98 protein-coding genes, 2 tRNA genes and 4 pseudogenes (1 of these 104 running past the window's edge) are annotated in these 114,899 nt (G+C 62.6%); 54 read left to right on the top strand and 50 right to left on the bottom strand.

Translation table 11 applies throughout. The features are described from left to right. Together QRN25_RS08935 and QRN25_RS08930 are read left to right on the top strand one after the other, a co-directional pair. Positions 1 to 612, top strand: partial view of an enoyl-CoA hydratase gene (locus tag QRN25_RS08935; protein ID WP_285018861.1) — the 3' portion only. Its footprint begins 150 nt before the window's first position; 612 of the gene's 762 nt are visible here — the last part of the coding sequence; its start codon lies off the left edge, out of view; the stop codon is at positions 610 to 612. Between the two features lie 342 nt (positions 613 to 954). Next, positions 955 to 1,599 (top strand): alpha/beta hydrolase, encoded by a 645-nt coding sequence (locus QRN25_RS08930; RefSeq protein WP_285018859.1) that lies wholly within the window; start codon positions 955 to 957, stop codon positions 1,597 to 1,599. A 52-nt stretch (positions 1,600 to 1,651) separates the two neighbouring features. Here the strand turns inward: QRN25_RS08930 and QRN25_RS08925 are convergent, their stop codons facing one another. Further along, positions 1,652 to 2,521: an aldo/keto reductase family oxidoreductase gene (locus tag QRN25_RS08925; protein WP_285018856.1), complete on the bottom strand. Its 870-nt coding sequence runs from the start codon at positions 2,519 to 2,521 to the stop codon at positions 1,652 to 1,654. A gap of 98 nt (positions 2,522 to 2,619) precedes the next feature. Between QRN25_RS08925 and QRN25_RS08920 the strand changes: the two genes are divergently transcribed. Further along, entirely contained in the window at positions 2,620 to 3,540 is a 921-nt protein-coding gene (locus QRN25_RS08920) for a LysR substrate-binding domain-containing protein (RefSeq protein ID WP_285018854.1), read from the top strand. Positions 3,541 to 3,572: 32 nt separating this feature from the next. On the opposite strand, the gene QRN25_RS08915 is transcribed toward QRN25_RS08920, so the two are convergent. The 4 genes from QRN25_RS08915 to QRN25_RS08900 form a co-directional block, all read right to left on the bottom strand. Further along, positions 3,573 to 4,235: a DsbA family oxidoreductase gene (locus QRN25_RS08915; RefSeq protein WP_285018852.1), complete on the bottom strand. Its 663-nt coding sequence runs from the start codon at positions 4,233 to 4,235 to the stop codon at positions 3,573 to 3,575. Positions 4,236 to 4,529: 294 nt separating this feature from the next. Continuing rightward, on the bottom strand, positions 4,530 to 5,675 hold the full coding sequence (locus QRN25_RS08910) for a MucR family transcriptional regulator (protein WP_285018851.1): 1,146 nt from the start codon (positions 5,673 to 5,675) through the stop codon (positions 4,530 to 4,532). Positions 5,676 to 5,987: 312 nt separating this feature from the next. After that, positions 5,988 to 6,458: an aminoglycoside 6'-N-acetyltransferase gene (gene aac(6'), locus QRN25_RS08905; protein WP_502910444.1), complete on the bottom strand. Its 471-nt coding sequence runs from the start codon at positions 6,456 to 6,458 to the stop codon at positions 5,988 to 5,990. A gap of 83 nt (positions 6,459 to 6,541) precedes the next feature. Continuing rightward, positions 6,542 to 6,817, bottom strand: coding sequence for an HU family DNA-binding protein (locus tag QRN25_RS08900; RefSeq protein ID WP_285018848.1), 276 nt, complete (start codon positions 6,815 to 6,817; stop codon positions 6,542 to 6,544). 898 nt (positions 6,818 to 7,715) lie between these two features. Between QRN25_RS08900 and QRN25_RS08895 the strand changes: the two genes are divergently transcribed. The 5 genes from QRN25_RS08895 to QRN25_RS08875 all read left to right on the top strand — a co-directional run bounded on the left by QRN25_RS08895 (position 7,716) and on the right by QRN25_RS08875 (position 15,335). Next, the gene (locus QRN25_RS08895; protein WP_285018847.1) at positions 7,716 to 8,492 is read left to right on the top strand and encodes an ImuA family protein; all 777 of its coding nucleotides are present in this window, start codon (positions 7,716 to 7,718) and stop codon (positions 8,490 to 8,492) included. After that, the gene (locus tag QRN25_RS08890; protein ID WP_350224244.1) at positions 8,410 to 10,227 is read left to right on the top strand and encodes a Y-family DNA polymerase; all 1,818 of its coding nucleotides are present in this window, start codon (positions 8,410 to 8,412) and stop codon (positions 10,225 to 10,227) included. The genes QRN25_RS08895 and QRN25_RS08890 overlap by 83 nt, the downstream gene beginning before the upstream one ends. Beyond that, positions 10,227 to 13,487 (top strand): error-prone DNA polymerase, encoded by a 3,261-nt coding sequence (locus tag QRN25_RS08885; protein ID WP_285018846.1) that lies wholly within the window; start codon positions 10,227 to 10,229, stop codon positions 13,485 to 13,487. The genes QRN25_RS08890 and QRN25_RS08885 overlap by 1 nt, the downstream gene beginning before the upstream one ends. Positions 13,488 to 13,589: 102 nt before the next feature. Next, positions 13,590 to 14,468, top strand: coding sequence for a 3'-5' exonuclease (locus tag QRN25_RS08880; protein WP_285018844.1), 879 nt, complete (start codon positions 13,590 to 13,592; stop codon positions 14,466 to 14,468). A 66-nt stretch (positions 14,469 to 14,534) separates the two neighbouring features. After that, positions 14,535 to 15,335 carry a S1/P1 nuclease gene (locus QRN25_RS08875; protein WP_285018843.1) on the top strand — a complete coding sequence of 267 codons (801 nt, stop codon included), beginning with the start codon at positions 14,535 to 14,537 and terminating at the stop codon, positions 15,333 to 15,335. Positions 15,336 to 15,356: 21 nt separating this feature from the next. Here QRN25_RS08875 and QRN25_RS08870 read toward each other — a convergent pair whose 3' ends face one another. Then, entirely contained in the window at positions 15,357 to 16,187 is an 831-nt protein-coding gene (locus QRN25_RS08870) for an aldo/keto reductase (RefSeq protein WP_285018841.1), read from the bottom strand. 148 nt (positions 16,188 to 16,335) lie between these two features. Here QRN25_RS08870 and QRN25_RS08865 point away from each other — a divergent pair, with 148 nt between their 5' ends. The 3 genes from QRN25_RS08865 (at position 16,336) to QRN25_RS08855 (ending at position 19,220) form a co-directional block, all read left to right on the top strand. After that, the gene (locus tag QRN25_RS08865) at positions 16,336 to 17,028 is read left to right on the top strand and encodes an SOS response-associated peptidase (protein ID WP_502910443.1); all 693 of its coding nucleotides are present in this window, start codon (positions 16,336 to 16,338) and stop codon (positions 17,026 to 17,028) included. A 688-nt stretch (positions 17,029 to 17,716) separates the two neighbouring features. Beyond that, a complete protein-coding gene (locus tag QRN25_RS08860; RefSeq protein WP_285018836.1) occupies positions 17,717 to 18,730 on the top strand; it encodes a serine hydrolase domain-containing protein in 1,014 nt (337 codons plus the stop codon). A 13-nt stretch (positions 18,731 to 18,743) separates the two neighbouring features. Then, complete coding sequence (locus tag QRN25_RS08855) at positions 18,744 to 19,220, top strand: nuclear transport factor 2 family protein (RefSeq protein ID WP_285018834.1); 477 nt, start codon at positions 18,744 to 18,746, stop codon at positions 19,218 to 19,220. Between the two features lie 79 nt (positions 19,221 to 19,299). Here QRN25_RS08855 and QRN25_RS08850 read toward each other — a convergent pair. The 4 genes and pseudogenes from QRN25_RS08850 to QRN25_RS08835 form a co-directional block, all read right to left on the bottom strand. Next, positions 19,300 to 19,677 (bottom strand): annotated as a pseudogene (locus QRN25_RS08850) (transposase); the annotation flags it as partial. 42 nt (positions 19,678 to 19,719) lie between these two features. After that, on the bottom strand, positions 19,720 to 20,973 hold the full coding sequence (locus QRN25_RS08845) for a GAF domain-containing sensor histidine kinase (RefSeq protein ID WP_285018832.1): 1,254 nt from the start codon (positions 20,971 to 20,973) through the stop codon (positions 19,720 to 19,722). Positions 20,974 to 20,983: 10 nt separating this feature from the next. Continuing rightward, the gene (locus QRN25_RS08840) at positions 20,984 to 24,193 is read right to left on the bottom strand and encodes a PAS domain S-box protein (RefSeq protein WP_285018829.1); all 3,210 of its coding nucleotides are present in this window, start codon (positions 24,191 to 24,193) and stop codon (positions 20,984 to 20,986) included. Positions 24,194 to 24,443: 250 nt separating this feature from the next. Next, the gene (locus tag QRN25_RS08835) at positions 24,444 to 26,243 is read right to left on the bottom strand and encodes an ATP-binding protein (RefSeq protein WP_285018826.1); all 1,800 of its coding nucleotides are present in this window, start codon (positions 26,241 to 26,243) and stop codon (positions 24,444 to 24,446) included. A 221-nt stretch (positions 26,244 to 26,464) separates the two neighbouring features. On the opposite strand from QRN25_RS08835, the gene QRN25_RS08830 reads away from it, so the two are divergent. Genes QRN25_RS08830 through QRN25_RS08820 form a run of 3 tightly spaced genes read left to right on the top strand, consistent with a single transcriptional unit; the run spans position 26,465 to position 30,303 of the window. Beyond that, a complete protein-coding gene (locus QRN25_RS08830; protein ID WP_285018823.1) occupies positions 26,465 to 27,580 on the top strand; it encodes a DUF1440 domain-containing protein in 1,116 nt (371 codons plus the stop codon). Then, a complete protein-coding gene (locus tag QRN25_RS08825) occupies positions 27,577 to 29,373 on the top strand; it encodes a glycoside hydrolase family 15 protein (RefSeq protein WP_285018821.1) in 1,797 nt (598 codons plus the stop codon). Before QRN25_RS08830 ends, QRN25_RS08825 begins: the two co-directional genes overlap by 4 nt. Positions 29,374 to 29,409: 36 nt before the next feature. Continuing rightward, complete coding sequence (locus QRN25_RS08820; protein WP_285018818.1) at positions 29,410 to 30,303, top strand: SDR family oxidoreductase; 894 nt, start codon at positions 29,410 to 29,412, stop codon at positions 30,301 to 30,303. Positions 30,304 to 30,378: 75 nt separating this feature from the next. Here QRN25_RS08820 and QRN25_RS08815 read toward each other — a convergent pair whose 3' ends face one another. Further along, positions 30,379 to 31,512, bottom strand: a complete 1,134-nt coding sequence (locus QRN25_RS08815; protein ID WP_285018815.1) for a Gfo/Idh/MocA family protein — start codon at positions 31,510 to 31,512, stop codon at positions 30,379 to 30,381. Between the two features lie 13 nt (positions 31,513 to 31,525). Next, positions 31,526 to 32,323, bottom strand: coding sequence for an SDR family NAD(P)-dependent oxidoreductase (locus QRN25_RS08810; protein ID WP_285018813.1), 798 nt, complete (start codon positions 32,321 to 32,323; stop codon positions 31,526 to 31,528). A 132-nt stretch (positions 32,324 to 32,455) separates the two neighbouring features. On the opposite strand from QRN25_RS08810, the gene QRN25_RS08805 reads away from it, so the two are divergent. After that, positions 32,456 to 33,409 carry an alpha/beta hydrolase gene (locus tag QRN25_RS08805; RefSeq protein ID WP_285018811.1) on the top strand — a complete coding sequence of 318 codons (954 nt, stop codon included), beginning with the start codon at positions 32,456 to 32,458 and terminating at the stop codon, positions 33,407 to 33,409. 4 nt (positions 33,410 to 33,413) lie between these two features. Here the strand turns inward: QRN25_RS08805 and QRN25_RS08800 are convergent, their stop codons facing one another. Both QRN25_RS08800 and QRN25_RS08795 read right to left on the bottom strand, forming a co-directional pair. After that, on the bottom strand, positions 33,414 to 34,946 hold the full coding sequence (locus QRN25_RS08800) for an FAD-dependent oxidoreductase (protein WP_285018808.1): 1,533 nt from the start codon (positions 34,944 to 34,946) through the stop codon (positions 33,414 to 33,416). Positions 34,947 to 34,951: 5 nt separating this feature from the next. Then, positions 34,952 to 35,524 carry a ferritin-like domain-containing protein gene (locus tag QRN25_RS08795; RefSeq protein WP_285018805.1) on the bottom strand — a complete coding sequence of 191 codons (573 nt, stop codon included), beginning with the start codon at positions 35,522 to 35,524 and terminating at the stop codon, positions 34,952 to 34,954. Positions 35,525 to 35,743: 219 nt separating this feature from the next. Here QRN25_RS08795 and QRN25_RS08790 point away from each other — a divergent pair, with 219 nt between their 5' ends. From QRN25_RS08790 to QRN25_RS08780, 3 genes are all read left to right on the top strand, one after another. Continuing rightward, entirely contained in the window at positions 35,744 to 36,727 is a 984-nt protein-coding gene (locus QRN25_RS08790; RefSeq protein WP_285018803.1) for a YihY/virulence factor BrkB family protein, read from the top strand. A 188-nt stretch (positions 36,728 to 36,915) separates the two neighbouring features. Then, a complete protein-coding gene (gene nhaA, locus QRN25_RS08785; RefSeq protein ID WP_285018801.1) occupies positions 36,916 to 38,307 on the top strand; it encodes a Na+/H+ antiporter NhaA in 1,392 nt (463 codons plus the stop codon). 257 nt (positions 38,308 to 38,564) lie between these two features. After that, on the top strand, positions 38,565 to 39,545 hold the full coding sequence (locus tag QRN25_RS08780) for a BON domain-containing protein (RefSeq protein WP_285018799.1): 981 nt from the start codon (positions 38,565 to 38,567) through the stop codon (positions 39,543 to 39,545). An 893-nt stretch (positions 39,546 to 40,438) separates the two neighbouring features. Here QRN25_RS08780 and QRN25_RS08775 read toward each other — a convergent pair. Together QRN25_RS08775 and gst are read right to left on the bottom strand one after the other, a co-directional pair. Next, the gene (locus QRN25_RS08775; protein ID WP_285018797.1) at positions 40,439 to 41,965 is read right to left on the bottom strand and encodes a catalase; all 1,527 of its coding nucleotides are present in this window, start codon (positions 41,963 to 41,965) and stop codon (positions 40,439 to 40,441) included. Between the two features lie 73 nt (positions 41,966 to 42,038). After that, the gene (gst, locus tag QRN25_RS08770; RefSeq protein WP_285018795.1) at positions 42,039 to 42,737 is read right to left on the bottom strand and encodes a glutathione transferase, Atu5508 family; all 699 of its coding nucleotides are present in this window, start codon (positions 42,735 to 42,737) and stop codon (positions 42,039 to 42,041) included. A gap of 154 nt (positions 42,738 to 42,891) precedes the next feature. On the opposite strand from gst, the gene QRN25_RS08765 reads away from it, so the two are divergent. Genes QRN25_RS08765 through gstA form a run of 3 tightly spaced genes read left to right on the top strand, consistent with a single transcriptional unit; the run spans position 42,892 to position 44,815 of the window. After that, the gene (locus tag QRN25_RS08765; RefSeq protein WP_285018793.1) at positions 42,892 to 43,314 is read left to right on the top strand and encodes an SRPBCC family protein; all 423 of its coding nucleotides are present in this window, start codon (positions 42,892 to 42,894) and stop codon (positions 43,312 to 43,314) included. After that, on the top strand, positions 43,311 to 44,228 hold the full coding sequence (locus QRN25_RS08760) for a formate/nitrite transporter family protein (protein ID WP_285018791.1): 918 nt from the start codon (positions 43,311 to 43,313) through the stop codon (positions 44,226 to 44,228). The genes QRN25_RS08765 and QRN25_RS08760 overlap by 4 nt, the downstream gene beginning before the upstream one ends. Then, positions 44,225 to 44,815, top strand: coding sequence for a glutathione transferase GstA (gene gstA / locus QRN25_RS08755; RefSeq protein ID WP_285018789.1), 591 nt, complete (start codon positions 44,225 to 44,227; stop codon positions 44,813 to 44,815). Before QRN25_RS08760 ends, gstA begins: the two co-directional genes overlap by 4 nt. On the opposite strand, the gene QRN25_RS08750 is transcribed toward gstA, so the two are convergent. Both QRN25_RS08750 and QRN25_RS08745 read right to left on the bottom strand, forming a co-directional pair. Then, entirely contained in the window at positions 44,742 to 45,437 is a 696-nt protein-coding gene (locus tag QRN25_RS08750) for an oxidoreductase dimerization domain-containing protein (RefSeq protein WP_285018788.1), read from the bottom strand. The two genes, gstA and QRN25_RS08750, sit on opposite strands and share 74 nt — an antisense overlap. A gap of 10 nt (positions 45,438 to 45,447) precedes the next feature. After that, complete coding sequence (locus QRN25_RS08745; RefSeq protein ID WP_285018786.1) at positions 45,448 to 45,903, bottom strand: DoxX family protein; 456 nt, start codon at positions 45,901 to 45,903, stop codon at positions 45,448 to 45,450. A 175-nt stretch (positions 45,904 to 46,078) separates the two neighbouring features. On the opposite strand from QRN25_RS08745, the gene QRN25_RS08740 reads away from it, so the two are divergent. The 7 genes from QRN25_RS08740 to QRN25_RS08710 all read left to right on the top strand — a co-directional run bounded on the left by QRN25_RS08740 (position 46,079) and on the right by QRN25_RS08710 (position 54,076). Next, on the top strand, positions 46,079 to 46,750 hold the full coding sequence (locus tag QRN25_RS08740) for a murein L,D-transpeptidase catalytic domain family protein (protein ID WP_285018881.1): 672 nt from the start codon (positions 46,079 to 46,081) through the stop codon (positions 46,748 to 46,750). 79 nt (positions 46,751 to 46,829) lie between these two features. Beyond that, the gene (locus QRN25_RS08735) at positions 46,830 to 48,275 is read left to right on the top strand and encodes a L,D-transpeptidase family protein (RefSeq protein ID WP_285018784.1); all 1,446 of its coding nucleotides are present in this window, start codon (positions 46,830 to 46,832) and stop codon (positions 48,273 to 48,275) included. 72 nt (positions 48,276 to 48,347) lie between these two features. Beyond that, entirely contained in the window at positions 48,348 to 48,782 is a 435-nt protein-coding gene (locus QRN25_RS08730) for a DUF2231 domain-containing protein (RefSeq protein WP_330704918.1), read from the top strand. Further along, on the top strand, positions 48,779 to 50,077 hold the full coding sequence (locus QRN25_RS08725; RefSeq protein ID WP_285018781.1) for a PQQ-dependent sugar dehydrogenase: 1,299 nt from the start codon (positions 48,779 to 48,781) through the stop codon (positions 50,075 to 50,077). The genes QRN25_RS08730 and QRN25_RS08725 overlap by 4 nt, the downstream gene beginning before the upstream one ends. A gap of 398 nt (positions 50,078 to 50,475) precedes the next feature. Beyond that, on the top strand, positions 50,476 to 53,145 hold the full coding sequence (locus QRN25_RS08720) for a hybrid sensor histidine kinase/response regulator (protein WP_285018779.1): 2,670 nt from the start codon (positions 50,476 to 50,478) through the stop codon (positions 53,143 to 53,145). A 24-nt stretch (positions 53,146 to 53,169) separates the two neighbouring features. Further along, positions 53,170 to 53,667 (top strand): response regulator, encoded by a 498-nt coding sequence (locus QRN25_RS08715; protein ID WP_350224243.1) that lies wholly within the window; start codon positions 53,170 to 53,172, stop codon positions 53,665 to 53,667. A 79-nt stretch (positions 53,668 to 53,746) separates the two neighbouring features. Further along, positions 53,747 to 54,076 carry a (2Fe-2S) ferredoxin domain-containing protein gene (locus QRN25_RS08710; protein ID WP_285018777.1) on the top strand — a complete coding sequence of 110 codons (330 nt, stop codon included), beginning with the start codon at positions 53,747 to 53,749 and terminating at the stop codon, positions 54,074 to 54,076. 434 nt (positions 54,077 to 54,510) lie between these two features. On the opposite strand, the gene QRN25_RS08705 is transcribed toward QRN25_RS08710, so the two are convergent. From QRN25_RS08705 to QRN25_RS08695, 3 genes are all read right to left on the bottom strand, one after another. Continuing rightward, positions 54,511 to 55,431 carry a cation efflux transmembrane domain-containing protein gene (locus QRN25_RS08705; RefSeq protein WP_285018775.1) on the bottom strand — a complete coding sequence of 307 codons (921 nt, stop codon included), beginning with the start codon at positions 55,429 to 55,431 and terminating at the stop codon, positions 54,511 to 54,513. After that, entirely contained in the window at positions 55,428 to 55,871 is a 444-nt protein-coding gene (locus tag QRN25_RS08700; protein ID WP_285018773.1) for a hypothetical protein, read from the bottom strand. Before QRN25_RS08700 ends, QRN25_RS08705 begins: the two co-directional genes overlap by 4 nt. Before the next feature lie 196 nt (positions 55,872 to 56,067). After that, positions 56,068 to 56,235: a DUF1328 family protein gene (locus QRN25_RS08695; RefSeq protein WP_008832344.1), complete on the bottom strand. Its 168-nt coding sequence runs from the start codon at positions 56,233 to 56,235 to the stop codon at positions 56,068 to 56,070. Between the two features lie 228 nt (positions 56,236 to 56,463). Here QRN25_RS08695 and QRN25_RS08690 point away from each other — a divergent pair, with 228 nt between their 5' ends. The 8 genes and pseudogenes from QRN25_RS08690 to QRN25_RS08655 all read left to right on the top strand — a co-directional run. Continuing rightward, on the top strand, positions 56,464 to 56,646 hold the full coding sequence (locus QRN25_RS08690) for a DUF3008 family protein (RefSeq protein WP_285018770.1): 183 nt from the start codon (positions 56,464 to 56,466) through the stop codon (positions 56,644 to 56,646). Between the two features lie 202 nt (positions 56,647 to 56,848). Then, the gene (gene budC / locus QRN25_RS08685) at positions 56,849 to 57,607 is read left to right on the top strand and encodes a meso-2,3-butanediol dehydrogenase (RefSeq protein ID WP_285018769.1); all 759 of its coding nucleotides are present in this window, start codon (positions 56,849 to 56,851) and stop codon (positions 57,605 to 57,607) included. 39 nt (positions 57,608 to 57,646) lie between these two features. Then, complete coding sequence (locus QRN25_RS08680; protein ID WP_285018767.1) at positions 57,647 to 59,344, top strand: thiamine pyrophosphate-dependent enzyme; 1,698 nt, start codon at positions 57,647 to 57,649, stop codon at positions 59,342 to 59,344. A 67-nt stretch (positions 59,345 to 59,411) separates the two neighbouring features. Continuing rightward, complete coding sequence (locus tag QRN25_RS08675) at positions 59,412 to 60,050, top strand: glutathione S-transferase family protein (RefSeq protein WP_285018765.1); 639 nt, start codon at positions 59,412 to 59,414, stop codon at positions 60,048 to 60,050. A gap of 103 nt (positions 60,051 to 60,153) precedes the next feature. Then, entirely contained in the window at positions 60,154 to 60,681 is a 528-nt protein-coding gene (locus tag QRN25_RS08670) for a 2Fe-2S iron-sulfur cluster-binding protein (protein ID WP_285018762.1), read from the top strand. Continuing rightward, the gene (locus tag QRN25_RS08665) at positions 60,678 to 61,655 is read left to right on the top strand and encodes an FAD binding domain-containing protein (protein ID WP_285018759.1); all 978 of its coding nucleotides are present in this window, start codon (positions 60,678 to 60,680) and stop codon (positions 61,653 to 61,655) included. The genes QRN25_RS08670 and QRN25_RS08665 overlap by 4 nt, the downstream gene beginning before the upstream one ends. Further along, positions 61,652 to 63,979, top strand: coding sequence for a xanthine dehydrogenase family protein molybdopterin-binding subunit (locus QRN25_RS08660; RefSeq protein ID WP_285018757.1), 2,328 nt, complete (start codon positions 61,652 to 61,654; stop codon positions 63,977 to 63,979). Before QRN25_RS08665 ends, QRN25_RS08660 begins: the two co-directional genes overlap by 4 nt. Positions 63,980 to 64,052: 73 nt before the next feature. Continuing rightward, a pseudogene (locus QRN25_RS08655) lies at positions 64,053 to 64,301 on the top strand (DUF3597 family protein); the annotation flags it as partial. A 408-nt stretch (positions 64,302 to 64,709) separates the two neighbouring features. Here the strand turns inward: QRN25_RS08655 and QRN25_RS08650 are convergent. The 18 genes and pseudogenes from QRN25_RS08650 to QRN25_RS08565 all read right to left on the bottom strand — a co-directional run. Then, entirely contained in the window at positions 64,710 to 65,894 is a 1,185-nt protein-coding gene (locus QRN25_RS08650) for an FAD-dependent monooxygenase (RefSeq protein WP_285018754.1), read from the bottom strand. Positions 65,895 to 66,286: 392 nt separating this feature from the next. Continuing rightward, complete coding sequence (locus QRN25_RS08645; protein WP_285018751.1) at positions 66,287 to 66,544, bottom strand: hypothetical protein; 258 nt, start codon at positions 66,542 to 66,544, stop codon at positions 66,287 to 66,289. Further along, entirely contained in the window at positions 66,541 to 66,855 is a 315-nt protein-coding gene (locus QRN25_RS08640; RefSeq protein ID WP_285018749.1) for a hypothetical protein, read from the bottom strand. Before QRN25_RS08640 ends, QRN25_RS08645 begins: the two co-directional genes overlap by 4 nt. Before the next feature lie 44 nt (positions 66,856 to 66,899). Further along, complete coding sequence (locus tag QRN25_RS08635) at positions 66,900 to 67,187, bottom strand: hypothetical protein (RefSeq protein WP_285018747.1); 288 nt, start codon at positions 67,185 to 67,187, stop codon at positions 66,900 to 66,902. A gap of 61 nt (positions 67,188 to 67,248) precedes the next feature. After that, positions 67,249 to 68,031 (bottom strand): SDR family NAD(P)-dependent oxidoreductase, encoded by a 783-nt coding sequence (locus QRN25_RS08630; RefSeq protein WP_285018744.1) that lies wholly within the window; start codon positions 68,029 to 68,031, stop codon positions 67,249 to 67,251. Between the two features lie 10 nt (positions 68,032 to 68,041). Continuing rightward, on the bottom strand, positions 68,042 to 69,241 hold the full coding sequence (locus tag QRN25_RS08625; RefSeq protein ID WP_285018743.1) for a zinc-dependent alcohol dehydrogenase: 1,200 nt from the start codon (positions 69,239 to 69,241) through the stop codon (positions 68,042 to 68,044). Beyond that, positions 69,241 to 69,816: an SRPBCC family protein gene (locus tag QRN25_RS08620; protein ID WP_285018741.1), complete on the bottom strand. Its 576-nt coding sequence runs from the start codon at positions 69,814 to 69,816 to the stop codon at positions 69,241 to 69,243. Before QRN25_RS08620 ends, QRN25_RS08625 begins: the two co-directional genes overlap by 1 nt. A 139-nt stretch (positions 69,817 to 69,955) precedes the next feature. After that, positions 69,956 to 73,072 carry a TRCF domain-containing protein gene (locus tag QRN25_RS08615; RefSeq protein ID WP_285018738.1) on the bottom strand — a complete coding sequence of 1,039 codons (3,117 nt, stop codon included), beginning with the start codon at positions 73,070 to 73,072 and terminating at the stop codon, positions 69,956 to 69,958. A gap of 266 nt (positions 73,073 to 73,338) precedes the next feature. Next, positions 73,339 to 73,518 (bottom strand): hypothetical protein, encoded by a 180-nt coding sequence (locus QRN25_RS08610; RefSeq protein ID WP_285018736.1) that lies wholly within the window; start codon positions 73,516 to 73,518, stop codon positions 73,339 to 73,341. A gap of 126 nt (positions 73,519 to 73,644) precedes the next feature. Continuing rightward, positions 73,645 to 73,941, bottom strand: a complete 297-nt coding sequence (locus QRN25_RS08605) for a UvrB/UvrC motif-containing protein (RefSeq protein WP_285018732.1) — start codon at positions 73,939 to 73,941, stop codon at positions 73,645 to 73,647. After that, positions 73,941 to 74,786 carry an oxygenase MpaB family protein gene (locus tag QRN25_RS08600; protein ID WP_285018730.1) on the bottom strand — a complete coding sequence of 282 codons (846 nt, stop codon included), beginning with the start codon at positions 74,784 to 74,786 and terminating at the stop codon, positions 73,941 to 73,943. Before QRN25_RS08600 ends, QRN25_RS08605 begins: the two co-directional genes overlap by 1 nt. A gap of 71 nt (positions 74,787 to 74,857) precedes the next feature. Then, positions 74,858 to 77,143, bottom strand: coding sequence for an FdhF/YdeP family oxidoreductase (locus QRN25_RS08595; protein ID WP_285018728.1), 2,286 nt, complete (start codon positions 77,141 to 77,143; stop codon positions 74,858 to 74,860). A 124-nt stretch (positions 77,144 to 77,267) separates the two neighbouring features. Continuing rightward, positions 77,268 to 78,362 (bottom strand): catalase family protein, encoded by a 1,095-nt coding sequence (locus QRN25_RS08590; protein ID WP_285018726.1) that lies wholly within the window; start codon positions 78,360 to 78,362, stop codon positions 77,268 to 77,270. Positions 78,363 to 78,437: 75 nt separating this feature from the next. Further along, positions 78,438 to 78,956 (bottom strand): PRC-barrel domain containing protein, encoded by a 519-nt coding sequence (locus QRN25_RS08585; protein ID WP_502910441.1) that lies wholly within the window; start codon positions 78,954 to 78,956, stop codon positions 78,438 to 78,440. Between the two features lie 186 nt (positions 78,957 to 79,142). Then, positions 79,143 to 79,484, bottom strand: a complete 342-nt coding sequence (locus tag QRN25_RS08580; protein ID WP_285018724.1) for a hypothetical protein — start codon at positions 79,482 to 79,484, stop codon at positions 79,143 to 79,145. Positions 79,485 to 79,544: 60 nt separating this feature from the next. Continuing rightward, complete coding sequence (locus QRN25_RS08575; protein ID WP_285018721.1) at positions 79,545 to 80,057, bottom strand: DUF1543 domain-containing protein; 513 nt, start codon at positions 80,055 to 80,057, stop codon at positions 79,545 to 79,547. Beyond that, positions 80,054 to 81,736 (bottom strand): FAD/NAD(P)-binding protein, encoded by a 1,683-nt coding sequence (locus QRN25_RS08570; RefSeq protein ID WP_285018719.1) that lies wholly within the window; start codon positions 81,734 to 81,736, stop codon positions 80,054 to 80,056. Before QRN25_RS08570 ends, QRN25_RS08575 begins: the two co-directional genes overlap by 4 nt. Before the next feature lie 294 nt (positions 81,737 to 82,030). Next, positions 82,031 to 82,570 (bottom strand): annotated as a pseudogene (locus QRN25_RS08565) (response regulator); the annotation flags it as partial. Between the two features lie 5 nt (positions 82,571 to 82,575). On the opposite strand from QRN25_RS08565, the gene QRN25_RS08560 reads away from it, so the two are divergent. Next, complete coding sequence (locus QRN25_RS08560; RefSeq protein ID WP_285018717.1) at positions 82,576 to 83,286, top strand: transglutaminase-like domain-containing protein; 711 nt, start codon at positions 82,576 to 82,578, stop codon at positions 83,284 to 83,286. Here the strand turns inward: QRN25_RS08560 and QRN25_RS08555 are convergent. Beyond that, the gene (locus QRN25_RS08555; RefSeq protein ID WP_285018714.1) at positions 83,269 to 83,463 is read right to left on the bottom strand and encodes a hypothetical protein; all 195 of its coding nucleotides are present in this window, start codon (positions 83,461 to 83,463) and stop codon (positions 83,269 to 83,271) included. The genes QRN25_RS08560 and QRN25_RS08555 overlap by 18 nt on opposite strands. Next, a complete protein-coding gene (locus QRN25_RS08550) occupies positions 83,460 to 84,209 on the bottom strand; it encodes a Crp/Fnr family transcriptional regulator (protein ID WP_285018872.1) in 750 nt (249 codons plus the stop codon). The genes QRN25_RS08555 and QRN25_RS08550 overlap by 4 nt, the downstream gene beginning before the upstream one ends. Before the next feature lie 188 nt (positions 84,210 to 84,397). Between QRN25_RS08550 and katE the strand changes: the two genes are divergently transcribed. From katE to QRN25_RS08510, 8 genes are read left to right on the top strand one after another with little or no spacing between them, the layout of a single operon-like run. Next, positions 84,398 to 86,620, top strand: a complete 2,223-nt coding sequence (gene katE / locus QRN25_RS08545; protein WP_285018711.1) for a catalase — start codon at positions 84,398 to 84,400, stop codon at positions 86,618 to 86,620. Between the two features lie 52 nt (positions 86,621 to 86,672). Continuing rightward, positions 86,673 to 87,803: a glycosyltransferase family 4 protein gene (locus tag QRN25_RS08540; RefSeq protein ID WP_285018708.1), complete on the top strand. Its 1,131-nt coding sequence runs from the start codon at positions 86,673 to 86,675 to the stop codon at positions 87,801 to 87,803. After that, complete coding sequence (locus QRN25_RS08535) at positions 87,796 to 88,752, top strand: glycosyltransferase family 2 protein (protein ID WP_285018707.1); 957 nt, start codon at positions 87,796 to 87,798, stop codon at positions 88,750 to 88,752. The genes QRN25_RS08540 and QRN25_RS08535 overlap by 8 nt, the downstream gene beginning before the upstream one ends. Continuing rightward, positions 88,749 to 89,792, top strand: a complete 1,044-nt coding sequence (locus QRN25_RS08530) for a glycosyltransferase (RefSeq protein WP_285018704.1) — start codon at positions 88,749 to 88,751, stop codon at positions 89,790 to 89,792. Before QRN25_RS08535 ends, QRN25_RS08530 begins: the two co-directional genes overlap by 4 nt. Further along, a complete protein-coding gene (locus QRN25_RS08525; protein ID WP_285018702.1) occupies positions 89,789 to 90,919 on the top strand; it encodes an acyl-CoA dehydrogenase family protein in 1,131 nt (376 codons plus the stop codon). The genes QRN25_RS08530 and QRN25_RS08525 overlap by 4 nt, the downstream gene beginning before the upstream one ends. After that, complete coding sequence (locus tag QRN25_RS08520) at positions 90,916 to 91,593, top strand: PIG-L deacetylase family protein (protein ID WP_285018700.1); 678 nt, start codon at positions 90,916 to 90,918, stop codon at positions 91,591 to 91,593. Before QRN25_RS08525 ends, QRN25_RS08520 begins: the two co-directional genes overlap by 4 nt. Continuing rightward, a complete protein-coding gene (locus QRN25_RS08515) occupies positions 91,590 to 92,177 on the top strand; it encodes a class I SAM-dependent DNA methyltransferase (RefSeq protein ID WP_285018697.1) in 588 nt (195 codons plus the stop codon). Before QRN25_RS08520 ends, QRN25_RS08515 begins: the two co-directional genes overlap by 4 nt. Continuing rightward, positions 92,159 to 93,010, top strand: a complete 852-nt coding sequence (locus tag QRN25_RS08510; protein ID WP_285018695.1) for a glycosyltransferase family 2 protein — start codon at positions 92,159 to 92,161, stop codon at positions 93,008 to 93,010. The genes QRN25_RS08515 and QRN25_RS08510 overlap by 19 nt, the downstream gene beginning before the upstream one ends. 54 nt (positions 93,011 to 93,064) lie before the next feature. On the opposite strand, the gene QRN25_RS08505 is transcribed toward QRN25_RS08510, so the two are convergent. Beyond that, positions 93,065 to 93,244 carry a hypothetical protein gene (locus QRN25_RS08505; protein WP_285018693.1) on the bottom strand — a complete coding sequence of 60 codons (180 nt, stop codon included), beginning with the start codon at positions 93,242 to 93,244 and terminating at the stop codon, positions 93,065 to 93,067. A 329-nt stretch (positions 93,245 to 93,573) separates the two neighbouring features. Between QRN25_RS08505 and QRN25_RS08500 the strand changes: the two genes are divergently transcribed. Beyond that, on the top strand, positions 93,574 to 93,939 hold the full coding sequence (locus QRN25_RS08500) for a hypothetical protein (protein WP_285018691.1): 366 nt from the start codon (positions 93,574 to 93,576) through the stop codon (positions 93,937 to 93,939). A gap of 524 nt (positions 93,940 to 94,463) precedes the next feature. On the opposite strand, the pseudogene QRN25_RS08495 reads toward QRN25_RS08500, so the two are convergent. After that, a pseudogene (locus tag QRN25_RS08495) lies at positions 94,464 to 95,355 on the bottom strand (IS630 family transposase). Between the two features lie 252 nt (positions 95,356 to 95,607). On the opposite strand from QRN25_RS08495, the gene QRN25_RS08490 reads away from it, so the two are divergent. Then, entirely contained in the window at positions 95,608 to 98,109 is a 2,502-nt protein-coding gene (locus QRN25_RS08490; RefSeq protein ID WP_285018688.1) for an ATP-binding protein, read from the top strand. 136 nt (positions 98,110 to 98,245) lie between these two features. Here the strand turns inward: QRN25_RS08490 and QRN25_RS08485 are convergent, their stop codons facing one another. Next, positions 98,246 to 100,816 carry an HWE histidine kinase domain-containing protein gene (locus tag QRN25_RS08485; RefSeq protein ID WP_285018685.1) on the bottom strand — a complete coding sequence of 857 codons (2,571 nt, stop codon included), beginning with the start codon at positions 100,814 to 100,816 and terminating at the stop codon, positions 98,246 to 98,248. Between the two features lie 190 nt (positions 100,817 to 101,006). Between QRN25_RS08485 and QRN25_RS08480 the strand changes: the two genes are divergently transcribed. Continuing rightward, positions 101,007 to 101,420, top strand: coding sequence for a response regulator (locus tag QRN25_RS08480; protein WP_285018682.1), 414 nt, complete (start codon positions 101,007 to 101,009; stop codon positions 101,418 to 101,420). Positions 101,421 to 101,732: 312 nt separating this feature from the next. Here the strand turns inward: QRN25_RS08480 and QRN25_RS08475 are convergent, their stop codons facing one another. Together QRN25_RS08475 and QRN25_RS08470 are read right to left on the bottom strand one after the other, a co-directional pair. Further along, complete coding sequence (locus QRN25_RS08475; protein ID WP_285018679.1) at positions 101,733 to 102,548, bottom strand: transglutaminase-like domain-containing protein; 816 nt, start codon at positions 102,546 to 102,548, stop codon at positions 101,733 to 101,735. Between the two features lie 5 nt (positions 102,549 to 102,553). Next, on the bottom strand, positions 102,554 to 103,492 hold the full coding sequence (locus QRN25_RS08470; protein ID WP_285018677.1) for a transglutaminase family protein: 939 nt from the start codon (positions 103,490 to 103,492) through the stop codon (positions 102,554 to 102,556). 14 nt (positions 103,493 to 103,506) lie between these two features. On the opposite strand from QRN25_RS08470, the gene QRN25_RS08465 reads away from it, so the two are divergent. From QRN25_RS08465 to QRN25_RS08455, 3 genes are all read left to right on the top strand, one after another. After that, positions 103,507 to 104,298, top strand: coding sequence for an N-formylglutamate amidohydrolase (locus tag QRN25_RS08465; RefSeq protein WP_285018674.1), 792 nt, complete (start codon positions 103,507 to 103,509; stop codon positions 104,296 to 104,298). 112 nt (positions 104,299 to 104,410) lie between these two features. Continuing rightward, the gene (locus QRN25_RS08460) at positions 104,411 to 106,549 is read left to right on the top strand and encodes a hybrid sensor histidine kinase/response regulator (RefSeq protein ID WP_285018672.1); all 2,139 of its coding nucleotides are present in this window, start codon (positions 104,411 to 104,413) and stop codon (positions 106,547 to 106,549) included. 95 nt (positions 106,550 to 106,644) lie between these two features. Next, positions 106,645 to 107,028, top strand: coding sequence for a molybdopterin-dependent oxidoreductase (locus QRN25_RS08455; protein ID WP_285018669.1), 384 nt, complete (start codon positions 106,645 to 106,647; stop codon positions 107,026 to 107,028). A 61-nt stretch (positions 107,029 to 107,089) separates the two neighbouring features. On the opposite strand, the gene QRN25_RS08450 is transcribed toward QRN25_RS08455, so the two are convergent. After that, complete coding sequence (locus tag QRN25_RS08450; RefSeq protein ID WP_285018666.1) at positions 107,090 to 108,283, bottom strand: tyrosine-type recombinase/integrase; 1,194 nt, start codon at positions 108,281 to 108,283, stop codon at positions 107,090 to 107,092. A 185-nt stretch (positions 108,284 to 108,468) separates the two neighbouring features. Next, positions 108,469 to 108,551, bottom strand: a tRNA-Met gene (locus QRN25_RS08445). A 71-nt stretch (positions 108,552 to 108,622) separates the two neighbouring features. Between QRN25_RS08445 and QRN25_RS08440 the strand changes: the two genes are divergently transcribed. The 3 genes from QRN25_RS08440 to QRN25_RS08435 all read left to right on the top strand — a co-directional run bounded on the left by QRN25_RS08440 (position 108,623) and on the right by QRN25_RS08435 (position 111,664). Next, positions 108,623 to 109,819, top strand: coding sequence for a tyrosine-type recombinase/integrase (locus QRN25_RS08440; protein ID WP_350224242.1), 1,197 nt, complete (start codon positions 108,623 to 108,625; stop codon positions 109,817 to 109,819). 350 nt (positions 109,820 to 110,169) lie between these two features. Beyond that, entirely contained in the window at positions 110,170 to 110,376 is a 207-nt protein-coding gene (locus QRN25_RS26350; RefSeq protein ID WP_350224241.1) for a helix-turn-helix domain-containing protein, read from the top strand. A gap of 136 nt (positions 110,377 to 110,512) precedes the next feature. Next, positions 110,513 to 111,664: a hypothetical protein gene (locus QRN25_RS08435; protein ID WP_285018662.1), complete on the top strand. Its 1,152-nt coding sequence runs from the start codon at positions 110,513 to 110,515 to the stop codon at positions 111,662 to 111,664. A 243-nt stretch (positions 111,665 to 111,907) separates the two neighbouring features. Here QRN25_RS08435 and QRN25_RS08430 read toward each other — a convergent pair whose 3' ends face one another. Continuing rightward, entirely contained in the window at positions 111,908 to 114,478 is a 2,571-nt protein-coding gene (locus tag QRN25_RS08430; protein ID WP_285018660.1) for a toll/interleukin-1 receptor domain-containing protein, read from the bottom strand. A 339-nt stretch (positions 114,479 to 114,817) separates the two neighbouring features. Then, positions 114,818 to 114,894 (bottom strand) — tRNA-Met (locus QRN25_RS08425). Between the last annotated feature and the right edge of the window lie 5 nt (positions 114,895 to 114,899).

Here is a 114,899-nt window from a genome sequence, read left to right as displayed (position 1 = left end):
GTGCTCATCCATGGTACGGGCGGCGCCTTCTGTGCCGGGAACGACCTGGCCGATTTCGTATCCGGCCCGGAAGGCGCCGCCGCCGCCTTCGATTTCATCCGGGCGATAGCCATGTTCCAGAAGCCGATCGTCGCTGCGGTCCAGGGCCTTGCCGTGGGCGTCGGAACGACCCTGCTGTTCCATTGCGATCTCGTTTACGCAGCCCCGGACGCCCGGTTCGTCATGCCGTTCGTCAACCTCGGGATCGTCCCGGAAGCGGGATCAAGCCTGCTGGCGCCCGCTACGCTTGGGTATGCCAAGGCGGCATCGATGCTGCTGCTGGGTGAGCCGATGGATGCGCAAGGCGCGGACATGGCGGGCTTGATCACCGGTATCGTTCCGGGCGATGAGCTTCTCGACCATGCGAGGAGCAAGGCTCGGCTTTTGACCACCAGGCCGCCGGAGGCCCTTCTTGCAACGCGGCGTCTTATGAAAGGCGATCAGGCCGCTGTAGCTGCACGCATCGAGGAGGAAGCAGGTCTTTTCCGCAGTGCGATGCAATCGCCCGAGGCCCAGGAAGCCTTCGCTGCGTTCTTCGAGAAGCGCCAACCTGTCTTCGTTTCGCGAGGCTGAAACTTGCCCCTTGCCCCTGGTACCCGCCGCCCTTCTCGCTTGCGACACTCCGCTCTATCAGCTTAGACATGAAGCCTTGGATATCAGCTGCTTCACGGAGGCATATCCGGGACGAGCGCACATACGGTCGGCTTGTGAGAAGGCTGGAGGACTGCCCCTGCCGTTCGCGCCGATGTGCCCCTGCTATCCCAGCTACAGGGCGCCTTCTGCCGCGTTCAAGGCATTCATCGATCTCGCACGCCTGTTTGCGGCCGCCAGAACGGGGACGCCACGCGCTGCATTGCAACCCAAGCCTGTGGGCGCACGACCACGCGCCCCACACAATCCAGAAGGAACGTCCTGATGCTCGACGCCCCCCGCCTCGCCCCGTTCTCCGGCACTGTCCCCGATGCTCTGGTAGTCCTCCTCCATGGCTATGGCTCCAACGGCGAGGACCTCATTTCGCTTGCGCGCATGATCCAGCCCGCCTTGCCGAATGCCGCCTTCGTGGCGCCGAATGCACCCTCGCAAATCCCCCACATGGCGGCCGCTTACCAGTGGTGGCCGATCGAGACCTTCTCGATGGCAGAACGTGCCGCCGGTGCGGCCGCTGCGGCGCCGATGCTCGATGCCTTCCTCACTGCGGAGCTGGAAGCTGCCGGGCTGCCCAGCAACCGCCTGCTGCTTGTCGGGTTCAGCCAGGGCACCATGATGGCGCTCCACGTGGGATTGCGCCGAACCGAAACTGTCGCCGGAATCGTCGGCATCTCGGGCATGCTGGTCGCGCCGGATCATCTGCAGGCAGATATCCGTAGCCGCCCGCCAGTCCTGCTGATCCACGGCACCGAAGACGAGGTGGTGCCGTTCCGTTCGATGGATCTTGCCAACGCTGCACTCACGGCAGCCGGCGTGGGTGTGGAGATGCACGTCTCGCCGGGGCTGGGCCACAGCGTCGGGCAGGATGGCCTCGAGGCAGCGGCGGCATTCGCCCGGACGGTCATCGGCTAGACCGCGCAATCCGACCTCACAGCGCCCCTCTGCCCTCGAACGGCGGCAGATTTCATGTGCCCGCTATGACATCCATCTCAGCGAGAACATCCTGCGACAGGCGCAGCCTTTCGGCCGCCAGGTTTTCCGTCAGATGCGCGACGCTCGAGGTGCCCGGGATCAGGAGCAGGTTGGGCGAACGTGCCAGCAACCACGCCAGCGCAACCTGCAACGGGCTGGCTTCAAGCCGCGCCGCGATCCGGGACAGCGCATCCGACTGGATCGGGCTGAACCCGCCCAGCGGGAAGAACGGGACGTAAGCGATCCCTTGGATGGCCAAGTCTTCCACCAGGGCGTCATCGGCACGGTGAACGAGATTGTAGTGGTTCTGGACGCAGACCACCGGCGCGATCGTCTGCGCCTCGGCTACTTGCGCAGGGGTGACGTTGCTGAGGCCAAGATGCCGGATCAGTCCCTGCTCGCGCAATTGCGCAAGCGTGGAGAACTGTGCTTCGAGCGATCCTTCGCTCGGCGCGTGGACATCGCCCATCAGCCTCAGGTTGACGACATCGAGCTGCTCCAACCCCAGATTGCGCAAGTTGTCATGCACCGCCTGCGTCAATTCGGCGGGGCTCTGCGCCGGGAGCCACGAGGCATCGTCGCCGCGAACCGCGCCCACCTTGGTCACGATAACCAGATCATCGGTATAGGGATGCAGAGCCTCGCGGATGATCTGGTTGGTGACATGCGGTCCGTAGAAGTCGCTCGTGTCAATATGGTTGACCCCGGCCTCGACTGCAGCGCGCAGGACCGCAATGGCGGCAGCGCGATCGCGCGGCGGGCCGAACACGCCGGGTCCTGCAAGCTGCATGGCGCCGTAGCCCATCCGGTTGACGGTACGATCGCCGAGTTGAAAGGTCTTCGCGGGTGCAAGATCGGTCATGCGCAAGTCTCCTGTGAAGGTGTGATCAGGCATATGGACTTGTTGCCATCGATCGATAAGCCGTGCAGTTCGGTACAGGCTGTACGAGAATATGCACAATGGCGACTGAACTCGACGATCTATCGGCTTTCGTAGCCGTCGCCCGCGCGGGTGGTTTTCGCGAAGCGGCGCGGGTATCGGGCGTTTCCGCGTCCGGTCTCAGCGAAGCGCTTCGGCGGCTGGAGGCGCGGTTGGGCGTCCGCCTGCTGCACCGCACGACGCGCAGCATCTCGGTCACCGAAGCGGGCACCCGGCTGTTCGAGCGCCTCTCGCCTGCCCTCACCGAGATCGATGCCGCACTCGACGCCGTCCATGCCGAGACCGACCAGCCGGCCGGCACCCTGCGGCTCAACGTCCCGGCGAACGTCGCCAGGACCGTCCTTCCCGGCATCCTGCCACCATTCCTGAAAGCGCATCCCCAGATCCGGGTGGAGGTGACCGTGGAAGACAGCTTCGTCGATATCCTCGCCTCCGGTGCCGACGCCGGCATCCGCTACGAGGAACGGCTGGAGCAGGACATGATCGCCGTACCGATCGGGCCACGGTCGCAGCGGATAATCACGGCGGCGGCTCCCGCCTATCTGGATGCCCATGGCCGCCCCGCCCATCCCCGTGAACTCCTCGACCACGCCTGCCTGCGCCTGCGCTTCTCCAGTGGCGCACGGGCCACCTGGGAGTTCGAGCGCGGCGACGAAGTGATCCGCCTCGACCCGCCTGGCCCTGTGCTGATCCAGCCCGGATCGGCCTGTGACCTGCTGGTCGAGACGGCGATCGCGGGCCTCGGAGTCGTACGGCTCTTCGAGGACTGGCTTGCTCCAGCCATGCAGTCAGGGGCCCTGGAAAGGATTCTCGACGAGTGGGATGAGCCGTTCTCGGGGCCGATGCTGTATTATTCCGGCCGCCGCCAGGTTCCCCCTCCTCTCAGGGCATTCATCGACTTCACCCGGACGGAGCCAGCCATGCCAAAGCTGCAGAGGTAACGACATCGGCCTACAGCAAGGTGCCGTCCGGGCTATTGAGCAACTGCTGCCCGTTCGGCGGCGATCTTTTTGAGCACATCCTCGAACACCTCGACAGGCTGGCCGCCCGACACAAGGTACTTCTCGTCGATGATGATGGCCGGGACGCTCGAAATCCCTCGCGAGCGCCAGAGTTCTTCGTCATCACGGACTGCCGCAGCGAACTCATCTCCGGCGAGGATTTCCGCCGCGCGTGAGGTATCGAGGCCTGCGCGCGCCACCACGTCCAGCAGCACTTCATGGCGCGAGACATTGGCTCCCTGAGTGAAGTACGCCTCGAACAGCGCGTGCTTGAGTTCGGATTGGCGGCCCTGTTCTCCCGCCCAATGCAGCAGCCTATGCGCGTCGAACGTATTGTAGATGCGGCTCTCGTCGTTCATCGCAATCGTGAAGCCGACACTTGCGGCGCGCTCCTGAAGCACCGTTCTGCTCGCGGCCGACTGCTCCGGCGTGGTGCCGTACTTCTGGGCAATGTGCTCGCGCAGGTCTTGCCCTTCACTCCCCATGTTCGGATTCAGTTCGAACGGCTGGAAATGGATCTGGGCAGTGACTTCTCCCTCGAGCCGCTCAAGGGCAGCTTCCAGGCCCTTCAGTCCGATGACGCACCAGGGACAGGCCACATCGGACACGAAATCGATCTTCAACTGCTGGGGCATTCTCGGGCGTTCCTTCGATCAGCTTCACATGCCCCAGACAGATAGGAACGTTCTCGGCACATGACGAGGTTACGGTGTTGTGTGGCGGACCATGGCCCTGCACGGCGCGCCGCTCCGTCAGATCTAACGAAGCACGTAGTGGCGAGAATGGATGACGGCTTCGGTTCGGCGTTATCGGTTGGCGACCAGGAAATACCATTGGATCGTCGGCAGTGTGAAGATGTCTGGTAGGCAACGCCAACCTGTCCATCCCACTCTGCCGCCTGACGCGGCAGAGTGGCGGGTCCGACAGCTTTACTTGGCCTTAGTGGCCTGACGCTTACGACGCGGTTTAGCCTCCGCGGCAGCGGGTACCGTCGTTTCAACCGCGGTGGTTGCCTCAGCGGCCTCATTTCCGAATAGGCCGAGCTTGCGCCGGCGCTTCGGCTTTTCGACCACTTCGGCAGTTTCTTCCACCACTGGAATTGAGGCAGCAGACTCTCTCTCCGGCTCAGGTGCCCGTGCCATACGCTTTACCGGCTGCTTCCTTCGCGTCCTGGGGCCGGTCGCGGCCGTTTCTGGCTTCCTCGTTTCGGCAGAGGCAACAGCAGCGGTTTCGACCTTTGGCGCGGCGGTCTCCGGCTCAGCAGCGTTCGAAGGTATCTCGACCGCTGGGACGGCTCCCGTTTCAGCCCCAGAAGACGGGGAATCCGCGAGCGCTTTGCCAGCCGTTTTTAGCTTACGCCGCTTTGGCATTACCGGAGCAGGCCCCGCCGCAGCCTTCGCTGCCTCCTTCACGGGCTTGGCAGAAGGGGCGGCGACCGAAGAAGCGGGTGCATGGTGCGTATCAGCTTTGCGCTGTTTTGGCTTCGGCGTTCCCGCAGACTTTGTCTTTGCAGCAGGCTTGGGCTTTACCGGTGCGGATGCGGGTTCACTTGATGGGCTCAGTTCTGAGCTTACGTCGGCGGAAGTTGGACTTGGCATAGCCGAACTGCCGACAGCCGCCTCGCGTTTCCCCAATCCGATTTTTTCGGCGATCTCGCGGCGCCGCGCCGCGAAAGACGGCGCGACCATCGGGTAGGTCGCAGACAGATTGTAGCGTTCGCGATATTGTTCCGGGGTGAGGCCGTTGCTCGCCAGGTGACGCTTGAGCGTCTTGTAAGGCTTGCCGTCGATGAGGCTGAGAATGTGATCTGCCGACGCCAGGCTCTTGCGCACTGAAACTGCGGGCGTGAAGGTCGGTGCTTCGGGCTCTGCTTGTGCTGGGGCGCTATCTTCGACGAGAGCGGCCCGTGTCGAGCGAATAAGGCCGGCAAGATCATCGGCACTGACCGTATTGTTGGCGAGATACGCGCTCAGAAGTTGAACGGTGAGTGCCGCAATATCGGAAGTCGGTTCGGTGTCAGGCATCGATTTGCCCCTCTCGGATTTATAACGACGACGTTGAGCTATTGCCTTCATGGCAATTTGTCATGGATCGACGTGATTGCTGGGCTTTTCAAGGATAAAAGGAGCGAACACCTCGATCTGGGGCATGCACGACTACAACAATGCGTCAACGGCACACGGTCCTATGAAGCGATTGGCCAGCAGATACTCCTCTCGTCGGATTGGCGGCGGCCGGCTCGCTTGCTTTCAAGTCTGCTCGGACGAGACGGCGGCCGATCAGCATCAATGCCCGGCATGCCCCATAGATGTTTGGCCTGTTGATAACACGGTGAACAAGCTGCGGAAAAGGTGTCAATCAACGTCCGAAGCGGCGCCTGGAGCAGTTCAGCTTAACAGCGGCATCGGCGTCAGGAGCTTGCGAAAATACACGACCCGCTCGGTTTCCTCGAATTTCAGCGCTGCGTGCATCGCATGCGACACGGTGTTGTCCAACATGGCATCCGAAGCGAGTTCAGCGCAGCCCATGCTGCGAGCCCATGCTTCCACGGCGTCCACCAAGCCGCGTCCAATGCCTTGTCGCCGGCATTCTTCCACGACGTATAGCCCTTCAAGGAAAGCGACCGGTGAAGTTTCGCAGCCGTTGACGTAATCGACGCGCAGCGCGGCTTCCGCAAATCCGACAAGCGCGCCGCGCTGATCGCGCGCCAGAAAGCCAATGAAAGGCTGTGGCTCCGCCATCAGTTGAACCACGTCTTCCTGGTGCTCCGCTTCCGAGCCATCTGGCCAGAGCGACGTGCGCAGAGCCGACCATTCAAGAAGATCAGCGTTGCTGCCCACTGTTATCCGTACGATCATGCCGCTCGGCCTCGGGAACTGGTCGGGGAAATTATGCATGGTGGCGGCGCCGGCAATAGGCGCGATGCCGCCACCGTATTGCATCAGCCGTTGAGCTTGTCCTTGACCGCCTTGGCGACCGTGAAGGTCAGCTTCTTCGAAGCCTTGATGGTCATTGCCTCACCGGTAGCGGGGTTGCGGCCTTCACGTTCGGGGCTGTGCTTCACCTTGAACTTGCCAAAGCCATTGAGCGAGACTTCCTCACCCTTGGCCGCCGCGCTGCCGATGGCCTCAAAGACGGCGTCGACAATCTTGCGGGCGTCGGTTTTGGTAATGCCGTGATCGTTGGCGATGGCGTCGGCGAGATCGCTGTTGTTCATGAGAAGTTCGTCCTGTCGATGTCTATGGTTCGCAAAGCTACGTTGCTTTCGAGCTTCGCGGCCTTCCACCATGGAACAGCCGAAACCGCGGTCAAAGTCGCATACTCACGCTGAACGCGCCTTGAGGCCGCTTTGTCCACAGCCTGTGGATATGTGAAACGCATCCGGTGCCCGAATTACCCGGATAACATCGCGCCCGGAACCATTCTCGGCCCGGTCCCTTGCATAACACACACAAGGAGAATTCCCCTGTTTGGCAAGGTCATCGGCGCAATCGCAGGAAACAGGGCCGCAAAGCACGTCCAGGGGGTGAGCGGCACTGGAGGAACTTTGCTCGGCTTTGCAGCGCCGATGGTGATACGCCGCCTCGGCCCCCTTGGCCTCATCACCGCAGTCGCAGGCGGGTACGCTTACAAGCGCTACACTGATCGGCGGACGGCAGAACAGCAGAAGGTCGCACGCCCCAGCGGATTTGCAGAGCCCACACGGACACAGGCCTGATCCTATCCTGCAGCCGCATCCGCCCGCTGCGAGCGTGTTACGGGCAGGCTAAGGCGCGGGACGTCAGGATCGACCGCGCTCTGGTCCACGTGGTTGTGGCTGAGCAGCTTGTGAGTGCCGGGCACGGGGCCCGGCGCTTAGCCAGTGAGCACGCTCTGCCGAACATCTCCGCGTCTCACGAACCAGTGGGAACCGCGAGCGAACGCGCCCGTAAACAGCCCCCGAGCGCCTTCCCTTTCTTGAGGGCACTAATGAGCACAACGGTCTTCCGGAAAATTCTTTATCTTTTTCAGTCCGTTGCTTAGCGATCAACTCGCCTTGTTCGGATAGGCCGGCACCTTGACGAAGCGGCAGTCAGAATAGAACATATAGCGAACACATGAGTCGCTGTTGACCAATGATCCTGCACACCGCCCTTCCCTCCCGGCTGCCTGCCGAGCACCTTGCCGCACTACGCGCCCAGATCGCGCAGGTGCAGGCAGCGCGCGGGCCGGTGCTGCCGTTCGGCCTGCTGCAAATCGACACGCGCCTCGCCAGCGGCGGCCTCGATGGCGCTGCGCTTCACGAGATCGCCGGCGCTAGCGCCAGCTGGAGCGACGATGCTGCCGCCACCCTGTTTGCCGCGGGGCTCGCCGCGCGCTTTGCTGCCGCCCAGGGCATGACCGTGCTGTGGGCGCTTAGCCGCTTCGACCTGTATGCTCCAGGCCTCGAACAGGTCGGGCTCGGCCCCGGCAAAGTGCTCTATGCCCAGGGCAGGAAGGACTCCGAAGTCCTTGCACTGGCCGAAGATGCTTTGCGCGACGGATCGCTGGCCTGCGTCATCGCCGAGGTCAAAGCCGCCGACCAGACCGCTACCCGGCGCCTGCAGCTGGCTGCGTCCGACGGGCAAACCCCGATGCTTCTCTACCGGCGGCATCGTTCGCGCGAGCGCAGCCCGCTGGCTCAGCCCTCCGCTGCAATGACGCGCTGGAGCATCGCAGCGGCGCCTTCCACCACGCTACCCCATGCCGGCATCGGCCGGGGGCAATGGACGATCGAACTTGTCCGCCAGCGCGGCGGCAATCCCTTTTCCCTTCTTGTCGAGGCCTGCGATGACCAGGGTTGCCTCGCTCTACCTGCCGCAGTTGCCGATCGAGCGACTGCGCCGGTTGGAGCGTCCATCCGCGCCGCTTGACGCGGCCGCGCTGGTCCCGCGCTTTTCGCAAGCCATTGACGACGACCCCGGTGCCTGCTCGGTGCCGCGGGGCGGCGGATGGCGACCCGGCGCGCGCTGGGCGCAAGGTGCGCTTGGCCCCGCCTCGGCGCAGGCCGATATCGACGCACTGCCGGCCCATCAGCGACCGACGATGCGCGAGATGGGGCGACGCAGCGAAACCGCCGATCATCCCTTCAGGGCCATGGCTTGTGACGACGGCGCAGCGGCCGGCAGGCCGTGGCCGGTGCACGCGGCGCATCGCCAGTCCCATCTCTGGGCCAGGCCCCTGGTCCTCATCGCGCGCAGTGGGCAACGCGACATCGTGACCGCCGCTTGCCCGGTCGCGCTCGACCTCGGCCTGCGTCCCGGCATGGCCGCCGCCCACGCACGCGCACTCGTAAGCGAGCTCGACGTGCGCGGCTCCGACCAAGCTGCAGACGCGGCCTGGCTCGACCGGCTGGCGCTTCATGCCGTCCGGCACTGGACACCGACCGCAAGTGCCTGCGATGCCGATGGCCTCTGGCTCAATCTCACCGGGACCACGCATCTGTTCGGCGGCGAGGATCGCTTCTGCCGCCGGGTTCTGCGTTTTTTGGATCGCCTGGGCTTTACCGCGCGCATCGCCATCGCCGCAACGCCGGGCGCCGCGCATGCGCTTGCCCGTTTCGGAGGCCACACCGTGATTATCCTGCCTCCACGCAGCGAGGCGCAGGCGATCGCCGACCTGCCGCTGGCCGCCCTGCGCCTGGCCGCCGACACTCTGGCAACGGCAGGCCGTTTCGGCCTGGAACGCATCGGCGACCTCTATGCGATGCCGCGTGGCCCCCTCGCCAAGAGGCTTGGGCTGAAGGCCGTCGAGCGGCTCGACCAGGCGCGAGGCCTTGTTGCCGAGCCGATCGTTCCGGTGGCTGCGTTCGAGGAGCCTCGCGCCGAGCGCCGGCTGCTCGAGCCAATCGTCACCGCCGAGGCCATCAACCATGTAATCGGCGATCTTCTCACCGACCTCGTGCACGAACTGCAAGGCCGCCGGCTGGGCTTGCGCACCGCAGTGCTGACTTGCCAACGGGTGGACGGGATCGACCAGCGCGTCGCCGTGGGTACCGCGCGCACCACCCGAGATGCCAAGCATCTCGCACGCATGTTCGCCATGCGCGTCGATCGGATCGACCCCGGGCTTGGCATCGAGGTGATGAAGCTTGCCGCGCCGCGCGTCGAGGACCTGCAGCCGGTCGCGCTCGGGAGTGGCCTCCTGGACACGCAGCACACGCCTGATGTCGCGCCGCTCGTCGACCAACTGGCGGGCCGGGCTGGCGAAGAGGCGCTGTTCCGGGTCAGCGCGATCGAGAGCGACGTGCCTGAGCGCGCGGTTCGCCGCACGCCGCCGCTTGCGACGACAGCCGGCTGGCCTGCCTGGCGCAGGCCGGTTCGCCTGCTGCATCGGCCTGAACTGCTCACCAACGTGGTCGCCCTGCTACCCGATCATCCTCCGCGTCGCTTCTCGTGGCGCGGCACGCCATACCGGGTGTCGGCTGGCGAAGGACCTGAGCGCATCCATGGCGAATGGTGGCGCTGCTCCCGCGAAATGTGGGCTGTGCGCGACTATTTCATGGTCGAGACTGGAGGCGCAGAGCGCTTCTGGCTGTTCCGGCGCGGAGACGGCGTCGATGCACCGACCGGCGATCTCACCTGGTATCTCCATGGTGTGTTCGGTTGATGGCGACCTATGTCGAACTGCAGGTCATCAGCCACTTCTCGTTCCTGCGCGGTGCTTCGGCGCCCGAGGAACTGTTCACAGCAGCCGCCACGCTTGGCCACACCGCGCTTGGCCTTGCCGATCATAACACGGTGGCCGGGATCGTACGCGGATGGGCCGGGCAGAAGGAGACGGGCGTACGCATGATCGCGGGCTCGCGCATCGATCTGGCCGATGGTCGCGCGATGCTGCTCTACCCCACCGATCGTCCCGCCTGGTCACGCCTTACGCGCCTGCTTTCGCTGGGCAAGGGCCGCGGCGGCAAGGGCAAGTGCATCCTTACATGGAATGACATAGCCGAGAGTTGCGAAGGGCTGGTCGCTATCCTGCTTCCGGACATGCCGGACGCACGGACCGCTGCCCACCTCCAGGACCTGCGCGGCGCCTTCGGCGATCGCGGGTACTGCGCACTATCGCTGCGCCGCCGGCCGGGCGACCAGGGCCGGCTTCACAGTCTCGATGCCCTCGCCCGCAAGGTCGGCATCCGCTGCGTCGCGACTGGCGACGTCCTTTACCATCAACCCGAACTGCGCCCGCTGCAGGACGTAATGACCGCCATCCGCGAGAAGACGACGATCGATGCCTTGGGCTTCAGGCGCGAGAGGTTCATGGACCGCAACCTCAAGTCGCCGCAGGAAATAGAGCGCCGCTTCGCCGCCTTCCCCGATGCCATCCAGGCCAGCGCCGACATCGCCGCGCAGTGCCGTTTCGACCTGAGCGAAATCCAGTACCAGTATCCCTACGAGGAGGTGATGGCCGGCCGCACCGCGCAGCAGGCACTTGCCGCCCTGACCGAGGAAGCGGCGGCGCGCATGTTTCCGCAAGGACTGGGCAAAGCCTACCGCAAGCAGATCGACCACGAACTGCAGCTGATCGAACGGCTCGGCTATGCGCCGTATTTTCTCACTGTTCACGCGATTGTCGCCGAAAGCCGGCGGCGCAGCATCCTGTGCCAGGGTCGCGGCTCGGCCGCCAACAGCTGCGTGTGCTTCGTGCTGGGCATCACCTCGATCGATCCGATCAAACACGAACTCCTGTTCGAGCGTTTCGTCTCGGGCGAGCGCAAGGAGCCGCCCGACATCGACGTCGATTTCGAGCACGAGCGGCGCGAGGAGATCATTCAGTGGATCTATGAAACCTACGGTCGCCATCGCTCGGCGCTGACCGCCGTCGTCACCCGCTACCGCACGCGAGGCGCGGTCGCCGAAGTGGGCAAGGCGCTGGGGCTACCGCGCGATCTCACCAAGATGCTCACGGGTCTTGTATGGGGCTGGTCGATAGACGGGATCAGCAACGAACAGATCGAAAGTCTCAATCTCAACGCCGACGACCATCGCCTGCGCCTGACCCTGGAATTGTCGCGCCAGCTGATCGGGACACCTCGGCATCTTTCGCAGCACCCCGGCGGCTTCGTGCTGACGCAGGAACGGCTCGACGACCTCGTTCCGATCGAGCCGGCGCGCATGGAGGATCGCCAGATCATCGAGTGGGACAAGGACGACATCGATGCGCTGAAATTCATGAAAGTCGATGTGCTGGGCCTCGGAATGCTCGGCTGCATGAACCGCGCCTTCCATTTGCTCGAGACCCACAAGGGCATCCGGGTAGGAATGGCAGACCTGCAGGATGACGACCCGGACGTCTACGCAATGATCCAGAAAGCCGACACGCTGGGCGTGTTCCAGATCGAGAGCCGCGCGCAGATGTCGATGTTGCCGCGCATCAAGCCCGACAAGTTCTACGACCTCGTCATCGAAGTCGCGATCGTGCGGCCCGGTCCGATCCAGGGCGACATGGTCCATCCCTACCTGCGTCGCCGGGAAGGCAAGGAGACCCCCGAGTATCCGAAGGCCGAACTGCGCGCGGTGCTGGAAAAGACACTCGGCGTGCCGCTGTTCCAGGAGCAGGCAATGAAGGTCGCGATCGTCGGCGCCGGCTTTACGCCGGTCGAAGCCGACCAGCTGCGCCGCGCGATGGCGACCTTCAAGCTGACCGGCGGGGTCAGCCACTTCTACGACAAGCTGGTGGGCGGCATGGTCGCGCGCGGCTACCCCAAGGACTTTGCCGAGCGTACCTTCAAGCAGATCGAGGGCTTCGGATCCTACGGTTTTCCAGAAAGCCATGCGGCCTCTTTCGCCAAGATCGCCTATGCCAGCTGCTGGATGAAGCATCATCATCCCGACGTGTTCTGTGCCGCCCTGCTCAACGCCCAGCCGATGGGCTTCTATGCGCCCGCGCAGATCGTGCGCGATGCGAGGGCGCACGGCGTCGAGGTACGCCCTGTTTCGATCAACCACAGTCACTGGGACTGTTCGCTCGAACCCGGCCGCGGCAAGTACCTCGCAGTCCGACTGGGTTTTCGCCAAGTGCGCGGCCTCGCCAACGTCCATGGCGCCGCGATCGTCGCCGCACGCGGCCCTGCCCCGTTCGGAACCATCGAGGAGGTATGGCGCCGCGCCGGGGTCCCGCGCGTGGCGATCGAGCGGCTTGCCGAGGCCGATGCCTTTTCCAGCATCGCGCAAGATCGCCGGCAGGGCCTTTGGAAGGTGAAAGGTCTAGTAGACGCGCCGCTCCCACTCTTTGCGGCGGCCGACGAGCGCGAAGCGCGTTTCAGGCCGGAGAGCGCGGAGCAGGACGTGACATTGCGGATGATGAGCGAGGGCCGCGAAGTAGTGGAGGATTATCGCTCGCTCCAGATGTCGCTTCGCGGCCACCCGCTCCAGTTCCTGCGCTCGCAGCTCGATGCCATGCGCATCGTGCGCTGCGCCGATCTCGGCGCGATCCGCGATGGTCGCAACGTCGAGGTTGCCGGGGTAATCCTCGTGCGCCAGCGGCCCGGATCGGCCAAGGGCGTGCTGTTCGTGACGATCGAGGACGAGACCGGCATCGCCAACGGCATCCTGTGGCCGAACAAGTTCGAGATCTACCGCCGGCAGATCATGTCCGCCTCGATGATCGCAATGCGCGGCCGCCTGCAAAAGGAGGGCGAGATCATCCACGTGATTTGCGACCGCATCATCAACCACGACGACATGCTCCGCTCGATTGCCCACAGCGACTTCTCCGTGACGCCAGGACGCGGTGACGGCGCCAGTAACGGCGGCGGTCCCGATCCACGCGATCCGTCCTGGCCTCGCGGCAGGACGCTGGGCTCGCCAGGCTACGGGCCGGGCAAGAATCCGGATGATCTCGTGCCGATCCGCAGTCACGATTTTCACTGATCGACCTTTCGCGTTTCGCCCGGGCAGATCCGGCGCGTCATTTTCTCGGCCCTGCCCTGCGCACGCTTTCCCCGGCAGCGCCCCGCGACTATCAGTCGGGCGATGACGTTTTTCGCTTCCAACGCCTTGTCCGAAGCTGCCCGCGCTCTCGAAGCCCATCCGGACTTTCGGGTGCTTCGGCGCCTGCTTCCAGTGAACCGGCTATATGCAGGACCGGCGCACGGGAAGACACGCATTGGTCTCGCCCTCGACGTCGAAACGACAGGTCTCGACCGGGAAACCGACACGATCATCGAACTTGCCGTCCAGCGCTTTCGCTTCGATGAGCTCGGCCGGATTGTGCAGGTCGGCACACCCCGGCTCTGGCGCGAGGATCCGCAGCAGCCACTTGACCCCAGGATCACCCGTCTCACCGGCCTGTCCGACGAGGCCCTCGCGGGTCAGGCGATCGACGAGGCGGAAGCTACCGACATTCTGGCATCTGCCGACCTCATCGTCGCACACAACGCCGCCTTCGACCGGCCTTTCGTCGATCGGCGGCTTCCGACAATCGCGGGGCGCCCCTGGGCCTGTTCGATGGCGGAGATCGACTGGCTGGAACTTGGCTTCGACGGGAAGGCCCTGGGATACCTGGTTTCGCAGTGCGGATGGTTCTTCGAGGGGCACCGCGCCGAGAACGACGTCCTCGCGCTGATCTACCTCCTTGGCCACACCGCGCCTGATGGTGAAACCATCATGGCCAAGCTTCTGGCCCAGTCGCAGCGGCCGAGCTTTCGCGTGAACGCAGTGGATGCTCCATTCGAGGGCAAGGACGCCCTCAAGGCACGCGGCTATCGCTGGGACCCGGCGATGCGCTTCTGGTGGAAGACCATTCCCGAGGAAGACATGGACGCCGAGCGATCGTGGCTACTGGCGGACATCTATACCGGTCACGGCGAGCCGGCATTCCATCCCCAATCTGCTTGCGAACGATATCGATAAGGGCAGCGTGACCGAACCATTGGCGAATGGGGTTTCATGACTCGCCTACTGCTCTATGAAACGCTCATGCGCAAACTGATCCTGCTCACCCTTTCGCTCGCCCTCGCCACGCCTGCCCATGCCTGGGGGCCGATCGGGCACCGCATCACAGGTGCCATCGCCGACGAGAACCTGAGCGGCCTCGCCCGCGCGAATGTCCGGCTGCTGCTCGGCACCGAAGACCTTGCCGAGGCAGCGACCTGGCCTGACGACATGAAATCCAATCCCGACACCTTCTGGCAGAAGCAGGCCAGCCCCTGGCACTACGTCACCGTGAAGGGTGACGAATACAGGGCATCCGATGCCCCGGCAGAAGGCGACGCGATGACGGCGCTTGCACGCTTCACCGCCACGCTGCGAGATCCGAGGGCACCGCTTGAAGACAAGCGCCTTGCGCTGCGCTTCATTGTCCACATCATCGGCGATCTGCACCAGCCGCTTCACGATGGAGCCGGCAATGATCGCGGCGGCAATGCGGTTTCGGTCACCTGGTTCGGCAAGCCGACCAACCTGCACTCGGTCTGGGATTCCGGATTGATCGAGCAGCGCTCGCTTTCCTACTCCGAATACACGGCCTGGCTGTCGCGCTCGATCAAGCCCGAGGACGTGATTGCCTGGAACGAGCGCGATCCCGCCGTATGGATCCGTGAGAGCATCGCCCTGCGCAAGACGATCTATCCGACCGACCCGGCATTGTCCTGGGACTATGCGTACCAGCACCAGGCTGAGGTCGATGAACGCCTCAAGCGCGGCGGCGTGCGTATAGCGGCTTACCTGAACTGGGTGTTCGAGGCGGCACAGCCTGCGACGAGTGCTGCCAAGCGTTGAGACTACTGGCTGCCCGGCCGATCAGATCATCTCGAGAGGCTGGCGCCTGATTGGCGCCGGGAAGTGGCGCTCGAGTACGGCAATCGCGTCTTCGGTGAGTTCTAGGTCCATGGCGGCGCGGTTGTCGCGCACATGCGCGAGCGACGCTGCCTTGGGTATCGCGAGGACTCCGGGACGGCGCAGCAACCATGCCAGCGCAACCTGTGCCGCGGAAACGCCGTGCTCCGACGCGATCCGCCCCAGCACCTTGTGTCCCAGCAGACGCCCCTGCTCGACCGGGCTGTAAGCCATGACCGGGATTGAACGCCGGCCAAGCCACGGGATCAAATCGAACTCCGGTCCACGCCGGGCAAGATTATAGAGAATCTGGTCGGTCATGCAGGCAGGGCCTCCGACCTGCTCCAGTTCGACCATGTCGTCGGTGTCGAGGTTGCTCACGCCCCAGCGCGCAATCAGTCCCGACGCGACAAGTGCTTCCATGGCCTCGACCGTCTCCGCCAACGGCACGCTCCCACGCCAATGAAGCAGGTAAAGGTCCAGATGGTCCGTACGCAACCGTTGGCAGCTCGCTTCACAGGCATGCCGCAGGCGTGCCCGCGATGCATTCTGCGGATAGGCCTTGCTCACCAGGAACACTTCGTCCCGGCGACCCGCGATGGCTTCGCCGACCAGACGTTCGGCTTCACCATCCGCATACATCTCGGCCGTGTCGATCAGCCTCAGGCCAAGATCGAGGCCCGCTTGCAAAGCAGCGATCTCCTGCTGCCGCTGACCTGCTTGTTCGCCCATCATCCACGTACCCTGGCCAAGGACAGGGACCCTTGTTCCGTCAGCAAGTGAAACTGTCTTCATGGCATTATGAATCCCCAAGGACGGCGCCGGTTCGCGAGCACGCCATGATGATTAACCCGCCTGCCGCAAGCTGGCCTGCAGTCCGAGTAAGGCCGGCTTGCGTAACGCCCTCGCGGGCTGGCATCTGCCCTTGCCACCTACCTGAAGGCTGGCAGTTGCAACGAGACGATCGACGGCTATTCTCCATTGTGAGAGGATTCATCCCATCTGCAACCTGTATCGCCTGACCACACCGACGAGTGCCATCGCCGGAATGTTCAGTGCGCAGGTCGGACCAGCCCCGAACCTCTCCGATGAGATTTACCCTGGCTACCCCGGCCTCGTCGTCGCGGCCGGACAGGTTCAGGCGATGGCCTGGGGTTTTCCTCTAGCCCAGAAAAGCGCGCGCACCGGTCTTCCGATTAAACCGCAAACCGTCAACAATGCCCGCGAGGACAACCTGGCCACGCCGTTCTGGCGCGACAGTTTCATACACCGGCGGTGCCTGATCCCGGTCAGCGCCTGGGCGGAGGCGCAAGGCGAAAAGGGCCGCATGACGCGAACCTGGTACGCGGTGCCCGGCGATGAACCCTTTGCGGTGGCTGGCATCTGGCGACCCACGAGCGAATGGGGCAACGCCTATTCGATGGTAATGGTCTACAGCTGCGAATTCATGGCCGAGGTCCACGACCGGATGCCGGCTATCCTTCGGCAGAAAGACTGGAACACTTGGCTGCTCGGCACGCCTGAAGATGCATTCTCACTGTGCCGGGCGTGGGACGGCGAATTGACGATGGACACTACGAAAGAACCGTGGGCGAAGCGCCGACAGCACGCCTCTGCCTCGCCTACTCTATTGTGAGCTACCCGCTGATCCTCATGGCACTTGCCACGACGCTTCCGACACGAGCCTGATCAGGGGATGTATCGGCACCAGTATCGCTTTCAGCACGCGGGGCGAGTGATGGAAACTTATTGGGCCCAGCAACACGGACGCTGCACAGGGCGGCCTTGATGCCCAGCCAAGTTGACGCAGATTCTGCCTAGCGAACATAATAGAGCCGCAGCGGCGCTCTGGACGGCGCGGTCCCGGCATTGAACATCGCGCCGGGCTGCAAATCCGCCCGTCTGCATAGCGCCCATCCAAGCCGTCCGACCGAGATTTTGCCGTGCTTGGAAGCGGTCATTCAAATTACTACCGGTTCTGGGACAAGCCCGCCATTCGCGAAGCATTCGACAAACGTTGGCCCCGGTCTGCAGCCGTCATTCCACGCGAACGCTGGCGTTGCGACCATGCATGCTGGACTGTTGACCTGGGCCACTCCCAAGCTGAAGATCATTGAAGGTGTTAGTGCGGTTGCGTCCCATAAACGACGGTAAGTAAAATGAGAATCTCGCTTCCGGTCCCGACGCACGTAGGACGATACCCCTGAGCAATCCGTGTTGCTGCCGCACATCCACTTCGCTAACTGTTGCGCATGAGTAACACAGTTGCTGTGCTAAAACGGATAGCTCCAAGCGTCATTATTGCGGTTCTGGCTTGTGCGTCGATGGCAGAAGCCAGAACCAATGCGTTGTTGCCGGATATGACCACAACCCTCCGCGAACAGCGCGTGGAGAGCGCGTCGGTCGCACTGATCCGCCACGGGCGAATCGTCTCGACGGACGCGTGGGGCATGGCTGGCCCAAGCCGAGCGGCGACCATCGCCACACCATACAACCTTGCATCGCTGACGAAGCCGCTGACGGCAGAAGTCATCTTGCGTTTGGCATCGGTCGGCAAGCTGTCGGTCGATGAGCCGATAGATCGCTACTGGAGCGACCCCGATCTGTCGTCCGATTCCCGGCGGACGAGGCTGACGGTCCGCATGGCGTTGAGCCATCGCACCGGGTTGCCGAACTGGCGCGATGCGAAGGGGCTGGCGTTCGATCATGATCCCGGCACAACCACGGGCTATTCGGGCGAAGGGTATCAGTATGCGGCGCGCTACGCAGAGCGTCGCACCGGGCAGTCGTTCGAGGCGCTTGCAGAGCGGTGGCTGTTCGCCCCGGCCCATATGCGCGCATCCGGCTATGTATCCGCTCAACGAGCGACCCAACCACTCGCAGTGCCCTATGACGAAACGGGCAAGCTGCTGCACGTCGAGCCGGTAACGCGCTTCAATGCTGCCGATCTGGCCCATGCAACGGCGCGCGATTATGCGCGCTTCCTAATCGAGGTCCGCAATGATCGGGGCATTACCGCTTCCATCGCGGCAGAGCGCAACCGATCGCAGGCCGACCTGACGCCCGACATATGCGCCGGAGCGAAGGCAACCACCTGTCCACCTTGGACCGGTTTCGGGCTGGGCTGGCAGCTTCTCGGCTTTCCTGGCGAGACGACCATGCTCCACACCGGCAAGGATGCCGGGGCTTTCACCTTCGCCGCGATCAATCGCGCGAGCGGTGACGGGATCGTCATCCTGACCAACAGTGACAACGGATGGCGGGTCATCCTGCCCATTCTCGAACGCACCGGCAGCGATCCGAGACTGATAGCCTTCCTCCGCGGCCAGATGAACTGACAGGAGCATGAGCATGATGACCGCCATCGCCGTTGCCACAGCGCTGCTCGCGGCGCCCGTGCCGCCTCCGGCCGATCAGTTAACGACGGAGATCGGCGCCCTCGATGCCAGGGTATTCGACGCCTACAACCGCTGCGACCTGCCGACCTTCTCCGGATACTTCGACCCCAAGGTCGCCTTCTATCACGACACCGGCGGTGCGACGTTCGAGCGTGACGCGATGGTAGATGGTGTGCGCAAATACATTTGCGGAAAGGTGAAGCGCGAGCTGATCCCAGCCACGTTTCGCGTCTACCCGATCAAGGATTATGGCGCGATTGAGGAAGGCGAACACCGCTTCTGTGAACTCGCTACAGGACGATGCGAGGGTATCGCCAAGTTCGTGATGGTCTGGGCGAAACAGGACGGCATCTGGCGGATCACCAGCGTCCTCCGCTACGGCCATCGCGCCGCGACGCCCGCCGAGCAGCAGGGCGCTGCTGAAAAATAGCTTACAGTCCACTTCCCCATTGGGAACATCCAATGGGACAGCTTGATCGCAGCACGCGCCATATTAGAGCGGTTTCCGTTCATTCCGGTTCGTATCCGCAAGAACTGAAGTAATTGGCGCACTCGGCCGGCTTGAAGATATCGACGAGCCTGCCGATGAGGTCCCACAGGCCAGAGACGGTCCGCTCGCCGGCTTTTCGCAGCATGGCTTTGAGGCGGGAGAACGCTTTCTCGATCGGATTGAAGTCTGGGCTGTAGGGCGGAAGGAAGCGCAGGGTCGCGCCAGCGGTCTCGATGAGCACCTGCACCGACGCGCGCTTGTGGCTCGACAGATTGTCCATGATGACGACGTCTCCGGGCCGCAGTTCCGGGACGAGGATCTGGGCTGCATAGGCTTCGAACCAGTCGCCGTTGATTGGTCCATCGAGCACCATGGGCGCGACCATGCCGGTCATTCGAGATCGAGTGGAACGAGGCTGGACCCAACGAGAGACGGTTCATCAGCACTGACAGGGCATGACCAGCGTGAACACCGTTTCGCTCTCGTCCGAAGTGACGTCGAGCCGGCCATCGTGCGCTTTGGCGATCTCGGCCGCGATGAACAGCCCCAGCCCAAGACCTTCCTTCGTTCCGGGGCCCGATGTCGCAACGAACGGGCGGAACAGGTCCGGCAACAGTTCCGGTGCGATCGCGGTGCCCTTGTTGGCGACGCGCAGCATGAACTGACCGTCATTGCTGTGAGCCGCTATTCTCACTGGTTCGTTTCGCGCGCCGTGCTTCAAGGCGTTGCCCGCGAGGTTGGAAAGCAGCTGCGTGATACGCTCCACGTCGCAGGTCACCGGCTCCTCCAGACGGATATCCAGCTCCACCGGATGTTCCGGATGGACGATCTGCAGCTCCGCGACCACCTGCCGCAGCGGCACGTCAAGCGCGGCACTTGGCTGCATATTCAGGGCCAGTCCGCTTCCCATACGGCCGCGGGCGAAGTCCAGCACGTCATCGACAAGGAGACGCGCGCGCCTCACACTCTGCATCATCTGCTCGATGATGAAGGGCCCCCGAGCGGGGAGCGCCATCTTCCCAAGCAGCTGGGTCCCGGCTTCAATCGCTGCGATGGGATTGCGCAGGTCGTGTCCAAGAATGGCAATGAACCGCTCGCGAATCTCCGCAGCGGAATCGGCATCGGCGAGCTGCGTCTCCTTCCTCCCAAGTTCCTGTTGCAGGTCGAGCTGGAGAGCGATGAGCTGCGCAAAGTTCTCGAAGGTCGCGACGATACCCGGCTCCGACAGCTTCGCCGGCAGCGGGTCGAGCGCGCACAGTGTCCCGAAGAATGTCCCGTCGCGCCTGACGATCGGGATCGAGATGTAGCTCTCGAAACCGTATTGGCGCGGGGTGTGGTGGTCCCGGAAAACGGCATCCTGAGAAACTTCGTCGATGATGACGCCCATGCGGCTTTCGCGGATCTCGTTACAGATGGTACTTTCAAGTTCGAGTGTCCCGCCGGGTAGAAGACCGAATGCTATCTCGTCACGAACAGCGCATGCGGTCCACGTCGTTTCCGTAACCCGGGCGACAGCTGCAAAACGCAGCCCCGTAATGCGGCAGGCTATTTCCAGTATTGAAGGAACAGCATCGATCCGGGCTACGGCATCGATATCCTGCGCAATCGACTCCATTTTTCCTCCTGACAGATTGCGAGCGGGGATCGTCGGCTCATGGGTGGCTCCTTCCATGCGGAACTGCAAGCGGGACATGTGCTGCGGCCTATCCGCGCTCGGGTTGGGATCGATCCTCGATCAGTGTCCGGATGCGGGTCGCCAATGCCTCCATCGCAAACGGCTTGGTCATGACATGCATTCCGGTATCCAGATCCTCTCCTCCCACCGCTGCGTTCTGGGCATAACCGGTAATGAACAACACCTTCAGGTCTGGCCGACCCACGCGGGCGGCATCCGCCATCTGACGGCCGTTCATGCCCCCTGGCAAACCCACATCGGACACCAGCAGGTCGATCCGCGCGTCCGACTGTAAGATCTGGAGGCCCGAGGCGCCATCAGCCGCCTCGATCGCTCTATAGCCCAATTCCTCAAGCACGTCGGTGACCAGCATCCGGATCGAAGGCTCGTCGTCGACGACAAGAACGGTCTCACCGATTTCGGCACGCGGGGCAGTGTTAAGTTGTGCCTCTTCGTTTTCAGCCTCCGCAGCGCCGCGATGGCGGGGGAGGAAGATACACACCCGTGTCCCTTCACGCTCCTTCGACTGAATGTGAACCGCACCTCCCGATTGCCGGGCGAACCCGTAGATCATGGATAGGCCAAGTCCGGTGCCTACACCCAGCGGTTTGGTGGTGAAGAAGGGATCGAACGCTTTCGAAACCACGTCCGCCGGCATTCCCGTGCCTGTGTCGGACACACATATTGAAAGATAGGAGCCAGCGTCCAATTCGTATCGCCGGGCCAGTCTTGCGTCCAGTGTCGCATTGCTGGCTTCGATGACGAGTGTGCCGCCTTCCGGCATGGCGTCACGCGCATTGATGCTGAGGTTGAGCAGGGCATTCTCAAGCTGGTTGGAATCGACGAGTGTCGTCCAAAGGTCAGCCTCGCTGACGAACCTGGTTTCAACCGCTGGTCCCGCCGTCCGGCGGATCAAATCCAACATGCCTTCGACAAGCGCCCTAGGTGACGTTGGCTTGGGATCGAGGGTCTGGCGGCGCGAAAACGCCAGAAGGCGATGGGTCAGCGCTGCCGCGCGTTTTGCTGCGCCCTGGGCTGCCGCACTGTACTTTTCAACGTCGCCCATGCGGCCCTGCTTGAGGCGCATCGCGATCATCTCGAGGCTTCCCGTGATGCCGGTGAGCAGGTTGTTGAAGTCGTGCGCCAGGCCGCCGGTAAGCTGCCCGACGGCCTCTATTTTCTGGCTTTGACGAAGCTGTTCTTCGGCTGCGGCCAAAGCCTCGGCCTTTTCTTTTTCCGATGTCGTATCGCGGCCGACAGCCACGATGAGGCCGTCGGCTGGGCCGGCAGTCCAGCTGATATGCCGATAGTCTCCGCTACTGGTGCGATATCGATTCTCGAAGCGGGTCAGGCTTCGTCCGGCACCAATGTCAGCCGCGCCTTCGATCGTATGGGTCAGGTCATCGGGATGGATAAGGTCGAACAGGCTCGTACCGATCAGGGCATCGTCGCTCCATCCCAGCACGCGCTCCCAGGCGGGATTCACAGCATTGATCGTGCCCTCAAGCGTTGCGATCAGCATGAGATCGGCTGACATCGCCCAGAGCCTGTTGCGGTCGGCCGTGCGCGCCTCGACCTCGGATTCCAGACGCGCGTTCAGTGCACGCAGCTCGATTTCCGCGCGGCGCCGCTCGCTGGCCTGGCGCAAGCGGTCGGCGGCTTCACGCACGAAAGCGACTTCGTCACCCCGCCATTCTCGCGGATCCCGGTCATTGACGTAGAGGATAGCGGCGATCTGCCCGTGTTCCATCACGGGATGGTTGACGAGCGAGCCGACCGAGACCGCGGCCAGCGGGTCTGGATTACCGGAAGTGCGGAGATCCTTGCGGATGTCATCAATGACCACGGTGGAGCCCGCCCGCAAGTCATCGGCATAAAGACCGTAATCGTCGATCGAGTACGTGCCTGCCAAAGTGGGGCATTCCGGAGCGGTCCAATCCCCCGGGACCGTGAAGGTTTCCCTATCTTCGGCGACGGCTCCGAAGCCGACCCGGTCGGCACCGAGCGCCTCGCCGATCCTCGCGCATACCGAAACCTGCATCGCGATCAGGTCGTCCACCTCGCGCAGGTGATCGCCGATATCGGCAAGCGCGTAGCGGAAGCGGTCGGCCCGCTGCCGCTCGCGCTGATCGCGCGCCACCGCGCCGTAGCTGGTGATCGCCCCGCTCGCGTCGCGCAGAGGGAAAATATTCGCGAATATGGGAATGGCTTCGCCGGTCTGGAAATGGCGAAAAGCGAGGTCTCCCTCCCAGCTGCCCGCACTCCGAATCGCGGGCACCGCGACGGACTCGAATGCCTTGCGTACTGCCGGCGTGAAGTACTCCGCAATCCTAGTTGCTTTGACCGCAGCCGGGTCGAATAGACCGACCATGGCCATTCCGGCGGGATTGATCTGTGAGACTGATCCGTCAAGAGCCGCCTCTCCGATGAAATCTGCCGACTGTTCGACAAGCGTGACAAGGCGCCTTGCCGCAGCATCGATCTGCTCGGTTTCGGTGACATCGCGCGAGACCGAGAGGATTCGTGCGGTCGTCCCGTCTTTCCCGAGAATTGGCGTGACCTGCACGTCCCACGACTTGGCCGTGCCTTTCATGGTCGCGGCCTCACCGCGAAAACGCGCCGGTTTTCCAGCGCGTGCGCTTTCAAGCGCTGCTACCGCATGGATGTTGCCTTCGCGCTCCCAGAACTGCGGCCAGGGACATCCTTTGATAGCATTGAAATCGCTAACCTCCATCACCTTCAGGCCGCCCTCGTTCATGAAGGCGAGGTTGCCGTCGAGGTCGAGAACCTTGATGCAGTCCGCCGAGGACGCCAGGACACTGCGCAGGAATTCCGCGTCAGCAAGGTGAGCTGCCGCTGCGTCTTGCTGCTCCGTGCGATCGCGCAGGATCTTTATGAAACCCAAGTGCGCGCCGTCATCGTCAGTCAATGGCATCATCTCGCCGCTGGCCCAGAAGCGGCTGCCGTCCTTGCGCATGTGCCAGCGTTCGTCAGCGGCCCGACCGTCAGCCAGCGCAAGCTTCATCTCGATCGCGGGGCGATCCGCTGCTCGATCCTCCGGTGTGAAAAACCGGTCCAGCGTCTGCCCGCAGATCTCGTGCGCCGACCACCCCAGCACTTTCTCGGCGCCCGTGTTCCAATCGGTGATCACGCCATCGGTGTCGGTCGCGATGATCGCGAAGTCGACGGCGCTTTCAATTATGTCACGGTAGCGTCGTTCGCGATTTCTGTCGGACACGGATTTTCCTCATGCCCGCCGAGACTTCGGGCCTGCATGCTGTCATCGATCGGCTAATACGCCAGACGCCTCAGTTCCCAGAACGCATCAAACCAACCTTGGTTCGTGAGAGCGAGCAAGGCACCGAGGATCGGTGATTTTTTATTCCACCGCTCAAAACGGTACCTTGATACGGGGTCGCGGGCGCGCAAAGACCTCGCATATTGCGCAGAGAGAGAGAGAGAGAGAGAGAGAGATCAGGGATTCTTCGTCATGCCATGCCGCCCTGCCGAGCATCGCGCAGGATGCGTGAGAGCTCGTCGACCGAATAGGGCTTGTGCAGCAGCGCGAAACCATGCCGGGTGTCGCCGGCCAGAACGTGGCTGTATCCGCTTGTCAGGACGACCTTCAGGCCGGGCCAGCGGGAGCGGATCTGCTTGCCGAGTTCGACCCCGTCCATTCCCGGCATGACAACGTCGGAAAAGACGATGTCGATTTCGCCATGGTCGCGCTCGAGTATCGCGATCGCGTCGCGGGCATTGGCAGCGCGGCGCGTGCTGAAGCCAAGATCGCTCAGGAGCTGGACCGCGAATTCTCCGACCTGGTCGTTATCCTCCACGACGAGGATACCGGCTTCGCTCGCCGCGACTTCGTCGGGGGCCGAAACGGCTATAGCCGCATTCGGCGCCGTGGCGCGCGGCAGGTAGAGGCTGAACGTCGTACCTTCACCGAGGCGACTGTCCACATCGATCTCGCCGCCGGACTGCTTGGTGAAACCATAGACCTGGCTGAGACCAAGCCCGGTGCCCTTGCCGACTTCCTTCGTTGTGAAGAACGGCTCGAAGATATGATCGAGTTGCTCTGGCGGCATACCGGTGCCGCTGTCCGCAACCGATACCTTCACGAAATCGCCCTTGGCAGCGGCATGCCCGCGCCGTGCGGGCACCGAACCCGCCGCCTCGATGGCTATGGTGATGCACCCTTCGCCGTTCATGGCATCGCGGGCATTCACCGCCATGTTGACGAGCGCGGTTTCGAACTGGCTGGCATCGACTTCCACGAAACAGGAACCGCAGATCGGATCGACGACGAGGTCCACCCGCGATCCCACCACGGTGCGCAGCATGTCCGCAACACTGCCCACTTTCGCGGCCGCGTTGAAGACTTCGGGCTTCAGCGCCTGCCGCCGGGCAAAGGCCAGAAGCTGGCTGGTGAGCTTCGCGGCGCGATCCGCCGTTTCCGCTATCGCGTCGATGTATTTCTTCTGCTTGTCGCGAGGCAGTTCGCGGCGGGCGAGAAGTTCCGCGGATGAACGGATGATGGTCAGCAGGTTGTTGAAATCGTGCGCCACACCGCCGGTCAGTTGTCCGATCGCCTCCATCTTCTGCAACTGTCGGACCTGATCCTCCGAGGCCATCAGTTCGCGGGACCGTTCCTCCACCCGCATTTCCAGGGTCTCGTTGAGATGGCGCAGCGCCTCCTCGGCGATTGTGCGCTCCAGAATGTCGGCCGCCTGACGGGCTACGATGTCGAGCATGCGCAGGTCGCGCTCCGAAGGCTCGTGCGGCTTGCTCCAGTGGGTGGAGATCATTCCCAGCAGCTTGCCGCTGCGCGACAGCAGAGGGGTGGTCTGCGCCGACCGGATGCCGGCATCGCGGAATGCCTGGAGATCGGGCGTCCCGCTGATGTCGTCCCACTCCTCGAAGTCGGGCACGATCGCGCGCTGGCCGAATTTCAGCGCCAGGGTGCAGCTGCTGTAGGCGGCGGGGTTCACCCACTGCCAGAAACCGACCGCCTCGGGCGGAAGGCCGCGCTGCGCCAGAAGCTGCAGTTCCCCGCCATGGCCCGAAGCGTCATCGCTCGGGCACAGCAATTGCATCGTTCCGAACTGCGACCCCGTGATGGTAACGGCGGCATCGACGATCTTGCCATAGAGCTCGAAGCGATCCTGCTCGTTGATGAGCGCGACGCTGATCTGGTGCAGCAGGTCTATGTCAGAGAGCCCATCAGGCGCGTCCTGAATGAACGGGCCGATCGGCGACACGAGCGGGCCGTGATGCGCGTTGCTCATTAGTCTGGTCCCCCGCGTGCGCGAAACCAATGGACGCATCGCAGCCGGGTAACTGCCGATCAGCGGAAACGTTCCGGCATGCCGGTGCACGGCAGGGCGATGCTGCGTGGATCGGAAGATCGGTGGAACATCGCCGCGACACGGCGCGTTGGAAAAGGCCGATCAGCTGAGCAGACAACTGCCGACGCAAGTTCCTCCCGAGCCCGGAGCACAAGCAAGACATGTCCATCCCTTCGGTTCCTGACCGCTCCGCGCATACCGTGAACACCATCGTCGATCTGGAGCAAGGCGCCGCCGCAGGCGCTGTCGCAGGCTTCGCGGCAGCAGCGGTTATGAACGGATTCCAGTCGCTGGTCACCCCGCTGTTCCGCCCGCAAAGCGGAGACGGTCCGCCTGCCACCGAGCAGGCCGCCGATCATGTCGCCCTGGTCATGACCGGCCGGGGACTGGCAGAGGACGACAGGCGCACGGCAGGCACGGCAGTGCATTACCTGGTGGGCACGGCGACCGGCGCACTGTACGGCGCCTGGGCAGAAAGGCGCCCCGGCGTGACGCGCTGGCAAGGGCTGGGTTTCGGGCTCGTCTGCGCAACCCTGATAGACCAGATCGCCGTACCCCTCGCCGGGCTCGCCAGGCCGCCCTGGCGCTACACGCTGCGCACGCACCTTTATGGCTACGCGTCGCATCTGGTCTTCGGGCTGGTCACAGAACAGGTGCGCAAGCTGCTGCGCGATCGGATCGCCAGCCGTCGTCCTGCCGCCACCGCCGGGCAGGCCATCGGCCGGCAGACGTCGGACGACCAGGCCATGGCCATCGACGATGTCTGCGTGCCGCTGCTGCTGGGTCTAGCCGGCGGCCAGCGGACTTTCACGCCGCCCGCCGCGATCACCATCGCCGCCGCCAGCAGCGGTCTTGGGCTTGAGGGGACGCCGCTGGCACTGCTCAACTCGCGGTGGACCGGCCTCCTGTTCGGCGCCGCCGCGGCCGGCGAATACGTCATGGACAAGCAGCCGGGCATTCCCGCCCGGATCGCCCCTGCCGGACTTGCGGGCCGGGCTGTCGGAGGCGCGCTGTCCGGTGCCGCCGCCGCGCAGCCGGGCAAGGCCTGGCTGGCCGCAGGCGTGGGTGCGGCGGGTGCGATCGCCGGTGCCTACGTCAGTTACCGCGTGCGCATGACGCTTGCCCGCGCGCTTGGCCGCGACCGCCCGGTGGCCTTCGCCGAAGACGCGCTGGCTTTGGTCGGCACCGCGCTGGTGGCCACATATGCCTCGGCCCGACAGAAGCAGCGGGAGCAGGCGGATACGCTCGTGCGGCACGGCGGAACGGCGGCGGCATGATGGGCAGACGCCGCATCGGCGAGCGATCCGAAGGCCAACTTGCCCTTGAAGACTACGGCGCCATCGGCGAAGGCCGATCGATTGCGCTGTCCGGCGCCGACGGGTCGGTCGACTGGTGGTGCGCACCTAACATGGACTCGCCGCCGCTGTTCGACCGCCTGCTCGATCCGGTGAATGGCGGATGCTTCGCGATGACGCCCGACGCGCCATTTACCGTAGAGCGCTGCTACCGCAGCGACAGCAACGTGCTGGAGACCACGTTCACCACCGAGACCGGCCGCGCCCGTCTGGTGGAATCGATGAACAGCGGCAGCGCGGGCCGCCTGCCCTGGGCCGAGATGGCCCGCCGGCTCGAAGGGCTCGAAGGGCGGATGCGTTTTTGCGTGACCATGCGACCGGGGCGTCGCGGTGACACCGTGAACCCTTATCACTCGACCATCGGCGATCACACGGTGTTTCATGTCGAACGGGTGCTGGGACTATTCCTGCACAGCGGCGGCGTGGAGTGCCACTGGGCCGACGAGGGCGTCACCGGCGCGGTCGAAGTGAAGGCGGGCGGGCGCGAGGTACTGGCGCTCATCGCCGGGCAGGACGAGCCGCTGGTGGTCCCCTCGATCGCAGAGATCGACGCGCGTATCGAGACCTCGGATCAGGAGTGGCGGACCTGGGCAAGGACTATCACATGTCAGGGCGAACCGCGCGCGGCGTTCGTGCGCTCGGCGCTGGCGCTCAAGCTCCTTCTCTATTCGCCCTCAGGCGCCATCGCCGCCGCGCCGACGACCTCCTTGCCGGAACGGATCGGCGGCTCCAAGAACTACGACTATCGTTATGCCTGGGTGCGTGACGCCGGCTACACGATCAAGGCCTTCCTGGCCGCCGGGGCACAGGCGGAGGCCAAGGCGGCCTTCTCCTGGCTGCTGGACCGCCTTGCCAAAGTCGGCTTCAGGGTCTGTTACACGCTGGGCGGCGATCCGGTGCCTCCGGTCCGGGAATGGGCGATGCCGGGCTATCGCGGCTCGCGCCCGGTCGTAACCGGCAACCAGGCGAACGACCAGTCCCAGCACGGCGTCTACGGCGACATCTTCGAGACGGCGTCCTGCTTCGTGGGCAGCGGCAACATCCTCGACAGCGCGAGCGCCGAACTGCTGTCCCATCTTGCCGACGAATGCGCCGACCGCTGGCGCATGCCCGATGCCGGGATATGGGAACTGCCCGTGTACGAGCACTACACGATGTCCAAGATCAGCTGCTGGCAGGCGCTGGCCCGCGCGGTGGAGCTTGCCGATGGTGGGCAATTGCCCACCACCTGCCGTGAACGCTGGTGCCGCGAACGCGACCGTGTCGCCGCCTGGATCGAGGAGAATTGCTGGTCGCAGGACAAGCAGGCGTTCGTGATGCATCCCGGCACCGATCGGCTGGATGCCTCGATCGCCCTTGCGGTGCGGTTCGGTTTCGACGGCCGCGAACGCCTTGCGGCCACGCTGGATGCGATCGACCGCGAACTTGGCGCCGGGCCGTTCCATTACCGCTACAGCGGCATGGATCAGGAGGAAGGTTGCTTCCTGGCCTGCTCGTTCTGGATGGCGGAGGCGCGGGCGTCGCTGGGCGACTGGGCAGGTGCCCGCGCCCGGCTGACCGCGCTTGTCGACGCGCTGGACCGGGGGGTGGGCATCTACCCCGAAATGGTCGACCCGAAGACCGAAGAATTCCTCGGCAACCTGCCGCAGGGCCTTACCCATCTGGCCCATATCATGGCGCAATCGGTGCTGGCGGAGGAACCACGGCCGGACTGAGACGCTGCTTTTCCTGAACCCCATCAGGAGCATCTCATGACCGATCGCCTGTCGATGCAGGACCCCCGCGAGCAGTATCCCAAGCCGCCCTTCCCGTCCCAGCCCCAGCCCGTCCCCGGCCTTGCCCGCAGGATGGAGCCGGTCCCCGATCACGGGGAGACCAGCTACAAGGGCTCTGGCAAGCTGGCCGGCCGCAAGGCGCTCATCACCGGCGCCGATAGCGGCATCGGCCGTGCCGCCGCGATCGCTTATGCGCGCGAAGGCGCCGACGTCGCGATTTCCTATCTGCCGAGCGAGGCAGCGGATGCGGCGGAAGTCGTCAAGCTGATCGAAGCCGAAGGGCGCACCGCCGTCGATCTGCCCGGGGACGTCACCGACGAAGCATGGTGCCGCACGCTGGTCGATCAGGCGATAGCCGGGCTTGGCGGCCTCGACATTCTGGTGATCAACGCCGGCCACCAGCAGAGCCGCGAGGACATTTCGAAGGTCACGTCGAAAGACTTCGACGAGACCATGAAAACCAATCTCTACGCCCTTCACTGGATTGCCCAGGCGGCAGTCCCGCACCTGAGCGCGGGCGCCTCGGTCATCACCACGGCATCGGTACAGGCTTACGAGCCGTCGGCCATCCTGCTCGATTATGCGACGACCAAGGCCGGCATCGTCGCCTATACCAAAGCCTTGGCGAAACAGCTGATCGAGAAGGGCATCCGTGCGAACGTCGTTGCGCCGGGGCCGTTCTGGACGGCGCTGCAATCCTCGGGCGGACAGCCTGACGAGGCGGTGCAGAAGTTCGGAACCCAGAGCGCATTCGGGCGCCCGGGACAGCCGGTCGAGATCGCGCCGGTCTACGTGCTGCTCGCCGGCCAGGAAGGCAGCTACATTTCAGGCGAAGTCTACGGCGTGACCGGAGGTGCAGGCATCGCCTGATCGCCCCGGTGCGCAGTAACGAAAAAGGCCCCTGCGAACACCGCAGGGGCCTTTTTCTTGTTTTGAAGGTTCGCCTCAGCTGAAGGCGGGTTTCGCGGCCTTCACCGGCTCCGGAATATCGACCAGTTTCAGGCGCTGTTCCTGCTCATCGGGATCAATGCGGCGCTGGCGCTCCAGCGGCTCGATCTTGACCGCCCCGCCAAGCTTCAGGGCAGCGGCGATCGCCTCGATCACCAGCAGGTCGGCAAGCCCCTCCTCGCCATCGGGCTCTACGCTGCGGCCCTTCAGGATGCAGTCGGAAAAGTACTTCAGTTCGCCGCCGAACTGATCGGTCGCCTGGTAGACCTCGTGTTCGCGGCTGCCGGAATTCTTGCGGAACTGCTCGAGACCCTCCCCGTAGCCGAAAGCCGAATCCATGTGGATCGAGCCCTTGGTCCCGGAAATGGTCAGATTGTCGATCTGGTCGGTGAAGTAGCTGACGGTGAACTGCGCCAGTCGGTTGCCGGGCATCCTGAGGGTAACCGCGATCGTGTCGTCAAGTTTGCCAAGCCCCGCTTCCTCGTGGCGCACCGCGATCGCCGAGACGACTTCCAATGGCTCGGCGCCGAACAGGAAGCGGATCGCGTTGATCGGATAGGGCGCCATGTCGAAGAGCGGCCCTGCCTCGATACCGGAACGGCTGCGGTGGTTGGCGGGATCGACCATCTGCCCGAAGCAGGACGTGAACGCGACGAGTTCGCCCAGCTCGCCCGCCCTAATCCGGCGGACCGCATCGAGATTGGCGGGCTCGAAATGGAGGCGATAAGCGGTCATCAGCAGGGCATTGCCGCGCTCGGCCGCCGCGATCATCGCGCGGCACTTGTCGGCGCTGACCTCCAGCGGCTTTTCGCTCAGGACATGGATGCCCGCCTCGAGCGCCGGGATAGCGAATTCGGCATGGCGCCAGTTGGGCGTGCCGAGATAGACGGCGTCTATCTCGCCGGATGCCAGAAGCTGCGAAAATTCCTCGTATGAGTAGCGATGCTGCACGCCGTAACGTTCGCCCAGCGCGCCCAGCTTCTCGCGGTCCGAGGAGACGAGCGCGGTGATCTCGGAATTGCCGGTGTGCTTGACGCCCGGCATCAACGCTTCCTGCGAGATGTCGCCAAGGCCGACGATGGCGTAGCGGATTTTCCTGCCGCCAAATCCGAGTGCGGATGCAATGCTCATGGTGCCCTCCTCCTCAGATGGTCATGACCGAGCCGGAATCGACCCGCATGTTGCTGCCGTTGACGAAGCTGGCGCGCTCGGAGCACAAAAAGACGATCATGTCGGCGACCTCTTCGGGCTTGCCGCGCCGCTTGAGCACCATCCCGGGGCGCTCTTCGTCGAGGAAGCTGCGGATCGCCTCGTCGACGTCGACACCCTTTTCCTTTGCCCGCTTTTCCATCATCTTGTCGGTCATCGGCGTTTCGATGAATGCGGGCGAAACGGTGTTCACCAGAACGTTGTCGCAGCCGTAGGCCTTGGACAGGCCCTTCGCGAGATTGATGATACCGGCCTTTGACGCGCAATAGGCCAGCTCGTCGACATAAGGCTGCACGCCGTCTTCCGAGCCGATCAGCACCACCCGCCCCCACTTTGCCGCGCGCATCGCCGGAATGGCCTCCCGCGCCATGCGTACTGCGCCCATGAGATTGATGTTGAGCGTTTCGAGCCAGCCGTCGTCATCGACATCGATGAAATCGCCAGTCGCACCGGTCACACCGGCGGCATTGACGAGGATATCGGGATCACCGAGCGCGGTGCGCACCTTCGCGTAGAGTTCGGTAATGCTGTTCCGATCGGTGACATCGGCCTCCACGGCGATCACCTCGCCCAGCGGTTCGAGTTCGGCCAAGGTTTCCTGCAGATTGCCGCCAGGCTGGTCGCTGATCGCGACCCGAACGCCTTCGGCCAGCAGGCGCCGCGCCGTCTCCTTGCCGATGCCGCTGTCCGCGCCGGTGATCAGCGCAATGCGCCCTTCGATATCGAGCTTCATCGTATCGATCTTCCTCTTCGTCGGATGTCTGAGATGTTTGTGACTAAAGGGCTGTCGGCACGGCGAAGTTCCCTGGAACCGCATCGTCTGCCCACGACTTGCCTCACCATTCACCGCAAGCAAGGATGCAGGATGGACGCCGAAGCCCGTGACGTGCTGGACTATCTCGCGCGGCTCGCGCCTGCGGCCGAAGGGACGCCGGACGATGCACGCTGGCTGGAGAATTTCCGCTACCAGACGCGGCTCCTCGCGGGCCTCGACGCTCCGCCGATGGAACTTCATTCGGTATCGCATGTCGTCGTGCCCCGGACGTCAACGCCCGCGCTTGCGATCCGGCTGTATCGTCCGCACCCTGGTCGCTTGCCGCTGCTGCTGCACATGCACGGGGGCGGCGCCATCGCCGGGTCCGTCGATGGCCACGACGCCGCCTTGCGGATGCTGGCCAGCCGCACCGGCTGGCTGGTCGCCGCGCCGCTCTACCGGCGAGCGCCCGAGCACAGGTTCCCGGCGCAGCTCGAGGACGGCTGGCGCGCGCTCGGCCATTTGCGCGATCAGGCGGACACCTTGAACATCGATGCGTCCACCATCGTCATCTCGGGTGACAGCATCGGCGGGACGCTCGCGAACGCCCTGGCGATGCGCGGCCGCGATGCCGTCCGGGAGACCGGGAGCCCCGCCATCGCGGGGCAGATCCTGCTCTATCCCAATACCGATCTGAGGCGCGATGCCGACTATCCCTCACGCACGCGCGAGAACGGCCACATCATCGCGCTCGAGGATCTCGAACGGCAGATCGACCTGTACCTGTCACGCGAAAGCGATCGTCACGATCCGATTGTCTCGCCGGTCCTTGCCGATCCGGCGGGTCTGCCTTCAACTCTGCTGGTGACATGCGGGGCGGATCCCCTTTGCGACGAGGGCGACGCTTATGGCCACCTGCTGGCCAGCGCCGGGGTCCCGGTACGCCACGATCACTTCGCCGGCATGATCCACGCATTCATGCAAACGGGCGGCCACACACGTGCGACCGCCCGGCTCTTCGATTGCATTGCGAATTGGCTGCAGCGCTTCGCGCCTTCACCCTAAGTCTTCAGGCGGATGCCGGCATGTCCCATCTGGCTTCCACCTCCAGAGCTTCGACATCGCGCTGACAGGTAAGCAGTGCCTGCTCCTTGCCGTCCTCCCGGAAGAAGACAGCGAACGCGCCTTCATCGACATCGCCCTCGATCCGGCGATCCTTGGCCGAAGCGGCATGGCCGACATAGCGAAGGCTGGTATCGTAATGCCCGGACCAGAAGAACGGGGTGTCTCCGAACCCTTCCTCGACCTTGCCCAGCAGCCGCCGCGCAAGGTACTGGCCCTGCCTCTGCGCATGGACCCAATGCTCGACTCGGATCGGGTGGCCCAGTCGCGGATCGGGATAGGAGGCAATGTCACCGATCGCGAAGACGCCGTCAGCGGAAGTCGCAAGCGTGGCATCGACCCTGATCCCACCACCTTCCTCCTTGGTGGCGAGCGCGATCCCGGCAGCTTCGGCAAGTTCGACGCGCGGCTTCACGCCGGCACCGATGACCAAGAGGTCGGCATCGACCGTCGATCCATCGTCAAGGGTTAAGGCCTTGCCATCATAGCTTTCGATCGTTCTCCCAAGTCGGAACGCAACGCCCTTGTCTTCATGCAGGCCCCGAACGAAGCGCCCGACCTCCTCGCCGAGCACTCCGGCAAGCGGAACATCGTCCTTCGCAATGACGGTCACGGGAAGCTTGCGCTGGCGCAGCGACGCGGCGACTTCAAGGCCGATGAAACTGGCCCCCATGACCGCCACGCTCTTCGCCTTCTCCGCGGCCTCGATGAGAGCGTCGGCATCGGCAAGCGTACGAAGAACATGGACGGTGTCGCGATCGAAGCCGTCGATGGCAGGGACGATCGGCTCAGCCCCTGTCGCGAGGATGAGCGTCTCGTAGGGCACGCTCTGCCCATCGGCCGTGGACAGGGTCCTCGCCCAGGTGTCGATGGCCGTCACCTCAGTTCCGGTACGCACTTCCACCGAGGCAGCCCCCTGCCCGGCACCGGAAGGGAGCATGCATTCGTCACGCTCCTTCTTTCCGGCAAGATACTGCTTGGAGCAGAACGTGCGATCGTACGGGACGTCGGCATCGGCACTGAGGATCAGCACGCGGTCCCCCTGCCCGGCCCGCTCGAGAACGTCGGCGCAGGCATGACCTGCCGCTCCGCCACCCACGATGACGATGCGGCGCTGATCCGGCATAGCTTTCAGGCTCGCCTGCGTATTCGCATCGGCCCTGCCGGTGACGCGGATCACTCCGCCCTCTTCGGTCACCGCAAAACACGAAAGCGGCTCGATCGCAGGCGCGCCCACCGCCTCGCCGGTTTCCACCGAGAAGCGCGCGTGGTGCCATGGGCACCGAAGCTCTCCTGCCGCAATGATGCCCTGTTCCAGCCCGGCTCCCAGATGCGTGCATTCGCCCGAGAGAGCGCGCACCCTGTCGCCTTGCCGGACGAGGACGACGGGCTTGCCGTCGAACTCGCCCGCAAGGATCATGTCCGGCTTAAGGTCGCTGCTCGCGATGCCTGCGGCAAAATCCGGCTTGGTATCCGCCATGATGCTCAAGCCTCCAGGAAGGGGCGACCTTCATGGGCCACGAGCAGGTCGTGCATGTCGGCCGCATGCTCTTCCTCGTCCGCGAGAATGTGCTCGAGCATGATGCGCGTCGTCGGGTCGTTGTCGCCGAAGTAGCGGATCAGTTCCTGATAATGCTCGATGACGAGGCGCTCGGCGATCAGGTCCTGCTTGATCATCTCGATCAGATTTCCCGGCTCGCCGTATTCGGTGGCCGAACGGGTGGCGAGGTCCTTGGGATCGAAGTCGGGAACGCCGCCCAGCTGGTCGATGCGGTTGGCCGCCATCAGCGCGTGACCATGTTCGCTCTTGGCATGCTCCTCGAATTCCGCAGCGACGCTCTTGGACGTGATGCCGTCCGCGGCGATCGCGTGCATCTGGTAGCGCAGCGTGCAGACGATCTCGGTCGCGACCACTGTCTGCAGAAGTTCGATCGTCTTGTCGACGTCGCCCTGATAGCTGGGCATCACCGCGCCGTCCCCGAGCGACTTGCGCGCGCGTTCACGAAGGGTCTGGACGTCGGTGAGAAAGGCGCTTCGGTCCTGGGTCTGGGTCGCCATGGTGATCTCCTGTGATGGGGGGTTTCACTCTTAAGGCTGTCGGCGGTCCATGGGTTCCGCGCGAACGACTCGCAGAAACGGAAGGTGCCTGTTCGCCGACAGCAACAGACGCGAAACAGTTCCCGGCGTTTGCGCGGCGTTTTCCCGGGATTGCGACAAACCGGCGAACTCTTTGCGAACGCGCGACGTTACATCTCCCGACTGCAGCATGAGGGGCCAATGAACACAGCTGACACATCCATCTCCGACCAGCACGGAGCCGATGCGAAGACGCCGGCGCAGTACGGCGCCGCGGCATGGAAGGATATCGCGAGGCGTGTCTGGACAAACAGCGGCCGGCACAATCTCAATCTGCTTTCCGCGGCGGTCGCTTTCTATGCGTTCCTGTCATTCGTGCCACTGCTTGGTGCAGTCGTGATGACCTATGGGCTGATCGCGGATCCGGCCACGGTCGCCAAGCACATGGCGACGATCATCGACCTCGTTCCTGCCGACGCCGCCCACCTCATCTACGACCAGCTCACGAGCCTCACCCTGGCGGCGGCCGACAAGAAGGGGCTTGGCCTTGCGGTTGCGCTCCTCATCTCGATCTACGGCGCTTCAAGAGCATCGGGCGCCATGATCGGATCGCTGAACATCGTATTCGAGCAGCAGGATCACCGCTCGTTCGCGCGCGGCACCATTCTTGCCCTCGCACTTGCCGCATCGGCGGTCGTGGTCGGCATCGTCGGGCTGGTTGCGGCCTCGATGCTCAGCCTCGCGGGCAACCTCATCGCCGATCTCGGCCCGATCGGCGCCCCGTTGATCCAGGCAGCGACCTGGGTCGTCGCCGCGGGCCTGTGCAGCATCGCCATCGGCGGGATGTACCGCTTTGCGCCAGACCGCGCCGATGCGCGCTGGCAGTGGCTGACCACCGGGTCCCTGATGGCGACGGCGCTATGGCTGGTCGCCACCGTCGGCTTTGGTCTCTATGCCTCGTCGCTGGGCAATTACGACACCACTTACGGTTCGCTGGGCGCCGTGGTCGTGCTGCTGATGTGGCTTTATGTCTCGGCCTATGCAGTGCTGCTTGGCGGTTTGGTCAATGCCGAGACGGAACGACAGACCGCCCGAGACACGACCACAGGCCCGGAACTGCCAATCGGCTCACGCGGGGCAACGATGGCAGACACCAGCGCCGCGCTGTCACCGAACGAGAACTGAGAGCGGTTACAGGTCGAAACCGGGGGCGCGCTTCACGAAGCCCGCTGCGAGCCTGCGCTGGAACGCTCGGCCCCTCCGCTGGTTGGCTCCTGCATGCCCAGAAAGAATTGCCAGCGTCCCGACCTGCATTTCACCCGATCGGAACGCGCGTCGTTGCCAGCCTGCCCGGCGTATCGCCAGAATCCCTCATGGCGATAAGGCCGCGCATCGCCGGGCGCGAACATGCCCGCGCTGGCACATCACCGATCTCGCGGGCCTTCTTGAAGAGGGTGGCGCCGCTTTTCGCCGGCAACGAGATTTCCGGCGGGCCGATGCTGCTGGCAACGTTCGTCGCCCTTGTCCTGAGCAGTTCACCTCTCGCGTCAGGCTGGGAGGATTTCTGGGGCCTTTCGCTGGAGATCAGTCTGGGCTCGCATTCCCTCTCTCACTCCCTGGCAGCGTGGATCGACCACGCGCTCCTGCCTCTGTTCTTCGTCATCATCGGCACGGACATGAAACGCGAGGTCGTCACGGGCGAACTCTCGCGCTGGCGTTCGGCCGCTTTTCCGCTGCTGGGGGCAATCGGCGGCATGGTGGTGCCGGTGGGACTCTTCCTGGTCATTGCCGGACAAGGCCCGGAAGCGGCGGGATGGGGAACGGTCGTCGTCACCGACACCGCATTTGGCCTCGCCCTGCTGGCAATCTTCTCCGACCGGTTCCCAGCCGGTCTTCGTGCCCTTCTGCTGGCGTTTGCCGCCATAGACGACGTCGGCGGACTGCTGGTCATCGCCGGCGCCTATACCCGGCACATCGAAATCGTCGGCCTCGTCGTGGCGGCAGTATCGTTCGGCGTCATGCTGCTGCTGCGCAAGCTGCGCTGGTTTTCCTCCTTCCCTTACGTGTTGCTGTCGATAGCAACCTGGGGCGGGATATTCGCATCCGGCATTCATGCCACGATTGCCGGCGTCGTCATCGGTTTTGTCGCACCGGTCCGCCCGAGGCTGGACAAGGATGCCTTTTCACGCGGAGTGCAACGCAAGGTCGATGATTTCCAGGATGCCTACCGGCAGCTGCGCCAGGCCGATGGCGACGATCGCACAGACCGCGCTGCCCATCATGAGGTTGAGGCCCACCTTGGATACCTCGACGAGATGACGGCGGCTACAGAAGTCACCGGCGATCGTCTCGTCGGGGTCCTGACCCCCTGGGTCAGCTATTTCGTCCTGCCGCTGTTTGTACTGAGCAATGTCCATGTGGCAATCACCCCTGATGCTCTTGCCGGCGCAGTGGCATCGCCCCTCGCCCCGGCGGTCGTCGCCGCTCTGGTTCTTGGCAAACCGATCGGCTTTCTGTTTGCTTCGTGGCTTGGAACCCGGACCGGAATTGCCCGTCTGCCGAGCGGCGTGACATGGCGCATGGTTCTCGCAATGAGCAGCCTTGCCGGTATCGGTTTCACGATATCCCTGTTCATAGCCGACCTTGCATTCGCGGACAGTAGACTGGTCGAGCAGGCATCGCTCGGGACGTTGGCTGCGTCGGCAGTGGCTGGTCTTGCAGGCTATGTCTTCCTTCGGTTTGCAGGTGATCGCCCGAAGATGTGATCCGAAAAAATGGCGCTGAATTCGCCGCTGCCAGCAATCTTCGACCGTAGAAAATCGGCCGACCGGCACGCATGCCCGGAATGAGAGCTTCTGCCCGAGGCCGAGGTCCGCCGCGGGCACCGACGATGCGAGGAGCCAATGCGACGGATGCCACAATGAAGTCGTCCGGCAGTGGATCGATACCTGCGCCTTGCGTGTTTGGTCTTCATGCAGCGCGAAGGCAATCGCGCGCCGGATTGAAGTGAAGGAGAGCATCGATGAATCGCGATGAACGCAATCCCGAAAATCGCCAGGCAGGTGGCTATCGCAATCAGGACAGTTCCTGGGACATGCCGCGCCAGGCCAATCAGTGGCAGGACGAGGGCAGTCGGCAGGCCGGCGGAATGGACGATACCACGGAAGGATCTCGAGGCGCCTATGTGCCGCGTCGGGGGGAAGGCCGCGCCCGCAATCTCGACAGTCGCTACGAAGGCGGTCGCTACGAAGGCGATCCGGGGAGTTCCCGTTATGAAGAGGCACCGCGCGGCACTTTCGGACGCGACCCGCGTCTTGAAGGGCGTTACGGGTATGGCCGGGATGAAAACATCCGGCGGGGATCCTCTCCGCGCAGAAACGACTATCCAGTGCATGATTTCGATGCGAGTGGGGGCAACGACTATTCCAGCTTCACCAGCGAGGATTACGGCGGCCGCGATTTCTCGGCAGATCGCGGCGCGTTGAGTGGAGGGGCGCACCCCAGCAACAGCTATCGACCGAGTTGGGGACCAGGCAGCTGGTCCCGTCGGCACCACGATGACGACTACGGCGCATGGCGTGCCGAAGGCGAAAAGCGCGGGTTCCTGGAAAGGGCCGGCGACGAGGTGGCCAGCTGGTTCGGCGACAAGGACGCGTCGCGCCGCCGTGACATGGATCACCGGGGACGCGGCCCTTCAGATTATACCCGCTCGGACGAGCGAATTCGCGAGGATGTCAATGATGCCTTGACCCAGGACTGGCGGCTCGATGCAAGCCATGTCCGGGTTGTGGTGAAGGAGGCCGAAGTGACACTCGACGGCACGGTGTCCATACGGCAGGACAAGCGCCGCGCTGAAGATCTCGCGGAGAACGTGTGGGGCGTCAGCCACGTCCAGAACAATCTTCGCGTGACCGGGTCCACTGTGCGGCACGACCAGTCAGCCGTTGATGGCATTCCGACTACACCTTCGTCAGCAGCCACGCGGCCGACCACGACATCCTGACGGCGGAAAAATGCCAGGGGATGGAGGGGAGCCTGATGGCTCCCCTCCTTTTATCATCTGCAGGCGCCCGGGAGGCTCTCTGGCAATTCCCGCAAGGTGCGGCCTAATGCTCTTGCCCATGCTCAAGGTCGCGCTGAAGGCCGCTTTGCACGCCATTCCGCCGGTAGGACGCATCATCGGCGTCCCCCTTCCCGCGGCGGTCCGGGTCCATTCCGGCGCCCCCGGTCGCTCCCGCGTTCGGACCAGGGTTGAGGCGCTCCTCTTCCAGCGAGCGTACACCTTCGGGATCTTTGTCCCCGGGCTTCATGGCAGGATCATTTCTGGGCATGGTCAGTCTCCTTTGCTCTCCTGATTGAAGTGACTGCATCCGGCCCGCGTTTCGACTAAAGACGCCCCGCAGGCTGGCGCGTGTCGTCGCCGCGACAGGCTGCAGTTCCAGCGCGCCGACCGGCCTTCGAGGCAGGAACAAAGCGGATCGCACCGGCGTTCGCATTTGCAGAGAAAGACGACAGCCTTGGCAATTTTTGATGCCGGGAAGCTAGCAAACCGCTTTCCACCCCATCTGCTTGCGGCGATCAGCACATCCTGGAACGTGCACCGCGCGCGGATCCTTCGCACCTGCGCCAAGGAATTGCCGGTGGTCGCCTCGACCGAAGTCCACCTCAAACCCCGGTGACCATGCTGCCGCATTTATTCGGCGTACTCGTTGGGTAATGGACAATCCCCATCCGGACATCGGATTCGAGAAGACCCCGTTGCCGGGTCCGCCCGCCGAGCCATATCGTGGGGTGGTGAAAGCGTCCCGCCGCCTTGGACGCGAGAACCTCCTCGTGTCGTCACACCGGCGACACCATCCAGTGAGCCGCATCCGGTGCGGCTCACTGGATGGTACGTCAGTTTGAGGGGTTCGCGTCCCGGATCGACCTGGCCGACCCCATGCCCGCGGCCTTCGACGCTCCGCCGATTTTGCTGCGGACGCCCTCCTCGACCTTCCCGCCGGTCTCCGCGTCGATGTTGCGCCAGTATTCGAAGGCGCGCTGCAGCACCTTCTCGCTGACGCCGTCGCACAGGTGGCTAACCACGTTCTCGACGAGGCGCCCTCGCGCGGCGTCGTCCATCACTTCGCGCACCAGCGTTCCGGCCTGGCTCCAGTCATCGTCGTCGGCGCGAAGGGTGTAGGCCTCGCGCACCATCTCGCCATCGGCCTGCCAGATGCCCGCTTCGTAAGGATCGCGCTCGGCTGCCGGGCCGCCGTAGCTGTTGGGGGCATAGACGGGATCTGTCGCCTTCTCGATCCGCATCGCGCCAGCCGTCGAATAGCCGTGCACCGGCGCGACCGGCCGATTGACCGGGATCTGCTTGTAGTTGACCCCAAGCCTGGCCCGGTGGGCGTCGGCATAGGAGAAGCCGCGCGCCAGCAGCATCTTGTCGGGCGAGAGGCCGACGCCGGGCACCATGTTGTTCGGCTCGAAGGCAAGCTGTTCGATTTCGCTGTGGAAGTCGGTGGGATTGCGCGTCAGCGTCAGCGTGCCGACCTCGATCAGGGGATAGTCGGCATGGGGCCAGATCTTGGTGAGGTCGAACGGATTGATGCGGTAGGTCTTGGCGTCCTCGTAAGGCATCACCTGCCAGAAGAGCGTCCAACTGGGATGGTCGCCCTGATCGATGGCGTTGAACAGGTCGCGGCGGTGGAAGTCGCCGTCCTTGCCCGCCATCGTATCGGCGTCGGTCTGGCTGAAGTAGGCGTTGCCGTCGCCCAGGTCGGTCTTGAAGTGGAACTTGACCCAGAACTTTTCGCCCTTAGCGTTCACCAGCGAATAGGTATGGCTGGAGTAACCGTTCATCTCGCGCCAGGTCTTGGGGATGCCGCGATCGCCCATCAGGTAGGTCACCTGATGCGCGCTTTCAGGCGAGAGCGTCCAGAAGTCCCACTGCATGTCGTGATCGCGCAGGCCATTGTCGGCGCGGCGCTTCTGCGAGCGGATGAAGTGCTGGAATTTCATCGGGTCGCGGATGAAGAAGATCGGCGTGTTGTTGCCGACCATGTCGAAGTTGCCCTCTTCGGTGTAGAACTTGACCGAGAAGCCGCGCGGATCGCGCCAGGTGTCGGGGCTACCGCTCTCACCCGCGACCGTGGAGAATCGGATGGCGGTGTCGACCTTGGCACCCGGCTGGAACAACTTTGCCTTGGTGTAGGCGGTGACATCCCCGGTGGTCTCGAAGTGGCCGAAAGCGCCGCTGCCCTTGGCGTGGGGCTGGCGTTCCGGGATCCTCTCGCGATTGAAGTTGGCCATCTGCTCGATCAGGTAATGATCGTTGAGGACGATCGGGCCGTCTCGGCCGATAGTCAGCGAATGCTCGTCGCTCTGGATGGGAATGCCGGCATCGTTGGTGGTGCGCGGGGTGGACCGGTCTGTCATGGGAGCCTCTGGCTTTCTGAGTGGATGCTATCGCTACCCATGAGCCTCCCAGAGGTTCCCCAGTCGTTTTGGATCAGACCGCCACCTTGCGCAAAGACTGCTCGATCTCGCCGCCGCAATAGGAGCTGCCATATTCGTCCCGCGCCTGCTCGGCGAGACGCTTTAGTCGAGGCATCTCGGTCATGCGCCGCACCAGCGCGGCAACGTTCGGAGCTGCATCGCGGAGCAATGCCTCGATCGCGGGGAAGCGCTCCGTCATCGTCGACCACAGGACCGCGCTGACGATGTCCGCCACGCCCGGCGTGGCGGTGCCCAGCAGGGTTCCCTCCTCGTGCCTGAGCCCGCACCGAATGCCGGTCGCCTCCCAGATTTCCATCCAGCGCCTGAGACGCGGCACGAAGTCCCGCCAAGTTTCCTTCGTCCACATCTGCCGCCCCCCATCCAGCGTGATTTCGTCGAGCACATCGTTGGCGTCGTTGACGACCTTGAGCGTCCGCGCCCGTCCTTCGATCGAAGGGGGCACGAGATCCAGCTTCTCGCCCAGATAGCACGCGATCGCAGGCATTTCGGAGAGCGCAAACCCGCTCGCGTTGTCGACCAGGACGGGAGGCCCCATGAACGGGGTCGACTGCTCGGCGGGTGAACTCGCCATGAGCTGGCCGATCTCATCGCTGTCATGCTCGGTCCAGGTCTTCCCGGCGGAAGCGAGGATGCCGCGGATGAGCTGGCCGCGAAAGGGCACTGGCCAGTAGTAGAGGTCGAAGTCGGTCATCGCTTTCTCCTGCAGCATGAAGACCTCTCAATGCGCTGCGGCATGCCCGGTTTCGTGACAGCGACGAGCCGCCCTCGCCAGCGGTCACCCCGCCTTTGCCAGTGCAGAACCCTGTGCCCGTTCAAGGGTTATAGGCAGCAAAGGAACCTGCATCATGGCAACCCACGAAGCCCGCCTGATCGGTATTACGATCGACTGCCCATTTGAGGCGGCCTATGCCTTCGCTCACGTGCCGGAAAATTTCCCCGAATGGGCTGCGGGCATGTCGTCGTCGCTCCACCGGGACGGCGATGAATGGCGGGCTGACACGCCCGCCGGTGAAGCGAGGGGCCGGTTCACCCCGCCCAACGATTTCGGCGTTCTCGATCACTGGGTCATGCTGCCCGGCAAGCCGGTCATACATATCCCGCTGCGGCTGATCGAGAACGGGACAGGGACGCAGGCGGTCTTCACCCTCTATCGCCAACCGGACATGTGCGACGATGATTTTATTCGTGATGCCGCCATGGTCTGCCAGGATCTCAAGAGCCTCAAGGCACTTCTGGAACGTAGTCAGCCGGACAGGGATGCTCCATGACGAACGAGCCACGTAGCGAAGAAACGGAGCAGCCGGACAAGGCACTCGATGCGTCCGAGGCCCGGGATGTCGAGGAGCGCAAGGCCGGCTCCTCCAAGATCGTTCACGAGGTCGTGCGTTTGCAGGGAGAAGAGGAGCTCGCACGGCCCACCCTCGCCCTGACCCTGTCGGGTATCGCCGCAGGCCTTGCGATCGCTCTCTCCCTGCTGTGCGAGCTGTTCCTGCGCAGCCACCTGCCCGATACCGACTGGGCGCCGCTGATCTATTTCCTCGGCTATCCGATCGGCTATGTGATCGTGGTGATGGGCCGGCTGCAGCTCTTCACCGAAAGTACGGTGACGGCGGTGCTGCCGATCGCGACATCGCCTTCGCTGGGCAATTTCGGCCGCCTTGCCAGGCTCTGGGCCTGCGTGCTCGTGGGCAATCTGATCGGCGTCACGCTGGTGAGCGCGCTCATGGCCGGCGAAATCATCGTCACGCATGAGCAGCGAATGGTGGCCCTCGACATTCTGGGCAAGCTCGAACTCCAGCACTGGACCCGCACGCTGACGCTGGGGATACCTGCCGGCTTCATCATGGCGGCGGTCGCCTGGGTGCTGCCCAATGCCCGGGGCAGCGAATTCTGGGTCGTATTCGTGCTGACCTACGTGATCGCGCTCGGCGGCTTTGCACATGTCGTGACCGGATCGTCGCAGGCGAGCTTCCTGTGGCTCAGCGGCCGCATCAATTTCGGTGAAGCCTGGCTCGAATTCACCCTGCCGGCGCTGATCGGCAATATCGTCGGCGGCACCGGCCTGTTCGCGGTGCTGGCACATGGCCAGATGCGCAGCGATCTTGGCGCGGACGATCCGCATCCGAACCGAACCACCCAAGTTGACCGCATGGATCAGCACAAGAGAGGACCTGTCCCATGAAGCTCTACTATGCGCCGGGCGCTTGCAGCCTGGCCGACCATATCGCCATGGCCGAAGCCGGCTTGCCCTTCACCCTGGAAAAGGTCGATCTGGAGGAAAAGCGCACCGAGACCGGCAGCGACTACGCCACCATAAATCCCAAGGGCTACGTTCCCGCGCTTGCCCTCGGCGATGGCACCATCCTCACCGAAAACATCGCCATCCTTAGCTATCTTGCGGACCAATCCGAGAAGATCGCGGCGTCACCGGATAACCGCTGGAAATTGCTGGAGACGATCGCCTTCATCTCGACCGAAGTGCACAAGGGCTTCAAGCCGTTCTTCATACCGGACAGCACCGATGAAGCGAAGAAGGCAGCAGGAGGCAATCTGGCCAGGCGCTTCGCTTACCTCGAGGCACAGCTGGCTGAACGCGACTACATCGTCGGCGACAGCTTCACTTCGGCAGACTGCTACCTCTTCGTCATGCTGATGTGGGCGCAGAAGAAGGCCAGGCTGTCTCTGCCGGATGCCCTCACCCGCTATTTTGACCGGCTGACCCAGCGCCCGTCGATACGCCAAGCTCTGTCAGAGGAGGGTCTGGACTAGCTCGCCCTCGAGCCCCTGCGAGAAACCCGTCGTCGCGCTCCATGCCGACGGGCCCGCCGGTCCGCGAACAGATCTCGCGCAGCGCGGGCTTGAGACCTTCCTCGAAGGTGGGGTGATAGAACGGAAGGGGCGGTATCTCGCTCGCCGTCAGGTCCCGGTCGATCGCCATGACGAGGAAATGCGCCATGTGCTCGGCTGCCGGCGTCGCCAGCACGGCACCGATTAGTTTCCCGTTCGCCGAATCGGCATGGAGGCGTGGCAGTCCGCGGTTCACACCTTCGACCTTTGCCCGCCCCTGATCCTCGTAGGACGCGCTTGCGATCACGCTGTCCTTTCCATCGAGCTCGCCGATGTTCGCCAGCGCAGGATCGGTGAAGATGATCGAGAAGGGGACCATGCGCCGGCCGGTTATCATTTCCGGGAAACAGGCGGCATTGCGCCCCGCGAGCGTCCCTTCCGCCTGCGCCTCGTGCAGCACGGGACGCGAATGGTCTGCATCGCCGGCCATGAAGATCGGCGCATCGCCGCACTGCAAGGTCGCAGGGGATATTTGCCGTAGGGGGATGCTCCCTCTGTTGCCGGTCTCCTCCCCAAACAGCATGCCGAGAATCTGTTCCCGCACCCGCCTGTCTTCAGCGGTGGGGCCGGCCAAATGGCCAGTCGATGATATGTCCTGCCCACAGGATAGCCCAGATCAGCATGGGCTGGAAAACCAGTCTAGGGCCATGATACCACCAGGAAAGGTGAACGCCCGCGACCGGATTGTCATGCAGCGCGTGATTGAAGTTCGCCGGCCACACGCACAAGGCATAAGCCGCCAAGGCTATGGAGGCGCCCCGATACGCCCCCGGCGACCAGCGCTTCGGAACGAGCAGACCAGCTGCGCCGGCGATTTCGCACCATCCCGTTGCCCATACCACGAAGTCCGGTAGGGGCACCCAGCGCGGTGTGATCGCCACAAACCCGTCTGGGGCGGTAATGTGTTTGTATCCGGAAAAAACAAAGACAAGCGCGAACAGCCATCGCAGCAAGCTTCGCGCGAACGGAAATAGCCAAGGCGAAGTCGGTTCGCAAATATGCTGGTTCATGATCATTCTCATTTCGCGGGAACGCTGGCCTGCAGCATTTCCCATCCATCCTCGCAGTATGTACAAAAATGACCACATGACTATGATTTAATTGAAAATTCCTCTTCAATTCGATGTCGATCATCCCCAAGTGTTGGCCATGCCCCAGCATGATATCATTATGAATCGCAGGGCGATGATGCTTGCCGGTGCCGCAGTTGCGGTCGCTTCATGCTCGCGCTCCTCTTCGCCCCTGCGTTCGACTTCGCCGCTTGCCGCTCCGGTACTTCCGAAGTCCGCAGGCCCTGCCAGCGTTCCGGCAATGGTGCGTAACGACGGACCGCGCGCAGCGTTCTCGACCGTCAATCCCCCGCTTCTGCGCAAGGCTCTTGCGTCCCTTGATCGGCATGGAGACCGGATCAGGCGGCGCGACCGGATCGCGATCGTGGACTTTTCCGCGCCGTCGTCGAACGCGCGAATGCATTTTCTCGACGTGGAAGACGGCAAGGCCATTCGCCTGCTCGTCGCGCATGGATCGGGTTCCGATCCGCATCACACCGGATACCTTGAACGCTTCTCCAACGCGTTTGGATCGAACGCATCAAGCGAAGGGGCATATCTGACCGATGACTACTACGTCGGCAAACATGGCCGTTCGCAGCGGCTGATCGGGCTCGACGCCACCAACAACAATGCGCTTGAACGCGCCGTCGTCGTGCACAGCGCGTGGTACGCAAATGACGACATGATCAAGGCGCATGGCAAGCTCGGCCGCAGTCAGGGTTGCTTCGCGGTGGGGGAGAACAAGCTCGATGACGTCTTCTCGTTCCTCGGCAAGGGGCGGATGATCTTCGCGGCAAGAAGCTGAATCCGGGCCTAAAAATCAGACGGTGAGCAACGTCCAGCATGCCTGTCGGTTGTACCTGGGGTCATCCAAGGAGATCCATGTGCGCAATCGGTTGATCGTTTCCCCGTTGCTTGCCGTGACTGTTGCACTCACAGCGTGCGGGTCCGGCTCCGAGACGCCCGACGCGCCTGCGCCGGCCGTGAGCATCACTGAAGTTCATTGGAACGACGCGGCGGTGCGCGACCTGCGCGCTGCGATTGACAGCCGGGCAACGCATGGCCTCAATCACATGAATTTTGTGGTCGATGGCCAACCCGGCAATGCCGACGGCGATCGCGCGCTGACCGAAAGTGCCTTGCGCTACGCATCGGCGCTGGCGCGCGGTGCCAGCGACCCTAAGAAACTTTACGATATCTATTCCGTGCCGAGGCCTGATCCGAACCTCCTGCCCGGCCTTGCCAAAGCTTTGAAGGGCGGTGACCTCAAGGACTGGCTGGACGGTCTCGCACCCCGGGATGACGGCTACCAGCGCCTTTCGAAAGCCTACCTCTCGCTTCGTGGCAGCAAGGATGCGCCCGCCCCGGCCATCGCACAGGACAGCGAGCCCCTGAAGCCTGGCGACAGCGATCGGCGCGTGCCGCAAATCGCCCGCCAGCTCGCGGCCTCCGACTATCTTGATGGCAAAGATGCGCAAGGCGACCGCTATTCCCCGGCCATGATGAAGGCCGTGCAGCGCATGCAGGCGGACTACGGCATCAAGCCCGACGGCGTCATCGGCAAGGATGCGCTGGAAATCCTCAACCTCTCCGATGCGGACAAGGCACGGGCAATTGCAGTCGCGATGGAGCGCATGCGCTGGCTGCAGCGCGATCCGCCCAAGACCCGCATCGACGTCAATGTCGCTGCGGGGCGCCTGATCTATTGGCGCGACGGCAAGATGGTCGATACGCGCAAGGTCGTCGTCGGGAAGCCGGAGAACCAGACCCCGCAGCTGGGTTCGCCGATCTATCGTCTCGTCGCCAATCCGACCTGGACTGTCCCGCGCTCGATCCAGAGCAAGGAGATCGCCGGCAAGGGCAGCGCCTATCTGCGCCGCAACAACATGGCGTGGAAGGACGGCTGGGTGGTACAGCAGCCCGGCCCCAGGAACTCGCTGGGCCTCGTCAAGTTCGACATGAAGAACGAGCATCAGATCTACCTGCACGACACTCCCGCCAAGCAGCTGTTCCAGGAAGTGCAGCGCCAGCGCAGCCACGGCTGCGTGCGCGTGGAGGATGCCATGGGCTTTGCGGAAATGCTGGCAAAGGATGAAGGCGTGCTCGACGAATGGCACCGTGCCCGCGCCACCGGCAAGGAAACCTTCGTGCCGCTGCCACGCGAAATTCCAGTTCGTCTTCTCTATGACACAGTCCTTTTCGGCGAAGATGGTGAGCCGGTCATCCGCTCCGACCCCTATGGTCGCAACGAGAGCGTGGCGACCGCACTGGGCTTCGCGGCAGGAAACAGTCACCCTTTGCACGCCAATGGCGGCGACGTCGGGCCGTAAGGCAGGGATCGGACCCATCGGCAACCCTTCGCCGATCGGCGCATTTGCTGTTCTTACCTTCCCGACAAAGCGTTGAAGGAATTCGACCTGCCCTCAGCCAATCCCAGCGCAGCGCTGATAGCGCTGCACCCGCTTCATGCGATCCTGCTCGCTTTCCCGGTGTCGATGTTCCCGGGCGCTCTGCTGGCGGACATCACATATCTCAACAGCTCGGAAATGCAGTGGTCGAACTTTGCATCCTGGCTGATCGCCGGAGCGCTGGTGTTTACCGGCCTTGCCCTGGCCTGGGCGTTGATCGGCATGCTTGCGCGCCGGGCGGGAAGAGGTTGGCTCTGTGCGATCCTGGCGCTGCTATTCGTCGTCGGTCTCGTCAATGCGTTCCAGCATAGCCATGACGGGTGGAGTTCGGTCGGCACGACCGGTCTTGCCCTCTCCGTCATTTCCACGGTGCTGGCGCTGGCAGCGGGATGGATTGGCTACACCGTTTCCCGCGAGGTGCGAGCATGAACCGCGTTGTCCTTTCCGCCCTGAGCCTCGCCGCGCCGCTCGCCCTTGCCGCTTGCGACAAGGCGCAAGATCTCGATCAGACCGGCCCGCGGCCGGCGCTCCCCGAGCAGAACCAGACCCTTCTTCCGCCGATGAAGATCGCCAGCCCCGCAGGCTGGAACGGCGCGATGCCCAACGTGCCCAAGGGCTTTGCCATTTCGCCCATCGCCACCGGCCTCAAGGTTCCCCGCCAGACGCTCGTCCTTCCCAACGGCGACATTCTGGTTTCCGAAGGACTTGGCGGCAGCGCGCCGAAACTGCGCCCCAAGGACGTCATCGCAGGCTATATCAAGAGCCTTGGCAAGAGCGGCACGAAGGGCGGCGACCGTATCACCTTGCTGCGCGACCGCGATGGCGACGGAAAGTATGAACTCCAGACCGTTCTCATCGACAAGCTGAACGCGCCTTATGGCATGGCGCTTGTGGGATCTGAGCTCTACATCGCAGATCAGGACGCCCTGCTCCGCTTCCCCTATCGCGGCGGAGAAACGCGCATCGATGCGCCCGGCGAAGTCGTAACCAAGCTGCCTGCCAATCCCAACCATCACTGGACAAAATCTCTGGCGGCGAGCGCCGAGGGCTCTCGCCTTTACGTCGGCATCGGCTCGAACAGCAACATTGGCGAGCGCGGCATGGCCGTCGAGCAAGATCGCGCAGTCGTCTGGGAAATCGACCGCGAAAGCGGGGAGCATCGCACGTACGCCTCGGGCATCCGCAATCCGACGGCTCTGGCGATCAATCCGGCAACGCAGGCCCTCTGGGCCGTCGCCAACGAGCGCGACGAGCTGGGCGCGGACCTCGTGCCGGACTATCTGACCTCGGTGAAGCCGGGGGCATTCTATGGCTGGCCTTACAGCTACTACGGCGGTCACGTCGATCCGCGCGTCCATCCTCAGAAGCCTGACATGGTCCGCAAGGCGATTGCCCCTGACTATGCCCTGGGCTCACACGTCGCAGCGCTTGGCCTTACGTTCCTTACCGGCGGCGGCTTTGGCGGAAATTATGCCGATGGCGCATTCGTGGGCGAGCACGGAAGCTGGAACCGTCGCCAGTTGGCAGGCTACAAGGTTGTATGGATTCCCTTCACCAATGGCTGGCCCTCGGGCAAGCCCCGCGACTTCGTGACAGGGTTCATCGGGCCCGAGGGGAAGGCGCGTGGACGCCCGGTCGGCGTCACGTACGATCCCGAGCGCCGGGCGCTGCTGATCGCCGACGACCTTTCGAACACCGTATGGCAAGTCACCCCTGCACGCTAAGCGCTCTGCCTTTATTCTGACTGCATGTGGCTGAACGGTGCCTCGATTTCGGCTCCGAGGCACCCTTGGTGCATAGCGCAAATCAACTTGGCCACCACCAAGCAGACCAATGGAAGTGGGACGCAAACCGAATCCCGTGTGCCCGGGTTCGGATACTGAGGGGCCGCCCACCTCCAGCCACAACGTTTGGGTACCCGATCATTTAATCGCCCGACCGTGGCAAAGCGCAATGCCTATCGAATCGCTCATCGCTGCCATGAAACTTCGGATAGGCGCGTTTGTGTCAAAGGACACACAATTACCCCTTGTCTGATCGCGTGTTATCTAGGCCAGGCATTTCGTCGCACGCCGCGGCCGCGGCCGCTTGACATGAGGGTTAACCGGGAAGACGAGAGCGCATGTCCGAACACGCTGCTCAAACCCTTTCCCTGCCCGCTGACCTTGCCGCGCGGCTTGCCTCGCTCACGCGTGACGGCGGATTTTCCGATGAAGCCGCACTTATCGAAAGTGTGCTGGGTCAACTCTCTGCGAGGACAGAAGCGACTGCAGGCTGGCCCTACGGAGGAGGCGAATGCGGGCGCCGTATTCGCGAACTTGACTGGTCCGCCAATCCGCTCGGTCCGATTGGAAGTTGGTCACTGGAACTGCGCGCGACCGTTGCCAATATCGTGAACTCTCCTGTCGCCAAGGTGCTGATGTGGGGGCCAGAGCACGTGATGCTTTACAACGATGCCTATTCCATCGTTGCAGGCCCCAATCATCCCCAGGCGCTTGGCGGTACAGTGCCCGGGATCTGGCCTGAGATCTGGGACTGGAATCGTGAGATGTTGGCCGCCGGAATGCGCGGCGAATTACGGTCCTATCGCGATCAGATCCTGGTCCTGAAGCGTAACGGTTACGCCGAGCCCGTGACGTTCGATTTGTTCTACACCCCAGTCTATGAAGCCGATGGCAGTATCGGCGGGGTGATGTGCACCTGCATAGACAATTCTGCGCGGATCGCCCTTGAGGCGGACGTGGCCGCCAGCAACAAGCGTTTCCGCACTGCGATGGAGGCCATGCACGGTGTCCTGTGGACCAACAGCGCCGACGGCCGAATGCTGGGCGAACAGCCTGCATGGGCTGCCCTGACCGGCCAGTGCCTTGAGGAGTATCAGGACTACGGCTGGGCGCAGGCTGTCCACCCAGATGATCGCGAACCGACGATCGTGGCATGGAACGCCGCCGTGGCGGCCAAGGCCATGTTCGTCCATGAGCATCGCGTACGCCGCCATGATGGGGAATGGCGCACCTTCGCCATTCGCGGACTCCCCGTTCTTGACGAGGGTGACACGATCATCGAATGGGTCGGGGTCCATTCGGACATCACCCACCAGCGCGCTGCGGAAGAAACACTGCGCGAGCTCAATGCGACGCTCGAGGCCCGGGTGATCGCCGAGATCGACGAGCGACGTCAGGCAGAAGTCAAGCTGGCCCAGGCGCAGAAGATGGAAACCGTCGGCAAGCTAACCGGAGGCGTTGCGCATGATTTCAACAATTTGCTTCAGGTGATCTCCGGCAACCTCCAGTTACTCGCGAAGGACGTCTCGGGGAACGAGCGCGCCGAAGCCAGACTGACCAATGCCTTGGCGGGCGTCACCCGAGGCTCGAAGCTCGCCAGCCAGCTTCTTGCCTTCGGTCGCAGGCAGGCTCTCGAACCCAAAGTGGTGAATGTCAGCCGCTTCGTGCGCGGCATGGACGACATGCTGCGCCGCGCAATCGGTGAAGGCATCGAACTGGAGACCATCGTTGGCGGTGGTTTGTGGAATACTTATATCGATCCAGTCCAGGTCGAGAACGCCATCCTCAATCTGGCGATCAACTCGCGCGATGCGATGGATGGCCAGGGCCGCCTTACCATCGAAGTCGGGAACGCCCATCTCGACACCGAATATGCACTCACGCACGATGAAGTGACGCCTGGCCAGTACGTGATGCTGGCGGTAAGCGACACAGGGACAGGGATGTCGCGCGAGATCATCGACAAGGTTTTTGAGCCATTCTTCTCGACCAAGGGCGAAGGCAAGGGGTCAGGCCTCGGCCTCTCGATGGTGTACGGCTTCGTCAAGCAATCCGGCGGACACATTAAGATTTATTCGGAGCCGGGCGAAGGCACGACCATAAAGCTGTACCTTCCCCGGTCGATGGAAAGCGAAGATATCGAGGTCCAGGTCGACAATGGGCCGATCGTCGGCGGCACCGAAACCGTTCTGGTGGTCGAGGATGACGAAGAGGTTCGCGCCACCGTTGTCGAGATGCTGACCGATCTTGGCTACCGCGTCCTGAAGGCGCCCGATGCGGGGGCCGCGCTGATCGTGATCGAAAGCGGCGTACCAATCGACCTGTTGTTCACCGACGTCGTCATGCCCGGCACCCTCAAAAGTCCGGAGCTGGCACGTAAGGCGCGGGAACGACTGCCTTGCATCGCCGTGCTGTTCACATCGGGATATACCGAAAATTCGATCGTCCACGGTGGCAAGCTCGATGCCGGAGTGGAATTGCTCTCCAAGCCCTATACACGCGAAGCGCTGGCCCGAAGGCTGCGCCACGTGATCGCGAACCAGCGTCAACGAGCCGGCGCCGAGAATCCAGGGCACACTGAAGGGCGTCCGGCCCATGACCAGCAGGTCATCGACGGCGCCCGTGCCCGCGGACCGCGCACGGTCCTGCTCGTCGAGGACGATCCGTTGATCCGGTTCAACACCGGCGAGATGCTCGAGGACGCCGGCTACGTGGTTGTGGAGGCGGGAAGTGCGGAAGATGCGATGTCAGCCTTGCAGACCGCGCCGATCGACATCCTTGTCAGCGACATAAATCTGCCGGGAAGCTCGGGCATCGATCTTGCCAGCCGCGCCAGGGACCTTCGGCCATCAATTCGCATTGTCTTTGCCTCCGGAGATACCTCCCGGGCTGGTGATATCGATGGCGCGATCTTCCTCGCAAAACCCTACGGAAGCGGAGAACTGACCCAGGCTATGGAAGATGCAATCCGGTCGCCGGCGCCGTCGACCGGTTCCAGACTGAGTTAGGGCCCCAGTCGGAAGAATGGGCTGATGTCTTCGGTCTGCCGCATTGCCCAGGCCATGCGGGAACCGGTAGCACACGTGCGTCTTCATTCAGTATCCGACCCCGGCAAGCGTTGTAGGGGCGAAGGCAGAACGGAAGCTCACAGGTTGGGGCAACGCATTCACGAGGCGCCATGCATAGTCCTCATCGTCGAGGATGAACCTCTCATCCGAATGATGGCCGAGGATATGGTAATGGACGCCGGGCTGATCCCGCTCTGTGCCGCCGACGCGCATCAGGCGCTTCGTATTCTCGCTGATCACGACGATATTGCGATCCTCTTCACCGATGTCGACCTGCCTGGTGATTTCAATGGCCTCGATCTGGCACGCAGGGTCCACGCGAGCGGACTTGGTCTTGATATCATCATCACGACAGGCCGATGCGAGCCGGACGAAAGCCTGCTTCCGGCGGGTGCGCAGTTCCTTGCAAAGCCCTATTCGGGAGCGGAGCTGCTAAAAGCCATTCACACTGCTGAATGCTGACGCGCTGACCTATACCAAAGCACGCCCCCGCCCCTGGATGCCGAGTTGTTTTCTCACCTCTGGTTCATAGATCATAATCATGCTGCGCCAAGTCTCCTCCAGAACCCGATATATCGCCCTGATTTGTGGAAAATGCTCTAAGAAGGTCGGTGGCGGCTTTGGGCAGAAAGGCAAGACAGCGCTTGCCAAGATGCTGAATGACGCAAACGGGGGGAAGAAGGGCAGGAAAGCGCAAATCCTGGCGGTCGAAACCAAGTGCCTCAAACTTTGTCCCAGGGGCGCAGTTGTTACGATTGCCGCGTCGCATCCCGATACATGGCTGCTCATTCAACCTGGAACACGCCTCGACGAGGTCCGCGAGCAGATGGGCTTCGGGGCTCGTACCCGCAAGGATGACCAAAGCAAGTGAACGAAGCCGTCTGAAAGACGGGATTGGTGTTGCTGTCAGCTGGCCCCAGCTCTTGTACGACCGTTGCGCAGATCTCATGAAACGGCGGCGATGAAGGCGCTAAGATCCGCCAGCATCAGCTCCGGCTTCTCGAACGCTGCAAAATGGCCGCCGCGCGGCATTGGTGTGTAGCGAATGCATCGAGGGCGAGTTCGGCCCGTTTCGGCACAAGATCGGTTTCGCGCAGAACCAGACCGCGCTGCAGTTCGTCATGAACCTGAAACGCTTCACAGCACGTCGAAAGCCACTAGCGGGGCAACGGGACTTGTCGCTTCGCCAGAATGCTTCCAGCCGAACCCACAGGTGGGAAAACGGGCGAAGTCATCACCCAAGGGAGCGGCAGGGCAATCGCCCCCGTGCGGTATTCGCAATCCTCGCGATAGCTAAAATTTTCCTCAATCCTGGATGGGGGGGATGAAACTCACCTGCGCCAGACGCCATGCACGATCCGGCGGGCCCGGCCAGTAGTGGCGGGGATGACGCGCTTCGGACGGCGGATGTATGCCGTGCACCTCGGCTCGGATCAGTCGGCCCGTTTCGCGAAGGCGAATGGTGGCAGAGGGAAACTCGCTGCACAGCCGCTTCTCGAGTTCCCGTGCGTCGCCGGACAATCGCGGGCTTGAGAGAGCACGAGGCGATCCATCGATCAATTCTGCGGTGGAGGAGCGAAGAGCCTTAACGCCGTCACTGATGACATCGACGGAAATGAGCGCCGCCGCAACCGAGTCTGCCCACCACCAGCCGAGACCTAGTCCGACAATCCCGGCGAGCCCTGCAGCACCGGTGAGCCAGTTCGCCTTGTTCATCAGGGCGTCGGTATGCAGCAGCTTGTCATTGAGCTTTTCCGCCAGTGGCAATTCCTTGCGGCCAATCAGCATAGGCGGGACAAGGGAATACAGCTGCGCAGCGATCATCAGCCATCCGAGCCAGAGATCATGCCCCAATACAACCACGGACCCGACGGTCGCGTGCTCGGCGGCGATCAGCGCTGTCACTGCATTGTAAAGCAGCAGCAATCCAACCGCGGCAAGCGCCACGGCGGCCGCGAAAAAGCCAAGGCCGTTTACGCGTTCGAACCCAAACGGAAATTTCCTGGACCGCTGGCCGCGCAATTCCATCTTCGCCGCGACCAGAAACATGATGGGCGGCACCACGCCCAATGTATCTTCGACCCAGGCCGTCTTCATCGTCTCGCTCTGCCCCAGCACCAGACCCATCGTCAGGATGATGGTCGCGGTCCAGAACAGGTTCCAGTATTCCAGTCTGATAGCGGCACGCATCGTATCGCGCAGTTCGTCCGGCAGGCTGTTGCTCATTGTGCCTTCGCCCGCTGGGCAATGCTGCGCGAAGCGCGTTCGACAAGCACGATCCAACGGTTCTCGCCGTTGCGCATGGCCGCCTTCATTTCGATCTGCTGCCTGCCTTCATCCCATGAACCCAGCGGCGGACCAAAACTTACCTCGGTCTTCCACGGGCTATCCTTGGCAAAGGCTCCAACCACCAGATCGATCTTCCCATCGGCAAGGTCGCTAAGAAGGGCGTCCGCTCCACCTCGCGATCGCTCGGCGTGCGCGTCGGAGGCATGTTCGATCTCCTGGACAAGTTGATCGATTCCCGGTCCGCGCTCGTACCCGGCGACTACTCCGACGGTAAACTTCCTCGTGTGCTCGATCCGCCGAAGCGTACCGCTCGCATCCTGAGGCATGGCCTGACACGCAGACAGTAAAAGAAGGAGGCCGGCAGTCAGTCTTTTCATCGTGCGCCCCCCTTTTATTGACGAATTTTCCTAACCAACAAGCGGTATGTGATGGTCTTGTGCCCGGACTCGGTTTGCAATTTTCCATGCCAATACAAAATTCGAGATTCGCGAGGAAAGGCCATGCAAATTTCTTGCGCCCCTGCCCCGAATGGAGGCCTTTGGGGCGCAACCTGTTACAGGATTTGGGAGGAAATCAGGGAGCCCTGGTACCGCGTCCGAACAGATACCCGAGAACGAGAACGACGAGCGCCACGATCAAGAAGATTTTGGCAAGGCCTGCGGAAAGCCCGGCGACTCCCCCGAAACCCAGAAGCGCAGCCAGGACTGCGACCACGGCGAAAATAATTGCCCAGCGAAACATCAGGCGTCTCCCACTTTTGAAGCGCTACATCGATCCTTCCTACGAGCTCCAACGTCAGAACCTGCAGACATTATCAATGTTCCAAGTGCACTCCTCGCAATGCGAGCCCCAAGGATTTAGTCGTGAGGTCGCCCCCCGAATTTTCAGAAATGCCGCTTTTGTCGACAAGACTTCGGCGAGACCAAACTGCACCGGTGTGCGTTAGCTTGGGATTGAAGGAGACCGATCATGCCCGCAAAATCCAAAGTGCAGCAAAAGGCCGCCGGGGCGGCGCTGTCCGCCAAGCGCGGCGAAACGCCCAAGTCGCATCTAAAAGGGGCCTCAAAGGATATGGTGAAATCCATGAGCGAGGAGCAGCTTGAGGATCTTGCCTCCACCAAGCGCAAAGGGCTGCCTGAACACAAGGACTGAGGAATTCCGGTCGGCGCAACACCTTGCCCCATCAATGCAAGGAACCACACGGCTCGTGTGAAGGTTGGAAAAAGGACATTGGCGATGTTTTTCCCGGACATCGGCCGATCCTCCCGGGGGCTGCGCCCACTCGCGCGGCCCTTTTCCAATGCGTGCGCCGCGCTGAAGCAGCGAAGCGCCCTGCAACAAGGACAGCTCCATCATGTACCGTTTCAGCGGCAAGACCGTCATCGTCACCGGCTCCAGTTCGGGTATCGGCGCCGCCTGCGCCCGCCGATTTGCGCAGGAAGGTGCGAACGTAACGCTCGTTGCCCGTACCCGCGAGAAGCTGGAGGCGGTCGCTGCCGATCTCGATCCGGCCTGCACCCTCGTATGCGTCGCCGACGTGTCCTCGCGCGGTGACGTGGCGCGCATGGTGGAGCAAACCGTCGCGAAGTTCGGCGGGATCGACGTTCTGCACTCCAACGCGGGCATCGCGGTGATGAAATCGTTCGAGGACACCACGCCCGAGGACTGGCGCCAGACGATGGCGATCGACGTCGATGGCCCCTTCCACTGCGCGCAGCTGGCGCTGCCGCACCTGAAGGCCAGCAAGGGCTGCATCGTTCACACCGCTTCGGTGTCGGGCACCGGCGGCGACTGGGACATGACTGCCTACAACGCCGCCAAGGGCGCGGTGGTCAACTTCACCCGCGCACTGGCGCTCGACCTCGGCAAGTTCGGCATCCGCGTCAATGCCGTGGCTCCCGCCCTTACCGAAAGCGACCTGACCAGGGACATGCTGGACGACGAAGCGCTGATCGCGAAATTCCACGAACGCTCGGCGCTGGGCAAGCACGCCAGGGCAGAGGACATCGCCGGTCCCGTCGCCTTCCTCGCATCCGAAGATGCGGCGCTGGTGACGGGCGCGATCCTCGCCGTCGATGCGGGGATCTCCGCCTCCAACGGCCAGCCTGCCTGACCCGCGCACAGCTTTCCCGTTATCCGCAGGAGTATACCCATGTCCCTTACCGTAGCCGAACTGCTTGTCGCCACGCTTGACGAGATCGGCGCCCGTCAGGTCTTCGGCATTGTCGGCGATGCGCTCAATCCCTTCACCGATGCGATCCGCCGCCAGGACAAGGTCCGCTGGATCGGTGTGCGCCATGAGGAAGGCGCCGCGCTCGCCGCCGCAGGGCAAGCCAAAGTCACCGGCCGCCTTGGCGTATGCTGCGGCACCACCGGCCCGGGCGCGAATCACCTCGTCGCCGGGCTTTACGAGGCCCGCAAGGACCACGCGCCGGTCCTTGCCATCTCGGGCGGCGTCGCCACCGCCAAGCGCGGCAGCGACTACCTGCAGGAGGACGATCCGGTCGCGCTGTTCCGCGACGTCGGCGTCTACAGCGAGATCATCGCCTCGCCCGATCAGGCGGCAGCGGTGATCCAGCAGGCGATCGCGCATGCGTATGGCGAGCGCGGCGTTGCGCACATCTCCATCCCGCCCGAGGTCTTCGCCGCGAAGGTTTCGTCGTCGGTGCCGAGCATCGCCACCCTGCGCCCCCGGCCCGAAGTCGCACCGGCAGCGGCCGACATCTCCGCGCTGGCGCAGATGATCGGCGAGGCGAAGACCGTGGCCGTCCTATGCGGCTTTGGCTGTCACGCCGCTGCGGAGGAGCTGAAAGCGCTCTCGGACCGCCTGAATGCACCGCTGATGCATACCTATCGCGGCAAGGACATCCTGCCTTACGACGATCCGCGCTGGATCGGCGGCATCGGCCTGATCGGCGGGCGGCCCGGCGTCGATGCCCCGCACCAGGCGGACCTCATGCTGATGCTGGGGACCGACTACCCCTATTCCGAGTTCCTCCCCACCAAGACGCGTGTGGTGCAGATCGACGAACGCGCCTTTGCGCTGGGTCGCCGCACCCCAGTTGCCCTCGGCATCGTCGGATCGGTGCGCCCGGCCTTGCGCATGCTGCTCGACGCCCTGCCGCAGCGAAGCGACACCGCCTTTCTCGATGCGGTGAATGCCGACCGCGCGAAGTGGGACGCGATGCTGGACGAAAAGGCCGCGCTCGATCGATCGCCCGACATGCTTCACCCGCAGGCCGTCGCCCGCGCGGTCAGCGATCGTGCCGCCGATGACGCGGTGTGGGTCACGGACACCGGCGAGGTCACGCTGTGGGCGGCGAACTGGCTGCGCCAGAGCGGGCGCCAGCAGATCACCGGCTCGTTCAACAATGCCGCCGTCGGCACCGGCATGGGGATCGCCAACGGCGTGCAGGCACTCGACACCGAGCGGCAGGTGATCCTCCATGCGGGCGACGGCGGCTTCACGATGCTGCTGGGCGAATTCATGACGGCGGTGGAGCACAAGCTGCCGGTCAAGGTCGTGGTCTACGACAACAGCACCTGGGGCCTCGTCCACCTTGAAATGGAAGGCGCGGGCGTGCCGCCGAGCGAAGGTGCCTCGTTCCCAAACCTCGACTTCGCCGCCTTCGCACAGGCCTGCGGTGCGCGCGGGTTCACGGCACGAAAGCCGCACGAACTGACCGCCGCCGTGGATGCCTGGCTCGCCGAACCCGGCCCGGCGATCCTCCATGCCGTCGTCAATCCTGATGAGATTCCCGCCATGCCGCATATCGATCCCGGTCAGGCGCTTCGTTTCGGGATTTCCAAGGTGAAGCAGGCATTCGGCGCTCTGACGCGGCGGGGCTGAGGGCGGCAACCTAGCCGCTCGCCGTCGGTTGGCCCCGTACGCGTAATCGACGGAGAGGCATGCACCGATGATCGTCGTCCACCATCTGGAAAACTCGCGTTCACAGCGCGTTCTGTGGCTGCTCGAAGAACTGGGCCTGCCTTACGAGGTCCAGCGCTATGAACGCGACCCTGCGACGATGCTAGCGCCTCCGGAGTTGCGGCGCATTCATCCGCTCGGCAAGTCGCCCGTCATCGTCGATCGCGAGCCTGCCGGCACCGAGCGGATCGTCGCCGAAACCGGCGCCATCGTCGAATACATCACGACCAAAGCCGATGGGCGGCTGGGCAAACCCTATGGTGAGGATGCAGCGCTGCTCTATCGCCATTTCCTGCATTATGCCGAAGGCTCGCTGATGCCGCCCCTGCTGATCAATCTGGTGCTCGGTCGGATTCCGCTTCTCGGCAAAACCGCGCAGAAGAAGCTGCAGCCGATGATCGACGTCCATCTCGATTTCGTCGAACACGAATTGTCATTCCGGCCTTGGTTCGCAGGCGATACATTCACCGCCGCGGATATCATGATGAGCTTCCCGCTAGAAGCGGCACGCGATCGTGGCGGGCTGGACGTCCGGCGCCCTGCGACGATCGCCTGGCTTGACAAGATCCACGCGCGACCGGCCTATCGAGCAGCCCTCGAACGCGGCGGACCCTATCGCTTCGTCTGAAGGCGACGCCATCATGCCGCGATGCAGGCGCGCAAGCACCCATTGCGTTACAGATAAGCGTCTTTCGACCAGCAGACGTATCCATCGTCAGGAGGTTCGTGCGATGAGCATTGTCGTTAATGGAGTGCCTGCCGAGCTCCCCTCCGACCCCCGCGTGTCCCTGCTGGACTTCCTGCGCGATCGCCTCCACCTGCACGGGACGAAGAAGGGCTGCGATCAGGGCGCGTGCGGTGCCTGCACGGTTCTGGCCGACGGGGAACGTATCCTGTCATGCCTCGCGCTGGCGGTGCAGTACGACGGACGCTCGATCACGACGATTGAAGGCGTCGGCACTGCCACCGATCTGCATCCGCTGCAGCAGGCCTTCATCGAACATGACGGCTTTCAGTGCGGCTATTGCACGCCCGGCCAGATCTGCTCAGCGATCGGCATGGCGGACGAACTGCAGCGCGGTGTCCCCAGTCACGTTACGGATGACCTCGACGCCCCGACAATGCCGTTCAGCACCGAGGAAGTCCGCGAGCGAATGAGCGGCAACCTGTGCCGCTGCGGCGCGCATAACGGAATCATCGATGCCATCGCGGCAACGTTTGCGCCGTCACCAATGCCCGAAACGGACGCAGCGGAATGACACCTCTGCGTTACGCCCGTGCCGCCGATGCTCAAGATGCAGTGCTGCAGGCCGGAACCGGCGCGCGTTATCTGGGAGGCGGCACCAATCTCGTCGATCTGATGCGCGAGACGATCGAGCGTCCCGAAAAGCTGGTGGACGTGTCCGGGCTTGCCATCGGTATCGAGGAGACGGATGACGGCGGCCTGAAGATCGGCGCCGGCACCCGAAACACCGCGATTGCGGCGCACCCCCTCGTAAGGCAGCGCTACCCCGTGCTTGCCCGCGCCATCCTTGCCGGTGCCAGCGCCCAGATCCGCAACATGGCGACAGCGGGCGGCAATCTGCTCCAGCGCACCCGCTGCGCCTATTTCTACGACGAGAGCGGTTCGCGCTGCAACAAGCGTCAGCCGGGACAGGGCTGCGACGCGCTCGACGGTTTCAACCGGAACCACGCGATCCTTGGTGCATCGGACGCCTGTGTCGCGGTACACCCGTCGGACATGGCCGTCGCGCTGGCGTCGCTCGATGCCGTCGTCCACACACGCACCGTCAAAGGCGATCGGCACATCGCGCTGACCGAGTTGCACCGCCTGCCGGGCGATCGCCCCGACATCGACACCGTACTGGAACAGGGCGAATTGATCACCGCGATCGAACTGCCGTCTGCCCTCCCCCGCTCGACGTACCGCAAGGTGCGGGACCGTTCGAGCTACGCCTTCGCGCTGGTCTCGGTGGCAGGCGCGATCGCCGTCGAGGACGGGCATATCCTCGATGTGCGCCTGGCCCTCGGCGGCGTTGCGCATCGCCCTTGGCGCGCACGGCGCGCCGAAGACGTCCTGCGGGGCGGCCCTGTCGGACAGGTCGCCTTCGCAGCCGCAGCCGATGCCGATTTGAGGCAGGCCTGCGCGCTGCGGGATAACGGCTTCAAGATAGAACTCGCCCGCCGCACGCTCGTCGCCGTGCTTGAGGAACTGACGGGAGACCCGGCATGAACATCGCCAAGGACGCCAAGGGCCTCGTGCAAGGCATGGCGCAGGGCCTGATGGCCAAGGCGGTAGCGCTGGCACCGGACAACTGGGTGCCGGGCGGTGTGCCCGATCCGCTGATCGGCCAGCAGCATGGTCATCTGGGCCGCGCGGTATCGAGGATCGACGGGCCACTGAAGGTCTCTGGCACCGCGCGGTTCGCGGCCGAGTTTCCGATGGAGGGCATGGTCTATGCGGCCATCGTCTTCAGTACGATCGCGAAGGGCCGCATCGCGAGCCTCGACGCCGCTCACGCGCTGGCCGCCGAAGGTGTGGTCGAAGTGATGACCTACCGCAATGCGCCCCGCCTCTCGCCGCCTCCTGCGTTCATGTCAAATCCCAAGGCGGCGGGCGGGGACAGCCTTCCAGTGATGCAGGACGATCAGGTCCACTGGAATGGCCAGCCCGTTGCCGTCGTGCTGGCGCAGACACAGGAACAGGCCGATTACGCCGCCTCTCTGGTCGAAGTGGCCTATGAGAGCGCCCCCGCCGTCACCGCTTTCGACGAAGCCCGTCCGGGGGCCAGACCCGCGATGTTCATGGGCCAGCCGCTGCATGACGAGAAGGGCAAGGCCGAGGCTGCGCTGCAGGCTGCGGCCGTGCGGATCGATGCGACGTACCGGACCCCGCGCCACAACCATAACGCGATCGAGTTGCACGCCGTGACGGTGGCCTGGCAGGATGATGTCCTGCGCATCCACGACGCCTCCCAGCTTGTCAGTCATACCGCCTGGTCGCTCGGGCAGATGTTCGGCATTCCCGAGGACAAGGTCATCGTCACCTCGCCTTTCGTCGGCGGCGGTTTTGGCGGCAAGTGCATGTGGCAACATCATGTGCTGGCTTCCGCCGCCGCGCAGCTTTGCGGGCGCCCGGTACGACTCGTCCTGTCGCGCGAAGGCGTCTATCGGCTGGTCGGCGGCCGTTCGTTGACCGAACAGCAGGTCAGCCTTGGCGCGGATGCGGACGGCAAGCTGAAAGCGCTGATCCATCGCGGCCTCACCGCCAAGACGCCGTCGAACGTGATGCCGGAGCCGTTCATCCTCGCCGCCCGCAGCGCCTATGCCGCCGAGACGATCGAACTCGATGTGCATACGGTCGAACTGGACTTGCTGGCCAATACCTTCATGCGCGCGCCGGGCGAATCGGTGGGAACTTTCGCGCTGGAATCGGCCATGGATGAACTGGCCGAAGCGCTGAGCATCGATCCCATCGAACTGCGCATCCGCAACGAACCCGAGGCCGATCCGCTGAACGGACTGCCCTTTTCCTCGCGCCGCATCGTCGATGCCTGGCACACGGGCGCGCAGGCGTTCGGGTGGGAGACGCGTAGTGCGGTTCCCGCCAGCCGACGCGAAGGCGAATGGCTCATCGGCATGGGCTGCGCCAAGGGTACCTATCCCTACTACCGCATGCCCGGCGGCGCTGCACGGCTGACCATGACCCCGAAAGGCGCCAGCGTAGGGATCGCCGCGCACGAAATGGGAATGGGCACGGCCACCGCGCAAGTGCAGGTCACCGCCGAACGGCTCGGTTTGCCGATCGAGGCGGTGGATTTTCATTATGGCGATTCCACGCTTCCGGGCACCGTGCTGGCAGGAGGATCGCAGCAAACCGCCGCCATCGGCGCAGCCGTTATCGCGGCGCACCGCCTGCTTATCACGGAACTGCTGGAGATCGTCGGCAACGATTCCCCTTTGGCGGGCCTCAAGCCTGACGACGTGGCATGCCGGGATGCCGGTCTTTGCAAGCGTGACGAACCCGAGCGGCACGAGACATACGCATCGATCCTCGCCCGTGCGGGTCAGGACAGCATAGAAGTGACGGGCGAAGGGCCACCGCCGCTCGAACTCATGCACTGGTCGATGCACAGCCATGCGGCGATGTTCTGCGAGGTACGCGTCAATGCGATCACGGGCGAACCGCGCGTCAGCCGCTTCCTCGGTTCCTTCGACTGCGGGCGCATCCTCAATCCCAAGACCGCGACCAGCCAGTTCCGCGGCGGCATCATCATGGGCCTTAGCCTGGCGCTGATGGAGGAAACCCAGATCGACGAACGTAATGGCCGGGTGATGAACCCGAGCCTGTCCGAATACCATATCCCCGTCCACATGGATGTGCCCGAGATTGACGTGATCTGGACCGACATTCCAGACCCCCACACGCCGATGGGCGCGCGCGGCATCGGCGAGATCGGCATCACCGGCACGGCCGCAGCGGTCGCCAACGCTATCTACAATGCGACGGGAAAGCGAGTCCGCGACCTGCCGATCATGCTCGACAAGCTGCTGTGATGGATATCAGCAACCCTATGTAACGCCCGCCTCTCCGAACTCTTGTTCTGCTCTCGAGCGCGGATGATATTCCGGCGCGGTGCTTGATGCGATGGCCTCAATGAAGGCGGATCATGGCGGCAATTACCGCACGTCCATTGTCGATCTTCTCAAGCTGCTCGATCTCGATTCAAGTCTCGCCGCGCGCAAGGAACTTGGTGAGGAGCTTAACGTCCACGCCGGGGCGGACGGCACCGCGGAACAGAACATCGCCCTTCATCGTGCGGTGATGGACAAGCTCGCCAGCAATGGCGGCATCGTGCCGGATAGCCTGCGCGGTTGAGCTGGCTGGACGGGGCGGCGGCGCCGATTCGCGCTGTAGCCGCGTTTTCAACGCGTCTTGGTGGGGCGCGGAATAGTCATCCTGATCTGGTGAATGCTTCCCCGCCCCATACCGGCCTGCCCGCGTACGTGGCTTGGCGCCCCGCCGTATCGCCTTGCTAGATGCCGCATGCCGTGAAAATCGACGAGGTTACTCGGCGGAAGGCTTGTTACACGCCAGGCGGTTCGTCCTGCGCTTGCCGGGCCTGGCTCTGCGCGGAAAAGATTATTCCGCGTCGTCTACGCTACCTCGCAGAACCAGCGGGAGAAGAGCTTAACGCTGCTGCTGTGCTCCTGCTGCCCGTCAACGCCGACAGTGTTTCACCCCGCCCGAGCTTCGCACAAGAAACGCAACAATTCATCAGTGATGTCAGCCGTAGCCTGAAAGATCAACCTCGACCCCGTCACCTCCCAGCAACTTGACTGCAGCGTTGCGAATGGGCGGCAGGCTCGCCAGGCCAAGCGTGCCATGCAGCAACCTGATGCCCAGGCGGGTTTTCGGATGCATGAGCCGCGGCGCGATCTTGGGGATGCGCTGGCCATCTTCGACCATGGGCCGCATCTGCTTCTCGTAGGCGCTGAACGCCTGAGCGACCGTATCCCTGCGGGTGAGTTCCTCGGCCAGCACATAGCCGCCTGTAACAGCCAGGGTCGTACCGACGCCTGCCAATGGCGTGGCGCACCAGGCCGCGTCGCCGGTAAGAACAACGCGGCCCTTCGACCAGCGCGGCATCCGCACCTGTCGAAGCACGTCGAAGTAGAAGTCGTCGGCGTCGTGCATGGCCGCCAGTACGCGGGGTGTCTCCCAGCCTGCGTCCGAGAAGCGATCACGCAGGAATGCTCTTTGCCGTTCGCTATCCCATTCCTGTTCGCCGCCCGGCTCCTTCGAGAGGCACAGCATCGCACGGGTCGTCCCCTGATGATCGGGACGAAGCGAAACACTGCGCTTGCCAGGCGCATTGAACCAGCGCCACATCCGGTTGTCGTCCGGCGTTCGCGGGATGGTGAAGTAAGCGATGATCATGTTCATCCAGCGCGGCACGTTCTCGTCCGCAAAGATGATATCGCGAGTGGTCGAGCCGACCCCTTCCGCGATGACTACGGCGTCGTATCGCTCGATAGTGCCGCTCGCGAAGGTAACCGCCGCCATCTGCTCTTCTTCATCGATCGCGACGATGTGGTCATCGTAGCGAAACGCCACCTCGTTTCCGGTTGCGTCGTGGAGAAGCCGGGCGAGGTCGCCGCGCAGGATCTCCATCTCGGCTGTCGGGCCATCGCCTTCGATTTCGTCGGCATCGAACCTGGCTGCTTCGCTTCCGTCCTCGTTGACCCAGACCGTACCTTGCTCACCGGTTCCACAGTCGAGTGCAGCCTGTTCAAGCCCGAGGCGGCGCAGGACTTCGCGGCCGACACCGCGCACATCGACGTTCTGACCGCCGTCCCGGAACGCCGATGCCCGCTCGACCACCGTGACATCAGCGCCGTGACGGCCGAGCAGTGCGGCGACGGTGTTTCCGGCGATGCTGGCGCCGGTGACCAATATTTTGCGCGTCATGGTTATGCTCCTCGCCGAAAGGATGCCGGCCGTTGTGACGATGTTCCCGCCCGGAGACTGGAACCCTCGCCGAGGCGCAGGCTTTGCCGTTTAAATAACACTGGTGCTCTTGCTCATGGGCAATGCCGTCCCGCTGCCCCAGCGGACGCCTCGCCCATGCCGCCTGAGAGTTCCCGCGTCACCAAATCGATGGCTTTGATCATGGAAGTTGGCTTGCCGCTGTCGCACTCTTGCGCCCGGCCTGGGTCGGCGCAGATGCCGGGGATGGCGTCTCGTGCGCCTCGGCCAGTTTATCGCGGCATTGGAGTGCGCGTTTCTTACCAGCGCCATCTGTTCTCTCGCTTGAACTGACTGCCGCTTAGGTGAACCGCGCAGCCAGTTCTTTTGCTTCGTCATTCCCGCCCTGCGTTGCGTCTCCCGCAAATCAGGTTCGCGGCTCCGTCAGCGGCGGACGGGCTTTCATCCTCCCTGGATGCGGACGGAATGGGATCCGCGTCCTTGGTCGGGGGGCGATTGGCAAAAGGCTTGGCTTCCGCGCCGGCAAGTCCACGGCCGCCTTCGCGATCGGTCTCGGCTTGCGCGTCCACTTCTTCTTGCACGGATGTCTTTTTATTCGAGGCTGGGCCCGGACCTATCGAAACATCGCTCATGAATATCGCTCCTCTTCTTCGAGACTTGGGCCCATGCCCGTCCTGTTTTGCTGCAATGTGCCCTTCCCGGCGCTCGGTAAGCCACCGGGCAGGCTGTCGTCGCGCTGCATTCGCGCGAGGCTGGCCGCGTCATTACCTGCTGCATCGACCGCATCGATATTGGCCCCCGCCTCCATCAGACGGGTATCGTGTCGCCGCGCCCCAGCCTGGCAGCGTCGAACAGCAGTTCCTGCTCGCTCGGGCGAAGGGAGCGGCGGCAGTTGGCGCGGCGTCAATGGCGTTCGATCTTCCGGCTCGTTCAGCGGGCGCATGATCGTGGTTCCTTGAATGGTCCCCAAATGGACGCACAAGGTTCCTAGATTGGGGCGATTTCGTCGAACACGCGAGCCACGATGACCGCGCGCGCGTCATCGTTGACGTCCACCGAAACGGATATCGGCTCGGAAAGCGGCGCGTCGTGGCGCTCCGGCTCCAGATGGGTCGCGGTATCCCCGCCGCTGGGCGTATCGCCCGCGCTGTTTTGATCGCCGAACGACGATACGAACACGTCGGTTCGCTCGAAGCCGTATTCCTGTACCAGTCGCTCGATTGCCAGTTCGGCGTCGCGGCGACTGTTGAATGTGCGCTCTATCGTGGTGTTCATGTCGCTATCCTTTGGTTCGCAGTGCCTGAGGTCAGCGCCTCTTTATCGAGGCACGCCATGGTCATTCGGCGGAGCCGGGCTGCGCCATCTTGCGATGCTGCTCGGCCAGGATCGTCGCAGGAGTGACATGCGCCACCGCCGCCTGGATCTTGTTCTTCCATCCCGAGACGATGTGGGCATCGCCGTTCATCACCGCGTTCCACCCGTCGCGGGCGACGTCGGCCGGATCGCTCTTGCTTTCTGACGCGCCCACGCTGGTGTCGAGCATGTCGGCGCGATCGAAGAACTCGGTCTCGACTGGTCCGGGCATGAGTGTCGTGACAGTCACGCCCTTTGCCTCCTTGATCTCGTTGCGCAGCGCGTCGGCGAAGCTGTCCACGAAAGCCTTGGTGCCGTTGTAGACCGCCTGAAAGCTGCCCGGAATGAAGCCTGCGATGGACCCGGTAATCAGTACTTTGCCATCGTCGCGTGCCACCATTCCCTTGAGCACCTGTTGCAACAGATAGAGGGTGCCGGTGATGTTGGTATCGACCACCCGGCGCCAGTCAGCGACATCCTGCTCGAGGAAACCGTGGCCCAGCCCCCGGCCCGCATTGGCGCAGAGAAGATCAATGCGGCGGCCGGCAGTGGCGGCCAGCAAGGTATCGACGCCTTCCAGGGTCGACAGGTCGGCTTGCACCGCGTCTACCGAAACGCCGTGCAGCCGAAAGTCCTGTGCGGCCGCCTCGATCAGTCCTTCATCTGCGACGACGAGCAGGTCGTAGCCGTTTTCGGCGGCGATGCTCGCCAGTTCGAAGCCGATGCCGGTGGAGGCGCCGGTGACGATCGCGAATTTGTCAGCCATGATGCGTGTCCTATTCTGCCGCGACGGCGGTTTCGGTGAAGCCGGGCTTGAGCACGACCTTGGTGACTTCGTCCTGGTTGTCGTGGAACATCTTGTAGCCCTTGGGCGCGTCCTCCAGGCTCATGCGGTGCGAGATCAGGAAGGTTGTGTCGATCTTGCCCTCGACGATCGCGTTGAGCAGCCCCGGCATGTAGTGCTGCACGCTGGTCTGCCCGGTCTTGAGCGTCAGGCCCTTTTCCATGAAGGCGCCGAGCGGGAACTTGTCGACGATGCCGCCGTAGACGGCGGGCATCGAGACGCGGCCACCCTTGCGGCAGGCGACGATGGCCTGGCGGATCGAGTGGATGCGATCGGTGCCAAGCATCAGCGAGGCCTTGATCTGATCGACCACATTATCGACGAAGAAACCATGCGCTTCCAAGCCCACCGCGTCGATGACTGCGTCAGGTCCGATGCCACCGGTCATCTCCATCAGCGCTTCGTAAGTCTTCGATTGCTTGAAGTTGATGGTCTCCGCTCCGAACCTGCGCGCGAGGTCCAGCCGGTGGGGAAAATGGTCGATGGCGATCACCCGCGCCGCGCCCATCAGGAAGGCGGACTGCACCGCGAACAGGCCGACCGGGCCGCAGCCCCACACCGCGACAGTGTCGCCCGGCTCGATGTCGGCGTTCTCGGCCGCCTGCCAGCCGGTGGGCAGGATGTCGGACAGGAACAGCACCTCGTCGTCGTCGAGCCCGTCTGGCACCACGATCGGGCCGACGTCGGAGAACGGCACGCGCACGTACTCCGCCTGGCCCCCGGCGTAGCCGCCGGTCAGGTGGCTGTAGCCGAACAGGCCCGACATCGGCTGACCGTAAAGCTCCATGCCGATGTCCTGGTTGTCGGCCGGGTTGCCGTTGTCGCAGGCGGAGTACTGGTGCTTGCCACAGTGGTAGCAGCTGCCGCAGGCGATGGTGAAGGGAACGACGACGCGCTGGCCCTTGACCAGCGTCGATCCCGGCCCGGTCTCGACGACTTCGCCCATGAACTCGTGGCCGAGGATGTCGCCCGCCTTCATGGTGGGGATATACCCGTCGTACAGGTGAAGGTCCGATCCGCAGATCGCGGTCGAGGTGATCTTGATGATGGCGTCGCGCGGGTTGAGAATTTCGGGATCGTCGACCGTATCGACGCGGACGTCATGCTTGCCGTGCCAGGTGAGCGCGCGCATCAGGCTGTCTCCTCGTGAAGCTGCGCGCGGGTGCGCGACGAGGTGGCTACTTCGCCGGTTTCCATGAGCTGCTTGAAGCGCCGCAGATCGCGCCGCGCCTGGATCGCCGGTTCGCGCTGGAACATCTTTGCGATGAGCCTGCCCACCACGCCAGCGGGCGGGTCGTAGACGATCGTGGCGGTGACGATGGTGCCGCGATCGCCTGCGTCGCGAAATTCGATGCGGCCGCTGTTGGGCACGTCGGCATCTTCGGTGGAGGCCCAGGCGATCAGTTCGCCCTCCTTCTCCTCGGTGACGAGCGCGTCCCATTCGACCGTCCTTCCGCCTGGCGCCTTGACGACCCAGTGCGAGCGGGTCGGCGACAGCACGTCGACCCGTTCGACGTTGTCCATGAACGTGGGCAGCCGTGCAAAGTCGCGCCAGTAGGCATAGAGTTCCGCGCGGGGCCGGTTGATCGTCACGGTCCGACCGATCAAGGTGTCACCCCGCGTTTCTGGGAGGGTCTGCAAGGCGGCGTCGCGGGTCTCGCGGGATTTTGAGGTGGTAGGCGGCGCGTCGTCGTTCACGGTTGCCATTCCTGCTCTCCATGTTTTCGGATGTGCTGGTGGTCCGGTCGGACCTGACCACTGTTGCAAATGAAACGATCGCCGCGCCCATAAAGACCCGGCACGATCTAAAGATAATCCCGCGGCAGGCACGGCTGGGCCCGATAGGTCAGCATTCGAAACCGTCGAGCAGGCGTTCGACGCGCACGATACGATCGGCTTCGCTCGGCAGTGCCTCGGCAAGGATCCACCGTCCCTTGCTTTGCGCCAGGCCCGTGGCGGCGAAGTCGATCGGGCAATCGCGGCGCGGAGTGAGTGCAATCGCGGCCGGGCCCGCGTCTATGCGCGCGATCCGCAAAGCCCGCGCGGTCAGGCGGATGCGGGCATGGGCCAGCAGCATCGCCGCTTCGGCGGGCAGCGTTCCGAAGCGATCCAGAAGTTCATCATCGAATGCATCGAGCGCCTCTTCGGTCTCGATACGCGCGAGCCGCAGGTAAAGGGACAGCCGCAGATCCGCCTCCGGGATCCAGCTCTCGGGCAGCACGCCGCTCATGCCCACGCAGAGTTCGGGACTCCAGCGCTCGGCGTCCTCGCCGCGCGCAGCCTTCAGCGCGACACGGAGCAGATGCTGGTAGAGATCGACGCCGATCAGCTTCATGTGCCCGGCCTGATCATCGCCGACGAGGTCGCCTGCTCCGCGCATGTCGAGGTCCTGGCCACTGATCGCGAAACCCGCGCCCAGCCGGTCGAAAGTCGCGAGCGTGCGCAGCCGCTTGAGCGTGCGCGCGGCGATAGCATCCTCGCTTTCGATCAGCAGGATCACCTGCCCGCGCCGGTTGCCGCGCCCGACGCGGCCGCGCAGCTGGTGCAGTTGTGCCAGGCCGAAGCGATCGGCACGCCAGACGATCATGGTGTTCGCGCGCGGCACGTCGAGGCCCGCTTCGATGATGTTGGTCGCCAGCAGGATATCCCCCCGGCCAGCCCCAAAGCCGACCATGACGTCGTCGATTTCGGCCGCTGACATTTTACCGTGTGCTTCGACCACCACCAGATCGGGGGCCGCGCGTTTTATCTTCGCGGCGACTTTCGCCATGTCCTCAATACGCGGCACGACCACGAAGCTCTGGCCTCCCCGCCCCTTTTCGCGAGTGAGCGCGGTACGGACGAGCACATCGTCATACTGCCCGATGCTGGTGCGGATAGGCTGGCGCCGGGCGGGAGGCGTGGCGATGACGGACATCTGCTGCAGGCCCACCAGCGCGGCCTGCAGGGTGCGCGGGATCGGCGTGGCGCTCAGGCTGAGGACATGGACGGTCCCCAAGCCGCGCAAACGGGCCTTGTCGGCAGCGCCGAAGCGCTGCTCTTCATCGATGACGACCAGCCCCAGCCTGGCGTAGTTCACGCCCTTCGCCATCACCGCGCCGGTGCCCACGACGATACCGATCGAGCCATCTGCAAGCCCCGCTTTCACAGACTTCCGTTCTGCCGCACTGCTCAGCCGTGACAGGCCGGCGACCTCGATTTTCGTTCCCTCGAAGCGGCGGCGGAACGTCTCCAGGTGCTGCCGCACGAGGACGGTGGTCGGCGCGGCGACCACGACCTGGAAGCCGGCCAGCGCTGCCAGAGCGGCAGCCCGCAGCGCGACCTCGGTCTTGCCATAGCCGACGTCGCCGATGACCAGCCGGTCCATCGGCCGGCCGCTCGCCAGATCGTCGCGGACGGCTGCGATGGCTCCCGCCTGGTCGGCCGTTTCGTTGAAGGGGAAGCGGCCCGCGAAGCGTTCGTAGGCGGCAGGGTCGGGCACCATGACCGGCGCTGTCAGCGTCTCGCGCTCACGCGCCAGAAGCGTCAGGGCTTTCGCGCTCTCGTCGATCGCGGCGTTGATCGCCGCGCGGCGCTTGTCCCAGGATGAGCCATCCAGCTTGTCCAGGCTCACCGCGTCGCCGTCAGCGCCGTATCGCCAGATCCGGTCGGCCTCATCGACAGGGACCAGCCGCCGAGCACCACCCGCATACTCGAGCACGATCCTGTCGATCGGGGACTGGTCGTCGCCCGCGCCGACCGGCGAGGCCTCAAGCCCCCGCACGCGCCCGACGCCATGGTCCTCGTGGACCACCACGTCGCCGCTGCGCACTTCGATGCCGACGTGCCACGGGTTCGCGCCGGTTGGGCCACCAACGCCGATCAATGCGCGACTGCCCATCAGGTCTACCGCCGCGACGAGAACGATGCGCTCGTCGACGTATCCTGCATCGATCGGCACCGTCAGGCTGCCGCCGCAGCCTGACGGCAGGTCATCCAGTGCCGCCCATGCGTCCAGTTCCACGATTTCCATCGACAGGCGCCGGACGACCTTGCCGCGCAGGAAGCGCAGGTCTCGCGCACTGCCCGCCAGCACGAACTTGCGTCCCGCAGCGAGCCGCGGCTTTACGAAGCGCGCCATGGCGGTAAGCGGCGAACGCTCGTTGGCGAACCGCGGCACCGGCGTGAAGTCCGCGTCAAACGGAGCCGCCCTCCAATCCTTGCAGTCCTTTTTCCAGGCGATGTCGTCAATCGCATCCAGGCGATGGGGCGCACCGCCCATAGCGTCGCGGGCAAGCTGGATGAAGCGCCTGCGGCGATGGTCGGCTTTATCGGAAAGAGCGAGTACCCCCGGCGTCAGGTGGGCAAGGATGGACGTCGGCTGGTCAATCGGCGGTTCGGCGGCGCGGCCGATCTCCAGACGCTCCAGATCGCCAACCGTGCGCTGCGTGCCGGGATCGTACGAGCGGATCGCGGCGATCCTGCCCGCTGCCAGCTCGATGCGGGCCGGGCCGCCGGCGTCGGCGGGAAAGATATCGATGACCTCGCCGCGCACCGCCATTTCGCCCGGTTCGTCAACGCGGTCGTCGGCGACATACCCCAGCTCTTCGAGGTGTATCGCGAACGATCGGGTGTCCGCGTCGTCCCCGGGGTGCAGCGTGGGCGGGGCGCTGTCGAACGCATCAGGCGCGGGATAGCGCCGCGCTGCGGCTTCTCCGCTCAGGATGCAGGCGACGGAAGTGCCTTGCACCAAGCGAAGGGCCCGCAGAGCCGACGCGCGGCGCCCCGCGTTCGCCGGCGTCGCGGGAGCCGTGTCCCCCGGAAGTGCGTCGCTGGAGGGCACGTGGACGACATGCCCTTGCGGCGCCAGCGCCTTGACGACTTCGGCCAGGGCCTCGGCCTGCTGCTCGTCGTCCGCCAGGAAGGCGATGGACCTCTCGGCGAGGGTTTGCGCGATGCGCACCGCAGTGAACGCCAGGTTCACGCCGCACCTGAGACGCAGTCGCGCCGTTGGGTTGCGGGGCGTATTGCCCAGTGACTGAGCTCCAGCCGCATGGTCATGTCAGTCAGATTCCGCTCCTTGCCTGTGAAGCTGATCGCCTGCGAGGTGCGGCGACTATCCTGGCTCCACAACGCACAGAGAAAGCGAAAGAAAAGGGGCCCGCCGGCTAAATTTGATTGATCTGTGTTGATGGCGGCATCGCGCCGCACCGGCGTCACCGGGCGGCTGAGCCGAGTCACACCGTTTCGTCAGGCTCCCTTCGCGCGCTGGTCTTCAGGATAGTCTTCGGGCCTGACGGTGCTTTCCGAAGGTCGGTCCTTCAGTTTCTCCGGCTTCTGGCCGCTTTCATTCTGCTTGTGCGGATCGAATGAGTCCGGGCGCGCATCGCCCATCGGGCCGCGCGGAGTTTCCGGATCGCTTTGGGACATGTTGATTTCCTTCGGTTCGGGGCGTGGATAGGGCCGCCGCCCGGTATCGAGGAAGAAAGCCTCCGGCAGGCCCCCGCGTTCCCGGAAGACGCAACGAAGTTATCCTTTCCTACGACCGGGCGCAGGTCAGTCCGGGTCCTTGCGCCTCCTTCGGCGGCCCTTTGTTAGTGGGTCCGGTTTCTTCGGCGGTGTCCATCCAGGAGGTGGCTTTACGTGCCCGCGGCTTGTGCCCAGCCCCATCGCTCCCGGTTGTTGACGAACGAGACCGGAGGGATCGACGTCCTGTGCCGGCCCACCAACCGGCATGCCGCGCAACAGGCTGATCCGGTCGCGCAATTGCGCTGCCTGCTCAAAATCTCCCTGCGCCGCGGCGTCGTGCATTGCACGGTGCAGGTCCCGTAGCTGCTCGTCCTGGCGGCCCATCACCTGAACGCCCACCGCAGCGCCTGCGCGACGCCCAGCGTGCCCGCGCGCACCAGCGGCGTTCGAAGCGGCGAGGGAGACAGGCCATGGAGCGAGCGAGCCCAGCGTGGCAGCAGATCGACACCGGCCTGTCCGGCGAGCCTCCCTGGCAGGCCCGCGAGCCGGTTCGCTGCGATCGGATGCAGGATCAGCCGGGCGACTTCGGCCGTTCGCGCATCCGCCCTCAGCGCCGGACGCATCCCGGTCATCAGGCGGTTCGCCTCGGCCCGCGTGCGCGGCAGGGGTTCTGCCCCCAGCGCCCCGCCGATCAAGGCCATCTCGGCAAAGTAGCGATCCTGATCCGCACGCGACATCCAGGGCTCACCGTAGCGAATCCAGGCGTCGAGGAAGCTATGGGTCTCTGTGACATGCACCCACGCCAGAAGCGCGGGGTCGTTCGCTTCATACGCCGTGCCGTCCGGCAGATGCCCCTTGACGCCATCATGGACGGACCGGACCCGCCTGATCATAGCCTCGGCTGCGGACCGATCGGCATACGTGGTTGTGGCGATGAAGCGGGCGGTACGCCGCAGCCTGCCGTGCATGTCGGCACGAAAATTGGAATGGTCCCACACCCCTGCCAGAACGCCGGGATGCAGCATCTGCAGCAAAAGGCTGGCGATGCCGCCCGCCATCATAGAGGCGACGTCACCATGGACCCGCCAGGCGACCGATGTCGGCGCGAACAGCGCGTTTCGGCTCCTCACCACCGGTGCCTCGCCTTGCTCGCGGTCGTTGAACATGCCGACGACCTGTTGACGGATGGCCCGCTTGACCGGGTTGGACGTGCGATTGCTTTCGCTCATACCCGATACCAACGTGTCACCGTCGCAATCGCTCCTGGGACTGCGGGCGCGTCAGCGTGCGCCAGGTGCGTTCATGGGTTTGCAACAAGCCGCACGGGTACGCCCTTTGAGCCAGGCGTTCGCGATTGCTCGTCATGATACCATACGGGGATAAGCGAATTCATCTCGGGATAGTATGCGCCGATGCAGCCGCGCGGGAGCAGGAAGGGGGTGACGGTCAACCCGCTTACCTCCCGGTGGACCCCGTCGCCGGCATCGCCGACCAGCCCGATAACCTGACCTTGCACCAGTCCGGACTCGGCGATGTCGTCCGGGTTCATGAGCACGACGTCCCGCGTGCCCTCGATACCGCGCAGACGGTCGGAATAGCCGTAGATCGTGGTGTTGAACTGATCGTTCGACCGTAAGGTCATCAGGCGGAAACGACCGGGCGCGTCCTCAAAGCCGATCGAGCGCATGGCGGTGGGCACGCTGAATTGCGCCTTGCCGCTTTCAGTCTTCCATATCCGGTCACGCGCCGGATTGCCGCGATGAAACCCGCCCGGCGTGAAGACGCGCCGGTTAAAGTCGTGGAACTGCTCGGGATAGGTTTTCTCGATGCAATCGCGGATCTTGGCGTAGTCTCCTGTCCATTCGTCCCAGCGCACGTTGGAATTAGCTGGAAGGGTCGCCTTGGCGATGCCTGCGACGATCGCTGTTTCCGAGCGGAGATGTTCGGAGGCCGGTGTGTTCTTGCCGAGCGAGCCGTGGATGCACGAAAGCGAATCTTCCATCGTCACGGCCTGCGAACCGGTTGCCTGGACATCCTCCTCGGACCGGCCCAGGCAGGGCAGCAGGTATGCGACTTCGCCGTTCACCAGATGGCTGCGGTTGAGCTTGGTCGCAATCTGGACGGTGAGACGCAGTCTGGTCCAGGCCTCCTCCATCCGCTCGCGCTCGGGAATGGCGCGGATGAAGTTGCCGCCCAGGCCGATGAACGCCTTGAGTTCGCCGGACAGGATCTTTTGGCAGGCCTTGATGGTGTTCAGGCCCTCGTCGCGCGGTGGATCGAAGCCGAACTGCTCCGCCAGCCTGTCGAGCGGCACGAGTTCCGGCTTTTCCGAGATACCTACGGTCCGCTGACCCTGCACGTTGGAATGTCCGCGCACGGGAGAGATGCCGGTACCCTCGCGACCGACATTGCCCTTGAGCAACCACAGATTAGTGAGCGCGGCGATGTTCTGCGAGCCGTGGACATGCTGGGTCAGCCCCATGCCGAACATGGCGATCGCACGGGGCGCTTCGATGTAAATCTGGGCCGCTTCACCGAGATCTTCACGCGAAAGGCCGCTCTCGCGTTCGATGTCGTCCCAGCTAGTCGCCTCTGCGTGGGCCTTCATCTCGGCGAAGCCGTCCGTGTGCTGGGCGATGAAATCGACATCAAGGACGTGTTGATTCTCGTCCCGCCAACGGATCTCTTCCGCCGCCAGGACGTGCTTGATCAATCCCGTTATCGCCGCGATGTCGCCACCCGCCTTGACCTGCAGGTAGAGCGTGGAAATCTCGGTCTTCTTCGTCGTGAGCATTTCCAACGGGCTCTGGGGGTTCTTGAACTCCTCAAGGCCCTTCTCCCGGATCGGATTGAACGTGACAATCTTCGCGCCGCGCTTGACCGCCTTCTGCAGTGGGTGAAGGAGGCGCGGGCTGTTTGAGCCGGTGTTCTGCCCGAAGAAGAAGATCGCGTCGCACACGTCGAAATCGTCCAGGACGCAGGTGCCGACCGGAGATCCGATCACTTTCTTCAACGCAACCGAGGTCGTCTCGTGGCACATGTTGGAACTGTCGGGCAGGTTGTTATGGCCATACAGCCTGGCGAAAAGCGCATAGAGGTAACTGGTCTCCAGGCTTGCGCGGCCTGAGGCGTAGAACACCGCCGAGCCGGGATCGATCGCTTTTAACTCGCGTCCGATCGCTGCGAACGCGTCCTCCCAGGAACACGCGACATACGTGTCGCTCGCCGCTTCGTAACGCATGGGATGGGTCAGGCGGCCTTGCTGTTCGAGGTCGTAATCCTTCCATGTCCGCAGCTCGCTGACGGTATGCCCGGCGAAGAACTCGGGGGTGCAGCGATGGCTCGTCAATTCCCAGAGCGTGGCCTTGGCACCGTTCTCACAGAACTCGAACGCATGTGGCTTGGCTGGTTTTCCCCATGCGCACGAGACGCACATGAAGCCTTTGACCTTGTTTTGCCGCCTCAGTGTATCGAGGGCGCCCGGCGTCGGCCGTTCGCGCCAAGCGGTCTCGACGATGCCGCGTACAGAGCCCCACCCACCTTCGGCACCATCGTAATGGATTGTGCCGTCCTGTTCATCAATCATGGGAAATTCCAGCTATGGAGCGCGGAAAAGGATGTGGCGCGGCTTGGATTTGGTCGAAAGCGCCCAGCCCAGCGGCCATATCGCGAAGAGGCCGGCGTTGCTGAAGCGCCGGCCGATCTACCACTTACTCTGCCGCAATGTCCTGTGGCGTGCGGGGGTCGTGGATAGGACAGCCGTTGACCCGGCCGCGAAAGGCGGCCGAGCGACGGTAGGTTTCGTTGCGAGCGCGGTTGATGTTGCCCAGCGGCTGGTGCGCGGTGACCCCCCGCCAGATGTTGAAGCTCAGCGCATCGTCCTGCCGGTCGCTCGTCCCGTGCTGCCAGCTGATCTGCGGTTCGATCTCGAGCGTGGCCACCGTCAGGAACGGGCTTTCGTCTTCGCTCCATTCGACGGTCGAATCCTCGACGGGCATCTTATCGAGATCGGTGTTGAGCTGGACACGCAGTTCCCATTCGCCACCATGCTCGATCAGAGCGCGGCTGACGTCCTCTCGCAGTGCATCGGGGCGGTCGGTCACGTCGATCTTCACGCCCGTCAGCGAGGTCAGCGAAGGGGCCACCGGCACGAGGCTGAACTTCGCGATGTAGTTGCCGAACCGATACGGGGTCTGGGTATAGTAGGTCTCGCCCAGAGGGTGGACCTGCGGGGCGCCTCCCATCTGCTGGATCGTCGGCGATTCGTAGCCCACGGCGGACAGCGCGGCGTTGACGCCCTGCAGCACTGAGGAGAGCACTTTCTTGCCGCCTTCTGCGACATCCGTGGTTTTAGCCAGCAGTTTCAAGTTTTTGAGGAACGCAGCGGCATCGGGAGCGGTGAAGACGGGTCCGTTGACCATGATGAAATCCTGCGAGGTTTCGCCTTCGGATCCAGGCAACCGATCACCGGGAACATCCATGATCTTGAGCGCCAGCCCGCGCGGAAGGGCAATCGCATCGTCGAGTACATCGCCTGCATTGGTGGAGATGCGGATGACAGCGTCGAAGCTGGCAGGTTGCGAAAAAATTCCCTGGGCGAGTTCCGGGGGAAGCCCGGTGTTCACTGTCAAGCGGCCGATGGCAATGCCATGTGCCTTGGCATGAACGGCCCGGAAACCTGTCTTGTAATCCTGAGCGGTCGTTTGCTGGATGGAATCGAATTGTTCTTTGAGCCCCCGTATAGTTTCTGCCTCATCCTGCTTCACTTGCTCGACCGAAGGAGAAAAACGGATGGGATGGGTCATGGCGCGTGTTCCTGTGAGATTTTAAGTATCTAACGCTGACAACGGACAGCAAGTTTCCCGCGCCGCAGGCCCAGACTAAATAGAGGTTGGCCAGCTATCGGGAGTTATCGGCGCGATAGACTCGAACGCACGGCGAGGCATCAGCAGCACCAGCTGGTCGCACTCGAACACGACGGCGCCGCGCGGAACCGGCCGCAGCTCTTCGGCGATCCCGGCGGCCACGGCGGTCGCCACGACTACATAGCTCACCGCGCCGGACCTGCATTCCATGAGCGCCTCGACGGCTTTGCCGATAGGTGTGCCGTCGCCGTCCAGCACGGGCATGCCCGCAATTCCGGTAGCAGTGAACAAGGTGGGAGAAGGTGCCCCGCGACTGGCCGCCTTGGCGGATCGCCCACCATCTTCATACGCGCTTTGCCTTCCCAGCCAGCGCCATATGCCGACGAGATTAACGAACGTCAGAAATCCGTTGGCTGCGATCAGGCTGACTTGTCCTGAGCCAAGCCCGACGATCGTCCAGGCAACCGAACCGATGGTAAAGACCACGAAGCCCCATCCCGTCACACGGGCGCCCAGGTTGATGGCGGTCATCATGGCCGCAATCATCGTTGCGATCGGAGCCAGCCACTCTGCGATGTCGGTCAGTGTCCAGTCCTCCCTATATTGCAGACCGCATCGGGTGTTTGGGTCTTTGCTGCCACTCAACGCTTGAAAGCATGCGATCGGATGAGGTTACGGGTCAAAATCGCATTGATGCAGATTGATTTTGAGCTGATACGGTCATGTCGTTTTGGCGGCGTACCAGGCAGCGTAAGGGGTAGTCCTCGCCATATGGCGATTGAGGTCCGGCGCTCCGTCATCCCACCAGACCTGTCCCCGTTCTCCCAAAGCCTGCTTGGCCCGATCGACTGCCGCGCGCGCCTCGTCTTCGGCAACGGTGTCTTTTGACCGCCGCGCCGCCGCTATCGCACGGCGGGCCTTCATCAGTTCTGTCACCAGATGTGCTCGGCGGTCTTCGGGAAGGCGGGGATCGGACATCCGCCATAGCCGGCCGCGAACCACGAAGTAGCGGCCGTCCGGCGTGACGGGATGGTCCCGCGCGGTTGGCAGCCTGTCAGCCATAGAACGAAGTCGCAAGCCTTGTGCGTACCCTGCCGGGTTTCCGCTGCAGGATCGAATTGCTCAACTGCTTTTCCGGATGGGTATATACTGGCAGATAAAGGTGGGTTCGATGCCGGGAGAAGCCGGCGTCAAATGCACGTAAAGTCGATCGCCGACCGGCTGGTCGGTCAGGCAGAAAGCTTGTTCCGCTTCATACAGGTCGTCCTTGTGCGGATCGGCCCAGTGCCTGACCGACTTCATCGCGCGCGATTTGGCCTTGCCCTCGCTTTCAGCCACGACGAAGACATTGCGGTGTCGTTCCGCGAACTCCCCAGGCTCGTAGCCGCCGAGATTGACGAAATAGAGTTTCTCGGGCCCGGTGAACGGCTCGGAGCGCAGCGAAACGTCATGGCCATCGGCATGGGTTATCTGTGCCCAGCAATCGATGTGCAGACTTCGGGGCACGCCCCACCAGTCCCGGCGCAAAGCTGCGTAGGTCTCCTCGATCACGTCGGCGACTACGAACCGCACGTCGTGGACTTCGATGTTGGCGCCCGGAAATTCGCCGCCGATGTAGATTGCGAACAACTTCATGACAGGGCCATGCCCTTGGCATGGCTGGCTGGTTCGCCCGCAACCGCGCTTTCCCGGACAAGGGCGGCGGCCAGTTCCGCGCCCACGACCCGGCCCATCTCGCAGGAGCTGGTGATCCCCTGGATGAAGGGATGCCTGCCCATGATGAAAGGCAGGCTCAGACAGAAGAGCTGGTCGGCCGGGAGGTCGGGCGATATGGGATGAAACTCGTCGTCGATGACGATGCCCCGCGCAGGACCGCGTATCGGCTCGGCGGCCACGTCGCGCACGATGCCCTGATCGCGCAGCGATGCGAACGGGAAGTCCTTGGCTGTCAGAGCACGCTGGCCGGTAGCCTCGATGAAAACGGGGAAATGGACCGCCTTACCGTCGAGGTGCAGGACAGCGCCGCTTTCCGCCCGGTGACTGTCGATCCGGTAGTTCTCGCCCACTCGCAAGACGTCGAGCTTGCCCGCTTTGTGAAGCGCCAGCATGCGCTTGATCGATTCGTGCGGAACCGTAGCGTAATCGTCGACGAACACGGGTTTGAAGAAGCGAGAGAAGCGTTGGAAATCCGCATCATCGAGATGCGGTATGAGGCTTTGGATGACTTCGTGCATGCGCAAGATCGCGTAGCGCCACGCCACGGTGCGGCGTGCCTGGTAATCCGCCTGCGCTTGTGCCAGGTTCCGATCAGCCCACACAAATGGGTCAGTCGCCATACGCTCGGCAAAGTAGCCGTCGCAGAATTCTTCCATATCGAGCCGGTCGAGCCCTACCCGCTCTGCATAAGCGCCATCGGCTGCGGCCAGCTCCTGCTTGAATAGCCCAAAAGCTCGATCGAGAAGGTCGTCCATCTGCCCGGCAATAAGGGCTTCGATGGCTTCGTCGTTGCAGATGGCGAGCGGCTCATAGGGAATGGGAAAATAGAAGTCCGCTTCGGGAAGCAGCCCCTTGCGCGAGAGCATGGTCATATGGAAGTCGCCGGTGCCGACGCGGGGCGCGTAGATGAGCCCACCCTGCCCATCATCAACGAACGCGCCATGGCTTACCGCCAGCGCCACCGCAGCATCGATCGCGGTCAGCGACGAACCGCGAATGCCGATCCGGCAGGCGCGAATTTTCTCGATCTCGGAAGCAGGCCAAGGGCTGAGGAAGTAACCCGGCCGCACTTCCGGTTGGGCTGGCCATTGATGACCGGTTGCAAGCACGACATGGTCGAAGAGGGTCTCGAAAACACCTCCCCGCTCCGGCCGCACGACCAGGGTCATTCCATCGTTTCCGCTCGTCGCATCGATGACTTCGCACCGCGTACGCACGTTCACCTTCACACCGGCGCACGTGGCCCGCTCGAGCATCGCCTGAAGCTGATCGTAGAAGTACTCGCCGAGCAGCACGCGCGGGTAGAACGCGCGATCATCGATCTGCTCGCGATCTATGCGCAGTTCTGAAAGCCGATCGTCGCTCTGCCGGTGGAGCCAGTCGACCAGTGTCTCCTCCAGCGGCGGAATCTCAACGCTGGCGATGTTGGACAGCATAGCCGGATCGTTCCAGCCGGGCCGATACGGGGTGCCCCGTCCAACGCTCGCCTGCTTTTCAAACAAAGTGAGTTCGAATGGCGGCGACTCCTGTTGCAGCAAGGCATGCAGCGTGTAGATGGTGGTCGGGCCGGCACCGACGAACGCGACAGATCGGGTCATTTCCGCAAAATGCGCAGGACATGGGATCGGCTCCCCCGAAACGGTTTGATCCCTGTTAATGGCTGCGAACTATGCGACCGGCTCCAGGCGATGAGGCCGTGATCCGCCTAGACAGGGCAATCTCGAAAGCATGGCGTATCGCACCCACCTGATTTGCTGATCTCAGACCTTCCTACTTTGGAGGGCTCGGTCTCGCGGTTGAAGTGCGTGCGGTTCGCAAGACCAGGGGATGTCGTGCATTCCGTCCCCGATATCGGCATGCCCAAGTCAGCGGCAATAGAGAGCTCAGCGATTCTATTCGTCACCGGTAGGCAGGTCAGCAATCTGGGCCAAGAGTACATCCAGCGCGAAGGGCTTCGTGACCAGCCTCATGCAAGGCTCCAACTGGCCGTTGGCCACGACGGCGTTCTCTGCAAAGCCGGTGATGAAAATCACCTTGAGATCTGGACGGGTGACCCTTGCCGCGTCAGCGACCTGACGGCCGTTCAGCCCCCCTGGCAAGCCGACATCCGTGATAAGCAGGTCGATCGCTGCGTTTGAATCGAGCAACGTCACCGCCGTAGGTCCATCATCCGCCTCGAGCGTCACGTGGCCCATTTCCTCAAGTAGCTCACAAACGAGCATGCGGATGGTCGGCTCATCATCCACGACCAGAACGGTCCGCTTGCCTGTCTCGGGGATCGCGCATGCCACTTCGAGCGGCTCTGCGGCATCGACGTTGCCGTAGTGTCTTGGCAGATACAGACACATGGTGGTCCCCATACCGACCTCGCTGTAGGCGCGCACTTGTCCCCCTGATTGCCGCGCGAATCCGTAGATCATGGAGAGGCCCAATTCCGATGCAACATTACCATGATGCTTTCGGAAATTTTTGCACGCGCCTCACTCTGGCGAATGGGACCACCACGATTTCCTGCAACTTTCTGATGCACGACTCTGGGTTGGCCGACATCCAGCGTCCTGATGCTGTGCAGCATGAGGTGGCCGATCTGCCGCACGAAGTGCTCCAGTATCTATTGGGAAGCCGGTATTGCGAGACAGACCATCTCTCCAATATCGCCTGGGAATTGTTCGGACACATACCCGCGGGGTGGCAGCGGGTAAGGGCCATCGTCGATTTTGTTCATCGCCACCTGACGTACGGCTACGAGCACGCCCGCGCTACGCGAACGGCGTACGAAGCCTACAACGAGCGCGTCGGCGTATGCCGTGACTTCGCCCATCTGGCCGTTGCTCTATGCCGGTGCATGAACATTCCGGCACGCTATTGCAGCGGCTATCTGGGTGATATCGGTATAGAGCCGGTCGACATTCCAATGGATTTTCATGCGTGGTTCGAAGCTTATCTGGGCGGAGAATGGCACAGCTTCGACGCGCGTCATCGGGTCCCAAGGGTCGGACGGATCCTTATGGCATGTGGCCGCGATGCCGCGGATACGGCTCTGACCACGGCCTTCGGCCCGGTGCAGCTTGTCAGTTTTCGCGTGCTAACAAACGAAGTCAAAGTGGCCGGAACACAGACTTCGAAATTCCTAGCTGTCGCGGCGTGAAGCTTGCTCTTCGGCCAAGCGAGCCGCCGCAATAAGGCTTTGGCCGGTTTTTACTGCAGCATTGACCGTCATCGTGACGGCCATGCCGTTGGGGCCGTCCAGAATGACGACCCCGTTCTCGGCACTTGCAACGCCGGGATCGTCTCTCGGCTGGGGCGGGTTCGGCTGTATCGTCATGACGGGTGCTCTAGCTGAGAGGGCAGGACGGGGTCGGGATCTTCTAGGTAGAGATAGTCAGGATCAAACTGGCCACGCGCGACAAGGCGCTTGGCGTCCAGGATTTCGACGAGCGAAGAGCGGAAGATGCAGACATTCTCCTCGCGCAGCTGCCGCATGACCCTGTTCACATGGACGTTGGTCAGGCCGCATATTTCGGCGATATCGCTCTGGGTCAGCGGCAGGGCAAACCGGCGGCCATCGCTCAGCCCGGCCGAAAACAGCCGAGCGTTGGTCTCGCACAGGAAATGCGCGACCCTTCCCATCGCATCCATGCGCCCGAGGCGGAACAGCCAAGCGCGGTGGATCGCAGCATCGATGAGCGTGGAGAACCACAGTTTGCGGCCCAGTTGCGGCTGCTCCTCTATGATTGCATCGAGCTGTTCATGGCGTACGATCGCCACTGTGGCGGCAGTCATCGTTGCCACGTCATGGTCGAGTGTCTGGAGCGGGTAGGCGTGCAGATCGACAAAGTCGCCGGGCACATGGATTGCTACCAGCTGACGTAGTCCGTTGCGATCGTCGATGTACCGTGACAGAAAACCGTCAACCAGCAGAGTGCTTTCGTGCAGCGCGGTTCCCGCGCGGATGATGATCTGGCGCGCCTCCAGCGTCCTCACTTCCTTTATCGCCCCTTCGAGGCAAATGCGTTCGTTGGCGCTGAGACTTGCTCCGCGCTTATATCTGAGAAAGCGATCAGTAAACATCGATGCCTTTTCAATGCTGATGGTGTGGTCCGGCGCACACGCGCATGATCTGCTGAACTGCTGCTGGGAGGGAAGTGTTGCGCGCATCTGCGATAAATCGTCTTGACGCAGATTAATTTACGATTTTCGGAAGCAACTGCCGGTGACGTTCCGGGTTGGATGGCCAGATCAATCCCCGAGGAACGACCATGGCCAAGACCCCCAGCAAGACGCAGTCCAAGTCTCCCGAGCCGGTGACGGCAGCCGACCTGGCCGGGGTGGATATCGGCGGGGAGTCACCCCAAAAAGCGGACCCCGTTTCGGCGGATGCGGACATCGCATTTGCGTACAGCGAGCCGCAGGGCGCTGGCGGAGAGACCCGGCAGGTCGCAGGCGGCGAGGTGCCGACGATGACCACGCAACAGGGCATTCCTGTCGCCGATGACCAGAACAGTCTCAAGCAGGGCGCGCGGGGGCCCACGCTGCTGGAAGACTTTCACTTCCGCGAGAAGATGTTTCACTTCGACCACGAACGCATTCCCGAGCGCGTCGTCCATGCGCGCGGCTATGCGGCGCACGGATACTTCGAGCTTACCGACAGCCTTTCCGACGTCAGCCGCGCCGACATTTTCCAGCGCGTCGGCGAGCGGACGCCGGCTTTCGTGCGTTTTTCGACCGTGGCGGGGTCGAAAGGCTCGGTCGATCTCGCGCGCGATGTGCGGGGGTTCGCGGTCAAGCTCTACACACAGGAGGGCAACTGGGATCTGGTTGGCAACAACATCCCCGTTTTCTTCATTCAGGACGCGATGAAGTTTCCCGACCTCATCCACGCCGCCAAACCCGAACCGGACCGGGCATTTCCCCAAGCGCAGACGGCGCACGACAATTTCTGGGACTTCATCTCGCTGACGCCCGAGAGCTTCCACATGATCATGTGGGCCATGTCGGACCGCGCGATCCCGCGCTCTTTCCGCACGATGGAGGGCTTTGGCGTTCACACGTTCCGCCTCATCGACGCCGAAGGCAAATCGACGTTCGTGAAGTTCCACTGGAAGCCCAAGCAGGGTTTGCAGTCGGTAGTGTGGAACGAAGCGGTAAAGATCAACGGCGCCGATCCCGATTTTCATCGCCGCGACTTGTGGGACGCCATCAATTCGGGCGATTTCCCCGAATGGGAACTAGGCGTCCAGCTGTTCGACGATGCTTTCGCCGACAGCTTCGACTTCGACGTTCTCGACGCGACCAAGCTGATACCCGAGGAACTGGTGCCGGTCCGAGTGGTCGGCCGTCTCGTGCTGGACCGTGTGGTCGACAACTTCTTCGCGGAGACGGAGCAGGTCGCCTTCTGTACGCAAAATGTGCCGCCGGGCATCGATTTCTCAAACGATCCGCTGCTCCAGGGGCGCAATTTCTCGTACCTCGATACGCAGATCAAGCGGCTTGGCGGGCCAAACTTCACGCATATCCCCATAAACGCGCCCAAGTGCCCGATGCACCATTTCCAGCAGGACGGGCATATGGCGATGCATAACCGAAAGGGCCGGGCGAACTACGAACCAAACAGTTGGGGCCCGACCCATGGCGGCCCGCGCGAAGACCCGGTACGCGGGTTCACCAGCTTTGTGCAGGAGGCGGAAGGGCCCAAGCAGCGGGTACGTTCGGAAACTTTCGCCGACCATTACAGTCAGGCGCGTCAGTTCTTCGTGTCGCAGACGCCAATCGAACAGAAGCACATCGGCGACGCGCTGGTCTTCGAATTGTCGAAGGTGGAACGCCCTGACATCCGCTCGCGCACGGTTTCGCATTTGCTGAACATCGATGGCGGTCTGGCGCAAACCGTCGCGGACGGTCTCGGCCTGCCCTTGCCGGATGCTGCGGTAGCAGCGCGTGAGCCGCTCGTGGACCTGCCGCCGTCGGACAAGCTGAGCATTCTCAAGAACGGTCCTGACACCTTCAAGGGGCGCAAGCTCGGCATTCTTCTGAGTGACGGCGCCGATGCCGCCCTGTTCAAGGCGCTGGTGAAGGCGGTGGACAAGGAAAAGGCGGTCTATGAGGTCATCGCTCCCAAGATCGCCGGTGTGACGCTGTCAGATGGTACGACCGTTGCGGCGAAGCAGAAGATCGATGGCGGACCATCGGTCCTTTTCGATGCCGTGGCGGTCGTGGTGTCGGAAGACGGCGCGGCCCTTCTTGCGGGCGATGCCGCCGCGAAGGACTTCGTCACCGATGCGTTCGCCCATTGCAAGTTCATCGGCTTCAGCGACGAGGCGCAAGCCATCTTCGCCAAAGCCGGGATCACCGAAGATCTCGACGAAGGCTGCATGCCGCTTGCCACAGCCAAGGATACAGCCGGCTTCGTCGAGGCGTGCCGCGCATTGCGATACTGGCCCCGCGAATTGGAGGTAGACCTGGATGCACGGCCCGCAGCCTGATCCCGCGCTGTACGAGGCCGGGGACCAGGCACGATACCCAGGAGGCGGCATCATGCCGCTTCCCGTTTCGTCCAGCAACTCGCGCTCCTTGCGTATCGGCATCATTTCACATCTCAAGTATCCGATTGCCGAGCCGTTTGCCGGCGGACTGGAGATGCACACGCATCTCCTTGCCCGGGCGTTGCGGGACCGCGGCCACGATGTAACAGTCTTCGCCTCGTCCCGATCCGACGCAGCGCTCGGGCTGGAGGCGGTGTGCGACGCCACGGCACTGGACAAGGTCGGAACGGCGGAGGCACACGACGTCGCCTTCTTCAAGGAGCATCACGCCTACCTCACGCTGATGAACACCCTGCGGCATCGCGATTTCGACGTGATCCATAACAATTCCCTGCATTACCTGCCGGTGTCGCTGGCGGACACTTTACCGATGCCGATGGTGACGACATTCCACACGCCGCCGTTCTGCTGGCTGGAGAGCGGCGTGCGTATCTGCTCGGCGGCCAATCAAACTTTCGTCGCTGTCTCGCACTCCGTGGCCGGGCTGTGGGGCCATGTCGCTCCAAGCGATCAGGTCATCCTGAACGGGATCGACCTTGAGAAATTCGGTTTCAGTCCGCAGCCTGATCCCGAACCCTATCTGGTCTGGTACGGTCGGATTGTCCCCGAAAAGGGTCTGCACTTCGCCATTGAAGCCGCGCGATCGATCGGAATGCGTCTGCGCGTCGCCGGGCCGATCCTGGATCAGGCGTATTTCGACGGCATGATCAAGCCGCATCTAGGCGAGCGTGTCGTTCATGTCGGGCATCTGGATCACTTGGCGCTGGCGCGTTTCGTCGGCGGTGCAAGGGCGTTTCTTTGCACTCCGACCTGGGACGAACCATACGGTCTCGTCGTCGCCGAGGCACTCTCATGCGGGGTGCCGGTCGCGGCCTTCGCCCGCGGTGCAATCCCGGAAATTCTCGACGAGAGCTGCGGCGTACTGGCAACGCCCGATGACGTTGCATCGCTCGCGGCTGCGGTGCGAGGAGCAATCCAGCTCAGCCGCTACGATTGTCGCAGACGTGCCGAACAAACCTGCGATGCCCGGCGAATGATCGAAAGCTACGAAGAGTTGTACAATCGCCGGATCGCGATGCACGCTGAGAGCGAATTTTGCGAGGCCCCGCTCTTGCATGCTTGACGGCGACCCGACAAATCCGCTGGCTGCGGCGTGCGACTTTTGCGTGTGCGTTCCGGCTCGCGACGAGGAAGAGCGCCTTCCGGCCCTTTTTGCGGCACTTGCGGAGCAGTCGTGGCCAGCCGTCATTCGTGTGGTCGTCGCGCTCAACAATACCATCGACGCGAGCCGCACTGTCATCGCTGAGGCCCGCGCTACATTTGAGGGGCGCTTGCATGTCCATGTCGAAGACGTGACGTTTCCACCTGGCCTTGCCCATGCGGGATCTGCGCGCCGCCTGGCAATGGATACTGGGTTGTCGCTTCTGGCAGGGTCGGTGCAGGGCATTCTGGTCAGCACCGATGCCGATGCCTGTCCGCCCGCCTGCTGGCTCGAAAACATCGCTGCGGCTTTTGACCGCGGTGCCGATCTGGTTGGCGGTCGTATCGAGATCAATCAGGCCGAGAGTTTGGCACCTGACATCGCGCGCTTGCGCAATGCCTGGGACGGGTACTGGGATGCGGTACGGGCCATCGAAGACGAGCTTGATCCGGTATCATGGAACCCGCCGCCACGTCATGGCGATCATACTGGCGCATCATTGGCGATCCGCGCGCAGCTTTATCGCGAGTGCGGCGGGGTACCGCTGCTATCGACCGGAGAAGATCGCGCCCTCGTCGCCGCTGCCGTTACCCACGGTGGCCGTCTAGCCCATCCCGCGAATGTCTACACCTTCGTCTCCCCGCGCCGTAACGGGCGGGCCGAAGGCGGGATGGCCCGCGCCATGCAGGAACTTTTCGAACTGGCGGCCACGCAGGATGCCCCGACTGCACCGAGCTACGAGCAATGGCGCGAACGAGCGCTCTGGCGCCGCAGGCTGCGGTCGCAGCCAAACGGACATGCACGCATACCGCAGGAGGAAATGCTGCTTGCACCCATGCGCCGTGACATGAAACTGGAGATCGGACAGTGATCGACCGCCCGATCGGCTATTACGTTCACCATCATGGCGCAGGCCACCGCGCGCGCGCGCAAGCTATCGCCGCCGTCAGCGAACGCCGTATCGTCCTGCTCGGCACTGGCCTTGGCGAAGACGGGATCGATCTTGCCGATGATCGGCCGGCTTCGGGACTGTTCGATGGTTTTGATGGCGCCTCCTCACGCCCCGATGCGCTGCATTACGCACCGCTCGATCACGAAGGGGTGCGCAGCCGCGTCGCTCGCATCGCTGGCTGGATTGCCGAGGCGCGGCCTGCGATGATGGTCATCGATGTCTCTGCCGAAGTGGCGATGCTGGCTCGCCTCGCATCGGTACCGACGATCTGCGTGCGGCTCAGCGGAAACCGGGACGACCCAGCGCACCTTGAGGCGTTTCGCGGCGCCTCGGGGTTGTTGGCGCCGTTCCACCCTGCTTGCGAAGCCGATGCAACGCCCGAATGGGTACGGGCAAAGACGCTTTACCTGCCAGGCATAGCTCAGGCACCGGCGGAGGCAGCACCGCTGGAAAAACTTGTCCTCGTGGTCTTCGGCCAGGGCGGACCGACAGGTGATGGGGACAAACTTGCCAAGGCGGCCCGCGCGTGGCCGGGCTGGCGATGGCGCGTGATCGGCCCTGCAGCGGTGCCCGCGCAGCCACCTGGCAATCTGGAATTTGCGGGATGGGTCGCGTCACCAGAGGCCGAAATCGCGCGCGCCGCAGTGGTAATCGGTGCAGCCGGTAACGGTTTGGTCGGTGCGGTGATGGCGGCCGACCGACCTTTCGTGTGCATACCAGAGGATCGTCCCTTCGCTGAGCAGCAGGCCAATGGCCGTGGCCTTAAGGCGCTGGGCGCCGCGATCGTGCTGCCGGAATGGCCCTCTGCATGTTTTTGGGGGCGTATTCTCGATGACGTCCTGGCCATGTCCGGCGAAGGCAGGCGACGTTTGCACGATCCGATGGCTGCCGAAAAGGCGGCGCAGTGGCTGGCCCAGCACGCCTGGCGTTCCCTTTCGCTGGCGGCACCGGGGCGATGAACAGCTTAAACCCGTCACCCGGCATCGCCGCGGATCCGGTTGGATGTGCGCGAGCGATCGCCGATCGGCTGGCCGATCTCGGCGCGCGGTATGATGCCGCGCCGGTCTTTCCCCTGGAAAGCATGCGCTGTCTCGCGGCTGCGGGGCTGCCTAGGCACTTTGCGCCGGTCACGAGCGGCGGCACGGTCTTTGCGGATACGCGGGAGCGATATCGCGCCCTTATGGATGTCCTGCGCATCGTCGGGCGGGCCGACCTTAGTGTCGGGCGTTTGTTCGAAGGGCATGTGAACGCGCTCTTGCTGTTCGAGTGGTACGGAACGCCGGAGCAGAACCAGCAGCTTGAGTGCGTGCTCGATGCCGGAGACTTCTATGGCGTTTGGGCCACGGAACCGGCACCGGGTGTCTCGATCGAACTGGCAGACGGCGATCAGATGAGTCTGGAGGGGGTAAAGAGCTTCGCGAGCGGCGCAGGTGGGCTCGCGCATGCGATCATCACCGCGAGGCTGCCCGAGGGAGGCCGGCGAATGGTCGTCGTGGAAGGCGACGAAGCGGATCGTGCCGACCTCTCCGGCTGGCGCGTGCGCGGCATGCGAGCGACCAATAGCGGGATATATGACCTTACGGGATTACGATTAAAGGATGCCGACTTGCTTGGCCGTCCCGGCGACTACGATTGCGAGCCGCGCTTCACGACCGGAGCCTGGCGCTTCGCCGCCGTGCAGCTTGGCGGCATCGAGGCGCTGCTGACCGAGATCCGGCAGACCATGTCGGACGCAGCTCGTTCTGATCCCTTGCAACGCGCCAAGTTTGCCGATTGCGTCGTCGCCGCGCGTACCGCTTATCTATGGGTCCGCGAGTGCGCGATGCGCGCCGCGAGTGACGACGTAGATGGGCCCGCCTTCGCGCGCCTGACGCGCGGCGTTGTTGAGCGCGCAGGGCTGGATGTCATGGAGCTGGCCGCACGAATCGTTGGAACGCGAAGTGCCATGGACGGCCAGCGTATCGACAAGATCACCCGAGACCTGTCGCTTTACCTGCGTCAGGCCGGGCCCGACTATGCCCGCGATCAGGCAGCGTTGACGTGGCTTGATCACGATGCTTGGGGTAACGGGGATCTGCTGTGGTGACGACCGGCCTGACCGACCGTCCGTGGCGGGCGCTTCGCTGGCTGGTGCTGGCACCGCATGCTGACGATGAGACGCTCGGGACCGGTGCTCTTATCGCGCAGGCGGCAGCGGCCGGGCGCTTCGCCGGTCTGGTCTATATCACTGACGGTTCGGGCTCGCATGCAGCGGCGGCGGGGGGCGCGCGGCGGCTGATCGCGACCCGAAGGCGCGAGGGGGCCTGTGCGCTGTCTCGGCTTACGGGCACCCGACGGTATCGCCCGTTCCACCTGGGGTGGAAGGACGCGGCTCCCCTTGATCCTGGCAGTCCAAAATTCGACCGTTCGGTCCTGACCCTGACATCGCTCTGCATGCGGCTTCGGGTCGATGCAATCGCTGTTACCGCCCGGCATGAACCCCATTGCGACCACGCCGCGGCGGCTGAACTTGCCTACGTGGTCAAGGGCAGGGCAAAGCGTTGCATCGTCGTGGCCGAGTATTGCGTCTGGGCGGACAGGCCCGACCAGCGCCGATACCGGGCGATCCGCTCCGGCGCCATCTCGCTTGGCCTGCGGCGGTACGCGCTGCAGGCTCATCGCAGTCAACTGACCGCATCCCATGGTCCCGGCTTTCGTTTGCCTAAAGCCATGCACCGCATGGCTGCGCGCGACATCTTATTCGTGGAGAGGCGCAAATGAGCGGGCATTCCTCCAGCCTGACTCCGGAATATTTTGAAAGCATGTTCCAGGGCACGCAAGATCCATGGAACTTAGAAACGAGCGCGTATGAAAAGGCCAAGCACGATCATACCGTGCGTGCGCTGAGCGGTGGGAACTATCGCCGGGCCCTTGAAGTGGGCTGCGCCAGGGGAATGCTCACCAGCCTTCTTGCTCCGGCAGTTAGTTCGCTGCTGGCAATCGATGTCAGCGGCACGGCGCTTCGCGCGGCGCGAAAGCGGTGTGCTTCTAACCCCCATGTGATGTTTGCCAATATGCAGTTCCCGGCGCGGACGCCCGAGGTCGCCTTCGATCTCGTCGTCCTATCGGAAGTCGTCTATTACTGGGACGACGCGGATATCAAGGCGGCCGCTGTGTGGCTCGCGGACCATTTGCTGCTTGGCGGAACCATCATCCTGGTCCACTGGCTGGGCGAAACCGATTATCCGCAAAGCGGGGACGATGCGGTGGGCAAGTTGCAGATTGCCCTGGCGGAGCGTGTGCGTATCGACGTTACCGAGCGCTGCGACCAATATCGGCTTGATGTATGGCGCAGAACGCCATGAGTACCAGCGTGCTGACGATCGTACGCAATCGTGCCGGGCACCTGGCTCAGCTTGTCGAAGGGTTGCGACGCAGCTATGTGCCGCCTCACGAACTCATCGTAGTTGATATGGGCAGCGCAGTGCCGGTCAGGGTCGAGGACACCGCGTTCCCTTGCCGGATCGACCGGCTGGATTGCGAGGGTCTTCCTCTTGCAGCAGCGCGCAATGCGGCGGCGCGTGCGGCAACGAGCGACACCTTGCTGTTTCTCGACGTGGATTGCATTCCCATGCGTGGCCTGATCGCGGCCATGACTGACGTGCTGGCGAACGAGGATGGACTGGTCTGTGCGCAGGTTCGTTACTTGGGGCGGGATGACGCGAGATCGGACTGGGAAGAGGCTGACCTGCTTGCCCGCTCGTCCGGTCATCCGGCACGCCGTTTTCCCGCATCAGGGCTGCGCCGGATCGAGAACGCGGGTCTTTTCTGGTCTCTCGTATTTGGAATCAGCCGCGAGCGATACACCAGCCTTGGCGGGTTCGATGAGGCTTTCACCGGCTACGGCGCTGAGGATACCGATTTTGGATTTCGGGCGAAGACGGCACACGTGCCGTTATTATTCATGGGCGGACCCGGCGCCTTTCATCAGCATCACGATGTTTTCGAGCCTCCGCTGCAGCATTTCAACGATATTTTGCGCAACGCACGCACGTTTCACGATAAATGGGGAACATGGCCGATGGACGGGTGGCTCAGCACCTTCGCGCAATCCGGTCTTGTCGAATGGGATGACCGGAGTCTGATAAAACTGCGTGACCCGACCCGCAAAGAAATTGCCGACGCGCTGGTTGATTAAAGATGTAATATGACATCAGCTTTGAAAAACCCCGCCGAAGCGGGGTCAATCGTTTTACTTCTTGCCGGTTCCCGGCTCCGAAGTCTTCGGTGCCTTGCCGTCTTCGACCCGGCCTTCGTTGCGAAGATCCCGCCCCTCCTGAGCCTTCTTCTGGCTCTCGGGCGACTTGCCATGCTCGTTAACTTCCTCCTTCACGTAGCCGGCGGCTTCCTTGGCTTTGCCTTCAATGCTCATGATAATCTCCTCGTGCAGTCAGTTCGACAGACTGCCGCACACACTAAGCGCACAGCGACGCATTTAAGTTCCGATCTGATTGTCGGATCCGCGGCACGTCGAGCGGCATCGCCCGGTCATCAAAGAGAGCGCGCAAATGCATCGATCTGCGTTGCGTCTTGCGAAGATTGTCGCGCCCCGCGGTGACTACTTGGCCTGGTCGCTTGGCGGCATATCAATTGAAAGGACAATGCAACCAAAACTTCGCGCATAGCCTCCGGATCTGCTTGCAGATGGTAAGGAACAATCGCGCAGCAGGAACGACCCCGCCGGTCGAAAGTTAATGGTGCATGAAGATGACAACGACCCTAACGGCAGCCGCTGCTCTGGCATGCATGATCGCGGCTTGCGATGGCCCCAAAGAGAAAGCGGGTGCCGCCAAGGACGAAGCGGCCGCAAAGGCCGCAGGCGTATCATATGACGGGAACGGTCGTGCCGAACGCGCGGGTGAAGCTGCGGACCGCGTAGACCGAGCAGCGGTCAAGGCCCGCGATTCCGAGGCTGCTGCCCTTAAGGATCGAGGCAAAGCCATTCGTGCGCAAGCTGATGCTGAAGCCGAGAAGCTTGAGCAAGAAGCAGAGGCTCTGCGCGATCAGGCAAGAACCAAGGCGGACGCGCTCGCGCGGCAAGCAAAGACGCTCGAGCAGAAAAACTGATAGTCGGTTTTTGCGGGCCAGGATTTCAGACAGAGGGCCGATCACTCACCTCTGCGCTCGACCCGAGACGTTCCAAAATCAGCCAGTCCCTGGGGATCTTCGATCGGGAAGCGGCTGCCGCTTGAGAGGGTATTGGTACTGCATCGAGGATGTATGGCGCGAAGCGATCAACCCTTTCAGCCGGAGATAGATGGGGCTTATCCGAATGGCGGCTTGGGACCTGCTCATTGCGGTTGTTTGTCATTTCAGGCGACTTTCATCGCGCATTCGCGGAGGCGCGCATGGAACATTCGCGACAGTCTGCTTCGGATAGCCATCACGCTTTCTTCAGGCGTTAATCCGTAGTAATTACAGCATTCGGTCGATGCAGTCTTCCTGAACGCGTCTCTGTGAAAACGTCCGGGCTGCAACTGCCCGTTCAGCAGATCAAACTTGAAGTCACTGCGAATCTCGATCGTTTGCACAACCGGCGGCAGTCGAGCGATTCTGCCCGCAGAACGCCGCGTTATACCAAGGTGCATTGATCAGAACCCATGGGCCCATTGGCGCAGTCCGAGGGACATGATGCGCCAGGGCTGTTCGACGAGCTTGTTCCAGGCGAAGCAGCAGTGGTCGACGATGTCATCGTAGGATTGGAAGATGCGGTTCTACAGCCAGTTGTCGCGCATGAACTGTCAGACGTTCTCGCTGTTGCAGCGGGGAATGACGATGCCGGCGGCTTTACCTTCGGCGGGACAGATCGCGCCGAACAGCCATGCCGAGGAGCGCCGCTGATCCTTGGGTGCCGAGGGCCGCGTGCCGCGCTTCGCCCAGCGCCGGGTGAGCTTGGTTTGCTGACCGATGCGAGCCTCGTCCTGCCACCACAGCTCTATCGGCGTTCCTCGCGGCAGGCGCCGCCTGATCTGCGCCAGGCGGGCAGCGAAGCTTTTTGAAATCGGCAATGTCATCGCCCTTCTGCCCCCGATTGCGGGGCCGCGCCGAGAGCTTGCGGTAGCCCATCGCGCGAAGCTCACGCCCGAGGGTATGGCGCATGACCGAGAGCGCGAACTCGTCCCAGATCCACTGGGTCAGATCGGCAAGCCGCCAGCGCGCCACGCCATGCGCCGCGGGGATTGGCCCTGCCTCGACTATCGCCGCAAGCCGCGCGCGCTGCTCGTCATTGAGGATCGCGGCCCGGCCCGGCGCCTTGCGCGTCGTCAGACCATCGGGGCCGCATTCGTTGAACCGCAGGACCCAGTCGCGCACGATTTGCAGCGTGACGCCGGCAACCTTCGCCGCTTCGCTCCGGCTCCCGCCGTCCAGGATCAGAGCCACCGCCAACAGCGGCCGGAAATGATCCGCATCATCGCTTCGTCGCGCAAACTGGCGCAAATCCGCCAATGTGTATTCAGACCGAACCCCAATCGCTGCCGCCATCGCAAGCCTCCACGTGCCTGCTACGTCGAATCAGATTTTCACGAGGTTGGGATTCCCCCGCGTGAGTCAGCCTCAACGCCCCTTGGTATTAGTCAGTCACCATTGGCTCGATCCCGGCGCTTGCCGCTGGGGCGTCATCTGCTGGAATAGAGATTTCCTTGCACGCGGCGCTTCGGCTATGGCAGCCCGATAATCAGGCTCGCGAGCCCTTGTCATATCGGCAGTGGAGTGCGGCTTCCAGGGTCTTGCAACATGTCCACCGTGCCGATCGTAGATAACCATCTCGTTGCAAGCGATTTTCCCTTTCCCGCGGACAGCAGCAAATGCGCCGATCTCATCGCTCGCAAGGACTGGTCGGCAACACCCCTCGGTCCGATAGAGCGATGGCCGCAATGCCTGACCAGCGCCCTGTCCATCATTCTGTGCTCGCGGGTTCCCATGGTCATACTGTGGGGTGCGGCGGGCGTCATGCTCTACAACGATGCCTATTCAGATTTCGCAGGCGGGCGCCACCCTGATAGCCTTGGCTCCAATGTGCGTGAGAGCTGGCCGGAAATTGCGGAGTTCAACGATGCCGTCCTGAAAGCGGGCGTCACAGGCAAGTGCCTGCGCTACCGCGATCAGGAAATGACCCTGCTGCGCAGCGGAGCCCCGGAACGGGTCTGGATGGACCTGGACTACTCTCCGATCCTCGGCGTTTCTGGCGTGCCGGAGGGTGTCATCTGCATCCTTACGGAGACCACCCAGCGCGTGGAGGCGCAACGGCGCAGTGCCTTTCTCCTTTCGCTGTCAGATGATCTTCGTCCCCTGAAAACGCCGGCCGAGATCACCAATCTAGCCGCCCTGCGCATTGGCGAACTGCTCGACGCCAGCCGGGTGTTCTACGCCGAGATCACCAGCAGCGGCATGATGACGGTGGAGCGCGATTATGCGCGGAGCGTCGGTTCCATTGCCGGTGTTCATTCGCTCGCTTCGTTCGGACCCGACCTGCTGGCCGCCTACCGCAGCGGCGCTCCGGTCGTGGTACGCGACGTTCCCGGCGACGAGCGCCTGAGCGCGCCTGCCCGGGCCGGGCTGACGGCCCGGGAAGTCGGCGCTTTTATCGACGTTGTTCTGTTCGAGGAAGAACAGTGGGTCGGCCTGCTTGCTGTGCAGAATGCCTCGCCCAAGGTCTGGAGCGAGGCGGAGGAAACACTCGTCCAGGAAGTGGGCGTACGAGTAAAGGCGGCCATCGAGCGAGTCCGCGCCGAACGCGACCGACTGTGGGACCTCTCGCAGGACCTTCTCGCGCGAGCCGATTTTGCGGGCATGATGTCGGCGATCAATCCTGCCTGGACCCGCGCACTTGGCTGGAGCGAAAATGAGCTTCTCACGCGCGGCTATGCCAGCATAATGCATCCCGACGACGTGGCGCATTCCCTCGGCGCCATTGCCAGAATGGCGCAGTCGCGCGAGCCTGCACGCTTCGAAAATCGTATCGCGACGCAGGACGGCATCTGGCGAAGCATCGAATGGACGACCGCCCCCGAACCGGATGGCATCAACTTCGTGGCGGTAGGCCGCGATCTGACCGATGCCAAGGCACAGGAGGCGGAGCTGGAGGCAGCACAGGAAGCCTTGCGCCACAGCCAGAAAATGGAGGCCATAGGCCAATTGACGGGCGGAATTGCGCACGACTTCAACAATATGCTTACCGGCATCATCGGCAGCCTCGATCTTGTTCAACGCAACATCGCGGCCGGACGACCGGAGCGTGTGGATCGCTACATTGCGGCCGGTAACGCGTCCGCGCAGCGGGCTGCCGCTCTTACCGCCCGTCTGCTGGCATTCGGCAGGCGCCAGTCCCTTGATTTGCGGACCACCGACGTCAATGCCCTTGTAACCGGCATGTGCGAACTTCTGGACCGTACGCTTGGCGAGCAGACGGTCCTGGAAACGCATCTAGGGATCAGCCTGTGGACAGCGGCGACCGATATCAACCAGCTTGAGAGCGCGCTGCTCAACTTGTGCATCAACGCCAGGGATGCGATGCCGGACGGTGGCAGGCTCATCGTCGAGACCGATAACATCGAGCTCGATCAGTTTTACACCCGCGATTACCCAGACCTTGTGCCTGGCGAGTACGTGGTCCTGAGCGTCAGTGATACCGGCACCGGCATGGACGCTTCGACGCTTGATAAAGTCTTTGAGCCATTCTTCACGACGAAACCCGTGGGACAGGGCACGGGCCTCGGGCTTTCGATGATCTACGGGTTCGCCCGCCAGGCTGGCGGACATGTGCGCATTTACAGCGAGCCGGGCGTCGGAACGACGGTGAAACTCTTCATGCCCCGTGCCTATGGCGCCGTGGAAACGGCTGAACAGAGCACACCACAGCTCGCCCAGGGCCTGGGGGAAACCGTGATGGTGGTCGAGGATGATCCATCGGTTCGCCTCATCATCACAGAAGTGCTTCAGGAATTGGGCTACGAGGCGATTGAGGCCGCCGATGCTCAAGCGGCCATTCCCGTCCTGCAATCGACCGAACGGATCGATCTGCTGGTGACGGATGTGGGATTGCCCGGCCTCAATGGCCGTCAGCTCGCGGAAATCGCGCGCGAAACCAGACCCGATCTCAGGGTGCTTTTCATCACGGGTTATACGCAGGCAGCCTCGGCCCGATCAGGTTTCCTGCCTGCCGGCATGGAGATGCTGACCAAGCCATTCTCAGCGGATTTGCTGGCGACGAAAATCAGGGAGATCATCGAGCGGTGAAAGCTTATGATGGCCCGGCTAGCCAGCGCGATTGCCTATCGAACTGGCAAACTGAAATGCATGGTTCCTTGAACTTATCTGCCGCACCTGAGAAATCGACGTTTGCGGCGGGGCGCTATGCGCGCCTGGCAAACGGTCAACTCATAGGTTCCAGGCCGAGCAGTTCCTCGGCCGCTCGCGCGAGATTATGGGCGGTGTAGGGCTTTTGAACCACCATCCTCGCCCTGTGCTCATCGGGAAGCTTCGCCTGCTCCCCGTAACCCGACGCGAAGAAGAAGGGCACGCCCATTTCCAGCAACCGGTCCGCGACCGGGAAGCTCGTCTGGTCACCAAGGTTGATGTCGAGGACTGCAAAGTCCGGGGCGTAGCCATCGAGCGCGTCATGGGCAGCTTCGACCGTCGATACCGCGGTGAGTTCGGCACCAAGCCGGGTCAGGATATCTTCCGCATCGAGGGCGATGATCAGGCTGTCCTCGACGAGCATTACCGACCGTCCGGACAGCAGGTCCGCCGGCGGCGCATTCTGTGCGTGATGCGGGGGTGCCGGAAGCTTCACGTACGGCCCCTGATGATTGCGCGGCACGGACACGTGGCGCGCCGGAATGCGGAACCTTGCCCGTACGCCCGCAGGATCGTAATGGATTTCAGAGGAGCCCCCCAAGTCATATGGCACCGAACGATCGACGATCGTGGTACCAAAACCCTTGCGTGTAGGCGGCGTTACCGGCGGGCCGCCTGCTTCTTGCCAAGTGAGGACGAGGTCATTGGCATCATTGCGATCCCAGGCGATGCGTACTTCGCCGTCGCCCGACAAGCTGCCGTATTTTGTCGAGTTCGTGACCAGTTCGTGGATGACGAGCGCCATCGTCGAGTAGGCTTGCGGATTGAGCAGCAGCGGCGGGCCTTCGGAGAAGATCGATGTTTCCTTGTCGGCGGCAAATGCGGCAGCCTCCGCATCGATGAGCGCCTGCAATGGAGCGGGTCCCCAGTGATCGTCCGTGATCTGATTGTGTGCGCGGGCAAGCGCATGGATGCGTCCATCAACCACCTTCACGAAATCGCGCACCGCATCCTCGTCGGGCTGCGATTGGCGGATCAGGCCGCGAATGACGCCAAGGATGTTGCGAACACGGTGGTTGAGTTCCGCGATCAACAGCTCCTGGCGCGCATTGGCTTGATGCCGCTGCGCCGCGGCCTCGTCCGCAAGACGCAGGACGACTTCAATGAGCGTTGCCCGCAGTGTTTCTGCCACCCGCATTTCGGACGAGGTAAACGGCCGCGAGCGGCCCTCCACGTTCTCACGCCACTCGGCAAAGCTTTCGCGCGGCGTCAGGCGCGAGCCATTGGGCCCATAGACGATGGGCTTGTGCGGGTCGCCGGCCCAACGCACCGATTCCCGCATCTCTGAGCGGAACAGCACGACATAGTCGCGCGGCGAGCGTGAAATCGGAATGGCAAGCAGCCCCGAAGCTTGGGGAGCGAATGCGGCAGCCTTGTCGACTAACGATCCGATGTGATCCGTCGCAAAGACCTTGCCTGCCGCTGTCCCGTTCAGGGCCCGGACAATGCGACGGAAATCATCGGTCGGGGGCGTCACACCGGAGAAAGCATAGCTGCCGTTTACCCACACCCCGACACCATCGGCCGGGATCGCGCTGGTCAGGATGTCGGCCAGCCAATCGGGGTCGTTGAGCAGGGTCTCATCTGACGCGACGGCACCCAAAAGCTGGTCCGAGATATCGCGCGCGCGGCGCTCGTACTCGACGAGTTCACGCCGCTCGCGGCTCTCCAGCCGCATCGAGAACATCTGGGCGAAGAGTTCGCTGACCGAACGGCGCTCGAAGGTAGGCGCGCGCGGAGAATAATGATGGCAGGCGAACAAGCCCCACAGCTCGCCATCGACCAGGATGGATATCGAAAGAGAGGCCTCGACGCCCATGTTCTTGAGGTATTCGATATGAATTGGCGAAACAGAGCGCAGCACGGACAGCGAAAGATCGAGTGGCTTGCGGTGCTCGTCGAGCGCGGGCACAATTGCGACGGTCACGCAGCTTACATCCCGGATGACCCGGATGAGGTTGCGCTTGTAGAGGGCTCTGGCCTGGCGGGGAATATCGCTCGCCGGGTAATGCAGCCCTCTGAAGGAGCCAATGCCCGACTTGCAGGCTTCGGCGACAACCTCGCCCGCACCGTCGGGTGCAAACTTGTAGACCATGACTCGGTCATAGCCGAGCAGCGCGCGAATTTGGCGGGCACCTTCCTTGTAGAAGGCCGGCAGGTCCGGCTGGTTATCGAGCCTTGTCATCATCGAGCGGACCGCGCCCGATGCATCGCCATTGCTGTGAGCGCCCGGCTCGGCTTCGATTATGATCTGGCCGCCCGAGTTGTGGATCGCGATGTCGAAGGGAGGGCCGTTCTCGCTGATCTGGCACCCGAACATGCGTTCGACCGTATCCGGGGAAATCAGATAGGCGACCCTGTTGCGCAAGTCATGGACGAGCTTGGGCGGAAGGAGTTGAGTCAGCGGCGTTCCGATGGCCGCTTGGGCATCGAACGGCAGGAACTCGCCAAGATTTGCCGAGACGCGCGCGATGATCCAGTCGGTGCTGACCGCAATGAGGAATCCGACTGGTTGGATCGCTCCCAAGAGGTGAATCGGCTCCCGGTCGCAGTTCGTCAGGTCGACATGAAATTCCGCGTCAGCCACATTTTCCCCAATCAGTAAGGCCGCTACGCCGAAAATCTACCGTTCAACAAACCTGAGTGCGGGCGGTTCCCGCCAAGTGCCAATGGCGCGGTGCCTATGGAGCCCAGTGCGAAATCCAGCGTGAGCCTGCTGGCATGCTGGATCAATTCCGAGGCTCTCGACGTTGCTGCTCAAAACACCTGGAGCAGACATGCCGGACGATTGCAGACCTTTTGCCCTTATCGCGGATGATGATCCTCTGGTGCGGATGAATTCGGCCGAGATCCTCGAGAATGCCGGATTTGATGTATTCGAGGCGAATGGTGTGGAGCAGGCGGCGCAAATCCTGGATGCCAATGGCGGCAAAATCAGCTTGCTCTTCACCGACGTCCAGATGCCGCCGAGCCAGCGCGACGGCTTCGATCTTGCCAGAGTGTGCGCCGCTGCCTGGCCCGACGTTCACATTCTCGTCGCCTCCGGAATGGTCCAACCAACCGAGGATGACCTGCCCGAGGGGGCCATCTTCATAAACAAGCCCTTCAGTACCGAGGTGGTCTATGATCGCCTGCAGGAACTGCTGCCGGACGATGAACAACCAGCGCCGCTCAGGCAGGCGAACCCGTAAAGGGCCGCTTTCCGGTAAAAACTGTGCTGGTTTAAAGACGAGGCAGGTAAGCGTTGCTCACAGGTCACTTCGCAGCAGATGGCCGTTTGAGACCGGCAGTCGAGGGGTTCGCTTGTGTCGCAACGCCGCTCGGCGAAAAGTTTCTGACCAAGCCTTTTGCGGTAGAAACGCTGGGCGCGCGGATCGGCGAGATGATTCCCGAAGTGTAGAAGGACACTTCATGTCACCGGCCTCGAGGAATTCTGAAAGCACGGCCATCAGCGCTTGAGCCGTGGAAGGCCCAGCTGCGTGAACTGGAAGGTTATGCCCAGTTCATCCGGTGGGCTCGACTTCAGCCGCATAAACATCGAACCTTACCAATTCGGCCTGACCAAAAGCAGTGGTGAGGGCGACATCGGTCGCATCTCGCCCGCGGGCCATCAGAACCCGGCCGATCCGCGGCTTGTTGTGACGAGCGTCGCGCGTGTACCAGTTGCCGTCGATGTAGACATCGAACCACGCGCTGAAATCCATCGGTGCATCCACCGGCGGTACCCCGATATCGCCAAGATACCCTGTGCAGTATCGGGCCGGAATGTTCAGGCAGCGGCAAAACGTGATGGCAAGATGAGCGTAGTCGCGGCACACGCCCTGCCGTTCCTGGTAGCCGTTCCACGCGGTCTTGTCCGGCCGGGCGTGGTGATAGCCGAACTCTATGTGGTGGTGCACGAAATCGACGATCGCATCCACCCTGTCGCGCGCAGTGAGGTAGTGACCAAAGTTGCTCCAGGCGACATCCATGAGACGGTCGGTTTCGCAATAGCGGCTTGCAAGGAGGAACGGCATCACGAAGTCGGGCAGATCTTCGACGGCCATCTGGGGCGCGTTCGGAGCGGAAAAGTCAGGCTCGCCGTTATCCTCGATCACGAATTCGCACGATAGCGTCGCGCCTCCCGGCGGCAGACTGAAGCGCGTGGCCACGTTTCCGAAAGCGTCCTCGAACTGATAGAGCGGGATATCAGGATCGGCCAGGAGCCGCTGAGCAGATCGCAAGTCCTGATGCCGCGAGGGATGCAGGCTCAGCAGTGCCATCATCGCGGTCTTCGTCTCGGTTTCGAAGCGTATGTCGTATCCGCAGCGGATCAGCATGCACGTTACTTTCCTAAGGCGCCGGCAAGCCGGCTGTTGACGGCGCCGAGGCCGGAGGATGGAAACTCATCGGGATCAGCCCGGCGGACATCGACGGTGACATCCATTCCGAGGAAACTTGCCGGAAGGCCAAACCATGTCCCCGAGAGCGGTATCGCCTGGTAGGGATCACGCGCGACCGCGACGCGGATCAGACCTCGATTGCCGACGATGCCGTTTGTTGGATCGAACTCGACCCAACCCGAACCGGGGAGGAAGATGCGTACCCAGGCATGGGTGTTGCCCCCGCCGACGACACCTTCGGATCGTGACGGGTTGTAGACATATCCCGATACGAACCGGGCCGCGAACCCGAGCGCTCGAACGCCCTCTATCATCAGCAGGGCAAAATCGCGGCAAGTGCCCTGTCGCTTATTCAGCGTCTCGATCGGCGACTGTGTGCCCTTCTCGTGGCGCGCCACGTAAGTGAAATCTCGCTTGATGCTCATCGCCATCGAGGTCAGCAGCGCGATGGTTTCGGTATTGCCGTCGTTGCTGACGAAAGCGCGGGCCCAGTTGTCGACAACACGTCCGGGGTCAAGGTGCTGGCGTTCGATCGATCGCAGCAGGTCGGGCATGTCCTCCGCCGAATAGGTAAAGGGAAACAGTCGCGCATAAGCCTCGACATCGACGTGCTGCTGTGCGATCGGGGCGTGTTCCAGCGTGGCCTCACTGACAATGACGAGGCTGTCCGCGCGGCGATCGAACAAGGCAATGGCAACGGAATTGCCGAACACATCATGCAGCCAGCGAAGTTCGGTCGGCTCGGGATCGATGGCGAGCCGGGCTGAAAGCAGGCGCTGGTCAAACGCTTCGCGCGGCCGCATCATGATCCGATGTTCACCAAGCGAAACCGGCTGCTGGTAACGATAGGCGGTCGAGTGACGGATCGTCAGCAGCGGCATGGAAGGATTTCCTGATGGCCGGGCGCAAGGCGGATAAATTGTTGGGGCCGGACGATCCGGTGCCGTTCGAGATATTCAACGCAGCCGGAACCTCACCGTTCCTGCTTGTCGGCGATCACGCCGGCGCTGCCGTGCCCCGGGCGCTCGACGACCTCGGTCTCACCTCCCACGATCTGGCACGACATATCGCTGTCGACATCGGTGTCGTCGAACTCGGCAGGCATCTCGCCCTGCAGCTGGACGCAGTTTTCGTATTTCAGCTCTACTCCCGCCTGGTCATCGACTGCAATCGCGACCCCGCTCGTGCCGACGCTGTTCCCGAAGTATCGGACGGTACGCCGATCCCCGGCAATCACGGATTGACCCAAGCGGCGCGAAGCGCACGCGTGGTCGAGATTCATTCACCCTATCATCGGGTTATCGGAGAGTTGATCGACGAACGCCGCGCGGCCGGTGAATCCACGCTCCTTCTGTCGCTTCATAGTTTCACGCCCGCCATGGACGGTCTGGTTCGCCCATGGGATGTGGGCATCCTGCACTGGCTGGGAAACACCGGTTTAGCGTTGGCGATGCGCGATCGCCTCGCCGACAAACGCGACATTACCGTGGGAGACAACGTACCTTATGCGATGGACGATACCGATTATACCGTCCCCCGCCACGCCTTCTCCCACGGTATTGCGTATGCCGAGATCGAAGTGCGCCAGAACCTGATCAGCAATCTTGCCGGCCAGAAATCGTGGGCGCGTCGCCTGGGCGATGCCGCACGCGAGGCGCAAGCCATGCTGAATGGGAAAGGAGAATAGCTGCCGGGCTCGGAATTCTCGCGCCAAGGTCGTACCATGCCAGACTTTGCTCGTTCATTCCTGATCGTCATGACCGTACTGCCATGCTAAGGGCATGGGCTGAAAGGTTTCAATGACCCAAAATCGCGTATCCTGGCTGGAATCGAACGCATCGCAGTCGTTCCTCGTAGAAGCCAGCGAACGCTTGGCATCGGCCAGGTCGATGCCAGCGGTCGTAGAGGTACTGCGTGATACGGCGCGCGGCGCAATCGGCGCCGATGGGATCGCAGTCGTGCTCAAGGACGGCGACGAATGCTCGTACGTTGCCGAAGACGCCATCGCCCCGTTGTGGAGTGGACGCAGATTTCCTGCCGACCAGTGCATTTCCGGGTGGTCGATGCAGCATGTCGAGACCGTGATTGTCAGCGATGTACGAGCGGATTTGCGCATTCCACAGACCGCTTATGAACCTACGTTTGTTCGCAGCCTTGCTATGGTGCCGATCGGTCGCCCCGATCCTGTCGCTGCGCTGGGCGCTTACTGGTCTACCACGGGAACTCCGCCCGAGGGAAGCATTGCCCGACTGGAAAGCTTGGGCCGGCTTGCGGCGATCGCTGTGGAAAATGCAAGGTTGCTCGACCTCAACCAGGAGGACGCGCGTCTCAAGGCCACCATGCTGGCGGCAGGGCGGATGGGCCTGTGGTCGTTTGACGTGGCGTCGGGCACGCTCGATGCATCCGCAGCCTGCCGAAAGAACTTCGGACGCGATCCGGCGCTGCCATTCACCTACGAGGACCTGCAATCGGCGATCCATCCGGATGACCGAGAGTGGGTCAATGCCGCCATTGCCACGAGCCTGACGACGCGTTGCGAGTACGATGTCGAGTACCGGGTGCTGGCGCCGGATGGTGACACTCGCTGGATCGGGGTGCGTGGACAGCCCTCGTTTCGCCATGAAGGCACTCCAATCGGGTTGTCCGGTGTCTCCATCGACATCACCGAGCGCAAGAGGATGGAAGAGGCTCTGAGGACTTCTGCCGCGACGCTTGAACATCTTGTTGAGGAGCGCACGCGCGAACTCGTGCGTACGCAAGACGCGCTAAGGCAGTCGCAGAAACTGGAAGCGATGGGCCAGCTTACCGGCGGCGTCGCGCATGACTTCAACAATCTGCTCACGCCGATTATCGGCAGCCTCGACCTGCTGCACAGGCGTCAGGTTGGCAGTGAAAGAGAGCAGCGCCTCATCAGCGGTGCCTTGCAGTCGGCCGACAGAGCGCGCGTCCTCGTCCAGCGACTTCTTGCTTTTGCGCGGCGTCAGCCGCTGCATCCAGAGCCTGTGGACATGGCCGCCCTGGTCATCGGGATGGCGGAGCTCATCGGCACCACCGTCGGGCCGCAAGTCGAGCTTCGACTTGATCTCGCAGCCGAATTGCCGATGGCGATCGCTGATCCGCATCAGGTCGAAATGGCTCTGCTGAACCTGTCGGTAAACGCCCGCGACGCGATGCCTGACGGCGGCTCACTCGTCATCTCCGCGCATTTACAACGCACCGATCACTTGGCAGCACCTGGCATCGAGCCCGGCGCCTACATCGTGGTAAGCGTTTCGGATACGGGCCTCGGGATGGATGCCGACACCCAGTTGCGTTCGATCGAACCTTTCTTTTCGACAAAGGGGATCGGACAGGGGACGGGCTTAGGACTCTCGATGGCGCATGGACTGGCCCGGCAACTCGGCGGCGCGCTCACGATACAAAGCGAGCCGGGGTCGGGTACGTCCATCGCGCTATGGTTTCCGGCTACCGGTGCGAGGCAGACGGCAATCACCGCATCATCGAACCACGAGATGCACGGGTCCGGGGTGGCTCTCGTCGTGGACGATGAACCGCTCGTACGCGCGAGCACGGCCGACATGCTGGCCGATCTCGGGTTCGAGGTCGTGGAAGCCGCTTCAGGTCACGAAGCGCTTGCGCTCATCAAATCCGATGCGCGTATCTGTGTCATGATCAGCGACCATCTCATGCCCCACATGACGGGGGTCGAGCTGGTGCGCGCGGCTCTCGCCATCCGGCCGTCGTTGCCGGTCCTCATCGTCTCGGGGTATTCGGACGCGATCGGCCTTGCATCGGACCTGCCGCGATTGAGCAAGCCGTTTCGGCAGGCAGAACTCTCGATCGCGCTTGAAAAGATCATGCCGGCGAAGGAAGCCGGTCCAATCATTGTGACGGTGGTAGAAGAACCGCTCGGGACTCCCACAATCCCCATTTCTTGACAGCTTCACATGAACGATCAGCTGCGCTCATTGGACCGCTTCGGCTATCCTTTTACATAGGGCGTAAGGCTGGCGTTGCGACGTAACATCCCGACATGGGCATCGATCCCATCGAACTGCGCATCCGCAACGAACCCGAGGCCGATCCGCTGAACGGACTGCCCTTTTCCTCGCGCCGCATCGTCGATGCCTGGCACACGGGCGCGCAGGCGTTCGGGTGGGAGCAGCGCAGCCCGGTTCCCGCCAGCCGCCGCGAAGGCGAATGGCTCATCGGCATGGGCTGCGCCAAGGGGGCGATGAAAGAGAGCGAATTGCAGGTTATCCACAACCAACATAACAAATCATCATCTGCAAACAACGCTCTGCCCCATTGCCATGCTGCACCATGTTATATCGCTGCAACCCAACCAAAATTGGTTGCAATCTTTGGTTTTGACACAGAATGTGATCCAATATATTTATGTAATTCAATTGCTTGATCGAACGGCAGGCGCCATGTCTCCGGATCCATTTTTTGGTTAAATGACGATCCTTCGAGAGCTACACCCCGTGGGCGCCATTGAGGCACGTTATATATTGTGCCCAAGCAGCGAGCATCCGACGTCGTGGCGTGAGGTATAGGGCGCTGTTGTAAGCTCCTCGAACCTCGTTTTGCTCAACATGGGCGAGAGCCATTTCAACCCAATCGGCCTTGTAGCACTCAGCTTCGTTCGCCCATGTCGAGGCGATGCCCCGGAAACCGTGTACGGTTTGGCGCCCACGATAGCCCATGCGGTAGCATCCGTAGATCATAGTGTTCTGCGAAATCGGCTGTCCCAGCTTATCGCCCACGAACACATGCTTTCCAGTACTGAACTGGCGAACCTCCCTCAGCAACGCAACAACAGGCGCACTTAGTGGCACGAGATGTTCGCGTTCCATTTTCATGCGTGCGGGGGGAACCCGCCAAATGGGATCGTCGCCGTCCAGCCCCTCGAACTCGGACCATAGCGCAAGCCGCGTCTCATTGGTACGCGCCCAGGTAAGCAGAGTGAACAGCAAAGCGGCCCGCGTCACTGCCCTGCGCCGGGGGTTTTCATCACCGTCGTACTGATCGATGGCGCGGACCAGCGTGGGCAATTCCGCCACGCCTACACGCGGCATGTGCCGCACGCGCGGCTTGGGCTGCATCAGATCAGTCAGGTACTGCGCCGGATCGGTCTCCGCCCACCCCTGCGGGATCGCAAAGCGATAGATCTGACTGATGTGCTGCTTGATCCGGCGGCTCACATCGAGCGGCCCGCGCGCCTCGACGCTGCGCAGCATCTCCAGTACTTGTGCAGCCGTCACCTTGCGCACGTCGATCCCGCCGATCGCCGGGAAGGCATCCCGCTCAAGCCGTCGCAACAATCGCGACGCATGCGCGTCATCAAGCCCGGAGAGGCGATTGGCGTGCCACGCCCGCGCCACCTGTTCGAAGGTCTTTCCCTTGCGGCTTTCGTTACCAGCGCCGGGATCGAGGCCTTCGGCGAGAGCAATCTTCGCCTTGGCGCGCTCCAACCGCGCATCCCCGAGACCAACGCTCGGGTAGGCGCCGAAGGAGAGCAGCTTCTCCTTGCCCGCGAAGCGATATTTCATGCGCCAGAGCTTGGAGCCATTGGGGCGAACGAGCAGATGAAGTCCACCGCCGTCGGCGAGCTTGTAGTCCTTTTCGCGGGGCGAAGCGTGGCGAACTTCCAGGTCCTTGAGACGCATGGGGGTATCTCCTGCTGGTGCCAGGCGATTACCCCACAGAATACCCCCAAATGCAAATCGACACCCTGACGCAGAAAGGAACAGAGTGGTGCAATATGGAGCGCCAAATCCTCCCGTAAGGCGCAGAAAATAAACACAAAAAAACCGTCTCGGGTTCCCCTGAGACGGTATGGTTCAATCTACTGTGGTTGCGGGGGTAGGATTTGAACCTACGACCTTCAGGTTATGAGCCTGAGAACGGGTGTTTCGTGAACCCCTTGAATATGCGGCATTATCGGGCATAAATGGCTGAATATCGCGAGTTTCCTTTGGTCAATCGCGCGCTCTCGGAGACAGCCAATGCCAACCATATCGCAATCTAACGCGGACACAGGACGGACACAAGCATTCCGGGAGAAGCTTTCGGACCAGTCCGTGCGCGATGCCGCACCGCCCGTCACCGGCAACCGCATCATCTATGACGCGAAGCTACCGGGCTTTGGATTACGCATCACCGCAAAGGGCGTTCGCTCGTTCGTGCTGAACTATCGGTTCAAGGGACGCGAACGGCGCATCACCATCGGCCAGTATCCGACTTGGAAGCTACTCGCCGCCCGCAAGCAGGCTGAACACCTTCGGCGGCAAATCGATCTCGGGATTGATCCGCTGGAAGAGCGCATCGCCGACCGCACCGCGCCGACCGTGCGCGACCTGTTCGACCGCTACGCGCTGGAACACTTGCCGACCAAAGCGCCGCGCTCTGCCGCTGACGATCGCTCGATGTGGATCAAGGATATTCTTCCCGCCATGGGCGCGAGTAAGGTTGCGGACCTGACCTCTGCCGACTGCGACGAACTGCACCGCGCGATCAGCATCAAGCGCCCTACCCGCGCTAACCGCGTGATCGAGGTTCTGCGCAAGGCGCTCAATCTGGCGATCCGCTGGGAATGGATCGACCGCAACCCTGCCTCCGGCGCGCGCAGGAACCCCGAGCCGAAGCGGACACGGTATCTAGGCCGGGAAGAGGTCGGCAAGCTGGTACGCGCGCTGGAAGAGCATCCTGAGCGCGTTTCTGCCGATGCACTGCTGTTCATGCTGCTTACCGGCTGTCGCCGGGGCGAAGCGCTTAATGCGAAGTGGAGCCAGATCGATATGCAGCATCGCATCTGGACCAAGCCGAGCACGGAAACCAAACAGCGCCGGGAACATCGCGTCCCCTTCTCGACTGCCGTTGCCCAGCTGCTCGAACGGCGGAGCGCCGAGGCGGTAGGAACATTCGTGTTTCCCGGAAGCCTCGGCGCGCCGCTGGTCGAAGTACGCCGCACTTGGGCGAAAGCTTGCGCGGTCGCAGGATTGGAGAAGGTTCGTATCCATGACCTGCGCCATACCTTCGCCAGCCTGCTTGCCTCGTCCGGGCAATCGCTGCTCGTCGTGGGCGAATTGCTCGGCCACTCGAGCCCGCAGACGACGAAGCGCTACGCCAACCTCTACGACGATTCGTTGCGTCTAGCCGCTGAAAGCATCCCCCTCTCGGTTGGGCTAAGTGCCGAGCGGTGACATACGCTGCCACTGAAAGCCATATTCCCCGAACACCCAAAAAGCGCTTGCCATCGGTTTAGAATTGTGGGTTTTTAGGAGCGCGGGGCCATCCCGAAAGCAACTCGAAAAGTGAGCAACCAACCGAACGTGGAATTGTGACTAGACGCGCCTCGTTTGCATCAGATTGAGCCATACACGCCAGTGATTAGGCGGCGTGAAACAAAAAACTTATCGCGCGCGTAAGATCACAACGGTAGATTTAGAGCATCCGAAATCGATAGCGAATTGGCCCTGCACCTTGCTCAATCTGGTGCTGGTGACTTTTATCCTATGATTGCCGCCAGCACCCGAGATTTCGGAGACTTGCGGTGCCTACAATTCCATCTGACGATTATCTCACGCCCTCGGAGGCTGCGCGTATTCTTCGCCGCAGCGCCCGAACGCTTGCCCGTATGCGCGCCGAAGGAAGAGGCCCCAGGTATCACCGCGAAGGTGGGCTGGTGCTTTATCGGCTGAGTGATCTCAAAGACTGGTTCCTCCAGTTCACGGTCACGCCGCCGAGGTCTTGCGCGTGATGCGACGCGCAGGCGAACCGAGCGGCAGCGAGGGCGCACTGCGCGCCGCAGCACGCGCATTCCTCGGCAGCACACCGGGTATGGAGGGGGGTCTTTGTAGCACCCCCCTCCAGAAATACATTCGCGGACAAAAACCATGACGGAATTGCTTTATCGCGGGTTCGACGGACTGGACGTCAGCTTTCAGGGCCAGATTAGCACCAAGTTCGCAGAAGCTCTGGACAACGCAAAAACCCAAGCCGGTAAGTCGCACCAAAGAGAGCCGCTCGAATGGAACGGCATCTTGCTCGCCGTGTTCGAGACCGGCGCCAAAGGCGGATATGCGTTCAGCGCCACCACCGGCGAGTTCGGCGCGACATGGTTCTTCAAGCGCCCCAGCATTCACGATCCTTGGGGCGTTCGGGTATCCTGCGGTTCATTCCTGCTGGCGACCAAGGGCCTCGGCGGCGCGCGAAGTTACATCTACGCCGTCATGGCGGCCTTGGACATTACCTTGCAGCCCAACGCTGAGAGCATCGGCAGGGTAGACTACGCCCTTGATTACTTGCTCCGGGATTTCACGCTGAAGCCTGAGCATTTCGTCATGCACTCCAACGCTCGCCGTGCCGATCATCATGAAATCCATGAGATCGGCGTGAACGGCCGCTCCGGGCGCGTTACATCGGTCACGGTGGGAAAGATGCCGGGACGGCAGTTGATCGTCTACGACAAGCGCGCAGAGATCATCGCCAAACGCAAAACGGCATGGTGGGACATTTGGGACGCGACACGCGCCAAAGAGGGTCGTCCTGCCCTCATGCGCGACTGCCCCGCCGATAGCCCCATCTGGCGGGTCGAAATTCGCGCAGGCAAGCAGCACCTCAAAACACGATGGAGAATTTCATCTTGGCGCGATCTGGACACCCGCTTCGGCGACACCGTCGATGAGAGCCTGAACGCTATACGCTATGCCGCGCCGACCGATGACAGTAACCGCTCCCGATGGCCGGAAGCCCCATTATGGCAAGCTGTGCGGCAGGGCGTCAGCGACGACTTGTTCGAGATGCGCAACTTTGCCGATCCGGATTTGATCAAGTCCGTCCAACGCGCCGAGCACGATAAACTTCTGTCGCAACAAATGACCGGAATATTGACGACGCGGGCAGCTATCCTCGGCCTTGCTGCGAGCGGCCTTCCTGATTTCGCGGCACTGTCTGGCGGTCAGATGGCCGAGAATATCGAGGAAGAGCCTGAACGCTATGCCCGCAAGTTGGCAGAAGCAGCGGCGCGATACCATGTCATCGATTAGCACTCTTCGCAGGAGCCTCTCTTAGGAGGCCCCTGTGTCATATAAATGCTGGATGAAGCCTAAAATTGCGGTCCTATCATGGCAAAATCTACATCAACTGCCATTCCCAGTCCCATAATGTCAGGGTCACGACGCTATCTTAAGCATGATTATACAGAACAATATCACGCGTTCAGAGATCTATTCTGAATACATAACAACCCATCTGGAAACATTAATCTTCTCATCCAAAATAACTGAACGTCATCGATTGACCTCATACTCATCCAGCATACGATAACGCTGCCTTAATTCAGAAGCTTCTTTTCTGAGTCCCTCCCGTTCTGAAAATGGCGTCGCGGCTGCGTCAGCCTTCCCTTCAAGAATTCGGGCACGGAGAAGATGATCTGTGACGCCAAATTGAGAGTTCTTCGCCAGCTCCGTAAGCGCGCCATCAAATTCATGTTGGCCAAGCTTAATCCTTGCCTCAATGCTATGCGTCTCGCGAAGCCTATTTCTTGTTTTAAGAAATTCTGCGTCTTCTCTTGCAGTACGGCTGTCGCCAGCCTCCGCAGCAGCAATCGCACGCAAACCCCGAATAAATGGATTGCCTGCGGCCCCTCGCTGGAGGACATCCGTGAGCATCTGTTGTGCACCAACGAAATTGAGATCCCTCCGCATCATCACCATTGCAGTACGCCCGTCGGCGTATGTATTTTGGCGAGGAAGCGTGCGCAAAGCACGAATGTTTTGCTCCGCTCCGACGAAGTCGCCCTGGGCAATGCGCATGCCTATCTGAACATCCAGCAGAATAGCATTCCGACCGATATACTGCTCTTCCGTTTTCACTAACTCTTGCAGCTCCCTCCACTGCCCCTGCTGCTGGTAACAGCGCGCCAAATCCCCTATGACTTGGCCTATATATTTTTTTACCGGCCGAGCCTTAAGTAAGTTAGAAATAGCAGATTTCATGTCATTCCTATGAACGCGGTCGTAGAAAGCACGAAGGTAGTAACGTGATCGATAATTACGCCCATCAATGAACTTCAGAACTTGCTCCGCACCCGATTCATCTCCTAGACGGGCTTGTGCCCTAACAACATAAGAGAGAATTTCCTCGCGAGTGGTTTCATCCATGTTGCCTTTCAGCGCAGGCAACCCCCAGCTAACTACTCTTTTTAAAAGCTGCGGATCGTCATGGCTACGATCATACGTATCATGAACTACTTCTTGGAGAGTTGACGGAAGAAGAATGTCACGAAATTCCTCCGGCAGCGTGCCACCTTCTATTGCGGCCATGTAGGCAATTGCATCCACCAGTTCTGCCCGCAAAACGTCATCTGTCTTGGCACGCTCCCACTCTTTATCGAGCGCCTCGGAGAAAGATTTCATAAGTTCGGAAGAACCGTACCCGTGCTTACGCCTGAATAGCGACCTGATTGGCCCTGTAATTAAATAGTTCCCACCCGAGACCTCGACCAAACACGCCAGTATTAGTCCGGAAATATTTTCCCCAAATATCTCTGGCGTCACTTGGTGGCGATCGACTATGATTTTCCGCAGCACTTCGCCTGACAGTTGCGGAACCCAGCTGAGAACCGAGAGAATATCCTTTTCAAGAACACTTCTTCGCTCAAAATCTAATGCCTCGCCTAGCACCTCTTCTTGAAAACCAAAAACATCTGCTGGTTGCGTGTTTAAAAAAGCGGGCCCTTGCTGCGAAACAAGCGCTGCCGTTGCGCGTGCAATTCCAGCATGCCCACCAATAATACGAATAATTTCAGAGTTCGGAAGTTCGACTTTTGCGTGAAATGCTTGGATCGCCTGAATCATCAGCGACCGTATATCTTGCTCTGCCAATGGCGGAACTTGCAATTGAAGAACGTTAGGATGAGCCCTCAGTTCGTTCTCATGCACTAAGCGGTTGGAAACAATTAATAGTTTTGCGTCCCGTGAGCGCTCTAGTTCACGAAAAAGCACCGGAACCCACGGTTTGAGGAAGCCTTTATCCTCATATATTCCATTGCCGGTCACGACCGTCACCGCTTGTCCCAGTCGTCCAAAATGCCCAATACGTCTCGCGACTTCGTCCGCTTGTATATCTAACGATGCCGCACGGAATTGCTGAAGGTCTTGACCAATAGAATGCAATTTGAGGTCAGTTTCAATTTCCTGCCGCAGAGCACGGTACAGGTCTGCGAGGTCAGCAAATTGCGGCAACTGCAATTCGGGCCCAAAATTCAACTCTGGTGTTGCTGGAAAGCCCTCGGCCAGAAAACGCCGACCAAACGTCCGCCGACCAATCCCTGCTGTACCTGCCAACACAAACACGTTGGGTGTCTGTTCAGTCTTCAGTACGGCGTTCCCGAGAGCTGCAACACTAGCATCGACTAACGCTCCCCGACCGAAAACCTGCGATCCCGCTACACGGCTGAGCGGACCAGTAATCAGCGCACGTCGAATATAACGGGCGACTTCACGCGCGCCTCTTCCAATCGATGTGACCCAGAAACCTCGCATCCACGGCGGTAGATCAGAAAAGCTGACATCCCCTATGGGGACCACGATTATACGAAACGTAGGATCTTTGATTTTCGCAAGCCTAGCTTGATCAACCTCAAAGCCCACCCAAGGCGATTTAACCGCATTCTTCGAGGCAAACAGCACGAACATCGTGGCTTGACCAACGCGATCTTCCATCGCTTTCAAAAGGTCTTCGCCGTTAGCAAAGCTACGCGGGTAGAAGTAAGCAAGCCCGTCCGGCAGAAACTTTCTGACATGATCGACAAAGAGCTCATCGCCCCCTTCGAGTGACAGAAAAACCGTTGGAAGCATTGCACACCTCGTAGCTTATGAAACCTTTGCTTCGCATTTTTCTCAGCAAGGTCAATGTGTGAAAGTTGGCTTCCGTTAGACTGCCAGCTTGCAATTCACGCTTCCAGTTATCGGGAAAAGGTATGAACGAGTTCGTTTTGAGATATGCGCCTTCGCAAAGCGCAAAACTGAGATTTGACATCGCCGCCCAAGTCAGACGGCGAGGCATATCGTTGCACTACACAGAACTGGTTGTTCCAGTGCGGCGTTGCTCAAAAAATGTTGTGCTGGAAAACGGACCTGACGCGGACACGGCGTTTCGTGGAGCTTGGCTCATTGCGTCTAAGTTGTTGTAAGTGTTGGTTGCGGGGGTAGGATTTGAACCTACGACCTTCAGGTTATGAGCCTGACGAGCTACCGGGCTGCTCCACCCCGCGTCACC

It is taken from the genome of Novosphingobium sp. fls2-241-R2A-195 (assembly GCF_030209485.1).
Taxonomy (GTDB): domain Bacteria; phylum Pseudomonadota; class Alphaproteobacteria; order Sphingomonadales; family Sphingomonadaceae; genus Novosphingobium; species Novosphingobium resinovorum.
The sequence above is the reverse complement of the archived record's forward strand: the minus strand, read 5'-3'. Positions and strand labels throughout refer to the sequence as shown.

Excerpts from the sequence above, each read along its gene's own strand:
- QRN25_RS08930 (WP_285018859.1), top strand. The coding sequence starts at position 955 with ATGCTCGACGCCCCCCGCCTCGCCCCGTTCTCCGGCACTGTCCCCGAT.
- QRN25_RS08925 (WP_285018856.1), bottom strand. The coding sequence starts at position 2,521 with ATGACCGATCTTGCACCCGCGAAGACCTTTCAACTCGGCGATCGTACC.
- QRN25_RS08920 (WP_285018854.1), top strand. The coding sequence starts at position 2,620 with ATGGCGACTGAACTCGACGATCTATCGGCTTTCGTAGCCGTCGCCCGC.
- QRN25_RS08915 (WP_285018852.1), bottom strand. The coding sequence starts at position 4,235 with ATGCCCCAGCAGTTGAAGATCGATTTCGTGTCCGATGTGGCCTGTCCC.
- QRN25_RS08910 (WP_285018851.1), bottom strand. The coding sequence starts at position 5,675 with ATGAAGGCAATAGCTCAACGTCGTCGTTATAAATCCGAGAGGGGCAAA.
- QRN25_RS08900 (WP_285018848.1), bottom strand. The coding sequence starts at position 6,817 with ATGAACAACAGCGATCTCGCCGACGCCATCGCCAACGATCACGGCATT.
- QRN25_RS08895 (WP_285018847.1), top strand. The coding sequence starts at position 7,716 with ATGATCCTGCACACCGCCCTTCCCTCCCGGCTGCCTGCCGAGCACCTT.
- QRN25_RS08890 (WP_350224244.1), top strand. The coding sequence starts at position 8,410 with ATGACCAGGGTTGCCTCGCTCTACCTGCCGCAGTTGCCGATCGAGCGA.
- QRN25_RS08885 (WP_285018846.1), top strand. The coding sequence starts at position 10,227 with ATGGCGACCTATGTCGAACTGCAGGTCATCAGCCACTTCTCGTTCCTG.
- QRN25_RS08880 (WP_285018844.1), top strand. The coding sequence starts at position 13,590 with ATGACGTTTTTCGCTTCCAACGCCTTGTCCGAAGCTGCCCGCGCTCTC.
- QRN25_RS08875 (WP_285018843.1), top strand. The coding sequence starts at position 14,535 with ATGCGCAAACTGATCCTGCTCACCCTTTCGCTCGCCCTCGCCACGCCT.
- QRN25_RS08870 (WP_285018841.1), bottom strand. The coding sequence starts at position 16,187 with ATGAAGACAGTTTCACTTGCTGACGGAACAAGGGTCCCTGTCCTTGGC.
- QRN25_RS08860 (WP_285018836.1), top strand. The coding sequence starts at position 17,717 with ATGGCAGAAGCCAGAACCAATGCGTTGTTGCCGGATATGACCACAACC.
- QRN25_RS08855 (WP_285018834.1), top strand. The coding sequence starts at position 18,744 with ATGATGACCGCCATCGCCGTTGCCACAGCGCTGCTCGCGGCGCCCGTG.
- QRN25_RS08845 (WP_285018832.1), bottom strand. The coding sequence starts at position 20,973 with ATGTCCCGCTTGCAGTTCCGCATGGAAGGAGCCACCCATGAGCCGACG.
- QRN25_RS08835 (WP_285018826.1), bottom strand. The coding sequence starts at position 26,243 with ATGAGCAACGCGCATCACGGCCCGCTCGTGTCGCCGATCGGCCCGTTC.
- QRN25_RS08830 (WP_285018823.1), top strand. The coding sequence starts at position 26,465 with ATGTCCATCCCTTCGGTTCCTGACCGCTCCGCGCATACCGTGAACACC.
- QRN25_RS08825 (WP_285018821.1), top strand. The coding sequence starts at position 27,577 with ATGATGGGCAGACGCCGCATCGGCGAGCGATCCGAAGGCCAACTTGCC.
- QRN25_RS08820 (WP_285018818.1), top strand. The coding sequence starts at position 29,410 with ATGACCGATCGCCTGTCGATGCAGGACCCCCGCGAGCAGTATCCCAAG.
- QRN25_RS08815 (WP_285018815.1), bottom strand. The coding sequence starts at position 31,512 with ATGAGCATTGCATCCGCACTCGGATTTGGCGGCAGGAAAATCCGCTAC.
- QRN25_RS08810 (WP_285018813.1), bottom strand. The coding sequence starts at position 32,323 with ATGAAGCTCGATATCGAAGGGCGCATTGCGCTGATCACCGGCGCGGAC.
- QRN25_RS08805 (WP_285018811.1), top strand. The coding sequence starts at position 32,456 with ATGGACGCCGAAGCCCGTGACGTGCTGGACTATCTCGCGCGGCTCGCG.
- QRN25_RS08800 (WP_285018808.1), bottom strand. The coding sequence starts at position 34,946 with ATGGCGGATACCAAGCCGGATTTTGCCGCAGGCATCGCGAGCAGCGAC.
- QRN25_RS08795 (WP_285018805.1), bottom strand. The coding sequence starts at position 35,524 with ATGGCGACCCAGACCCAGGACCGAAGCGCCTTTCTCACCGACGTCCAG.
- QRN25_RS08790 (WP_285018803.1), top strand. The coding sequence starts at position 35,744 with ATGAACACAGCTGACACATCCATCTCCGACCAGCACGGAGCCGATGCG.
- nhaA (WP_285018801.1), top strand. The coding sequence starts at position 36,916 with ATGGCGATAAGGCCGCGCATCGCCGGGCGCGAACATGCCCGCGCTGGC.
- QRN25_RS08780 (WP_285018799.1), top strand. The coding sequence starts at position 38,565 with ATGAATCGCGATGAACGCAATCCCGAAAATCGCCAGGCAGGTGGCTAT.
- QRN25_RS08775 (WP_285018797.1), bottom strand. The coding sequence starts at position 41,965 with ATGACAGACCGGTCCACCCCGCGCACCACCAACGATGCCGGCATTCCC.
- gst (WP_285018795.1), bottom strand. The coding sequence starts at position 42,737 with ATGACCGACTTCGACCTCTACTACTGGCCAGTGCCCTTTCGCGGCCAG.
- QRN25_RS08765 (WP_285018793.1), top strand. The coding sequence starts at position 42,892 with ATGGCAACCCACGAAGCCCGCCTGATCGGTATTACGATCGACTGCCCA.
- QRN25_RS08760 (WP_285018791.1), top strand. The coding sequence starts at position 43,311 with ATGACGAACGAGCCACGTAGCGAAGAAACGGAGCAGCCGGACAAGGCA.
- gstA (WP_285018789.1), top strand. The coding sequence starts at position 44,225 with ATGAAGCTCTACTATGCGCCGGGCGCTTGCAGCCTGGCCGACCATATC.
- QRN25_RS08745 (WP_285018786.1), bottom strand. The coding sequence starts at position 45,903 with ATGAACCAGCATATTTGCGAACCGACTTCGCCTTGGCTATTTCCGTTC.
- QRN25_RS08740 (WP_285018881.1), top strand. The coding sequence starts at position 46,079 with ATGATGCTTGCCGGTGCCGCAGTTGCGGTCGCTTCATGCTCGCGCTCC.
- QRN25_RS08725 (WP_285018781.1), top strand. The coding sequence starts at position 48,779 with ATGAACCGCGTTGTCCTTTCCGCCCTGAGCCTCGCCGCGCCGCTCGCC.
- QRN25_RS08720 (WP_285018779.1), top strand. The coding sequence starts at position 50,476 with ATGTCCGAACACGCTGCTCAAACCCTTTCCCTGCCCGCTGACCTTGCC.
- QRN25_RS08715 (WP_350224243.1), top strand. The coding sequence starts at position 53,170 with ATGTCTTCGGTCTGCCGCATTGCCCAGGCCATGCGGGAACCGGTAGCA.
- QRN25_RS08710 (WP_285018777.1), top strand. The coding sequence starts at position 53,747 with ATGCTGCGCCAAGTCTCCTCCAGAACCCGATATATCGCCCTGATTTGT.
- QRN25_RS08705 (WP_285018775.1), bottom strand. The coding sequence starts at position 55,431 with ATGAGCAACAGCCTGCCGGACGAACTGCGCGATACGATGCGTGCCGCT.
- QRN25_RS08700 (WP_285018773.1), bottom strand. The coding sequence starts at position 55,871 with ATGAAAAGACTGACTGCCGGCCTCCTTCTTTTACTGTCTGCGTGTCAG.
- QRN25_RS08695 (WP_008832344.1), bottom strand. The coding sequence starts at position 56,235 with ATGTTTCGCTGGGCAATTATTTTCGCCGTGGTCGCAGTCCTGGCTGCG.
- QRN25_RS08690 (WP_285018770.1), top strand. The coding sequence starts at position 56,464 with ATGCCCGCAAAATCCAAAGTGCAGCAAAAGGCCGCCGGGGCGGCGCTG.
- budC (WP_285018769.1), top strand. The coding sequence starts at position 56,849 with ATGTACCGTTTCAGCGGCAAGACCGTCATCGTCACCGGCTCCAGTTCG.
- QRN25_RS08680 (WP_285018767.1), top strand. The coding sequence starts at position 57,647 with ATGTCCCTTACCGTAGCCGAACTGCTTGTCGCCACGCTTGACGAGATC.
- QRN25_RS08675 (WP_285018765.1), top strand. The coding sequence starts at position 59,412 with ATGATCGTCGTCCACCATCTGGAAAACTCGCGTTCACAGCGCGTTCTG.
- QRN25_RS08670 (WP_285018762.1), top strand. The coding sequence starts at position 60,154 with ATGAGCATTGTCGTTAATGGAGTGCCTGCCGAGCTCCCCTCCGACCCC.
- QRN25_RS08665 (WP_285018759.1), top strand. The coding sequence starts at position 60,678 with ATGACACCTCTGCGTTACGCCCGTGCCGCCGATGCTCAAGATGCAGTG.
- QRN25_RS08660 (WP_285018757.1), top strand. The coding sequence starts at position 61,652 with ATGAACATCGCCAAGGACGCCAAGGGCCTCGTGCAAGGCATGGCGCAG.
- QRN25_RS08650 (WP_285018754.1), bottom strand. The coding sequence starts at position 65,894 with ATGACGCGCAAAATATTGGTCACCGGCGCCAGCATCGCCGGAAACACC.
- QRN25_RS08645 (WP_285018751.1), bottom strand. The coding sequence starts at position 66,544 with ATGAGCGATGTTTCGATAGGTCCGGGCCCAGCCTCGAATAAAAAGACA.
- QRN25_RS08640 (WP_285018749.1), bottom strand. The coding sequence starts at position 66,855 with ATGCGCCCGCTGAACGAGCCGGAAGATCGAACGCCATTGACGCCGCGC.
- QRN25_RS08635 (WP_285018747.1), bottom strand. The coding sequence starts at position 67,187 with ATGAACACCACGATAGAGCGCACATTCAACAGTCGCCGCGACGCCGAA.
- QRN25_RS08630 (WP_285018744.1), bottom strand. The coding sequence starts at position 68,031 with ATGGCTGACAAATTCGCGATCGTCACCGGCGCCTCCACCGGCATCGGC.
- QRN25_RS08625 (WP_285018743.1), bottom strand. The coding sequence starts at position 69,241 with ATGCGCGCGCTCACCTGGCACGGCAAGCATGACGTCCGCGTCGATACG.
- QRN25_RS08620 (WP_285018741.1), bottom strand. The coding sequence starts at position 69,816 with ATGGCAACCGTGAACGACGACGCGCCGCCTACCACCTCAAAATCCCGC.
- QRN25_RS08610 (WP_285018736.1), bottom strand. The coding sequence starts at position 73,518 with ATGTCCCAAAGCGATCCGGAAACTCCGCGCGGCCCGATGGGCGATGCG.
- QRN25_RS08605 (WP_285018732.1), bottom strand. The coding sequence starts at position 73,941 with ATGGGCCGCCAGGACGAGCAGCTACGGGACCTGCACCGTGCAATGCAC.
- QRN25_RS08600 (WP_285018730.1), bottom strand. The coding sequence starts at position 74,786 with ATGAGCGAAAGCAATCGCACGTCCAACCCGGTCAAGCGGGCCATCCGT.
- QRN25_RS08595 (WP_285018728.1), bottom strand. The coding sequence starts at position 77,143 with ATGATTGATGAACAGGACGGCACAATCCATTACGATGGTGCCGAAGGT.
- QRN25_RS08590 (WP_285018726.1), bottom strand. The coding sequence starts at position 78,362 with ATGACCCATCCCATCCGTTTTTCTCCTTCGGTCGAGCAAGTGAAGCAG.
- QRN25_RS08585 (WP_502910441.1), bottom strand. The coding sequence starts at position 78,956 with ATGATGACCGCCATCAACCTGGGCGCCCGTGTGACGGGATGGGGCTTC.
- QRN25_RS08580 (WP_285018724.1), bottom strand. The coding sequence starts at position 79,484 with ATGGCTGACAGGCTGCCAACCGCGCGGGACCATCCCGTCACGCCGGAC.
- QRN25_RS08575 (WP_285018721.1), bottom strand. The coding sequence starts at position 80,057 with ATGAAGTTGTTCGCAATCTACATCGGCGGCGAATTTCCGGGCGCCAAC.
- QRN25_RS08570 (WP_285018719.1), bottom strand. The coding sequence starts at position 81,736 with ATGACCCGATCTGTCGCGTTCGTCGGTGCCGGCCCGACCACCATCTAC.
- QRN25_RS08560 (WP_285018717.1), top strand. The coding sequence starts at position 82,576 with ATGCAACATTACCATGATGCTTTCGGAAATTTTTGCACGCGCCTCACT.
- QRN25_RS08555 (WP_285018714.1), bottom strand. The coding sequence starts at position 83,463 with ATGACGATACAGCCGAACCCGCCCCAGCCGAGAGACGATCCCGGCGTT.
- QRN25_RS08550 (WP_285018872.1), bottom strand. The coding sequence starts at position 84,209 with ATGTTTACTGATCGCTTTCTCAGATATAAGCGCGGAGCAAGTCTCAGC.
- katE (WP_285018711.1), top strand. The coding sequence starts at position 84,398 with ATGGCCAAGACCCCCAGCAAGACGCAGTCCAAGTCTCCCGAGCCGGTG.
- QRN25_RS08540 (WP_285018708.1), top strand. The coding sequence starts at position 86,673 with ATGCCGCTTCCCGTTTCGTCCAGCAACTCGCGCTCCTTGCGTATCGGC.
- QRN25_RS08535 (WP_285018707.1), top strand. The coding sequence starts at position 87,796 with ATGCTTGACGGCGACCCGACAAATCCGCTGGCTGCGGCGTGCGACTTT.
- QRN25_RS08525 (WP_285018702.1), top strand. The coding sequence starts at position 89,789 with ATGAACAGCTTAAACCCGTCACCCGGCATCGCCGCGGATCCGGTTGGA.
- QRN25_RS08515 (WP_285018697.1), top strand. The coding sequence starts at position 91,590 with ATGAGCGGGCATTCCTCCAGCCTGACTCCGGAATATTTTGAAAGCATG.
- QRN25_RS08510 (WP_285018695.1), top strand. The coding sequence starts at position 92,159 with ATGGCGCAGAACGCCATGAGTACCAGCGTGCTGACGATCGTACGCAAT.
- QRN25_RS08505 (WP_285018693.1), bottom strand. The coding sequence starts at position 93,244 with ATGAGCATTGAAGGCAAAGCCAAGGAAGCCGCCGGCTACGTGAAGGAG.
- QRN25_RS08500 (WP_285018691.1), top strand. The coding sequence starts at position 93,574 with ATGAAGATGACAACGACCCTAACGGCAGCCGCTGCTCTGGCATGCATG.
- QRN25_RS08490 (WP_285018688.1), top strand. The coding sequence starts at position 95,608 with ATGTCCACCGTGCCGATCGTAGATAACCATCTCGTTGCAAGCGATTTT.
- QRN25_RS08480 (WP_285018682.1), top strand. The coding sequence starts at position 101,007 with ATGCCGGACGATTGCAGACCTTTTGCCCTTATCGCGGATGATGATCCT.
- QRN25_RS08475 (WP_285018679.1), bottom strand. The coding sequence starts at position 102,548 with ATGCTGATCCGCTGCGGATACGACATACGCTTCGAAACCGAGACGAAG.
- QRN25_RS08470 (WP_285018677.1), bottom strand. The coding sequence starts at position 103,492 with ATGCCGCTGCTGACGATCCGTCACTCGACCGCCTATCGTTACCAGCAG.
- QRN25_RS08465 (WP_285018674.1), top strand. The coding sequence starts at position 103,507 with ATGGCCGGGCGCAAGGCGGATAAATTGTTGGGGCCGGACGATCCGGTG.
- QRN25_RS08460 (WP_285018672.1), top strand. The coding sequence starts at position 104,411 with ATGACCCAAAATCGCGTATCCTGGCTGGAATCGAACGCATCGCAGTCG.
- QRN25_RS08455 (WP_285018669.1), top strand. The coding sequence starts at position 106,645 with ATGGGCATCGATCCCATCGAACTGCGCATCCGCAACGAACCCGAGGCC.
- QRN25_RS08450 (WP_285018666.1), bottom strand. The coding sequence starts at position 108,283 with ATGCGTCTCAAGGACCTGGAAGTTCGCCACGCTTCGCCCCGCGAAAAG.
- QRN25_RS08440 (WP_350224242.1), top strand. The coding sequence starts at position 108,623 with ATGCCAACCATATCGCAATCTAACGCGGACACAGGACGGACACAAGCA.
- QRN25_RS08435 (WP_285018662.1), top strand. The coding sequence starts at position 110,513 with ATGACGGAATTGCTTTATCGCGGGTTCGACGGACTGGACGTCAGCTTT.
- QRN25_RS08430 (WP_285018660.1), bottom strand. The coding sequence starts at position 114,478 with ATGCTTCCAACGGTTTTTCTGTCACTCGAAGGGGGCGATGAGCTCTTT.